The organism is Corynebacterium sp. LaCa117 (assembly GCF_046717765.1).
Lineage (GTDB): Bacteria > Actinomycetota > Actinomycetes > Mycobacteriales > Mycobacteriaceae > Corynebacterium > Corynebacterium kefirresidentii.
The window spans coordinates 966,160-1,081,087 of record NZ_CP177102.1; the positions used below are offsets into that span (position 1 = coordinate 966,160).

A 114,928-nucleotide genomic window follows, 5' to 3' on the forward strand; every position below is an offset into this window, starting at 1 on the left:
CCACCAACGCGGTAGAGCATCCGCGCCTCGTGGCAGATCGCATCATCCAATTCGCCGAGGTAGTCGGCCCGGAAAACGTCATCGCGTCGACCGACTGCGGCCTCGGCGGCCGCCTGCACCCCCAGATTGCTTGGGCGAAGCTGCAGTCCTTGGTCGAGGGCGCAGAGATTGCTACCCGAGAACTCTTCTAAAACGCATAAAGCCGCTCCGGAGTTCCGGGGCGGCTAAATTATTCAGTGCTTAGAAGCGCACGCCCAGCTGCTTGAGGGCATTCTTCATCGGCTCCAGCACAGCCGGGTTCACCGTGGCAACCATGTTGAAGGCCTGCAGCAGCGCGGCAACGAGGCTGGCAGCCACGGTAACCCAGCTCATGACCTCGAGGAACTTCTCCGGGGTGGAAGAGCCCCAGATGGGAAGCTTCTTGAGCGCCTCGATCTGTTGCGCCTCTGCCTCCTCGGCCACGCAGTCCGGCTCCTTCGGCATTCCGGAAGAGCCGTAGCCGTTAGCCAGGCCCTGCATGAGCTCCTGCGGGGTGCGGGCGGAAGAACCGAGCTCGCCGCTCTCGATCTTCTTGAGGTGCTCTTCCTTGGCCTTGTCGACCTCGGCCTGGCACTCAGCCGAGATTTGCTTTGGCTGCTCTTCTGCGGCAGAAGCAGTAGCTGGTGCGACGAGGCCTGCTGCCACGGCGGTGGCGGCGACGAGGGAAATGCTAAGACGGTTGCGCATGGTTCTCCTTTAGAGTGAGAGGTATTAGCCCCAAATAATTTAGCAGCTAAACCACGGAAGGTCTATGGCAAAAGCTTGCGCACCTGTGCCGGTAGCAGTGCGTAGAACCCGTCGACGGTCTTCGGCAAGAAGCCTAACGCCCCGCCAATCAGCCCGCCGAGGCCCACCAAACCGGCGATGATTCCGACGCCGGCAGCGATGCTGCTGCCGTGACTGGAGCCATTGGGCTTAGCGGACGTGGAGGGGGAGTTGGCGGCGTCGGCAAGCAGGTCCTTGACGGAGAATACCGTGGTGGTGCCGGATACCTCGTTGCCGGCGATAAGCAGGGCAACATCGATAGGGGAGTCGGCGGCGGGGACGAAAGCTAGCCCCTCAGGGCCGAGGTCACCGGCTAGGGTCGTGGCGGCGACATCGTCTTCGTCATAGCCAACGGAAAAATCCCGATTATTGACGTAGGTGACAAATTTTGCTTCGGCGGGGGTCGTCACATCGTAGACGAAGATGCCGCCCACACGCTCCGCGCCGATAAAGGCGTAGGTGCGATCGCCAACCTTGCCGATGGTCAGGGCTTCTGGCTCCGGTCCCTTATTATCAGAGCGGTCATCAAAATCGGGGTCCTCATTATCGGCGTTAAAGTTCAGACCAGGAATGTCTTTGGTGATTTCCTCAAAATTCGAGCCGGAGTCGAAGACGACGTTGCCCTCGCCGTCGTAGATGCTAAAGGAACGCGAGCCATAGGAATACAAGCCATCGAAGCAGCCCTTTTCCTCGTTCCAACCAGAAGCGTTGGATAGCTTGAGATTGCCGGCAAACTTCTTGTCCTCGATACCTTCAGGGAGCTCGAGGTCAGTGCAGACCTTTCCGTCTTCTACTAGGTCCTTCAGCTCCACTTCGTCGGTATAGCCACCCCAGTCGCGGGCATCGCCCTCGTTGGCGGTGGCGAAATAGGTCTGGCCCTCTGCCTCGAAAGCGCCGATGGAATCCGGCATGGACAGACCCTTGACCGGGATTGTACGCAGCTCGGCAGCGTCATCTTTATTGGAGGGATCTAAAGGCACCTGGGAGTGGTCTGCGATGTGTGCAGGCAGGACCTTTTCTACCGTGGCAGACTCGATATCGATGACCGCGATGGCGTTGTTTTCTTGCAGCGTGGCGTAGGCTTTGCCGCCCACAGAGGAAATATATTCCGGCTCGAAGTCCCGCGAGGGCAGGTTATGGTGCTCGGAAGGGCCGAAGACACGGATGGAGGGGTCAAGGTCGGCGGTGTCAAAGGCGGTGAAGTCGGCCGTGTGGACGTCGCTAAGCGTGGGTGCTGCCACGCCAGCGGGCAGGCTAATGACAGAAACGGAGCCCTCCGGATCCTTGAGATAGGCGGTGCCTTCGGCATTGAGGGCATCGGAAGGCTCACCCTCATTGGCTACGAGCGCGTGGCGGCCGTCGGCAGTCAGGTGCACGTTATCTGGCAGCGCGCCCACGCCCACGCGCCCGAGCTCCTCACCGGTTGCGGCGTTGAAAAATAGCGCCTCGCCGTTGTCGGTCTTATCCGCCTGCTGCACCGCGGCGACGGCCAAGCCATCGGGGCGCACGGCCACGGAGTTGACTTCCTTGTCACCACCGGCGGAGATGGCGCCGATCTTGTGCGGGTGGGAGGGATCGGACCCATCAAGGATGTCGACCTCGCCGGAGCGCGCATTGACGGTGAGGATGCGCTGGGACGCGGCGTGATAAGCGACGATTTCGGCGGCCGATTTGCCCAGCACACCCGATTCATGAGAACCGATGGGGCTAAGCCGCAGCGCAGCGTTGGGCGCGGAATGCTCCAGCACGTTATCCACGATGTGGGCATGCGCGGCAGGGGAGCAGGCGAGGACGAGCGAGGAGGTAACGCAGAGAGAGATGCGTTTGAGCATAGATATTCCTTTCTTGTGGTTATGTCCACTATTGCCTACGTAGGTAACGCTGCAACTAAAGGCCAGTGAATTTCCAGTGAATGGGTAGACTGTCAAGACATGACTGATTCGACCATCCATGCATCCGATATCCAGCAGGCGCAGGCACGGATTAGCTCGGAAATCGCCCCGACTCCGCTGCAGTATTGCGCCCGGCTGTCGGCCGAGACGGGCTGCGAGGTCTACCTCAAGCGCGAGGATCTACAGGACGTGCGCTCCTATAAGATTCGTGGCGCGTTAAACGGGATGTCGAATCTGCCGCAAGAGCAGCGGCACCGGGGAATTGTTACGGCCTCGGCCGGCAATCATGCGCAGGGCGTGGCTTATGCCTGCCGCACAATGGGAATCTCCGGCAAGATTTTTGTGCCAGAGCCCACGCCGATGCAAAAGCGCGACCGCATCCTGGTTCACGGCGGCGACCAAGTAGAACTGGTGGTAGTTGGTTCCAACTTCGATGAGGCAGCCGCAGCCGCGCATGCCGACGCCGCCGAGCGCGACGCCGCCTTCATCGAGCCCTTCGACGCCCGCGATACCATCACCGGGCAGGGCACCGTAGCCGCAGAGGTTCTCGCGCAGCTTTCGGCCAAGGGCAAGTCGCCCGATGCCGTTGTCGTTCCCGTAGGAGGCGGCGGCCTGATTTCTGGCATCACCTCCTACCTGGCGGATATGGCACCGGATACTCGGGTGGTGGGCATGGAGCCGGAAGGGGCGGCGTCGCTAAGAGCGGCGTTTGACCACGGGGGCCCGGTCACGCTGGATGCGGTCGACCCCTTTGTTGATGGCGCGGCCGTAAAGCGCTTGGGCGCGCTGCCCTATGAGATTTTGGACGCCAATCGCGAGCGCCTGAGCTTTGACACCGTGTCCGAAGGCGCGGTGTGCACGGACTTGCTCAACCTGTATCAAAATGAGGGCATCATTGCCGAGCCGGCCGGTGCACTGTCGGTGGCGGGCTTGCACCAGCTGGACCTGAAACCGGGCTCGACGGTGGTATGCGTGATTTCCGGCGGCAATAATGACGTGCTGCGCTATGCAGAAATCATGGAGCGCTCCCTAGTCCACCGGGGGCTCAAGCATTACTTCCTGGTGAACTTCCCGCAGGAGCCCGGGCAGCTGCGCCACTTTTTGCACGAGATTTTGGGTCCGACCGATGACATCACACTCTTTGAGTATCTCAAGCGCAATAACCGGGAAACCGGTGCGGCGCTAGTGGGCCTGCAGCTTAGCCGCGCCGAGGATCTCGACGGCCTGCTGCAACGCATGGGTGAATCCAAAATTTCGGTGCAGTACCTCAAGCCCGGCACCCCCGAGTATGAATTCCTCGTAGCCTAATGCAAAATTCTTATCGTCGCCCAGTAGGCCAGGTCGAACACGAAATTGAAATCAAGCGTTCCCGATTTATTACTTTGATCGGCCGCGTCACCAATGAGGAAGAGGCCCGCGCGTTTATCGACGCCGCCCGCACCCGCTTTCCCGACGCCCGCCACCACTGCTCCGCTTACATCTATCACGTCGACGGTGCAAACCCAGTGGAACGCTCCTCCGATGATGGCGAGCCCTCCGGCACTGCCGGAAAACCCATGCTGGATGTGGTCAAAGGCTCCGGCATGCTCGATGTCTGCGCAGTGGTAGTGCGCTACTTCGGTGGCATCAAGTTAGGCGCCGGCGGCCTCGTGCATGCCTATGGTGGCGCGGTGAGTGAGGCCATGGAAAAGGTGCGTGCGGTAACCCGGGCGCGCCGGGAGCTCTATGCCGTGGAGTGCCCACATGCAACGGCCGGGCGAGTGGAGGCGGATCTGCGCGGGCGCGACTATGAGATAACCGATACCGCCTACGCGGCCGCTGTAACCTTTACTGTGGCCGTGCGCCCAGGTGGGCTAGAAGAGCTGGAAGCAACGCTCGCAGCGATCTCGCAGGGCCAGCTCGCGGCGGCAGAAGCTGGCAGCGCGTGGGTTGAGGTAGGATCCTGAACATGAGTATGCAGCAGCGACCGAATAACCCCATTGCGCAGCGCAAGCAGCAGGTGCGCAAACACTCCCGCAACGCCGTTGTGTGCGTGGCTGGCGGCCTCGGCGTGGGCGCAGTGCTGGGTGCGCTATCGGCTAGTTTCTGGGCCTGGATGTTGGTGGGCGCCATCGTCGCCGTAGTTGGTGGCGGCTATAACTGGCTGAAGATCCAGAAAATCGTCAACGAGAACCACAACCAATACTAGATGCCGGCACCGCAACCTAGCGGCCGCCCCGTCCGGATTGATGCCTGGGTGTGGGCCGTGCGCATGTTTAAAACCCGATCCGCGGCCGCGACGGCCGTGCGCGCCGGGCACGTGAAGATAAATGGTGAAGCAGTCAAGCCCTCCCAGCAGGTGGTGCCGGGCGACCGTGTGCGCGTGTGGCGCAATCACCACGAGCATGACCTTGAGGTCTTAGCGACTGTGGCCAAGCGCGTGGGCGCACCCGTGGCGCGCACGTGCTACACGGACCATGCGCCGCCGCCTCCACCCAAGGAGTTTATGCCGTCGGTACCCGTGCGCCCACGCGGGGCGGGACGACCGACGAAGAAGGAACGCCGCGATATGGAGAAATTCCGCGGCGGTTTCCGATAATCAGCCGAAACTAGTGGGCAGCGCGCAAAGCTTTCAGGCGCGCACTAAGCCGACGCTTGCGGCCCGGTCGGTCACCGGATTCGGCGGTGGCCTCGATATGCTGCTTGCCAAATTTGTTGAGCAGCAAGTCGTCGATAAGCCGCACCTGGCCGGGACGGAAGCGGTAGCGCATGGCGTCGTGGACGTGGGCAATGGCAGTATCGTCAAGCAGCTGCTCGAGCTGGCTCAAGTGGCGCACGCCGTTTTGCTCCAATAACTCCGCCAAGAATCGGTAGTGCTCCGAGCGCGAGAGCGGGAAGCGGTTGCCCAGGATAATGGCCAGCACGCCCGGTAGGGTCTCGGCGGTAAGCTCGACGTCCCTATCGGTTTCCGTACTGGGGGCCTTGAGCGCAGCAATCTCGTCAAATTGTTGGTCCGCAAGCTCGATAAGCCCCGCGGCCAAGGTAAAGAGGCGGTCTACTTCAGGTGAGGGCGGGTTGGGCCCCTGCTTGTAGCGGATATCGTGCTCAAACTCCGCCCATGCGTGCTGCAGAACGGTGCGAATCTGCACCTCAAAGGTCCAACCTACGTAGTTCGCGAGCTCTTCCATTGCGGCAGCGCTATCTTCGGTCACGGTGAGCACGAGGTGGTGGGAGCCGTAGCCAAAGCCGCCGGAAATGCGGGTCTCGGCTGCTTTATCAACGGAACGCTCGACTTTAAACGATTCACCAAAAACGCTCAGCGCTTCTGGAATGGCGGTGGAGTGAAACAGCGTGACCCGCACCCCCATCACATCGTGGATCTCCTGCCACGGCTGGGGGTAGACAAAATCGCCGTTCTCGCGGCGCTTTTTGGCCTTTGCCTTAAGCGAGGGCCAAGTTTTGACGCGGGTAGAAACGCGGTCGAAGATGATACCGGCGTCATTGAGGAGATCCTCGATGGCGGTGCGGAAGTCCCCCGCAGCGGTGGGGTGGTTGCGCGCCCAGTCGTGGTACTGGTTGCTTAGCCGCGACATCCTACTTTCCGGCATGGTGCTCCTTTCATAACTCCCGCGGGAATCCGTTAGACCATACTAGCGGGCGCGGGTGGAGCACGGTGCGATGGTAGGGCACGCGCGCGACGGCATCGGCAGCCAGCTGGCAGGCATAGGTGTCCGGCAGGCGGGCAAAAACGAAGAGGGTGGCGGAGTCTGGGACAAGGTAGGTCAGCGAGTGCGAACGCAGGAGGCGGCGCATGTGCTTGTCCAGCACAGTAAATGTTTCTGGGTGAGCGATCCAGGAGGAAATCGGTGCGCCGTGGGAGCGAACCTGTAGGCCCCCGAGGTGGGAGGCGGAAGGGAGCTCGCAGGCAGCCGGACGAGTCCAGAAACGCAGTCCCTGCGAATCGAGGGCGGCGCGTTGCAGGTTATGTGAGGCGTGGTTCCACGCCCGGCGCGTGGAAATGTCCATGTCTGCCAAGCCGCGGTGGCTTAGTCGGCGGAAGCTACGCTTGCCTGGAAAGACAAGCGCCATGGACAGGCTGGGGGAGAGCTGGATGGTGGCAAGGGAGTCGCAAAAGCCGTCGTCGGAAAGCCGCTGTTCTTTTAGCCAGGAACGGGCAAAGAGGGCAGGCAGCAGGTTTGCGGTGGTAGGACGCGGCGAACGCAGGGCGACGGTCACGACGGGGCTCTCCAGTGGGCTAGGGTGCAGTCGCCTTTATTGGACTGGAGAAACCGCCGTTTGGTTCCCGGGAAAATTAAAAGGGCGGCTCGGCGTCGAGTTGGAGTTCGGCAAAGAGCTTATCGGCCGGCCAGATGTCGATTTTTTGGCCCTTGGCCTGCAGTTCCTCCGCACGCTTTTCCTTGGAGGTTTTCTTGGCCCATTCGCCCACGATAAGCAGCGTGGTCTTTTTGGTGACGTTTTTGGCTACCTGGCCGCCGCGCTCGGCGATGCCCTGCCACAGCATCCCCTTGTCATAGGGCTCGAAATCACCGGTGAGGGTGACATACTTCCCGTAGAGTGCGCCTTCCGGATCAGCGTCTGGATTGGGCTCGGGGATAGTATCTGGCGTGGCGACAGACTGCCAGGGGGCGGGACCACCGGATTTCTTTTTTGCCGAGCCGGCCGCGCGGGTCTGGTCGCGGAAGTCGGTGCCTGCGCCGAGGTCGGCGCCGGAGGTCGGGGCCGTGTGGGCGCGCAGGACGGGAAGGACGGCCGTGGACTCGAGGCGGCCAAGGGTGAACTTGCGGGCGGTGAATAGATCGCGGATGCTGCCGGTGTGTCCGAAGCGCTCTGCCAAGCGGGCGATGATTTCGCCGGCTGCGCGGGCATCTTCGGTGGCGTCGTGGTGGCTAAAATCCGGCGCGGAAAGGTGGGCTGCGACGGTGGGCAGCTTGTGATTGCGCACCGAAATTACCTTGGCTTTAGAGGCGTCGCGGGCTAGCGCGAGGGAGCATGCCAGCGGCACCGTGGGTACCTCGGCGCCGGCGGTAAGCAGGCCGGAGCGCAGTGCGGTGGAATCGAATTGGGCGTTGTGCGCGACAAGTACGTCGCCGCCGAGGAAGTCGAAGAGCTTTTTGGCGACGTCGGCAAAAGCTGGCGCCCCTTCCACATCGCTCGCGGTAATGCCGTGGATGGAGACGTTTATATCCGCAAAGTGCTCTAGGCCCGGTGGAGGGGTGCACAGCCAGGAACGGGAGTCGGTCTCTTGGCCATCGCGGAAGCGAACCGCGCCGATTTGGCAGATGGAGCCCCAGTTATCATTGGCCGTTTCTACATCCACGGCGGTGAAATCGAGCCCCGGGATGGTGGCGGTGGCGGAGGGGGCCTCGCCGCGCTGGGCGGCGGCGATGGCGCGGGCGACGGCCTGCGGGTCTTGGTGCGGGGCAAAAGCGATGGAACCGGCGGCGCCAAGGTCGAGGGCGCCAAAGCCGGTGGCGGTCGGTTCATTCACGCGCACAGTGTCGATGGAATCGAGCGGGATACCCTGCGTGGCGGGGGCGCCAAGGCTGGTGGCCAGCAGCGTGCGGTGGAGCACGAGTTTATCCGCTGTGACATCGATGAGTACGCCGTGCGCGGGAAATGACACGAGGGGCCTTTCTCTAGGAGTCAAAAACGGGCGGCTCAACCTGACGCAAGATCAGCGTTGAACGCGGTTGCACCGTGATCGTACCCTCTGCCTCAATGAGGGTTTCCTCCGCGGGGTAGCCGCCGGAATCGGCGGTATCGACCATCAGCCGCCAGGTGGCGCCGAGATCCTTGGTAGGCAGGGTGAACTCGATTTCGCCGTCGTGGGAGTTGAATATCATGATGAAGGAATCATCGGTGATACGTTCGCCGCGGGAGGTGGTCTCCGTGATGGCATTGCCATTGAGGTAGACCATAAGAGCGCGGCCGAAATCGTGGTCCCAGTCGTCTTGGGTCATCAGGCGGCCAGAGGGGACCAGCCAGGCGATATCGCGTTCTTTTACATCCGCGCCTAGCGGGCCACCGGCCAAGAAGCGTTTGCGGCGGAATACGGGGTGGTGATTGCGAATGGTCAGCACGCGCTTGGTAAATCCCAGCATTGCGGCGGACTTTTCTTCTTTCAGCATGGACCAGTCCATCCATGCCAGCTCGTTGTCTTGGCAGTAGACGTTATTATTTCCGTCTTGGGTGCGGCCGAACTCATCGCCGTGCGAGAGCATCGGAGTGCCCTGGGAGAGCAAGAGCGTGGTTAGGAAATTGCGCACCTGGCGGCGCCGCAGCTTGCGGATTTCTTCGTTATCGGTGGGGCCTTCTTCACCGCAGTTCCAGGAGCGGTTGAAGGACTCGCCGTCGCGATTGTCCTCGCCATTGGCCTCGTTGTGCTTGTCGTTATAGGACACGAGGTCGCGCAGGGTAAAGCCATCGTGGGCGGTGATGAAGTTGATAGAAGCGGTGGGGCGGCGGTCATTATCGGCATAAAGATCCGACGACCCGGTCAGACGGGAGGCGAATTCACCCAGAGTAGCGGGCTCACCGCGCCAGAAATCGCGCACGGTATCGCGGTACTTGCCGTTCCATTCGCTCCAGATAGGCGGGAAGTTGCCTACCTGGTAGCCATCGTGGCCAATGTCCCAGGGCTCGGCGATGAGCTTGACCTGGCTGACAATGGGGTCTTGTTGGACAAGGTCGAAGAAGGTAGCGAGCTTATCGACGTCGTCAAGCTCTCGCGCCAAAGTCGCCGCCAGGTCGAAGCGGAAGCCATCGACTCGCATCTCCGTGACCCAGTAGCGCAGGGAATCCATAATCAGCTGCAGCGAGTGCGGGTTGCGGACATTGAGGGAATTGCCGGTGCCGGTGTAGTCCATGTAGTGGGCTTCATCGCCTTCGACGAGGCGATAGTAAGCGCCATTGTCAATGCCGCGGAAGGCAATGGTGGGCCCCATGTGGTTGCCTTCGGCGGTGTGGTTATAAACCACGTCAAGGATTACCTCGATGCCTGCCTCGTGGAAGGCGCGGACCATGGTCTTGAATTCGGAGACCACCTCGCCTGGCTTTTTGGCATAGGCGTAGTCGTGGTGCGGGGCGAAAAAGCCGAAGGTGTTATAGCCCCAGTAGTTGCGCAGGCCCAAGTTGCGCAGGCGATCGTCTTGCAAAAATTGGTGGACGGGCATGAGCTCGACGGTGGTGACGCCGAGATCCTTGAAGTAGTCAATGATGGCGGGGTGCGCCATGCCGGCGTAAGTACCGCGCAGTTCTTCCGGCACGTCTGGGTGGGTCATAGTCATGCCCTTGACGTGAGTTTCGTAAATGACCTTCTCGTTGTCTGGAATGTGCGGGCGATGGTCGCTGCGCCAGTCAAAGAAAGGGTTGATGACCACGGAGAGCATGGTGTGGCCCAGCGAGTCCTCTTCGTTGCGTCCGGTGCCGGGCTCTTCGGCATGGATGTCATAAGAATATAGGGAGGCATCGCCGTCGAATTCGCCGTCGAAGGCGCGGGCATATGGATCAACGAGGAGCTTGGAAGGATCGCAGCGCAGGCCGTTTTCAGGTTCATAGGGGCCATAAACGCGGTAGCCATAGCGCTGGCCAGGGGTGACATTGGGGAGGTAGACGTGCCACACATGGGCAGTGACCTCTGACATTTCTATGCGCTCTTCATTGCCTTCTTTGTCGATGAGGCAGAGCTCGACCTTGTCTGCTACCTCAGAAAATAGGGCAAAATTGGTGCCGGATCCGTCAAAGGTGGATCCCAGTGGGGTAGGTTTGCCAGGCCAGATTTGGCGGCCGTAGCGCTCGGTGGGCGTGGGGACTGCGTCCATGGCGGGAGTGTTCATGCCCACGAGCATAACCACTTTTTAGTCTCCAGTGCCGTGCGTAAGTCCAGCGTGAATTATGCGAATGCCGCGATGGAGGTCGTCGCGATAATTAGAGCTAGGAGCCTCGCCGGTGGTTTCTGCAAGCTGGCGTTGGGACTGTTCCATCAAGGTGGCACCGAGTACGAGGTGAATGGCCGATAGGGCGGCGGCGCGGTGGGCACTGTCGGCTTCATAGGCACCACGCGCTGCGGCAGAGCAAAAGACGGATAAGAGGTAGTCCCAGGCGGGGGCCTGAGGCAGGGAGAGGCCGGCAATGACTACCTCAGCGCCGTCGCGGTGGGCGAGTAGCGCATCGCGCAGGTTGAGGCTGAGCTCCTCGAGCGACTCCCCAGAAACGGGGGAGATAATGTCTTCAGCCAAAGCCGCAATGAGCGCCTGTTTATTGGCAATGTGCCAGTAAAGCGCGCCGGGGGCAACGCCGAGGGAGGATGCAACGCGGCGCATGGTGACGTCGCCCAGCCCATAGGTATCAAGCAAGGAAATAGCGGCGTCGATAATACTCTCGCGATTGATATGCACCTTGGTGATTGTACGGACTAGGACGAGCGGGGCGGTAGTTCACAGGTTCTTTTAATGGAGTATCAATGTCATTTCCATCGTGGTGTTGTTAGTATTGCGAAGACAAAAAGAAGCTGCCTTAGGGCGCTTCACATTCGCAAGATTGATTCAGGAGTTTTCCCTTGTCCTTTTTGACCCCTGCTAGGAAGTCCCTTATCGCCGTAGCGCTGGTTGCCCCCTTGGCGCTGGCTGCATGTGGTTCGGATGACAACAACGACGATTCTAAGAAGGCTGCCGCCACCACTGCCTCAAAGTCTTCTGAGGATAAGTCTGCAGACAAGTCCCAGGATAAAGACGCCGATAAGGACAAGGACAAAAACAAGGATAAGGATAAAAACAAGGACGGCGAAAACAAGGACGGCGCTGCTGGTGCAGAGGGCCAAGACGGCGAGGGCGCCCCTGGCGAGGGCCCAGATCAGATGGCCAACCCGCTAAATAATGGCGAGGATCCTTTCGCTGGGGCGAAGGACATCAAGCCGATTGAGGGTGGCCAGGACGCAAATGATGCTGACAAGCAGGCCATCGAGCAGCTGGTCCGCGGCCAGCACGAGATCGATAATGTGAAGGAATACTTCAACTACATGCCGCAGCACGCCTGCCAAGCCGTGCGTGAAGGCCAGTCCAAGGAGTTTGGCCAGTACCAGCAGTACGTCGATAGCCTGCCGAACCAGTCCTTCGCTGAGTACGCCAACACCATGCGCCAGCAGGGCGGCGGCAACGGTGAGGTGGAGAAGTTTGCTAGCCAGCTGGAGTCCATCCCGCAGTCGACCAAGCTGCAGTCTGTTAACGACATTGTGGTCAACGGTGACGATGCTTCTGCAACCGTGAGCGTGTCCAACTCTGAGGGCAATGAGACCTCTACGGTTCGCTTCCGTCGCGAGAATGGCAACTGGACCTTCTGCAACTAAGTTGTCTCTGTCCCAGCGCCGCTTACCCCGCACCCTAGGTTTTGGTGCGGGGTTACTCGCGTGTGCGCTCTTGGTCTTTGGCGTGGCAGGTGCGCTGTGGGGGCTTTCCCGTCCGACGCTTGCCGGCCATGAGGTAGACGATGGCGGTTATGCCATCGAAGCGATGGGCAGCGCCCAGTTCATCGCCTTCATTACCTTTGCCCTCATTACCGGCCTACTCGGACTGCTCTTGGGCTTGGGTGCGTATCTGCGTCGGCAAGGGCGGGGCTTGTCGATGCTCTTGTGGGTCGGCGTGTGCGCCTTGGCAGGAGCGGCCTCGTTTTACGTATTTGGCGGGGTCACCGCCACACATCCGCCCGAAAACCCCGGGGAGTTCGTGGAATTTGCACCGAAATTCTCCCCGGCTATCTCTTGGGCGGTGGCGCCTTTTATGGCGATGTTTTCCTACTGGTCCACGGCTTTTGTGAGTTCCGATGATGATTGGTAAGCCGCGCGTCTAGGGCCATTCCACGGGGGAGGCGCCGGTAACTTCCTGTGCGATGTCATCGATTCCGTGCAGGATGTGTTTTAGGCCGCGGCCGATGGCGCTAAAGAGTTGGGGCCGCGTTAGGCCGGCGGCGGCAATGGTGGTGGCATCCATCCGCACCTGCAGGCCTTCGGCGGTGTGGTGGCAATATGCAACAGCACCGTGATGGGCGCGATTCCAGTCATTGCAAATGAGGAACAGGCGGGTAAATTCCGCTTCCTCCAAGCTAGGGTCCCAATGTCCCTTGATGATAAGGCTGGGGCCGTTGTCTAAAGCGAAGGAAAAGAGAACATCATTGACCCACGCGTAGATAGCCGTGGCGCCGTCGCTTTGGAAGCGTTGGATTCCGATAAGCGGCAGGATTTCGGCCAGGCTATCGAGGGTGAAAGGCTCTAAGGGGGCGTCGGCAAGCGGGGCTAGCTGCGGTGAGGCTTCGCGCACGAGGCCGGGATGGGATTGGGCAAGCAAGTCCATGAGGACCTCGGCATTGCGCAGCGCCGGTAAGACAAACGCCGCGAGCTGTTCCCGGCTCGGGGAGTTATCCGCCGGTAGATAACTATGACCGGATACGCTTACGCACTCAGGCTGGTCAAAATCAACCACTATCGCCGGTGAGAGGCAATCGTGGTTCCACTCGTTGGCCACATGCGCTAGTTCGGATATCTCACTGAGGTCCACGCCGCCGCGGGGGCTGGTGTGTAGGTGGAGTACCGGTTCTTCTAGTTGGTCTATAAAGATGAAGGTAGATCCGCCGGCTGAGTGGGGTACTAAAAGTTCGCCTGAGGGTAGCGCCCAGCAGGACAAGCCATGTTCGCGGGCGATGGCGCGGACATGCGCGAGCAGAAGGGAAGGATCACTCTCGCTCATCACTGCCACCACCTTAAAGCTGTGTTGAGTCCGAGTCTATCGTCCAAACCCGCCCCCTCGCTGGCATTTGGACATTAGGATATTGGTTTAATAATAGAAATCCGATAAGAATAATGGGAGCCGGAAATGCTTCGGACCATCGATTTGCGCGGCACAAAGCTGCGCCCTGCCCAGCTGCGGCGAGTCCTGCCACGCGGCGGCACCGACGTCGCCGCTGTAGTGGACAAAGTGGCACCAATGGTTCATCGCGTCCGTCAAGAAGGCGCCGCGGCGGCACTGGACTACAGCGAACTTTTTGATGGCGTGCGCCCGCGCCACCTGCGGGTACCGCAAGCGGAATTGGACAAGGCCGTCGCTGGCTTAGATCCGCAGGTGCGCCGAGCAATTGAGGCCTCGATTGAGCGCGTCCGCAAGGTCCACCTCGAACAAAAGCCGACCGCACATACCACCGAACTGGCTCGGGGCGCCACGGTGACCGAGGTCTTTCGCTCCATCGAACGCGTCGGTTTGTACGTGCCGGGAGGCAAGGCTGTCTATCCCTCGTCTGTGATCATGAACGCGGTGCCGGCGCAGGCGGCCGGCGCAGAAAGCTTAGTGGTGGCCTCGCCCCCGCAAAAGGAGTTCGGCGGTCTACCGCACCCCACGGTGCTAGCTGTGTGCCAGATGCTTGGCGTAGATGAGGTGTGGGCTATAGGCGGTGGCCAGGCCATTGCGCTGATGGCCTACGGCGATGATGATGCCGAGCTTGCACCAGTAGACATGATTACGGGGCCGGGAAATATTTTCGTTACCGCAGCCAAGCGCTTGGTGCGCGGGGTAGTGGGGACAGATGCAGAAGCAGGTCCGACCGAAATTGCCATCATCGCCGATGACACCGCAAACCCCGTGTATGTGGCTTATGACCTTATCTCCCAGGCCGAGCATGATCCGATGGCAGCGAGTGTGCTTATAACGGAATCAGAAAGCCTCGCTCAGCGGGTGAACGCGGAGGTGGAGGCGCGCTACGGCGCTACCGCTAATGCGGAGCGGGCGGCCGCGGCCTTAGGCGGCGAGCAATCCGGCATTGTGGTGGTCGATTCCCTGGACGCAGCGATTGCGGTGGCTAATGCCTATGCTGCCGAGCACCTGGAGATCCACACCGCAGAACCCGGCACGGTAGCTGAGCGGATTAAGCACGCTGGTGCCATCTTTGTGGGGGACTTCGCCCCTGTGCCACTCGGGGACTACGCTGCCGGTTCCAATCACGTGCTGCCCACCTCCGGCACGGCGCGCTTTTCAGCTGGCCTGTCTACCCACACCTTTATGCGGCCGGTCAACCTCATTAACTATGACCGAGCTGCGCTGGAAGAAATTGCCCCGCAGGTCATCGCCTTTGCGGAGGCTGAGGGGCTGCCTGCCCACGGCGAAGCAATCCGCGCCCGATTCGAGGAGAACTAAATGACGCAATTGACAGATCTTCCCCTGCGCGAGGAATTGCGCGGCAAGTCCGCCTATGGTGCGCCGCAACTCACTGTGGCCTACCAACTCAATACCAATGAAAATCCCTATCCACCCTCTCCAGCGCTCGTTGCTGATTTGGTGGCGGAGACTCAGCGCCTTGCCTCCACGCTCAATCGCTATCCGGAACGTGATGCCGAAGAGCTGCGTAAAGCCTTGGCCCATTACGTTTCCACACAGACCGGCGTGGGTATTAGCTATGAGCAGGTGTGGGCGGCGAACGGCTCCAATGAGATTTTGCAGCAGCTTCTACAGGCCTTTGGCGGACCAGGCCGCAGCGTGCTCGGCTTTACGCCGTCCTATTCCATGCACCCCATCCTTGCGGACGGAACCTATACGCAGTTTGTGGAGTGCCCGCGGGGCGAGGATTTCCGTATCGACATGGACCGGGCTCTGGCGGCCGTGGCGCGGCACCAGCCGGATATCATCTTTGTGACAACGCCGAATAACCCCACCGGCGGGGTGACTAGTCTGGACGATATTGCCGCGCTTGCCGACGCCGCGCCGGGAATCCTCATCGTCGATGAAGCCTACGGCGAATTCTCCTCTTCGCCCTCCGCGGTAACGCTGCTGGATAAATACCCCACAAAGTTGGTGGTCTCGCGCACCATGTCCAAGGCCTTCGACTTCGCCGGTGGCCGCCTTGGTTATTTTGTGGCGGATCCGGCCTTTGTAGACGCCGTCATGTTAGTGCGACTTCCGTATCACCTGTCTGTGCTCTCCCAAGCTGCGGCGACAGTGGCGTTGCGCCATAGCGCGGATACGCTCGCCACCGTGGAAAAGATCGCCAGCGAGCGCGAGCGCGTGGCAGCTCGCTTGCGGGAACTGGGCTATACGGTTCTGCCTAGTGAATCCAATTTCCTCTTCTTCGGCCGCTTTGCTGACCAGCAGCGCGTATGGCAGCAGTTCTTGGATAAAGAAGTACTCATCCGGGATGTCGGGATTGCCGGCCACCTGCGCATGACCGTGGGCCTGCCGGAAGAAAACTCGGCCTTTTTGGCAGTAGCTGAGGACCTTGCGGATACAGTAGTAGCGGATAATCCGGCCGGAGGAGAAAGGAGCGAACCATGAGCAACCGTGTAGGGAGCGCCCAGCGGTCTACCTCTGAATCGCAGATTTCCGTGGTCATCGATCTAGACGGCACGGGACGCAGCGATATTTCCACCGGCCTGCCCTTTTTCGATCATATGCTGACCTCGTTTGCCACCCACGGCAGCTTTGATCTCACCGTGCAGGCAGCGGGTGATACCGAGATCGATGCCCACCACACCGTAGAAGATACCGCCATCGTGCTCGGTACCGCACTGCGGGAAGCAGTGGGGGATAAGGCCGGCATTCGTCGTTTCGGATCCCAGCTACTGCCCATGGATGAAACGTTGGTGGAAGCGGTGGTGGATTTTTCTGGCCGCGCTTATTTCGTGATGAACGGCGAGCCAGAGCACCTGCAGTGGCACATAATTGGTGGCCACTACGCCACGGTGATTAACCGCCACTTTTTTGAAACGCTTGCTGCCCACGCTGCGATAACGCTGCACCTCAACGTGCGCTATGGGCGCGATCCGCACCACCTTACGGAGGCGGAGTTTAAAGCCGTGGCGCGTGCGCTGCGCGCTGCTGTGGAACCCGACCCCCGTCGGACTGGAATTCCTTCGACGAAGGGAGCACTCTAAAAAGCATGCATGTTATGATCTTGGTTCTTTTCCTCGTGGCAGGCATGTTAGTAGGCGGTGCATGGTCTGCCTACCAACAGGGGTCGAAGGCAATGACAGTAGTAGCCTCCCTTTTGGCCGCAATTACCGTGGTAGCAGCAATTTCGTGGATGGTAGGAGCGTTTGGTAAGTGAGCAAAACCCAAGAGACTAATATTTGGAAGATCCCGGGCTATACCGCCACTATGATGGCCATTGCCGCCGCTTTCGGCGCTTGGTCCATCCTCCTTCCGGTGGTGCCGCTCGCTGTCATTGACTCCGGCGGCTCAGCTACCTTGGCAGGCTCATCCACCGGCATCTTCATGGCCTTCACCGTGCTTACACAGATCATTTCCCCGTGGCTGCTGCGCCGTTGGGGTTATCGCCGCGTGATGGCACTTTCCGCCTTTACCTTGGGCGTCCCCGCCTTCGGACATCTTCTGGGAACAGATGCTTGGGTTGTCCTACTCTTTTCCGCTTTGCGCGGGGTGGGCTTTGGCGCGCTGACCGTTTCCGAGTCTGCGCTTATTGCCGAGTTGGCACCTGTTCGCCTTTTGGGCAAGGCCACCGGCATGATCGGTGTGTTTACGGGACTGGGACAAATGGTCTTTTTGCCCTTGGGCTTGGTCATGGCGGAAAAGCTGGGCTATGCCTCGACGTATATCACTGCCGGCATCATTGGCTTCCTAGGTTTTGGCCTGTGCCTGCGCATTCCCAAGATCAAGGTCACACTCGCCTCCGATACCGAGGATGAGCCGAACCTTATCCGCGTTCCTACGTGGAAGCTAGTGCTCGTTCCTGCGCTGGCGCTAACGACGTTTTCTATGAGTTATGGCGCCGTATCATCCTTCCTGCCGCCGGCGGTGCAGGAACTAGATGCAGAGCGCGGCGCCAGCCTTGCCGGCATCATGCTGTCCATCGTGGGTGGCGCGGCCATGATTTTCCGCTACTTCGCCGGCATGGTGGCAGACCGCGTGGGCACTCCCGGCCGGCTCTACATCCCCAGCCAGATCATGGCCATTGTGGGTGTGCTCGCCATCGCTGTCCCTCTCTACCTCGACGGCTCCGTGTGGTGGCTTGTGCTGGGTGCCTTCCTATTCGGCGGGGCCTTTGGCATTGCCCAAAATGAAGCCCTGTTGTCGATGTTTGACCGTCTACCGCGCGAGCGCGTCTCGGAAGCTTCGGCCATTTGGAATATCTTCTATGATGGCGGCACCGGCTTGGGCTCGACCCTTTTGGGTGCGCTGGTTGCCGGCTACGGCTACGCGGGGGCGTTTGGCGCCGGTGTGGCTATCCTCGGCGTTGGCGTACTAATGACGCTGGCAGACTTTATCCTTGGGCGCACCCGCGTGAGTGAAACCAACGATATCCGGACGCGTCTGCGTCGCATGCGTAAGCTATAGCCCATGGCAAAGACGGTCGCATTATTGGATTATGGCGCGGGCAATGTGCGCTCGGCACAGCGCGCGCTGGAGCGAGTAGGCGCGGAAGTTACCGTGACTGCGGATCCCAAAGCAGCGGTGGACGCGGACGGTCTGCTCGTCCCCGGCGTTGGCGCTTTTGACGCATGTATGCGCGGGCTAAACGCGGTTCAGGGGCCAAGGGTCATCGGCCAGCGCCTGGCAGGGGAGCGGCCAGTGCTGGGTATTTGCGTAGGTATGCAGGTGCTTTTCGACGTCGGAGTGGAGCACAACATCAACTCCACCGGCTGCGGCGAGTGGCCCGGCACCGTTGAAAAGCTACACTCTACGGTCCTGCCCCATATGGGGTGGAATACCGTTGAGGTACCCGTCGGTAGCGATATGTTTGCAGGCTTGTCTGCAGACGAGCGGTTTTATTTTGTGCATTCCTATGGCGTTCGCCGCTGGGAGTTGGAAACGGAAATCACCCGTCCACCCTTGGTGAGCTGGACCGAGCACGCAGGAGATAGGTTTGTCGCGGCGGTGGAAAATGGCGCTTTGTGGGCGACCCAATTCCACCCGGAAAAATCCGGGGACGCTGGCGCACAGCTTTTGGAAAACTGGATGCGCACGCTCTAGGTAGGATGATGACTATGACTTTTACGCTCTTGCCCGCAGTTGATGTCTCTCAGGGTCAAGCGGTGCGCTTGGACAAAGGCGAAGCAGGCACCGAAACCTCCTACGGCGCACCGCGCGATGCCGCGTTGAAGTGGCAGTCCCACGGCGCGCAATGGCTGCATTTTGTGGATTTGGATGCGGCATTCGGCCGCGGTTCCAACCACGAGCAGATGGCGAATATTACCGCAGAGCTGGGCATAAACGTGGAACTTAGTGGCGGCATCCGAGACGATGCCGCAGTAGAACAAGCACTGGCTACCGGCGCGCAGCGCATTAATATTGGCACCGCTGCTCTTGAACAGCCGGAATGGATAGAAGATATCCTTGCGCGCTATGGCGATAAAGTTGCCGTGGATCTCGCCGTGCGCGAGGAAGGCGGCGAGTGGCGCACTGCGGGCAATGGTTGGGTTTCCGATGGCGGCGACCTGTGGGAGGTGCTCGAGCGCCTCGATGCTGCCGGATGCCAGCGCTTTGTGGTGACAGACGTATCTAAAGACGGCACGCTAAGCGGACCGAATATCGAGCTGCTGCGCGAGGTCGCCATGGCTACGGAAGCTAAAATCACCGCCTCCGGTGGTATCTCTAGCGTGGAAGACCTGCGCGAGCTTGCTCTCTATGAAAATGAGGGCATTGATTCCGCCATTATTGGAAAAGCCCTCTACGAGGGGAAATTCAGCCTCGAAGAAGCTCTCGCAGCAGTGGCCGAGGTAGAGCCGCTGCCGGCGGAAGAAACCATTGACCCGTTCGACCCTGAGGACAACTAAGCCATGATGGAACCCCGCGAGTTGGTGGCCTTCGCGGAGGCGGCCGTAGACCAAGTAGAAACCATTTTTCGTTCCGGCCTTGGTGCGCAACCCGCCCGCTTTAAAGGGCAGGGAGATTTTGCCACCGAGGTAGATCTCGTCATCGAGCAACAGCTGCGCGATATTTTGACTCAGATGACCGGCATCCCGGTGTACGGAGAAGAATCCGGCGGCAGCGTGCTAGATACCGTGTGGGTGGTAGATCCGATTGATGGCACCGCAAATTACTCCGCCGGAAACCCCCTAGCCGGCATCTTGGTGGCGCTCATTCATAAGGGCGCACCTGTTGTAGCGGTGTCTGATTTCCCATTATTGGGGCGACGTTTGGTTACTTGCGATGGCTCTCCACTGCGCTCAGTAGGCGGGCCTGCTACTGGCTTCGGCGGTGGGGAGGACGCGATGGGCTTCGATGAAGCGCGCGGACACGTGGGCTGCTCTTCTCATCTGCCCACTGAGATCTTCCACGAACTGCGCGAAACCGGCCTGCGCCCGCGGATGACCGGTTCAGTGGGGCTGGATAATGCCTTTGTTGCACAGGGCGTATTTGATGGCGCGATTAACTTCTCCCCACACCCGTGGGATAACGCCGCTGGTGCACTGCAAATCCAAGCCGCCGGCGGAGTAGTGACTGATCCGGAAGGAAATCCGTGGACTGCGCAGTCGCGTGGCTTGGTCGCAGGTACCCCGCAGGTCCATGCCACTATCGTGGACATCTTGTCCCGTCATAGCGGTTCCTTTCACCGCTAAGACTTCATTCTCACAAAGGAGGCGGCCGATATGGCTGTAGCCGTACGTATTATCCCCTGCCTAGACGTGGATCAAGGCAGAGTGGTCAAGGGCGTTAACTTTGAAAACCTGCGCGATGCCGGTGACCCGGTGGAGTTGGCCGCGCGTTATGACTCCTTAGGCGCTGACGAGCTTATATTTTTGGATGTATCTGCCTCAAAGCAAGGGCGTTCAACCATGCTAGAGGTTGTACGCCGCACTGCGGACCAGGTATTTATCCCACTAACAGTTGGCGGCGGGGTACGCAGCGTCGACGACGTCCGGGAGCTACTGCGCGCCGGTGCAGATAAGGTTTCCGTAAATACTGCAGCGATTAAGAATCCGGAAGTGCTGCGCGAAATGGCCGCGGTTTTCGGGGCCCAATGCATCGTGCTGTCCGTTGATGCCTGCCGGTGCCGGGGGGAGTTTGCGCCCTCTGGTTACGAGGTCACCACGCATGGTGGTACGAAGTCGGCCGGAATTGACGCCATTGAGTGGGCTCGCCGTGGCGAGGAACTCGGAGTAGGGGAGATTCTCCTCAACTCGATGGATGGCGATGGCACCAAGCAAGGATTTGATGTGGACCTGCTGCACGCCGTGCGCGAGGCAGTAACTATTCCCATCATCGCTTCTGGCGGCGCGGGCAGCGCCGCGGATTTCCCACCGGCCGTTGCCGCTGGCGCCGATGCCGTTTTGGCCGCAAGCATTTTCCACTTTGGTGAGGTAGAGATCAGCGACGTAAAGAACACCCTAGACGCCGCGGGTTACGAGGTGCGCCGATGAGTAACCCGGCCGACTATGAACTAGATGGGGGCATCGCCAAGCAGCTCAAGCGCAATGACCAAGGCTTGGTGTCGGCCATTGCCCAGGCTGAGTCCGGTGAGGTGCTGATGATGGCATGGATGGATGACCATGCTTTGGCGCATACCCTTGCCACGCGCAAGGCAACGTATTTTTCGCGCTCGCGCAATGAGTACTGGGTCAAGGGTGAGACTTCTGGCCACACCCAAGAGGTGCTGGGCGTTCGCCTTGACTGTGATGGAGATACTATCCTGCTGACCGTGCGGCAGCGTGGCGGCGCCTGCCATACCGGTGACCGCACGTGCTTTGACGCCACAGATCTCCTAGGAGGACAATCGTGAAGGCTAAACGCCTTGGACCGTTACTTATCGCTGTAGGAGCCATCGTATTGTGGCTGTCTTCCCGTGCCACGTGGGTGGTTGCTGCCAGCGAAGATGATAAGGCCGGCTCCGCCGCCAATGACATCATAGGTTCGGCATGGTCGCTAGAGATTATGGCCTTGACCCTTGTGTTGGTTGCCGGCGCCGTCGCGGGAATGGCTCTGCGCCGCATCGGTAGGCGCGTAGTGGGCATTATTTGTGCCCTCGCAGCAGCGGCCAGTGCATGGACCCCGGTTAGCTTGCTGACGGCGGGCGCGGATGCTGAGCGCGCGCAGAAGATCCTGCAAGGTGCCTCGGCTAATAAGAATGCAGTAGATTCCGCGCAAATTTCTAAATGGGCCACAGTCGTTTCCACCGAGGTGCATGCCTGGGGGCCGATTCTGGCCCTGGTAGGAGCGGCAATAGCCCTTTTTGGTGCGGTTATGCTAGCTCGCAACCCAGGCGAGGATAAAGTGAAGGCATCTAGCAAATACGAGACGCCGGCAGCGCGCCAAGCGAAATTGGAGGAGGATTTGGAAACCTCCTCTGATTCTGGCCGCGTGATGTGGGACGCGCTTGATAGTGATATCGATCCCACTGATATGGATAAAAAATAGCCCCGTAGCCTGTGCAATTTCCGCAACTGCACGGGAGCGGGTTAACCTAAGTGTGATTTCAATCGCCCGTGGAGGGAGGTGCTGATGCCTACGCCCATTGCCGTTGACCACCTAGTAGCAGGAGTCTTAGAGGACGTCGCTGCGCGGGAGTCCCGTGTGTCGTTCCAGGAAGTAAAGGCACGCTCGCGTGACATGGAATCTCCCCGGGATGTGCGCGCAGCTCTCTTGCGCCCCGGCTGCTCCGTTATCACGGAGCTCAAGCGTGCCGTTCCCTACGGCGGTGAGATTGCACATGTTGGCTCTGCGGAGCACATGGCGCAATGGGCTCGCACCTTTGAGGACTGCGGCGTACACCTTATGGCGTGCCAGACTGATTTCCGCCGTTTCCACGGTTCTTTGGAGGATATGGCGGCCGCCCGCGCTGCGATTGATGTACCCATGATGTCACGAGATCTCATCGTGGATCCCTACCAAATTCATGAGGCCCGCTGTTATGGGGCCGATGCTATCCCACTGCAAGTAGAGCTGCTGGAGCAGGCTCGCTTGGAGGCACTATTAGACCGCGTGGAATCTCTCGGTATGACCGCCATCGTCGAGGTACGCAACTGCGCCGAGGTCGACCGCGCAATTAAGGCTGGAAGTAGCGTTATCTCCATCAATGCATGGTCTTTAGCCTCGGACGCGATTAACCGTGAGGCGTTCAACGATATTGCCCCGGGCCTGCCCGAATCCATCCTGCGCATTGCAGTAGGTGGGGTAAACAACGCGCGCAACCTTTTTCACTATGCTTCTCGGGGCGCCGATGCGGTGCTCGTCGGCGAATCAGTCATGGCGGCCCAAGACCCTACAGCGTTGGCTCGGTCGCTGGTTGCCGCCGGCCAGCACCCAGCGTGCCCTGCGCGCAAATTAGAGTAATACCCCGACTAGCTGGCGGGGTGGGGGATAAGGCACACTGGCTACGTGCACACAGAAATTCTTGCAAATATTCCGTCTCCGCCGCAGGGCGTGTGGCAGGTGGGGCCACTTCCCATCCGTGCCTACGCGCTGTGCATCATCGTGGGCATTATCGTCGGCCTGCGCATGACCTTGCGCCGTTATACCGCTCGCGGCGGCAACCCAGACACAGTGTGGGATGCTGCCATCGTGGTTATCCCAGCCGGCATCATTGGCGGGCGGCTCTACCACGTCATCACCGATAATCAGAAGTACTTCTGCGATGGTTGCAATCCCGCGGATGCGCTGAAGATTACCAATGGCGGCCTTGGCATTTGGGGTGCCGTTGCTCTCGGCGCGCTGGCCTTGTGGGTACTTTTCAAAGTGAAGAAGGTTCCACTCGGCCCCTTTGCTGATGCGGTGGCCCCGGGCCTGGTCCTCGCGCAGGCGATTGGGCGGCTAGGCAACTGGTTTAACCAAGAACTCTACGGGCGCCCGACCGACGTTCCATGGGCTTTAGATATTTACTACCGAGTCAATGACAACGGCGGTTATGCGCCGGTTTCCGGGCATTCCACGGGTGAGGTTATGACTTCGGTGCATCCAACCTTTCTCTACGAGCTGGTGTGGAACGTCCTTGTATGCCTATTCCTCTTGTGGGCGCACAAGGCATGGAAGTTGGGGCACGGACGAGTCTTTGCCCTCTATGTCATGGGCTATACGTTGGGCCGGTTCTTTATCGAAGGAATGCGTTCCGATGAAGCTACCCATATCTTCGGGCTGCGCGTGAATATCATCGTCTCCCTGGTGATTTTCATCATCTCTGCGGTCGTCTTTTTCTTGCTTGACAGGCGCCGCCAAGGCCCAGAATCTCCCGCAGAGGTAGATCCTAAGTATTGGGCCGAGCGCCGCGATAGTGACGGGCGTGGCGATGGTAGCGCGGTACCTGAGGGGCAGCATCCGGACTCTGCATCACCGTAGGTTCTACCCCAGTATTTCCGAATAGGTTTGATTGTGTGGGGGTTGGGGCATTTTTGAGTGTCCGTTCGGAAAATGGGGGTCCAAAATTGTGGCCCCAATCCATACGAAGGAGTAGGTTGGGGAGTGTTCAGTTTCCCCGACGGAATAGGCCAATAATGCTGGATAGAAGAACAAAGATTGTCTGTACTCTCGGCCCTGCCGTTGCTAGCGAGGATGGCATTTTGCGCCTCGTTCAAGACGGCATGGACGTTGCCCGCTTGAATATGTCTCATGGCGAGCACGCGGACCACGAGGCGAATTACAACTGGGTGCGCCAGGCTACTGATAAGACCGGCCGCGCCGTCGGTATTTTGGCGGACCTGCAGGGCCCCAAGATTCGCCTTGGCCGCTTTATTAACGGCGAGGAGCAGTGGGATAACGGTGAAATCGTCCGCATTACCGTGGACGATATCGAAGGCACCCACGACCGAGTATCTACCACTTATAAGGGCTTGGCCAAGGACGCCAAGCCGGGTGACCGCCTGCTTATCGACGACGGAAAGGTCGCCGTTGTCTGTAAGGAAGTCGACGGCAATGACGTCGTGTGTGAGGTTACCGAGGGTGGCCCGGTTTCTAATAACAAGGGCGTTTCCCTTCCTGGCATGGATATCTCCGTGCCGGCCCTGTCGGAGAAGGATATCGCTGACCTGCGCTTCGCTCTGAAGCTTGGCGTAGACCTTGTCGCGCTTTCCTTCGTTCGCTCCCCAGCTGACGTGGATAAGGTCCACGAGATTATGGATGAAGAAGGTCGCCGCGTTCCGGTTATTGCGAAGCTGGAAAAGCCAGAGGCAGTCGATGCCCTCGAGTCTATCGTGCTGGCCTTCGACGCCATCATGATTGCCCGTGGTGACCTCGGCGTTGAGGTGCCACTTGAGCGCGTGCCGCTGTTCCAGAAGCGCGCTATCCAGATTGCGCGTGAAAACGCTAAGCCGGTCATCGTGGCTACCCAGATGCTGGATTCGATGATTTCCAACCTGCGCCCGACCCGTGCAGAGGCATCCGACGTTGCCAACGCCGTGCTCGATGGCGCCGATGCTGTCATGCTCTCTGGTGAGACTTCCGTGGGCATTGACCCGCAGAACGTTGTGCGCACCATGTCCAAGATTGTGGCTAATGCTGAAGATGGTGGCAAGGTGCCACCGCTGACTCACGTTCCGCGCACCAAGCGTGGTGTGGTGTCCTATTCCGCCCGCGACATTGCCGAGCGCCTCAATGCAAAGGCCATCGTAGCCTTTACTACCTCCGGCGATACCGCTAAGCGAGTGGCTCGCCTGCGCTCCCAGCTTCCGCTGTTGGCGTTTACGCCGGACCCAGCGGTTCGCTCCCAGCTGGCTTTGACGTGGGGTGCTGAGACCTTCTTGAGCCCGCACGTTAAGTCCACCGATGACATGATGGAAGCCATCGATGATGCATTGCTGGAAATGGACAGGTACGAGGAAGGCGACATGATTGTCGTCATTGCTGGTACCCCTCCAGGAATCGCTGGTAACACCAACATGATTCAGTGCCATCTGTTGGGTGAGACCAAAAAGTAATTTCTTTTGGTACAAGCGCCGCGACCCTCCTTTTAACACGTTCTACGGGTCGCGGCGCTTTTCTATATCAATTTATACAAAAGTAGTTTTATATTTACCTCGCGTCCACCCGGCGGCCGCTTCTTTGACATGCAGTTGCATTAGTTTATGTGTGTTCTTGTTTCAGCTTCTCTACATATTCAAAGGACAACTGCACAATGACCTAAATCAGGCCGACTTGGCCTCAGTGACTGCGCTTACCGCCATCCATTTTCATTTAATTGTCAATAAGCGTCGACGGGGATAGGCTGAGTGCATGGCACACGAGCACCACGACCACGATCACTCCAGCACGCCGCTGCGCGCACTCTTGATTGCGCTAGGCATTACCGGCACCGTCTTCTTCGCGGAGCTGATCGGCGGCTGGTTGGCGGGTTCGATGGCGCTGATGGCGGATGCGATGCACATGCTTTCCGACGCTGCGGGGTTGATCATCGCGGTGTTAGCGGTGTTGGTTGGGCGCCGACAAGCATCGGCTCAGGCCACGTACGGTTACCGACGAGTGGAGGTGCTTGCTGCACTGGCGAACGCAGTGATGGTGCTGGCGATCTCGGTGTGGATTGTCGTCGAGGCGGTGCGCCGCCTGCAGAGCCCGGCCGAAGTGCAGGGAAAAACGATGCTGATCATCGCGGTGATCGGCCTGGTGGCGAATGCGCTATCGGCGTGGGTTCTGCACCGGCACCGCAAATCCTCGATCAACGTGGAGGGCGCGTTCTTGCACGTGTTAGTGGATATGCTCGGCTCGGTCGCAGTAATCGTGGCCGGCATTGTGGTACTGACCACGGGGTTTGTGGCGGCGGACGTGATCGCCTCCCTAGCGATCGCGGCGATGGTGCTGCCGCGCGCCTGGCAGCTCATGCGGCTTTCGGCGAGCGTGCTGCTCGAGCAAGTCCCGGCGGACTTCGACGCCAGTGCGATCGAGCCCGCGCTGCGGCAGGTCGAGGGCGTTGCTGACATCCACGACCTGCACCTGTGGAGCCTGGACGGCGTGAACGTGCTCACGACCGTGCATATCGTGCGCGACGGCACCGTCGGCACCGGCCCGCTGTTGGATGCCGCCCAGCAGGCCCTGCGCGAACACGGTATCGAGCACTCCACCATCCAGATTGAGCACCCAGAGCACGAATCCCACGAGACGGTGTGCTGATTCCCTTCTAACCTGACTTAGGCCAATTTTGTGCGGAAGTTCGCGGCCGGTGATTACTTGGATGGTGGCAGTGAGGTCGGGCGGGAATGGTACGGCGGCGTGAATGGTTTCGCCGCCAACGACGAGTTGAAAGCTGCGGTATTTCTTGAGTGTTCTCACGAGGCGTTTGATGAAGTGACCACTGCGGGTCTCCATCAGGTGGGTCACGGCTAGTGCTGCCATCACAATATTGAGATGTGCTGTGATCGAGTTTTGTTTCCTCGCATAGATTGGGCGTGCTTTCAGGTCTGATTTCGACATCCGATACGACATTTTCAATGTGGAATAGCCTGCGGTAATGCCCGATAACCTCCTGGGCGGGAAGAGCGGTCAGGTCGGTTTCATAGCCTTTAATTCCGGCTAGGGCTCGGTGTTTGGCAGCAAGAGCGTAGTTGACCTTCTTGTTCGGGGTGGAAAGATCGAAATAGCGGTTGCGCTTAATGGCGATTTCGCCGTCAACAGCGCGTTTGGCTTTTGCGACTTGCTCTTTGATTCCGCGCAGGCCGCGTCTGGCCCGATCATAGGAGTACTGGAAGTGGGTCACCGTATTCGGGGTTGTGTGTTTGCGCGCATCGCTTGCCGAGGCTTGTGTCCAGATCTGGCCGTGGGCGTAGGCTTCACCAGGGATTTCCCGCCGCCAGGTTTCACTCACCTCAGGCACGGTGGGGTTTCACCGACAAAATGTAGTGCAGACCTGCATCTATCAATGCTTGCTTGTTCGGAGGGTGTCAAGTTGTTTGTGTGTGGGGCTAGGTTTATAGGTATTTGTCGAAGCTGTCGGGGTAGGCCACGGCCATTTGGTTAATGGCTTGTTTCCAGCCGGAAACTCGGGTCCCTTCCATGAGTCTGCCGGTTGTCGCTGAGACTCGTTTGCCCTGCTTCGCTCTCTTGGCAGCTCGTCTGTCTTCGATATTGCAGATCATCAACCATAGCGTCTTGAGCGCTGATTCATTGTTAGTGAACTGCACCCTGTTGCGGGTAGCTTTCCGCAGTTCATTGTTGAATGATTCAATCGAATTCTTCGTGTAAATGACCTTGCTGGCTGCTGGTGGGAACTGGAGAAATGGTACGAAACGCGCCCATGCATCTCGCCAGACTTTGACTGAGCGTGGATACTTTTCTGCCAATTCAGAGGCTTCAAATTCGTCTAAAGCAGCCTTAGCTGTGGACTCGTCCGTGGCGGTGTAAATCTTTTTCAACGCGGCCGATACGCCCCGGTGATCCCTGTAGGCTACCCATCGGTTAGCGGCACGAATCAGGTGCACGATACAGGTTTGCACCATAGAGTTCGGCCACGTTGCTTCAACTGCTTCTGGCAGGCCTTTAAGCCCGTCACAGCAGACGATAAAGACGTCCTTGACCCCACGATTGGAAAGATTGGCGCAAACCTGCGCCCAAAATGAAGCGCCTTCTTCTTTGGCGATCCACAATCCCAAAATGTGTTTGATACCGTCGAGATCTACGCCGATTGCCATGTACGCGGACTTATTGACCACTAGGCCGCCATCGCGGATTTTAATGCGCAGCGCGTCCAGGAAAATGACCGGGTAGAACTCGTCTAGCTGGCGGTTTTGCCAGACCATGACCTCATCGAGGACGGCATCGGTGACTGCGGAAATCGTCTCATGGGAAATATCGACACGCATCGCCGTTGCCATATGGTGCTGGATGTCCCTAATTGTCATCCCACCGGCGTACAAGCTAACGGTCATGTCATCGACATCGGTCAATCTCCTCGAGCCTTTAGGGACCATAGTCGGCAAGAATGTTCCAGCCCGATCCCTCGGGACATCAACGGTGACTGGCCCGTAGTTAGAATCCACGGTCTTTGGATACGACCCGTTGCGGTGATTGTCTGTTCTAGCTGCAGATTTAGCGCTCCTGTCGCCAGACTCGTAGCCCAGGTGGGCATCCATTTCAGCGTTGAGTCCCCTGGTAATCGAGGCTTACAACATGCCGCGAACCAGGTCGTTGGCATCCGTTGTAGACGTGCCTAGGTCATCAATCAGCTTCGCGATTTCAGGGTTAGCAAGAAGCTTCTTTTCAATCGCATCAATCTTGGCCTTATCAGCCGGATCTCGTCTCGCCACAGTAGTCATTCTGGTCCATCTCCTCATGCAGGTTAGGTACCCACACACAAACCATCAGACACTCTCTATTCCGAAGCCACTCCGGCGGCGTGGGCCGCGCACAACAAGGACCGCGATAAGCTGCAGGACATTAGCCGTGAGACGCTCGGCAGCGCCCTCGACTTGGTCATGGCCGCTGGCCACCCGTTCTACGATAATGACCACCAGAAGGTCGATACTCCCGACTATAGCTTCATGTACGAGGACGACTACGCCAAGCTTTCCGGAGGCGAGACCGACTGGAATTACTTCGAGTCCAACGATGACTTCAAGAAGATGGCGCAAGGTGACGTCAAGCCGTAGCAGAAGTATTGGGGTATCGCGCAGGTAGGTTCCACGTTGCAGAACTCCCGCTCGGGCGAGGCAAAGGCTCCATACTCGGACGAGCTTAACGACGTCGTCGATCTCCCCACCATGACGACTGGCGCCCTCAATGCGCTGGGACAGGACGAGGATGGCTTTTCCATCATGATTGAAGGCGGTGCCATTGACTGGGCCGGCCACGGCAATAACCCGGTGCGCGATATCGAGGAGACCCAGGATTTCAATAAGTCGGTTGACGCCGCCATTAAGTGGGTGGAGGAGAACTCCTCGTGGGAAGATACTCTGCTCGTTGTTACCGCGGACCACGAGACTGGCTATCTCTCCGGCGCTAATGAAGTGCCGACTGAAGACAACCCTGAAGCGGACAACCGCTTCAATGCTATGGAAGGTGAGAAGGGCAAGGTTGCCCGCCACGGTTGGTACTCCGGGCAGCACACCAACCAGCTAGTGCCGTTCTTCTTCAAGGGGGCCGGCTCGGAGGACATTATGGCTCGTACCTCTGGTACCGATTCGGTGCGCGGTGAATACATCGACAACACTTTGGTGGCCAATTTGGTCTTTGACGAGTGGTGGAACGATGGCACCGATTCCGCTGGTGACCCAGAACAGCCGGGAGATACTGCTAATCCCTCGGATGGCGAAGGCAAGGACGGTAGTAGCAAGGGCTTTGCCGCAGGCCTCGCTACCGGCCTAGGAATCCTGGGGGCCGTCGTCGGTGGACTCGGCTTCCTGGCTACGCAAATGGGTGTGCTCAATATTGACTTGAAGCCCATCTATGAGCAGCTAAAGCGTGTGGGCCTGCGCTAAACAGAATTGAGCACAACGCCTTACCAAAAGGTCCTGTCCTCCGCCACGAAATCGAAGGGCAGGACCTTTTCTTAGCGCTGGGAAATCGGGGTGGGCTGGATCTTCCACACCTCGTTCGCGTAGTCCGCGATGGTCCGGTCAGAGGAGAAGCGGCCGGAATAGCAGATATTGAGCCACGCCTTCTTAGCCCAAGCAAGGTTGTCTTCCTCATAGTCCGCAGCCATGCGGTCACGGGCTTCGCGATAGTCGGCGAAGTCACCGAGGACGTAGTACTGGTCCTGGGCGTGCTCCCCGTAACCATCGAGAAGCGAGGAGCGCAGGTCGCCGAAGATGCCGGTGTTTTCGGCGCCTAGGGTGCCGTCGACAAGCGCATCAAGCACGCGGGCCAAGCCTGGCACGCTCTGGTAAAGCTCGCCCGGGTTGTACTCGGCGCGCAGCTGCGGCAACTCCTCATTGCGGGCGCCGAAGATATAGGCGTTGTCCTCGCCAACCGCCTCGACGATTTCTACGTTTGCTCCATCCATGGTGCCCAAGGTCAGTGCACCATTCATCATGAACTTCATATTGGACGTGCCGGAGGCTTCCTTGCCAGCCACAGAAATCTGCTCGGAGATATCAGCGGCCGGGATGATGTGCTCGGCGGGGGAGACGTTGTAGTTCTCCACAAAGACTACGCGGATGATGTCCTTGGTATCTGGGTCGTTATTGACTAGCTCCGCGATGGTGTTGATGAGCTTAATAATCGCCTTGGCGCGCTCGTAGCCCGGTGCGGCCTTCGCGCCAAAGATGAAGGTGCGCTTCGGCACAGTCTCGCCCTGGTCTTTGATGCGGAAGTAGAGGTCGAGGACGTAGAGGGCATTCATCAGCTGGCGCTTGTACTCGTGCAGGCGCTTAATCTGTACATCAAAGATGGAACCGGGATCAACGTCGGCGCCCTGGTGGTCTTTTACCCAGTTAGCAAAGTCGCGCTTGTTGGCCTGCTTGATGGCGATGAGCTCGCGCAGCAGAACTGTATCGTCTGCCTTCTCGGCGAGCTGGGCAAGCTGGGTGAGATCTGTAACCCACGCATCGGAACCTGCTTGCTGGGTAAGCAGTTCCGCCAAGCGGGGATTACACATCTTGAGCCAGCGGCGAGGGGTGACGCCATTGGTCTTGTTATTGAACTTGTCCGGCCAGAGTTCGTGCCATTCGGCCAGCGTATCGGCCTTGATGATTTCCGTGTGCAGGGCGGCGACACCATTGATGGAGTAGGCGGCATAGCAGGCGATCCAGGCCATATGCACGTGGCCGTTGGATACCGGCGCCATGTAGTCAATGCGACCCTGATCTAGGCCGCGATGGGCCATATCTTCGCGGAAGCGGCGGTCGATTTCCTCCACCAACTGCCAAATGCGCCAAAACAGCTTCTGGAAGATGGACACCTCCCAGCTCTCCAGCGCCTCCGCCAGCACGGTGTGGTTGGTATAGGCGAAGGTTTCGGTGACGATCTTCCAGGCTGCATCCCAGCTCAGACCGTGCTCATCGAGCAGGATGCGCAGCAGCTCCGGGATGGCAAGTACGGGGTGGGTGTCATTGAGCTGGATGGAGTTATACTTCGCAAACCCGGTGAGGTCTTCGCCGTGCTGGTCAATGTAGTTATCCACCATGGTCTGCAGGGAGGCAGAGACAAAGAAGTACTGCTGGCGCACGCGCAATACCTTGCCCTCGTACGTGGTGTCATTGGGGTAGAGCACGCGGCAGATGTCCATAACACGCTCGCGCTCGACGATGGCCTCGGTAAAGCGCTGGGAGTTAAAGGCATCGTAATCGAAGTCATCGATGGGCTCGGACTTCCATAGGCGCAGGGTGCCTACGTTATCGGTCCCGTAGCCGGTGATAGGCATGTCATAGGGAATTGCGCGCACGTCCATGTCATCGAAGTGGACGCGGCGCTGTTCAGAGGCACGGCGAATGACAAAGTCATAGCCGTTTTCCATCCACGCATCTGGCTGTTCCTTCTGGAAGCCATTCTCAAAGGACTGTCGGAAAAGGCCGTAGCGGTAGAGAAGGCCATAGCCGGTTACGGGGTAGTCCTGAGTGACAGCGGAATCGAGGAAGCAGGCGGCAAGGCGTCCGAGGCCGCCGTTGCCGAGCGCGGCATCATGCTCGGCTTCGAGGACATCGCTCAGCTCGTGATCGGTTGCCTTGGCCGCAGCCTTGGCATCGTCAACAAGACCCAAGTTGGTGAGGTTATTGAGCAGCGCGCGTCCCTGCAGGAATTCCGCAGAGAAGTAGTGCTGTTGGCGCGTTTCCGCGTAGGCAGCACGGGTGCGCTCCCAATTATCGGCAATCTGCTCCATGACGGCACCGGAGAGGCCCGACCAGAACTTACGGTTGGAAGCGCTGTGCGGGCTCACGCCAGAGGCCGCGCGGACATGGGAGGGAACAGTGGATTCGAAAGCAGAATGCCGTGGCTGGCTCATTTTCAACCTTAAGTTTGTGGGGAGTCACGAAACGTCTGCCAGCTTAATAGCATTGTCCCTGCGCCGCAGGCGGGGGAATGAGGAGACGCGTCTCGGGCACCTAGGGCGTGGCCAAGTAGGTCAATGCCGCACCATATGCCGCCCGGGTGGAGGCATAAACAGTGGGGGCATAGTCAGGCAGGAAGGTTGCTTGGTGGTTGACCGGAGGATCCTGCAATTCATCTTCCGGAGTGCAGCCGATGTGCCAGAAGACATAGGGCACACCCCACGCCTGCGGCAGGTAGCAAAAGTCTTCGGAAGCGGTGGAGGGGGCCGCGATGACTGAATCGGAGCCAAAAGCGGCGTCGAAAACCTCGCCTACTGGGGCATGGGCAGCGGCGTCATTATCGGTGACCTCGCCGTGCGCGTAGTACTCAAAAGTAGGGTCCTGATCGCTTCCAGAGGCGACACACTCGGCCTTAACCATTCGTTCGAGGGAGTGGTAGACCTTTTCTGCCAGCGCGGGATCGTAGTAGCGAGTATTGAGTACCAGCTCGGCGGAGTCGGGGATGATGTTGTTTTTATCGCCGGAGTGAAGCTCGCCTACGGAAATGACAAAGAACTCGTGCGGGGCGACCTCGCGGCCCACAATGGCTTGGAGGCGGGTGACGATCATAGCCGCGATGTAGGTCGGGTCGATGGAGTTATGGGGCATGGAGGCGTGGGCGGATTTGCCAAAGACGCGGATACGCAGGGAGTCGCATCCGGCCATGATCGGGCCGGCGGTGTGGCGAACTGTGCCGGCGCGGCCGGGCATGATGTGCTGGCCAAGGCAAATATCGGGGCGCGGCACGCGTTCGATGAGGTTATCGGCCAGCATGAATTTAGCCCCCATGGAGGATTCTTCGGCCGGTTGGAAAAGGGAGAGGAAGGTGCCGGACCAGGTGTTTCGGGAGGCGTCGAGAAGCGCGCAGGCACCTAGCAGCGCGGTGGTGTGCATATCGTGTCCGCAGGCGTGCATCTTTCCATTGGTAGCGGAATAGGACACGCCAGTGGCCTCCTCTACCGGCAGGCCATCGAAATCCGCGCGCAGCAAAGCGGTGGGGCCTTCGCCATTGCGGAAGATGGCGACCATTCCGAAGCCACCAATGTTTTCTACTACCTCGCAGTTAAAATCAGCGAGCTTGGCGCGGATGCGACCGGCGGTTCGCTCTTCTTCGTGGGAAAGCTCGGGGTGGCGGTGCAGGTCCTCATAAAAGTCCTGCTGCCACTCCAGATCGGCCTGCTGGGAAGTGACGAGCTGGGCGATGCGGGCAGAATCAGACATGGTTTCACACCTTAGGAATTGGGTAGGGTTAGCGCTATGCCGGTTATTCAATTTGATGTTTTGGTTCCCAACACACAAGCAGAGCGCGTCGCGGATATCTTTACCACTGCCACCGACAAGTTGGTAGAAAGCGGTTCATTAGCCTCCGCTGAGGTTACTCGCCCTGATGCGCCGCAGTTTCCAGAGGGGTTGGAAGAACAGCTGCGGCAAAATTATCGCGATGAGCATGAAGACCGCGACCTTGAGGACGCGAGCGTGTACCGCTACGACATTGCGGTAACAGGGGTGAGCGGCTCGGTTAACCAACTAGGCATGGTGCTCTCGCGTCTTCTTACCCCGCATGCCGTGCTGCCGAAAGACCACGTCTTGCTGGAAGATGAGCTAGCGCATGAACGGCCAGCTATCTTCCCATGGTCGCTGTCTATTCGGCCTTAGAGCTGCTTGACGATGTCCCTGGCGGCTGCCGCCAGCTGTTGCGCCAGTGGGCCTTCTTGGCTAAGCGATGCGCAGTAGGCGTCCGTGCCATGCTCGAAAGAACCGGCGATGATGCCCATGGGCGTGCCTGCGTCCCGGGCGAGAGCCGCAATGGTTCCGACGGCCTTTCCGGTCAAAGATTGCTCGTCAAACCGGCCCTCGCCGGTGATGACGAGATCGGCGGAGGATATTTTTTCTGGAAGTCCGAGCGCAGTGGCGACATGTGCGCCGCCGGATAAGACGCGAATATGCTCATCTGAGCCCCAGAGCGTGCGAGAAAGCCAGTGCAGGCCGATGGGAAGGCCACCCGCGGCACCGAAATATTCGGAGTCCGCATCGGCGCCGGTGACTTCGCATGCTTGCAACATGGCGCCGGCCAGCAGTGCTACCTGCTCGCCTTGCGCTCCTTTTTGGGGGCCGTACATGGTTGCCGCCTGTACTGGAGTGGCGCGGGTATCTGCCAGCAATGTGAAATCAAGCATGCCCGCCTTGATATTGAGCTGCGCGGTGTCGATGTGATCGAGCTGAACTAGGGGAGCGCCGCCCTTAGGCAGGGCGTAGCCGCGGGCGTCGTGCGCGGCAGCGCCGAGCGCGGTAAGGATGCCCATGCCAGCATCGATGCTGGCGGTGCCTCCCAGCCCGAGCACAATCGAGGTGGCGCCGCGCGTTTCTGCATCCGCAATCAGTACGCCGGTGCCATAAGAATCGGCGTGCAGCGGATCAAGGCTGTCCTGTACTGCGGGCAGGCCGGTGGCAGAGGCGACGTCGATAAACGCAGTGGTTCCGGCCAGAGCATAGCTTGCCTGAGTCAAGCGGCCTATGGCGTCGGTGGTAGGCAGGGTGATGGTTTCGACGGATTGTCCGCCGGCCGCGGCCGCTTGTGCGAGGACGGCGGCGGTTCCCTCGCCACCATCGGCCATGGGCAAGGTGGTAACCGTGGCCTCGGGAAGAGCCTGGCGCACCCCCATAGCAATGGCTGCTGCGGCCTCGGGCGCGGAGGCGGTGCCTTTAAACGAGTCTGGCGCGACGACAATATGCATGCCCGTGATTATAAAGCCCGCCTGCGAAGGGAGTCTGCGAGGCTTAAGATTCGAACGTTCTACAGAAAATATTTTACTTTATTGTCGCTGGTAAAGACGGTGCGGATCTATGCAAGGTCTAGAAACTGCTTGCTTTATCGGTAGTTTGATAGGAAACTGGTATCTGTTCTTATACGTCCACAGAATGGAATGCACGCCATGTCAGTAGATAGCCAAATTTCTGAGTACTACGACAAATTGCTCAAGCGCAATGCGGGAGAACCAGAATTCCACCAAGCGGTTTCTGAGGTTCTGGACTCGTTGAAGATTGTCCTAGAAAAAGACCCGCAGTACGCGGACTACGGCTTGGTGGAGCGCCTCTGCGAGCCTGAGCGCCAGCTCATCTTCCGCGTGCCGTGGATCGATGACAATGGTGATATCCAAGTCAATCGCGGTTTCCGCGTCCAGTTCAATTCCGCGCTCGGCCCCTACAAGGGTGGACTGCGTTTTCACCCTTCGGTCAACCTGGGCATCATTAAGTTCCTCGGGTTTGAGCAGATCTTCAAAAACTCCCTGACCGGCCTGCCCATCGGCGGTGGCAAGGGCGGTTCTGACTTTGATCCCAAGGGCAGGTCCGAGGTAGAGGTCATGCGCTTCTGCCAGTCATTTATGACGGAGTTGCACCGCCACATCGGGGAATACCGCGATGTTCCGGCCGGTGATATTGGCGTCGGCGGCCGCGAGATCGGCTTCCTCTTTGGTCAGTACCGCCGCCTGACTACCCAGCATGAATCCGGTGTCCTTACTGGCAAAGGCCTGACCTGGGGCGGTTCCCTGGTTCGTACCGAGGCCACAGGCTTTGGCACGGTCTATTTCACCAATGAAATGATGAAGACCCATGGCGAGTCCTTTGATGGTGCCAAGGTCATTGTCTCTGGCTCTGGCAATGTTGCCATCTACGCCGCAGCGAAGGCCCAAGAACTGGGCGCCACCGTGGTGGCCATGTCCGATTCCTCCGGCTATATCACCACCACACAAGGCGTGGACATCGAGCTTCTCAAGAACGTCAAAGAAACTCGTCGTGAGCGTATTTCCACTTATGCACAAGAGGCTGGCAGCGGCGTGGAATTCCATGAGGGCGGAAATATCTGGGAAGTAGGGGCGGACGTGGCACTGCCGTGTGCTACCCAAAATGAGCTGGACGGCGACTCGGCCAAAAAGCTTGTGGAAGGCGGCGTGCGCTACGTGGCCGAAGGTGCCAATATGCCGTCCACCCCGGAGGCCGTCCACATATTCCAAGAATCCAAGATCAACTTCGCGCCGGGCAAGGCCGCTAATGCTGGTGGTGTTGCTACCTCCGCGCTGGAAATGCAGCAAAATGCGTCCCGTGATTCTTGGTCCTTTGACTACACCGATGACCGCCTCCACGCGATCATGTCTAATATCTTTAAAAACATCGACAACACGGCGAAGGAATACGACCGCGAAGGCGATTACGTAGCCGGCGCAAATATCGCCGGCTTCAAGAAGGTAGCGGATGCCATGCTGGCACAGGGCGTCATCTAAAAATCGGCCTTTATTCAAGCTCCCCTTTTGCGCCACAGAGCGTGGCGGTAAAAGGGGAGCTTGTTTTTGTATATGCGTGCCATAAATTCTGTATGTGTGGGCGCGGACTGGCAAGACCGGTTGTGGAAGTAAAATCTGCAGTACACACTCGGTGCGTGGCCTCCACGCATGGCGGGTGAGGGTATGTAAAATTCGCGGTATGTACCGTGTCTTTGAGTCTCTAGATGAATTAGTTCAGCACTTGGAGGGGGCCCATGGCTTCCCCATGACCTCTAATTGCGTAGTTCCGCGCCATGAAATGCTCGCGCTTCTCGACGACCTCCGTAACGCGCTGCCCGTTGAGATTGATGACGCGCAGGATGTCTTGGATAAGCAGGATGAAATCCTGCACGGCGCTGAAGAGCGCGCGGACCAAACCATCAATGATGCTAATGCCCAGGCAGATGACATTGTGGGCCACGCCCGCGAGGAAGCAGATGCCACGGTGTCCCATGCAGAACAGCATGCCGCCAAGCTGGTGGCTGATGCTGAAGCTCGCGCTCAGTCCATGGTGGAGCAGGCCCGCGCGGAAGCAGACCGTACTATCGCTCAGGCGAATGATGAATATGAGCGTTCCGTCGCTGAAGGCCGCGCAGAGCAAGAGCGTCTGGTTTCGGAATCAGAAGTTGTTCGCCGCGCCGATGAAGAAGCACATCGCATTGTGGAATCCGCCCACACCGAATCTAACCGTCTGCGCAGTGAATGCGATGAATTTGTGGATGGCAAGCTAAGCGAATTTGAAACCACCCTTAATGGCCTGCTGCGTACAGTAAACTCCGACCGCTCTGCCCTGCGTGGCGGTGCCGGAGTGCGCTCCCGTGGCGGTGACTATTCGGCTCCGGGCCGCGCCAGTGGCGCTGCAAGCAGCACACGTTACGCGGAAGGCGAGACCTATGAGCGCCGCTATAACGAGCGCTAAAACTTTAGTTTTTAATCGGCCTTAAGCTCTATGGTTCGGTGCACACCGGGCCGTAGAGTAAGGGACTGGGGAGGAAAAAGACCTATACACTAGGCACGGCCAAAGGCCCTATTTGGTGAGCAGGCGGTTCGTCGTACACCGTCTACTCACCAAATAGGGCCTTTATTCATTGCCGCTGGTCTGAGTAAATCAGGTGGTGGCACGAGTGCGAGGTTGCTTAGCAGCAATCGCCTTTCCTCTTTCATGGGGAGTAGGCGTTATGTGGGTGTGTAGGGGAACGGAGATGTCTTCCTGCCGCGGGAGAAGGTGTGCAGGCGCGGCGGATTGGACGGCCATGCATGCTGCGATAATCGCGGTTACCAAGCCTGGGAAAAGGAATGCAACGAGTGCAGTGAAGAAATAGGAAGACAGTGATGTCAAGGGATTATCACTGAAATTTTGTGGAAAGCACACGGCACACACGCTAAGGAGCGCACCGGTAGCTAGCACCATAGTGCCCACAGAAATGAGCGCGGTAGGAATGGTCGCGCGGGAGAACCAAGTAATAGCACCTGCGCTTAGGGAAAAGATGAGCGCGCCGGTAAGAACCGAAAGGTCCATGCCGGTGGGCAATACCAAAATGGCACCGGCTACCAAACCGGCAACGACGCTACAGATGAGTGCGGTAAAAAGGCGAATGCCACGAGCGCCGTACATTCCTGAGCGGTCCGGCCGTGGAGTGGCGTGAACGAGCATACCGGCAGTAGCTAACACCGCAGCGGGAAGACAGCTAAACACGGCGAAACCGAGCGCTATGCTGCGTAGATCCGTGGAGGCTAGCGCCAAGTGGTAGGTCATGCTTGTTATGTCCATGGACTTTTTGGACACGGAGTCCAGTAACTTTTTGGGCTAGGAGTCCAATGACTTTTTGGACGTGGAGTCTCCCTGCTTTTTGGGCAGGGAGTCTTTGGTGTTTTTGGACAGTCTCTAGCTCGTCTTACCGGTTATGGTTTCTTTCGTCTCGACGGGCGCGGACGCGACAGGATTGGTTTGATCTCTGGTGGTCGGCGGTGCCACATTCCTTCGACATGCCCGATGTTGATCTGTCCGCCGGCTGGACGCTCAAGTAGCTTGATGGGCAGTGGGAATGAAAACAGTGCTTCACCATCATGATCAGTGAAGAACTCAGCGGTGTCATCGGTAACGTGGCTGTATATGAGCCGGTTTTTAAACCGGAGTCCTACATAGAATCCATAGCCCAGGATGCGCACCACTCCGCTTTTGTTGATCCACAGTGTGTCGGGGATACCCCAGGCGTTGCTTGACTGGGCGGATAGACCGTCTACGGTGGGACTGACGGTAGGAGATGATTCTTGCTGGATTGGTTCGTTATCGTCATCGATGGTTGTGGGAGAAGCTGCAACTTCTCCCACAACCGGCGCCATCGCCTCTTTAACCCCATTCTCGATACGATGCTCGTGGTGTATCGCGCTTTCTGAGTGTGTATCCCGGTATGACTTCACAATCTTGGCCCACAGCATATCCGGGTCAATGGGTTGTGTTGGGGATTGAGCGTGGGCGAAGTGCTCACGGGCTTGGGCTGGAGTGATGTGCATTTTGCCGACTAACAGGCCTTGATGGCGGCGCCTGGTGTTGTAAAACTCGCGGTAGTCGTCCAACAGCTGTTGGACGTGCTGAAGTGTCGTAGGTTGGCGTGCATCGAGAAACTTGGTCATGGTTTGATGCGAGCGTTCATCTTTGCCTTGGGTTTGCGGGCCAAAACCTGCAATGGACCAGATACCTTGGGCGGCGAGCCAGCGCTCGGTATCGGACAATCGGCCCCGGTGATAGGTGGCAAAAGCTTCACCGTTATCGGTCAAAAGTTCCTGCGGGCGACCATACGTTTCTATTGCTGCGGCCAAGGTAGTGCGAGCATCGAATCCGTTTTCTTTGGCGGCGAAGGCTTGTGAGCCCAGATCAAACCGGCTGGCATCATCAACCAGCTGGTAGATAGTGATCTGGGTATGTGGAGTGTCAAAGAGTCGGTAGACAAACCCGTCGAGTTGCCACAGCTCATCGACCTTATCGCGTGCCCAGAGTTTATAGCTTTTACGAGGACGTTTACGGGCATTGGCCTCAGCAACACCAGCTTCGTGGAGCCAAAGCGCAATCGTAGACCGTGCCGGTGGGTGCTCTAAACCAAGGTCATCAATGAGGTAGTAATAGATTGACCACGGGCCATAGTCACGTCCCTGGGCCTTGAGCACTGATCGAGCTGTGATGACTTTCTGACGAAGGTGATCATCGTAGATTCTGGCTGGGGAATGCGGGGCGGTGGAGTCAGGCAGGATGCCTGCACGGCCGCGTTGTTCAACGCGGCGTTTGATGTTGGCATAGGTTTGGCGAGATACGCCAATATCCTTGCAGAATTGGGTGACGGTTCGTCCGTCTCTTACTGGGTCGAAGTCCGCTATTTTCTTGCGGAGATGGGTTGAAATAGCCATCTTGGTATTCCAACCCACCGACTGTCCAAAAAGTCTTGAGACATCACGACAAGGAAGTCTTTGGACTCCGTGACCAAAAACTATCTGGACTCCCCGTCCAAAAATCCATTAGACTCCGTGTCCAAAAACTCCATAGACATCACAGTGGTAGGTCATGCTTCCAGACTAAGGACGGCCTTCGCTCGGGAAAAGGCTAATCCGCAAAGGCATATGTCCTTTTACATTAAACGCCAGACTCTTGACAGAAACTTTCCTCGCGCGGGCCGCTAGGCGGAGTTTGCGGGGCAAGGTAGACTACCTAGTGTTATGACATCACCATTGAAGTTCGATGTGGGCGAATTGTTGAACGCCCAAGGCGCTGACGCACTGCCGGAACAACGCACCCAAACCGGCCCCTCACCTGAGAGGATCGGCGTGGAGATGATCGCCATTCCGCAGGGCGAAGAGCTCACCGTAGACGCTACCTTGACCCCTCTTGGCGCAGGTGTCTTAGTGGATGCCAACGTATCCGGACAGCTGACCGGGGAATGCGCTCGCTGCTTGAAGGAATTGCACCCACAGTTGGACTTGCACGTCACACAGGTCTTTGCAGCCGACGAATCCTTTGTCTCGGGAGATACCCCTTCAGACGGCGACGAAGGATCCGGAGATGAGATTCCAGAGATTGAAGATGATGAGCTGGATCTCTTGCAGGCCGTGATCGATGAGGCAGGCCTTAATCTTCCCTTTGCCCCGGTATGCGAAGATGGCTGCGAGATTGACACGCCTGAGGGCGTAACCACGGGTATCTCTGGCGAAGAGGACGAAGAAAAGGTCGATCCCCGCTGGGCTGGTTTGGAGAAGTTCCTATGAGCCGCAAGAAGAAGCTAACTGGGGAAGAGGCACTGGCTGCCGAGTTCGCTGCAGTAGACCATTCCCCGTTGTTGGAATCGCTCGGTGTGGAATTGCAACCAGAGCACCTGTGCCTAGCGTTGACCCACCGTTCATTTGCTAATGAAAATGGGCACTTGCCAAATAACGAGCGCTTGGAGTTCTTGGGCGATGCGGTGCTGGGCCTTTCGGTAGCCTCTCAGCTCTACATCACCTACCCGTCCCGTCCGGAATCGGATATTTCCAAGATGCGCGCATCGATAGTCTCGCGCTACGGCCTGTCTGATATCGCCCGAGAAATAAACCTAGGCCCGCACATTTTGTTGGGTAAGGGCGAGCAGTCCACCGGTGGCCGCGATAAAGATTCCATTCTTGCGGATACCACTGAGGCAATCTTTGGCGCCATTTACCGCGAGCATGGTTTTGAAACGGCGCGTGACGTCATCTTGCGCTTATTTGCGGAAAAGATCGAAAATGCGACTGTGAGCGGGCGCCACTTGGATTGGAAGACCACTTTGCAGGAGCTGTGCGCGGAGCTAAAGGCGCCGATGCCGGTTTATTCGGCTACTTCCACCGGACCAGAGCATGACCAGACCTTTAACGCAGTAGCTACTGTGGCTGGTCTGACCGTAGGAAATGGTGTGGGCCACAATAAAAAGTTGGCCGAGCAGCAGGCAGCTCAGGAGGCCTGCCAGACCCTGCGCGAAACTCCGCTTTTGGTGCAAGGCACTGCACATAAAGAGGGCTGAGCATGCCGGAATTGCCGGAAGTCGAGTCCGTCCGCCGTGGCCTTGCACCCCACGTGGTGGGGCGGACTTTTCAGTCTGTAGAGGTATTACACCCGCGTTCCAATCGTGGCCAGGATGAGCCACTTTCTGGACTTCTTGAGGGCAAAGAGATCTCTGCGGTGGCCAGACGCGGGAAGTTTATGTGGCTGGAATTTGTGGGCGAAGATGCCATGGACCCCCACCGTGACGTCCTCTTTATCCACCTAGGTATGTCGGGTCAGATCCGAATAGGTGCCACCGAATCTTCGCACCTTCGCATTACCGCCCAGCTGAGCGGTGGGGTAGAGGTGTGCTTTGTTGACCAGCGCACCTTTGGGTACTGGTTGTATGCGCCGTGGGACAAGATTGCGCACATTGGCATTGACCCGCTGGAACCAGATTTCGATAGTGCGGCTACAGCACGGCGCCTGCGTGCGAAGAGGACCGCAGTGAAGACCGCGCTTTTGGATCAAACGCTGACCTCTGGAATCGGCAATATTTACGCTGATGAATCCCTGTGGGCCGCCCAAATCTCACCCCGCAAGAAAGCCTCGACCTTGCGGCAAAAAGATGCTGTTGCTCTGCTTGCGGCAGCTCAGGAGGTCATGACAGCGGCCCTAAAAGTGGGTGGCACGAGTTTTGATTCCCTGTACGTAAATGTGAACGGCGAATCGGGGTATTTTTCGCGTTCCTTGGCCGCGTATGGGCGTGCTGGCCAGCCCTGTCTGCGGTGTGGAACGCCCTTGGAGCGGTGCGTAATTTCAGGGCGGTCCACCCATTTTTGCCCCCATTGTCAATAATTTATGGCGCATGGGGTTCACGTTGTGAACCTTAAGGCAGTAAATTATTCTGCATGGATTTTCTTGAAAATGTCGTAACGACATTTAATGACGGCGTGTGGTCGTGGATTTTGCCGTGGCTGCTGATTGCTGCGGGTCTATTCTTCGGCATCCGTACTGCTTTGGTGCAAGTGCGCATGGTGCCGGATATGTTCCGCGCCGTCGTCGAGCGCCCCAAGGGGGAGGGCCGCAATGAGGACGAAGACTATGGCGGAATCTCTGCGTTTAAGGCCTTCACCATTTCAGCTGCCTCCCGCGTTGGCACCGGTAACGTTGCCGGTGTGGCCGTGGCCATTTCCGTTGGCGGCCCAGGTGCCGTCTTCTGGATGTGGCTGATTGCCATCCTGGGTGGCGCTACTGCATTCATCGAGTCAACCCTGGCTCAGCTGTGGAAGGTGCGCGATGGCAATGGGTACCGCGGTGGTCCGGCGTATTATATGAAGCGCGGTTTGGGGTGGGGACCGCTCGGCGTGCTTTTCTCCATCGCCATCGCCTTTACCTTTGGCTTGGTATATAACGCCTTCCAGACCAACGCCATTGCGGATGCGGTGTCCTTTTCCTTTGACCGCGATGACACGATGTTCCGCTCCATTATCGGCATTGTTATCGCCGTGGTCGCGGGGCTCATCATCTTTGGCGGTGTGAACCGCATTGCCAATATCACCCAGGTCATCGTGCCATTTATGGCGGTGGCTTACCTGCTCATCGGCGGTTTTGTTGTCATTACCAATTTTGACAAGGTACCGGGAATGATTGGCGATATCGTCGGTCACGCCCTAGGAATCAAGGAAATTGCGGGAGCCGGTCTTGGCGCGGCCATGATGAAGGGTATTCAGCGCGGTCTGTTTTCAAATGAGGCCGGCGAAGGCTCTGCCCCTAACGCGGCGGCAACTGCGGCCGTATCTCACCCAGTCAAGCAAGGCTTGGTGCAGACCCTCGGCGTGTACTTTGACACCTTGGTGGTATGTACCATCACCGCTTTCATTATCTTGCTGGGACCAGAGATTGCCTATGGTGCAGAAGCAGAAGGCGTGTCCTTGACCCAGGCAGCCCTATCTTCTGAGGTGGGCGAGTGGGGAATCCACTTCGTCAGCTTTATCCTCTTCTTCCTAGCCTTCTCTTCCATCCTGGGCAATTACTACTTGGCGGAGTCTAACCTGGAGTACCTCACCCAGAGCAAGCCTGCGCTGGTGATTTTCCGCCTCGTCGTACTTTTCTTTGTCTGGTTCGGTGCGGTGGGCTCCTTGCCGCTGGTCTTTGCCTTGGCCGATACCGGCGCGGCAACCATGGTTATCCTCAATATCCTCGCCATCGTGCCGCTATCCGGGGTGGCCATTAAACTGCTCAAGAACTACAACGAGCAGCGCAGCCATGGCATTGACCCGGTATTCCACCGCGATATGCTGCCCGAGCTTAAAGGCGTGGAGTGCTGGGACGGCTCCGACCCCGTCACTCGTCGCAGCGAAGAGGACCGCCGCGTCCTGCGCGATAAGGGTCAACAAGATCACTACTAGGAGCTAGGGAGGCCGCTTGACCATGGAAAGAATGACCGCTTTTGTCCACGGGCACGTCCAAGGCGTGGGCTTTCGATGGTGGACGCGCTCCCGTGCCCTCGAGCTCGGCTTGAAGGGGCATGCTACTAATTTGGCCGACGGTCGGGTTCAGGTTGTAGCCGAGGGACCGCGGGAGAAATGTGAAGAGTTGCTAGGACTCCTCAAAGAACAGCCCAGTATGACTCGCCGGCCAGGAACAGTGGACCTAGTAGTCGAGCAGTGGGCTGCCCCCAAGGGGGAGTCTGGCTTCATTGAACGCTAACGCACAGGACATGCCCGCACTTGCGAGCCTTGAGGCTCGGCTGGGCAGGCGTGCTCTAAGCTTGCTAAACTAACCCAAATGCACCTGAAATCGCTGACGCTCAAAGGCTTTAAATCATTTGCGTCGGCGACGTCTCTGAAATTTGAGCCGGGCATTTGCGCTGTTGTCGGACCAAATGGTTCCGGCAAGTCCAATGTGGTCGACGCGCTAGCTTGGGTCATGGGCGAGGGAAGCGCCAAGACGCTGCGTGGCGGAAAGATGCAAGACGTCATTTTCGCCGGCGCCGGCGACCGCAAAGCCTTGGGCCGCGCCGAGGTAACCCTCACCATCGATAATGCGGACGGCGCGCTGCCGATCGAGTATTCGGAAGTTTCGGTCACCCGCCGAATGTTCCGTGACGGTGCCAGCGAATACGAAATCAATGGTGCCAAAGCGCGCCTTATGGATATTCAGGAGCTGCTCTCTGATTCGGGTATTGGCCGCGAGATGCACATTATCGTCGGCCAAGGCAAGCTTTCTGAAATCCTCGAATCGCGGCCCGAAGATCGGCGCTCCTATATCGAAGAGGCAGCGGGTGTGCTCAAGCACCGCCGCCGCAAGGAAAAAGCGCAGCGAAAGCTCACTGGCATGCAGGCCAATTTGGATCGTCTGCAGGACCTTACGGATGAGCTAGGAAAGCAGCTTAAGCCTTTGGCCCGCCAGGCCGAGGCCGCGCAGCGTGCGGCCACGGTGCAAGCTGATCTGCGCGATGCCCGCCTGCGCCTTGCCGGCGATAGGGTAGTGCGACTGCGCAGCAAGTTTCAGGAGGCCGAGCGCACGGCCGAAGTTCTCGCCGAGCAGGTTGAAGAAGTTACGGCACAGCTGGAAGAAGCGACAGGCTCCCAGCTAGAGGTAGAAGCCCAACTAGAAGAAATAAGCCCCAAGGCAGATGCGGCCCAAAAACTGTGGTTTGATCTGTCTACGCTTTCTGAGCGCATTTCTGCCACGCAGCGCATCGCGGAAGAGCGAGCGGCCAATGCTGGTGCGCAGGTGGCTTATTCTGGCCAAGATCCGGAGGATCTAGAGGCACGGGCCGCTCGTGCAGATGAGGAGCATGCGGAGCTTCTCGCCGCGGCGGAAGAAGCTGCGGAACGCCTGGAAGCGATCCGTGAAGAGGTAGCAGAGCGTCGCGAAGCCTTCGAGGCGGCCGAGCGCGAACACATGGCCCAGCTGCGCGCCATTGCTGATAGGCGCGAGGGCGTAGTCCGCCTTATCGCGGCGGAGGAAAAGGCGGCAGGCCAGGTTACTTCGGCGGAAGAGGAGCTAGCGCGGCAAGAAGAAACCCTTGCTTCTACCAGCCAGCGCACCCAGTCTGCACAGGCAGAGGCCGATGAGGTGGCGGATAAACTGCAATCTTTGGCTGGCGAGCGCGAGCCGCTCGAGGAGGCACATGTGCGCGCGGCCAGTGAATCGGGTGCGGCCGACAAACGCTTGGAACAGCTGCGCGACGAGCAGCGCGAACGCGAGCGAGCCGTGTACACGTTGCGCTCCCGTATCGATACCTTGGCCCAGACCGCACCAGAAAAAATCGATGTAGGTGAGCAGTTCCAGCCGCTGGCCACATTCATCAGCACCTCATATGAGACGGCGGTTGCTGCCGCATTGGGCGCCTTCGCTGAGGCTCAGGCCGGCGAGATTTCCAGTCAGCTCATTGCGGACCTGGAAAAGGGTACGCGCTCCGCGCTTGTCGATGTCTCTGTGGCCGCCCCCGCCACTTCCTGGCGCGTGGATGCAACTTTGCCTAGCGGAACCTCGTGGTTGCTCGACCACATTGCTGTGGTTCCGGAGGTATCCGCCGCGCTGCACCGCCTGCTGGCGGATGTCGTGCTCGTTCCCGATTTCGCGGCGGCGAAAAAATTGGTGGCAGAGGATCCTCGCCTGCGCGCCGTTACCGAATCGGGCGTGGTGCTGGGCGAAGGTTGGGTAGAAGTAGGCACCGGTGCCTCGTCTACCGTAGAGGTCACCGCTCGCATCGCAGAGGCAGAGGAACAGCTGGAATCTGCGACGCAGGAGCTAGAAGAACTATCCGGCACACTTGAGGGCGCAAAGATTGCGGCAGAAGATGCCCGCGTGACCGCCGCTTCGGCGAAGGCTGCCTTGCGCGAACACGATACCGAGGTTGACGCGTGGAAGCGCGATCACCAGCGACTGCTCAAGCAATACGAGGCCAATAAATCGGAGCACGAAAAGGCTGCGGCGCGGGCGACCGAGATTGAGTTAAAGATCGCAGAGGCCCGCAAGCAGCTTGCCGACGCCCGCGATAGGCTCGCCCGCGTCGATGCAGACGAGCAGCCAGACGAGCCTTCTTCGGCGGAACGTGATGAGGCTTCGGCCGCATTAGAGCAGGTTAAGTCGATGGAGATGGAGGCGCAGGTTGCAGCCCGCTCTGCTCAAGACCAGGTGGGTCAGGTAGCGGGGAAGGGCGAGGCATTGCGTCGCCAAGCGCAGCATGAGCGCCAAGCCAAGGCTCGCCATGAGCAGGCCATGGCCCGGCGCAAAGCCCAAGGGGAATTGGCCGGTGCAGTGGCAAGGCATTCGCGTGATTTGGCCGCGCGCGCCACGCAATTGCTAGAGCGCGCCACCGCTGAGCGCGATGACTACTTTGCGCAGCGCACCTCCTTGAACGCGCAGCTGCAGCAAGTAAAACAACAAGTCTCGGCCGCGCGACAGCAGCTGGACCGGCTAACCAACCGCGCTCATGACTCAGAAATTGCTCGCTCACAAGCACAGGTGCGCGTCGATGAAGCAGAATCCAAGATCGTAGAGCAGCTCGGCATTGCGATTTCGGACCTTTTGCAGGACTACACCCCAGGCGAGGATTTCGATCGCGGGGCGGAAAATGCGCGCCTGAAGCAAGCAGAAAAGGACTTGAATTCTTTGGGCAAGGTTAATCCGCTTGCGTTGGAAGAATATAAGGCTTTGGAGGAACGTTATTCCTTCCTGTCCACCCAGTTGGAAGATGTCATCCAAGCCCGCAAGGATCTTGCCGGGGTTATCGAGGACGTGGATGCGCAGATTTTACAGCTTTTCACCGATGCCTGGCATGACGTGGAAGCGGAATTCCCCAAGGTCTTCCAGACCCTTTTCCCTGGTGGCGAGGGCCGTCTCATCCTCACTGAGCCGGAGGACATGCTTACCACCGGCATCGAGGTGGAAGCGCGCCCACCGGGCAAGAAGGTCAAGCGCCTGTCCTTGCTTTCTGGTGGTGAGAAATCGCTCACCGCGCTGGCAATGCTGGTAGCAATCTTCCGCGCCCGCCCCAGCCCGTTCTACGTCATGGATGAGGTTGAGGCAGCGCTTGATGATGTCAACCTGCGCCGCCTTATCGCCCTTTTTGAAGAGTTGCGCAAGGATTCGCAGCTTATCGTCATTACGCACCAAAAGCCGACGATGGATGTAGCTAACGTGCTTTATGGCGTGACCATGCGCGGCGACGGTGTAACCCGTGTTATTTCGCAGCGCATGAATCCCGCAGGTAGTGCCCCTGGAACAGAGCAAGCCAGCGAGGACGCTACCCGCTTGGGCGTCGACGCTCCACGGGGCGACTAGCCAGGGTGGTAGCCGCGGGCGTCGCCTGCCGGTAGGCCCCTCTATCCGGGATAGGAGGGGGTTTGGCGTGCCGCGAGCCCGCAAGACTGGCACTATAGAGACATGAATTCTTTATGGTTATGGATCGGCATTGCGATCGTCGTCATTGTGCTGATTATTCTTCTCGTAGTAATCGGCAAAAAGCGCGGCGACGCCAAGAAGGTGTCCTTTGACAAGCCCACTGAGGAAGAACCGAAGCAGTTAACTCAGGAGCAAAAGTCCGGCAACTATCAAGCTAAGTCCGGCTTTAACTTCGCTCCTGCCGGTAGTGCCAAGGAAAAGCAGAAGAGCCCGGTGCAAGCGGAAAAGCCCGTGAAGAACCAGCCAGCTGCGGATAAGTCAGCTCCGGCACATCAGGAAACAAAGGCAGAGCCTAATGCTACCGACATCGCCAACGAGCAGCTTAGCGGCAAGACCCCACAACCACAGGCCAAGCCGCAAGCACCTGCGGACAAGCCACAGCCTACTCAGGCTAAGACCGATGCTGCGGCCGACAAGCCCGCGGTAGAGCAACCAAAGGAAAATAAGCCGGCACCACAGCAGGCAAAGCCGGCAGAAACCAATAAAACTACTGAGACCAAGAAGCCGGCAGATGTCAAAGAGCAGCCGACTGACTCTCTCCCAGATAAGTCCGAAAAGAACCCGTCCACGGGCGCTGGAGCTGCGGAGGCAACTGCTGCCGGTGCGGCAACGGCTGCCGGTGCAGCAGGGGTAGCGGGTACGGCAGCTGCGGCTGCAGAACGCAAGGAAACGCCTGCGGATAATGTCGCAGAGTCGGTCGAGCAGCCAGCAGCAGCATCCGAGCCGAAGGAGCCAACGACGCCGCAGGCAGATAAGCCAGCGGAGGAGGCTTCGCCAGCTGCTGAAAAGGCAGAAGCTCCTGAAGATACCGTAGCTGTGGAAGACGCCGCAGTAGCAGAGGAATCCCCAGTCTTTGACGAGGTCGTTGAAGACAAGAACGCGGAAGACATTGAAGAGCGTGTCGATGACCGCGAGGAGGCCGAAGAGGCTGCGGCTGCAGCCGAGGCACAAACCGGCGCGGCCGAAGCTGCCAAGGAGCAGACCGAGGTTCCAGAGGGAGAGCCGGCCCCAGCGCCAGCACCACAGGAAGACATCGCTCCTGCCGGTGGGCGCCTCGGCCGTTTGCGTGGACGCCTGTCCAGGTCGCAAAATGCCATCGGCCAGGGACTTATGGGGATTCTTTCCGCAGGCGACCTGGACGAAGACGCCTGGGAGGAAGTAGAAGATACTCTCATCATGGCGGACCTAGGCACCAAGTCCACTATGAAAGTGACTGACTCCCTGCGCGAGAAGATTGCTGAGCGCGGCGTCTCCAGCGAGGACGAAGCCCGTGCCATGCTGCGTGAATGCCTCATCGAGGCCGGCCACCCAGAGATGGACCGTTCCATTAAGGCCATGCCGAATGAGGGTAAGCCAGCCATCGTTATGGTTGTCGGCGTTAACGGCACCGGCAAAACCACCACGACGGGCAAGCTTGCCCGTGTGCTTGTAGCCATGGGCCATAAGGTACTTCTGGGTGCGGCGGATACTTTCCGTGCTGCGGCCGCTGATCAGCTCGAGACATGGGGTCGCCGCGTTGGCGCCGATACCGTGCGCGGCAAGGAGGGCGCTGACCCAGCATCGGTCGCCTTCGACGCGGTAGCTCGCGGTGTAGAACAGCAAGTAGATGTGGTCTTGGTAGATACCGCAGGCCGCCTGCATACCTCCACAGACTTGATGGACCAGTTGGGCAAGGTCAAGCGCGTGGTGGAAAAGAAGACCGATGTGGACGAGGTTCTGCTGGTACTGGACGCCACCGTGGGACAAAATGGCCTGACCCAGGCCCGGATTTTCCGCGAGGTAGTAGATATCACCGGCGTCGTCCTAACCAAGCTGGATGGTACTGCCAAGGGCGGAATTGTCTTCCAGGTGCAAGAGGAATTGGGCGTTCCGGTCAAGCTCGTGGGCTTGGGCGAAGGCGCCGATGATCTCGCGCCGTTTGAGGTCGAAGGCTTTGTCGACGCTCTCTTGGGCGAGAAATAACGGCTAACTTCAAAGCTCCCCCTGCATATCGGGAAGCACGAGCGTGCGCCACGGTGTGCTGGGGGAGTTCTTCGTTTTCCAGGGTGAGTTCCAGCGTATACCTTGCTCGCGAATTCTTTTCGCCGATTTGGGATCACCACTTCGCAAACTATGCGGAATGGGCAATTCAATTGCTATGGAAGAATGTCCTGCTAAGCGCCTGTGGTTTTTCTGACTATAAGCGTAATTGGGGCGGTTGTGCTCGCCTTTTATCAGCCGCCAGGGAATGCTGCAATGTGGTTTGGCCTTGGTGGGAATGGTAGCCTGAAGGGGCTGTATTTAATGCGAAATTCGCATTAAACCTAGACCAAGGTTCGTGAGGCAAGTATTTCGTGACGCTACTTTATGCAGTCCTCCTCGCGGCGCTGGCAGTGATCTTGGCACCGGTAACCGTAAAGGTTATTGACCGAAAGGCAGGCTATCCATTAGCTGGCCTTTTTGTTATTGCAGCGGTCCTTATTGCCAAGGAATTTCCTGCCATTGCAGCCGGGGAGGAATTGAGTTTCCACGCCACTTGGGTGCGCGATTTTATCGCACCGGGCGTCGACGTAAGTTTTGCTCTCCGCGGGGACGCGTTGAGTATTTTCTTTGCTATGTTGGCGCTGGTCATTGGTGCCGTCGTCTTTACGTATTCGGCGGCTTATCTGCCTAAGAATGAGGGTAATACCAGCTTCTACACCTTGATGACAGCGTTTACGCTGTCCATTTTATTGCTGGTTTTGGCCAATGACGTTGTGGTTCTGTTCCTTGCCTGGGAGCTAGTCTCCTTGGCTTCCTTTATGCTGATTGCGCGCTCCGGTTCGGGCGGTGAAGCTGGTTCGCAGCGCACCTTGATCCTGACCTTCATTGGTGGATTGACCCTGCTGACCGGCTTAGGTATCGCGGCGACAGTGACCGGCTCGACTGCGGTATCTGACATTATGGCGTCGCCGGTATGGACGCAACGCCCAGGCGTAACGGCAGCCGTAGCCGTCTTGATCGCGGCATCTGCATTTACCAAATCGGCGCAATTCCCATTCCACTTCTGGCTGCCTGAGGCTATGGCCGCCGCCACTCCGGTTTCGGCCTTCCTTCACGCAGCCGCAGTGGTCAAGGCCGGCGTGTACCTGCTGATTCGCTTTTCCACGATCTTCCACGATGTGGCGGTATGGAATTGGCTGCTCATCGTGGTCGGAATGGGTACCGCGGTAATGTCCGCGGTCTTTGCGGTGCAAAAGACGGATTTGAAGAAGCTCACGGCTTATTCCACCGTCTCCCATTTGGGCTGGATTGTCGCCACCATTGGTGTGGGAACCCCATTCGCTATCGCCGCAGCGTTGGTACATACGTTGGCGCACGCACTATTTAAGTCCTCGCTGTTTATGCTTATTGGAGTCATCGACCACGAGGCCGGTTCGCGCGATATTCGCCGCCTCGGACCACTGTGGAATAAGATGCCGTGGACATTTGGCTCGGTAGTCATCGGCGCGGCCTCTATGGCCGCGGTACCACCGCTTTTGGGCTTTGTATCCAAGGAAGGCATGCTCACTGCGTTTGAAGACGCCCCGATTGGTGGCACTGGCCAGGTCATCTTGCTCATCGTTGCCGCCATCGGCGCCTTCTTTACCTTTACCTACTCCGCCAAGATCGTCTTCGGCGCCTTCTTTGATGGACCTCGCGATATGGGACATGTCCATGAGGCTCCGGTTTCCCTGTGGCTGCCTGCCGCACTACCGGGCTTTATGTCCCTGCCGCTGGTATTTGTACTCGGAATCTTTAATAACCCGATTGACCATGCAGTGGCTGCTGTTGGTCTGGAACATCATTCGCACCTTGCCCTCTGGCACGGGCTTAATGTTCCTTTCCTTATCTCGCTCGTGGTCCTTATCGCCGGTATTGCCGGTATCTTTGCCCGCAAGACGATGTGGGCAAGCTTTGAGGACAAGAAGTTTATGCCGCGCAGCGGCAATGAGTTGCTGCACTCTCTGCAGTTGGGCTGTTCGCGGCTGGGACGAGTCTTGGGCAAGATGTCCGATTCGCATAATCCGTCCCGCCACATGCTGCCCATTGTCATTTTGATTATCGTGTTGGCCGCGACCACGCTCATCCGCGATGGCGTCGATGGGGTAGCGCTGCAGCCGCGGGTAGATGGTCTGGATAACCCATGGGATCTGCTTCCATTGGGAATCATCGCGCTGGCCATGTTTGGTTTGGTGCGCACTCAGAATCGCTTGACCGGTGCCATCATGATCGGCATCGCCGGCACTGGTGTAACCCTGCAGATGTTCCTGCTCGGGGCGCCGGACGTAGCTTTGACTCAGTTTATGGTAGAAGCCCTATCCGTCATCGTCATGATGATGGTGCTGCGCTACCTGCCGGAAACCTTCCAACCGGTGAAGGATAAGTCCCGCAAGACCGGCTCTATTATCATCGCAGTTTTAGCCGGTGTGGCTGCATTCTTGGGCGTGTGGGGACTCATGGGCCGACACGAGCGTTCGGATCTAGCCATGTGGTATCTCGATAATGCGCCGGATATTACCGGCGGCGATAACGTTGTGGCTACCATCATCGTGGAATTCCGTGCGCTCGATACATTGGGCGAGCTTTCCGTGCTGGGCATGGCAGCAGTGGTTATCGCAGCCATTACCACGACGTTGCCGCGGTTCCCGTTCAAGTCGGGCACACGGCCTGCGCCATTTGGCCAGTCGCAGCTGAACTCTGTGCCATTGCGCAAGGGCGTTCACGTGGTAATCCCGCTGCTGGTAATCATGTCTGTCATCGTTTTCTTCCGCGGGCATAATGCCTCTGGCGGTGGCTTCCCGGCAGCGTTGATTATGGGCGCCGCAATCGGGCTTATCTACCTGTCCCGAGGCTCTGATGAAATCGTCTTTGGCCGCATGACCCCGATTCACCTGACCGGCATCGGCATTATTACTGCCTTGATTGCAGGCTTCGTGGGCTACTTGCACCACGGCCTTGGAAATGGTGGCTTCCTCGCGGCCATTCACGCCGAAGCTTTTGGTCAGCACTGGACTACCTCGCTCATCTTTGATCTGGGCATCTACCTAGCGGTGTTGGGCATGTTGACCATGGCGATTAATGCCCTGGGCGGTTACCTGCGCCCTGGCACGGAGCGTGACTTCCTGCCGTGGATTCATGATGATAATTCCGCGCTGCCAACCACGCCGCGCATTTCGCTTGAGGATGTCGACGATCCATATCCGGACCCGATTAACCCCTCGACCGATCCTTTGGCTTTGCTGACGCCATCGGAAGCAAGGACGAAGAGGAAAAATAAACGGTCCATGCCTAAGCGGGGAGGAGAGAAGTAATGATCCTTGCATTGACTATTGCTTTGCTCATAGGCAGTGCCGTCTACCTCATCCAGCAGCGCGGTTTGGTGCGCATCGTGTTGGGCATGATGGCCTTCGGACACGGAGCCAACCTAATGCTGCTGGCTACGGGTGTGTACTCCTACCGCGGCGAGTCCTTCCCCTCCCAGGTTCCACACGACCAGATGGCAGATCCGCTGCCGCAGGCCTTCGTGTTGACCGCGGTGGTTATTTCCATGGCAACCTCGACCATTCTGTTGACGATGGCGGCAATGGGCAAGAACGACGACACCGATGTGGTGGAGCCGGTAGATGACAACACCATCGACCATGCCTTTTCAACCTTGGGCCGCGACGCCCAAAATCGCCAGATTCTGGAAGATTCCACCAACCATCTTGACCGTATCGGTCAGGTGGACCACGACACTCCCGTAGCAGAGCGCGGGGCAGCTGAACAGAAGGAGGATGACAAATAATGACTGATGCTGTAGCTCAACTCCTTCCGCTATTCCCAGCGGTCCCGCTGATTGCAGCAGCCTTTGCACTGCTGGCACCGTGGCGTGCGGTGCGCGATTCCATCATGTTGATCATCCCGGGCATGGGAATCTTCGCTGGCCTGGGTCTGCTGATGTACACCATGAACAACGGGGTAGTTGCCCACACAGTGGGCCTATACCAAGGCAATGTGGGTATCCCGTTTGCTGCGGATGCTTTCTCCGCGTTGATGATCATCACCACGATGATTGTCGCTTTTGGCGCCAACTGGTTTGCCATTGCGGGCGGGGAGACCAAATCTCGCTTCTATCCATCGCTCACCTTGATTTTGATTACCGGTGTCTGCGGTGCGTTGCTTACTGCTGACCTCTTTAACTTCTTCGTCTTCATTGAGGTTATGCTTCTGCCGTCTTATGGCCTTATCACCATGTCTGGTACTTGGTCGCGTCTGGCGGCCGGACGTGCCTTCGTCTTGGTGAACCTATTCGCCTCCACCTTGCTGGTCGTTGGCGTGGGTTATATCTATTCGGTTACCGGCGCGGTAAATCTTGGCGCATTGAAGGGTGCGGCAGCAGGTAACGGGCCCGTCACCGTCGCTGCGGGTTTGATTCTCATCGCAATCACCGCCAAGGCCGGCGTATTCCCTGTGCAGTCGTGGCTGCCTCGCACTTACCCGGGGACCTCAGCTGCGGTGATGGGCCTGTTTTCCGGCCTGCACACCAAGGTGGCCGTGTACATGCTCTATCGCCTCTACGTGCAGCTTTTCGATCTGGATCAGCGCTGGAATGTGTTGATCATCGTGATCATGATCATCTCCATGATGATCGGTGCCTTTGGCGGCCTAGCGGAGAACTCCATTCGCCGCGTGCTCGGCTATCAGATGCTCAACGGCATGCCTTTCATCTTGGTAATGCTTGCATTTACCTCTGATGACCCACGCCGCGCACTAGCAGCCGGCATTATGTACACGATTCACCACATGTTGACTGTTGGTTCGCTGATCCTGGCTTCTGGCGCCATTGAGGAAACCTACGGCACGGGCCTGCTAACCAAGCTGTCCGGTCTGGCTCGTCGGGACCCCATTATCGCGTGGATTTTCGCTGCCGGTGCGTTCTCCGTCGTAGGCTTCCCGCCGTTCTCCGGAATGTGGGGCAAGCTGATGATCGTCTTCGAGATTGCCCGGGTAGGAGGCGCGTGGGCGTGGATCGCTATCGCGGCTATCATCATTGCCTCCTTTGCCGCCTTTTTGGCCATGCTGCGCGTATGGCGCAAGGTTTTCTGGGGCAAGGGCTTGCCGGAAGATAAGGTTCCGGATGAACTGATCATCCGCAAAAAGCTCATGGCCCCCTCTGCCGCACTCATCCTTGGTTCGCTGTGCATGTTCATTTTCTCTGGAATCGTTCTGGACGTTGTGGATAGCGCCTCGGAGCAGCTGCTTGATACCACCGCTTATACTGAAACCGTCTTGGGAGACGAGCCGATTGCCGTTCCCAATATCGATGAAATTCAGGAGGGCCGTTAAATGAACGCAGTGGTGTATGCATTGTGGCTCATTAAGGAAATCTTTGTGGCCGGCATTAGCCTGGCAATGGCGGCCTTTAAGCCAGATAACGAATACCACCCGGTTATCATTCGTTATCCACTGCGTGTGACTGGCGCATGGGAGATCTTCTGGTTTACTTCTTCCATCACCGCAACGCCGGGAACGCTTTCGTTGGGTTTGCGCGAGCCACCCCGCAAGGGGCTGCCACGCATCGTGCTGGTGCAGGCCGTTCAGGGATCTGACCCGGCGGCAATCGTGGCTGACTTGGCCGATATGGAGCAGCGCCTTGCCCCACGGGTGAAAGACATCGACTACGGCGTCCCAGGCCAAGGAGAGACGACGGAATTGGATGAGGCTTTCTACGAGTATCCCCTCGAATCTGTCGGTCGCTTTATGCGCTCGCCTGACTTGGCGCGGGCGGAGGACACTCCGCTTTCAGAAAGCGAAGCGGACGTCGAAAAGCCAAAGCGTCATGCCCGGAACATAAAACGCAGGAAGGAGACCGAGCGATGATTGATTTTGCCACACTGTCCCCGTTCGGCTGGGTCGTATTTGTATGCGTATTCATCATTGGCATCGCCACATGGTGCGGCGTGCTGCTTGCACTGCGCACACGCGATGAGCTCACTCGCGCAATTACGTCTGACATCGTGTTCTACGGCATGATCTGCATGTACTTGGCATGGTCGATGACCAATAACGCCCCGATGGCCTACTACATTGCACTCCTCGGTGCCATTGCCGCGGGCGTGCTGCCCACGCTATCTATGGCCCGCATTATCTCGAAGGGCAGGCGATAAAAATGGCTATTTCTGAGATTATCGCCTCGGTGCTGCTTATTATCGCCACCATTTTGGTGGTCGCGACGGTTATATCCCTGTGGCGGGCGCCCGACGCATTGACGCGCGCTAACCTGCTGGGGCCCACCGTGGGTCTTGCGGTACCGCTGATTATCGTGGCCAAACTAGTTGTAGATTTTGGCCGCGATGGCTTTTCCCTGTGGCGGCTCATTCAAGCACTGATCGCCTGCTTCGGCGTGTGGATTATCAGTTCAGTAGGTTCCTTCTACCTGGGGCGTTCCATCTACGGCGTAACAGTTACTGACGTCAAACACGCCAAGCATAACCACAAAAAAGTCCAAACCGTGCAAGCCAAGGAAGACGATATTTAGTCACCCTCAGCGCCTTCTGGCGGCGAGTCTTATCTGCAATAGCGCTCAATGGCGGAAATGCAGACGAGCTCGCCGCCTTTTGGTTTTACTGCATTGTGGCATTCACCGGACCCCAGATTCATGACGCGAAAATAGTGCACAGCAACTGCCGTGCTCGGGCTAGAATGGATGCACACTATTCGGTGCTTCTAGCCCGCCCCGAAGAGAAAACAAGGAGTAACAATGAAACTCATCACGGCCATCGTTAAGCCCTTTACCCTGCCGGAAATCCGTCAGGCGCTAGAGCAGCAGGAAGTACGCGGTCTCACTGTTACTGAAAGCCAGGGCTTTGGGCAGCAGCGAGGGCATAGCGAGGTATATCGCGGAGCAGAATACGCCACCGATTTTGTGCCTAAGGTCAAGTTGGAAGTAGTAGCCGCGGATGACCACGCTGAAGACATCATCAATGCCATTGTGGATGCTGCCTACACTGGCAAAATCGGCGATGGCAAGCTGTGGGTAACCCCAGTAGAAGATGCCATTCGTGTACGCACCGGGGAGCGCGGCGAGGCAGCATTGTAAAACCAGTATGCTTAACGCCGCACAGATTCGCGCCGAGGCCCATGCCTCGGCGCTTCGTGTATTGCGCAGCCTCGAGCTCCCAGTGGGGACTGCGCTCGCTGCCACCGGATCCTTCGCCCGCAATGAGATGACCCCGCAATCGGATATTGACGTCATCCTTATCTATCCGGAAGGCCACGATCCAGACCCAGCGCTGGTGGAGAAGCTGTGGTTGCCCGTATGGGATGCCAAGTATCGCCTAGATTATGCCCTGCGCACCCCGCGGGAGTGTGCGGCAATAGCTGCAGAAGATGCTTCTGCTGGCTTTGCACAGTTGGACTTGGCCTATGTCACAGGGCGCAAGATTTTAGTGGATGAGGCGCGGGCACAGCTGCTCGCAGCGTGGCGGCGCCAGCTGCAGCGCGGCTTTGATGACTTTGTGGATACCGCGATTATTCGCTGGAAGCGCTCGGGCGCGGTAGCAGCAATGACGAATCCAGACTTGAAAAATGGCCGTGGGGGACTGCGCGATATTCAGCTTCTGCGCGCGATGGCTTTGGGTAACCTGTGCGACTTTCCTGATCTAGACGTCGAAAAGCAGCTGCTTCTCGACGTCCGCACACTCCTGCATGTCAAAGCCCGACGCCACCGCGATATCTTGGACCCCGAGTTCGCCGCGGACGTGGCTGCGGATTTGGGCTTTGAAAACCGTTATGCCTTAACCGCCGCTTTGGTAGGCGTTGCAGCCACTGTAAATAAGGCCGTAGAACGCGGCCTGGCCACTGCCCGAGGGGTGCTGGGGCGAAATGCTCTGGCGGCGGGCCGCGGGCAGCGCCGTCCACTCGATGTGGACGTGGTGGCAGAGGGCGGCGTTATCTACCTTTCGCGCAAACCGAATGTGGAGGATCCGTGGTTGCTTACACGCGTTGCGGCAGCCGCAGCACGCACGGGATATACCATCGCCGAGACCACCTGGCACCAGCTCCAAAAATTGCCGCAGCTGCCGCCACGCTGGCCGCGAGCTGCGGTGGATGATTTCTTCGCTATCTTGTCGTCCCCGCAATATACGCCGCGGGTCATTCAGGATTTGGACCGCTATGGCCTGTGGGAACGACTAGTGCCGGAATGGGGGCATGTGCGCGGTTTGTTGCCGCGCGAGCGCAGCCACGTTAGTGCGGTGGACCATCATCTCATCGCTACGGTTACTCGGTGCGCGGAGGTGCGCACCTCGGTGGCTCGCCCTGATCTATTATTGCTGGCCGCGCTTTACCATGACATCGGTAAGGGCTACGAGCGCCCCCACGCTCAGGTAGGCGCGGAAATGATAGCTCGCCAGGCAGCCCGCATGCGGTTGAGCGTGGCCGATAGGTCGCGTGCTCAAATTCTGGTGGCAGAGCATACCACCTTAGCGCGGCTAGCTGCGACAATGGACCCGTTCTCCGATGCCGCTCGTGACGCATTGTTGGCCGCAGCGCATTACGATCCGCTGATTATTTCGCTGCTGGCGGTATTGGCTAAGGCTGATGCACAATCGACAGGGCCTAGCGTCTGGACACCGCGGGTAGAGCAAGCACAGAAGCTTATCGTCTCGCGCGCTCTGGAAGCACTCAAACCAGGCGTCCTTCAGTGCCCTGCGGTGCACGTGCCGCTATCGGCTGAGGGCGTTGCGCTTACAGTGGATTGGGAAGACCAAGAAGTCACCGTGTCCTGGTGTGGGTCTTCCAAAGGGGAGCTCAAGCGCATTTTTGCCTTGCTGTCCGCTTTGGGGTGGACGATCGTACGCGCCAATATCGTTAGAGAGGATGACGGTACCTATAAGGCGGAGTTTTTCATCCGCACCGTACAACAGACCCTCAAGGAAGCGGCCCAGGAGATAAGGTTTATCCAGTCTTATAACTCCCGTACCTATACGGAGCTGCCAGATATCGAGGGAGAAGTAACCACCGCGGCTTTCGATGTGGGTGGCATCTTGGTCATTCGTACCATCGAGCGCATTGGCGCTTTGGGGCACTTGATAGAGGCATTGCCAGACTTTGTGTGGCTGCGCCATGAGATTATGGGCGCGACAATGATCGTTAATGTCTTCCTTGCCGGGCAGGCTTCCCGCGCTACGGTGGTGGGGAATGTGACCAGGGCCCTGGCAAGGGACTAAGATTAAATAGTTGAACTTTAGATCGATCTAAATTAAGGGAGCGCATCCGTAGTGTTTGACTCACTATCAGACCGCCTACAGTCAGCCCTGGCGGGCCTGCGCGGTAAGGGCAAACTGACCGAGGCTGACATTAACGCCACCGCCCGCGAGATCCGCCTCGCGCTGCTGGAAGCAGACGTGTCTTTGACCGTCGTCCGTGGCTTTATCAAGCGCATCAAGGAACGTGCCCGTGGCGCGGAAGTCTCTGAGGCGCTCAACCCAGCCCAACAGGTAGTCAAGATCGTCAATGAAGAGCTCATTGAGATCCTCGGCGGCGAAACTCGCCGCCTGAACCTAGCGAAGAACCCGCCGACAGTAATTATGCTCGCCGGTTTGCAGGGTGCCGGTAAGACCACGTTGGCCGGTAAACTGGCCAAGCACCTGGCCAAGCAAGGGCATACCCCGATGCTGGTGGCCTGTGACTTGCAGCGCCCAGGTGCGGTGCAGCAGCTACAGATCGTCGGCGAGCGCGCCGAGGTGCCGACCTTCGCTCCGGATCCAGGTACCTCCTTGGACTCCAATGAGCATGAAATGGGTACCTCCCACGGTGATCCGGTGGACGTCGCCAAGCGCGGTATTGCTGAGGCCAAACAGAAACAGCACGATGTGGTCATCATCGATACCGCCGGCCGCTTGGGCATTGATGAGACACTGATGACGCAGGCGCGCAATATCCGCGATGCCGTGAACCCGGACGAAGTCCTCTTTGTCATCGACTCCATGATCGGCCAAGATGCCGTGCAGACTGCCGAGGCTTTCCGCGATGGCGTGGACTTTACCGGTGTGGTTCTCACCAAGCTGGATGGCGACGCCCGCGGTGGCGCGGCCCTGTCTATTCGTGAGGTCACCGGCAAGCCCATTATGTATGCCTCTACCGGTGAGAAGCTCGATGATTTCGATGTCTTCCACCCCGAGCGCATGTCCAGCCGCATTTTGGGCATGGGTGACCTGCTTTCCCTCATCGAGCAGGCCGAGGCCACCTTGGATCATCAGAAGGCCGAGGAGGCCGCCTCTAAGCTTGGTTCTGGTGAGCTGACGCTGAATGACTTCCTTGAGCAGATGCTGATGATCCGCAAGATGGGGCCCATCGGCAACCTGCTGAAGATGATGCCCGGCGGCAAGCAGATGAATGAGATGGCTGCCATGGTGGATGAAAAGCAGCTGGACCGCATCCAGGCAATCATCCGTGGTATGACTCCGCAGGAGCGTGAGGATCCGAAGATCCTCAATGCTTCGCGCCGCAAGCGTATTGCTAATGGCTCTGGCGTGAGCGTTTCTGAGGTCAACCAGCTCATCGAGCGCTTCAACCAAGCTAAGAAGATGATGTCCAAGATGGCCGGCCAATTCGGCATGGGTGGTATGGGTGGCCGCTCTGCTACCAAGAAGAAGCCGAAGGGCCGCAAGGGCAAAAACGGCAAGCGCAAGAAGGGCAAGGGCGGCGGTGGAAACCGCGGCCCGAAGATGCCGGGCGGAATGCCGGGCATGGGCGGAATGCCAGGTATGCCCGGTGGTGGTGGCATGCCGTCCATGGAAGAGCTGCAAAAGCTCCAGCAGCAAATGGGTGGCGGCGGTGGCATGCCAGGAATGCCGGGTATGCCAAAGATGCCGAAGGGAATGGAAAATATTGACCTCAACAACTTGGACTTTGGCAAGGGCAAAAAGTAGCGTGCCTCAGTCTTAAGGCATAGCAAAGGAGGCTCCCACGTTATTGTGGGAGCCTCCTTCGTTCTATTCAGGCACCTGGGGTGCCTTATCCCCAGCGCCCGTGCTCGTAGGCGTTGGCGCGTGATCGCGCTATGGCCTAAACGGCGTCGTCGTGCCCAGCGTTGGGGTAGGGGACTGGGTTGGCATGTGGCTTGCCGGCGTCGGTAGGTGCGGCGGGTGCCGGATCCACAGCTGCTGCGGCCTGCTCCGGGGGGATATCAGGGGCTTGCTGTTGGACCTTTTCCCCGTTGAGGAATGGCTTCAGAGCCTCTCGAATCATGGGCATAGCCGATTCCGCGAAGGCATTGGTGATGTGGTGCATGTCGCGGTAGACCATCGTATTGCCGATGATGACTGGGCAGTCACCATTGGCATCGCAGAACCACGGGGCGGTATCTACCGAGAGCATATTCTGGTACTTCGAGAGCACTACTGCACCGGGGTCATAGGGCTGGTAGACCTGCTCAAAGCGCATGCCGCAATCATAGGCATCTTCGGTGGCTACATAGCACTCATCGAACTCGCGCGGACGGCCTTCCTCATCGAAGCCCCACGGGTTATCGCGGAAGCCCAAGAAGGGGATATCGCGCTCGGCTAATTCATCCCAAAATGCCTGGTATCCAGCGGGAACAGCATCGGGGCCCGTGCCGTACTCATTTTGCGGGCGCGTGGTATTTGAAATCACCAAGGCTGGGTTTGCTTCTTCGATGCGATCCATGACCAGTTTGCCCCATTCGGCGCACTCAGGGGTCACGGTGACATCGTCACCCAGCTCGATGGGGCAACCTTGGCGTAGCAACGGAACCAATTTAAAGCCCATTTCTTTGCCCAGGCGGTCAAGCGCGGAAGAATACTGTTCCGCGTGGGAGCCGCCAACCAAATAGACTTCCTTTTCTGCGTTTGTGTCACCGAAAATGCACGGAGTTTTGCCGTCTTTGCGGGTTTCGAAGAAGAAATCAGCGGGCTGGCTATCCGGAACAAAGCACCAATTAGCAGCCACTGGTGGCTGGATGCCGCCGGCCAGAATTGGGTCAGGCTTAATCTCTACATTATCCGGTGGGGTGAGGTGATTGATGAACGTCGTTGCACCGGGGTAGAGGGAAGGATTCAGAAGTTCTGCGTCGGCATCATCAAGCGTGCGCATCCACAGCGGCTGAATGGCCAGAAGGCCGACAACGGCCGCAGCAACCACGACACCACCGACGCCGCGAGCAGCGCCTGCCGGCTTCCGCAAAGTCGATAGGCCCTTGCGTACCGGCAGATCCTCGGCGGTGGGGCGCTTGCGATGCTGGCGCAGTGGACGCTCCAAAAAGCGGTGCGTGAGGTCCGCCAGCACCAGTGAAATGACGATAATGATAACGCCCAGCCACCACGATGGGGTTTCTTGACCCAAATAAGAGGTGGACAGGATAAGCAGAGGCCAGTGCCATAGGTAGAGCGGATAGGCTACATCGCCCAGCCAGCGGGCCTGTTTGGAGGCCATGGCCTTGGAAATCTTGCCACCGCCACCCAAGATGATGAGCACGGCGCCGCCCAGCGGCAAGAGCGAAAGCGGGCCAGGATACGCGGTGGTATCGGCGATGATGGCACCGGTAAAGATGAGCATCACAAGGCCCAAACCCGTAAAGAGGTCATAAAGGCGGGGCGGAATCTTCCATGCGGAACCGTAGATGGCTAGGACAGCACCCAAGGTCAACTCCCAAGCGCGTGACCAGGTGGAGTAGTAGTTCTCCGGGGTGCCGTAGAGGCCGTGGCGTGAAGCATAGGCGAAGGAGGCAATGGTGGCCACAATGAGGATCGGGCCCGCAATCTGGTTGACTGTGGGGAAGCTGCGCTTACCCAGTGGTTGGTGCTTCGGCCGGAACTTCATGATGGCTGCCAAGATGATCGCAAAGGCAATGCCCATGATGTAGAACTGGCCCTGTACGGCCATGGACCACATGTGCTGCAGTGGGGAGGTATCCGCTGCGGCCGCCGTATAGTCGGCGTTTTGTTCCGCTAACTCCCAGTTTTGGTAGTACAGCATGGTGGCGGTGATCTGCTGGGTGAGCTCGGTGCGCATGAGCTGTGGGGTGAAAATGCGCACCAGAATGTAGGTCACGCCAATGACCAAAACTAAGCTGGGTACCAAACGTCGCAGGGTGCGCCAGATGGGCCACCAAGGGTTTAAAGAAGCGTTGGGCTTGCTGGCGTAGCGCAGCTGGGAGCCCAAGAAGAAGTAGCCGGATAGCAGCAAGAATACGTCCACGCCGCCGGAGACGCGTCCAACGAAGACGTGGTAGATAACTACTAGGCCGATGGCAATACCGCGAAGACCATCAAGGTCATAGCGGTACCGGAAATTTCGCGGTGATTCTTTAGTCATAAACTGTCTTTTCGTGCGTCAACGCCTTTACAGTGAGGCAGAAGGCGCGCTATACATATGAAACCAAATGTCTATATTCGGCACTTAAGGCTACTCTGCTTTAGTATCGATGGCATAACGAACCTGCGTGAGTGGCGTCGTGATTTTTAAAATTGCAGATACTCGCGCTAAAATACTTCAGGTTATCTACTCGGATACTCCGGGCTAGGTAATTTTTAGATCGTAATATTCTGCGTAGCACCGTTCCCGTCTACGGTCGGCCGGTATGTCACGCGCAGATTAAATCCAAGGGTTGAACCGGTGCACTACCTGGTGCGCGTCTGTACTGCCCAGTGACTAGAAAAGGAGCCGTCATGGCTGTCAAGATTAAGTTGCAGCGTTTGGGTAAGGTCCGCGCTGCTGAGTACCGCGTTGTTATCGCTGATGCGCGCACCCGTCGTAACGGTAAGGTCATCGAGAACATCGGTATCTACCACCCGAAGGAAGAGCCTTCCCTCATCCAGATCGATTCTGAGCGTGCGCAGCACTGGCTGTCCGTCGGTGCTCAGCCGACCGAGCCGGTTCTCGCCCTGTTGAAGGTCACCGGTGACTGGCAGAAGCACAAGGGTCTGCCTGGTGCAGAAGGCACCCTGAAGGTTGCTGAGGAGAAGAAGTCCAAGCTGGAAATCTTCAACGAGGCATTGGCTGAGGCTAACAACGGCCCGACCATTGAGGCCATCACCGAAAAGAAGAAGAAGGCCAAGGAAGAGGCTGAGAAGAAGGCCGCTGAGGAAGCTGCTGCTGCAGAGGCTGCCGCTGCTGCTGCCGGCGAAGCTGATGCCGAGGCCGAGGAGAAGGCTGAGGAAGCTTCCGAGGAGTCTGCAGAGTAATCTGCCTTCCTTTGCTAAGCGCACAGCGCTTCTAGCTTCGGGCCCTGCCTATACCACTGTGCAAGTTGTGTAGGCGGGGCCTTTGTGCTGTGTGGATGAAATCAACCGGCCCAAAGAGATGACCGCGCACGCATGTCCTTGGTGGAGGTGCGTGCGCGGTCAGTTTTAGAAAAGGTACGGTGAAATCCTGCAAGCTACAACGGGTGGGGGAGGGTGAATGTTTCCCTTAGCTCTGTGGCTTGTAGTTGGCGTAGCGGCTGTAGACATTAGACGGATCTTTAAAGTCCATGCCACGCAGGCTGCCGGCAACAACCGGAGCAAAAAGTTCTAGGATTTGCTCGCGTGGTAGCTGTGACATGGGGCCGTTGATGGCAAGAACGGTAAAGCCATGGATGGTAGACCATGCCAAAAGGGCGTTCTGCATGAAATATGTGGGGTCAGTAGTGTTGTCCAAAGCTTGCGCGTGGCGGGCGAGAAGGGCGAAGAAATCGCGAATCTGCTGAAGGTGGTCCATCTTCGGATCATCTTCGGTGTGGGGATCCACACCGAGCATGAAGCGCAGCGCCTTCCATTCCAACATGCAACGGAAGAAATTGGTCTCATCCAAGGCAAACTCGAGGTAAGCGTAACCGATTTGCACCAAGTGCTCTGGAAAGTCCAAGTTCCCGGCAGCCTCAGTGGTCTCGTGCAGGCGCCGGACCAGTTCGTCGGTGGCAAGCTCTGCTACCTTATCGTGTAGTTCTTCTTGATCCTTGAAGTGGCGGTAGGCGGAGGTAGGGGATACTCCGGCTTCGCGGGTTACGGCACGGACCGTGATGGCGTTGGGGCCGCTTCGCTTGCCTAGCTGGACTGCGATGCGGAGCAGCTCATCGTGGAGGTTTCCATGATGGTAAGGCTTATTATGCGATTCCATGAAAGTCATTTTATCACCGAAACTTATGTTCCTATAAACTATTTTGTCAGCATAGTGAGCAACAAAATTGCGGGGGTAGAGGTACCGGAATCCGCAGCTGCAGCCTCGACTTTATGCACCTCATATGCAGGAAGATGCACGATCGTGCCCGGCGTAAGGGTGACGGTTTCTTCACCATAGGTGAAGTTGAGCTGCCCGCGGAGCGTCTGCACGGTAATGGGATGAGCGGCCTTGTGGTCCGGTAGAGACTGTCCTGGTGCAAAGCTAAAGAGAATGAGATTAGCGCCATCGGTGCTCAAGACGCGCTGTACGCTTGGGCGGGGCCGCTGCGGATCCGTATCCGGTGCGATATCGAGCAAATTAAGTGTAGTCATAGCGGAAGCAGTGCCCAGATGGGAAGCCGTGCCAAAAGTATCCGGGGAATTGGTAGGTAAATCGCTCATGTGCCTACTTTAACGACAATGAGACCCAGAAACTGGAACTTTTTCGAAGTGGTTGAAAACCCATCACTGACAAGGGGAAAGAGCCAGTGCTGTAGACTTTCCGCTATGGAATTGATGATTGGTCGCGTGATTAAATCGCACGGCGTGAAGGGTGAAGTAGTAGTCGAGGCCACTACTGACGAACCGGAGGTGCGCTTTGCAGTGGGGGAAGCGCTCCATGGCACGCAGGGCAAAAAAGAGCACACGCTAACTATCAAGGCAGTCCGCACTCACAAGGGAAGGCTGCTCGTTACCTTCGAAGAAATTAAAGACCGCAATGTGGCAGATAGCCTGCGCGGCACGAAGTTTTTCGCCGCGCCGCTCGATAGCGATGATGGCGGTTTTTATGACCATGAGCTGGAAGGTCTACGCGTACTTCTGGCGGGCAAGGGCATTGGTGAGGTTATATCCGTCATCCACGGGGGAAGCCAAGATTTGCTAGAGGTAAATCTCGACACTGGCAAGGAAGCACTCATTCCTTTCGTGCATGCCATTGTTCCTGACGTGGACCTTGCAGCAGGGACGTGCACCATTGACCCGCCGGAAGGGTTGCTGGACCTATGAGGCTTGATGTTGTCACCATCTTTCCGGAGTACTTGGAGCCGTTGCGGCATGCACTTTTAGGAAAGGCCATTGAACAAGGTCGCCTTGAAGTAGGCGTACATGATCTGCGGCAGTGGGCAACTGATGCGCATAAGTCTGTCGATGATTCGCCGGTCGGCGGCGGCCCTGGCATGGTTATGAAGCCGGAAGTATGGGGGCCGGCACTCGATAGTGTTGCTGCTCAGGAAAGTGCACCGAACCTAGAATCGGCCCTTCCGCACTTGAACCGTCCCCGCCACGATGAGCTTGAAGGAGTAGAGGCGCAGGCCTATGCGGTCGACACCCAGCCCGAGGAGGATAGTGACCTCCCACTGCTCATTGTGCCTACCCCAACGGGAAAACCGTTTAGTCAAGCAGATGCGCGTGCGTGGTCGAATGAGGAGCACATCGTCTTTGCTTGCGGGCGTTATGAGGGAATCGATCAGCGCGTGGTGGATGATGCCGCGCGTCGCTACCGCGTCCGCGAGGTATCCATCGGTGATTATGTGCTGATCGGCGGGGAAGTAGCGACGTTGGTAATTGCAGAGGCCGTCGTGCGACTCATTCCAGGCGTGCTGGGTAATAAGCGCTCCCATGAAGAGGATTCTTTTTCTGATGGTCTCTTGGAGGGCCCGAGCTATACCAAGCCGCGAGAGTGGCGGGGTTTGGCCGTACCGGACGTTTTGACCTCGGGAAACCACGCCTTGGTGGATAAGTGGCGGCGCGAACAAGCATTATTGCGCACTTGGCAGCGCCGTCCCGAGCTGCTGGAAGTAGCCGAGCTAGACAAGGATGATAGGGCTTTCATTGCGCAGTTGGAGCAGGAAGCTAAGGCTAAGGGTGAAGGCTAATGGAGGTTAGTGCTGATCTTTCCGTCCTTCTAGGAACTCAGGAGTGTGAGGATTGCCTCGCAGGACTGCCTGAGAGGCTACGTGCTCAGGGCTTTCATCCAGCTAGCATTTTCGTCATTCAGGTAGCGGAGTCATGCCCGGAAAGCAGCCCGTTAGCGCAGGAATACCGTTTCAGGTTTGGTCAGCGACCGCAGGGAATTCCGGTGTGGCGGCTCATAGTTAACGGTGAGACCGCACACCCCTTAGCCACCGTGGCCCCCACTGTGGCGGAATGTTTGCCCCCGGAAGCGCTGTGGTTGGGGAGCGCGGAAATCGGTTTTACAGAGATGGGGCTTGGTACCCCAGCGGTATGGCGAGCGGAAGCTGCGCAATAGGCGCCGACGAGAAAATTAATTGCCGCATTTTCACGCTAAAACTGCAGCGCTTAGGCCGTCTGGGGTTATAGTAAGGGGGACATTCCCTCCAATTTTCTATTCCCAAGGTGGTCCCTAAACCATGACGGCTCCCAACGGCAATAATTACGGTGGATTTAACCAGCAGCCGCCCCAGTACAACCAACAGTATTATCCCCAGCAGAACAATGGCGGCGTTAGCGGTGCCACAATCGCTGCGATTATCGCAGCCATTGTGGCGGTAATCGCGGTGGCTGCCATGGTCATTATGTTCGTGACCAATAACAAGAGTGACTCTACGGATAGCGCTGCAGGGGATAGCCAATTCCAGCAGGCGGATGCGAATAGCGGATCCGGAACTGGGTCGGGGTCCGGCAAGAAGTCCGGTTCCTCCAAGGATTCTGCAGAGGATGAGGACTCCAGCCCGGTCACGGTGACCGAGACCAAGGAAGCCCCGGCACCAGCACCGGCACAGGCTGGTTCCGCTGGCTCCAGCAATGGACATTCCTGGGGTGATTACCCTAACTATTATGCGACTGGCCCGACTTCCAGTCCTTTTGCTCGCAACGTCTACACCGCTTTTATGAATAACTGGGTTGCGGGTGGCGGCACCAACGTCACCTTGAGCGTCCATTCGCCGACCACCGGTGGTACCTACACCATGTACTGCTACGGTAGCTCCGCCCGGGTTACTTGCACCGGCGGCGATAACGCCCGCGTGGTTATCCACTAAGCACGCGCCGCACCTTCCTCCTTTCCTTGCTGGAAAGGAGGTTTTGCGTTGAGAGGGGCGTCGGCAAGCGAAGGCGGCGTACGGGCCGTGCGGTAAATTGGGTGGGTCTAATCCCAAACCTCGAGAAAGAGTGAGGAGACCACGTGAATATTGCGGCAACCATCGCCGCCGAGCTCAACGTAAAGGAAACGCAGATTTCCACCACGTTGCAGCTGCTTGCGGAGGGCAATACTGTGCCTTTTATTGCCCGCTACCGCAAGGAGGCCACCGGCGGGCTGGATGACTCCCAGCTGCGCACTATTGAAGAGCGCGCGAACTACCTGAAGGAATTGCAGGAGCGTAAGGAGACCATCCTTGCGGCGATTGAGGAGCAGGGCAAGCTTAGCGACGCCCTGAAGGAACAAATCCTTGCCTGCGAAACCAAGGCGCGCCTGGAAGATCTGTACCTGCCGTATAAGAAGCGCCGCAAAACCAAGGCGGATATTGCCCGCGAGGCCGGCCTAGAAGAGCTGACCGATAAACTCATCGCGGATCCTCACGCCACCCCAGAAGACCTAGCGCAGGCCTTCCTTTGCGAGGGCTTTGAAGATACAAAGAAAGCCCTCGACGGCGCCCGCGCCATCCTGGTGGATCGCTTCGCACTGGACGCTGACCTGGTGGGTGAGGTGCGAGAGCGCATGTTTACTGAAGGCGTTATGGGCGCGCACGTCATTGAGGGCAAGGAAGCAGAAGGAGCGAAGTTTAAGGATTACTTCTCCTTCAACGAGCCTTTCCACACATTGCCCTCGCACCGCATTTTGGCGCTCCTGCGGGGCGAGAATGAAGGCGTATTGCAATTGCAGCTTGATGCAGGCGATGACGCGGACTATGAGGACGTTATTGCCTCCCGCTTTGAACTGGATCGCTCCTCCAAGTGGCTTGCTGACGCCGTCCATTGGGGCTGGCGCACAAAGCTTTATATTTCCTCCAGCCTGGATGTACGTATGCGTCTGAAAGAAGTGGCAGAGGAAGGTGCGCTCAAGATTTTTGCCACCAATTTGCGGGACGTGCTACTTGCTGCGCCGGCAGGTCAGCGTGCCACCATCGGCCTGGATCCGGGCTACCGCAATGGCGTCAAGTGTGCGGTTGTAGACAAAACCGGCAAAGTGCTCGATACCACTATTGTCTACCCGCACCAGCCGCAGAATCAGTGGAGTCAGGCGCTACAGTCCTTGTCTACCTTGTGCGCCAAGCATTCGGTGGACCTTTTGGCCATCGGAAATGGTACTGCCTCCCGTGAGACCGAGAAGCTCGCCCAGGAGATTGCGGACCTCATCAAGCAGGCCGGAGGCCAGCGTCCCACGCCCGTCGTAGTCTCAGAGTCCGGCGCTTCGGTGTATTCTGCCTCGCAGCTGGCGGCGGAGGAATTCCCCGATATGGATGTTTCGCTGCGTGGTGCAGTTTCCATCGCTCGTCGTTTGCAGGATCCTCTGGCGGAGCTGGTAAAAATCGATCCGAAGGCCATTGGTGTGGGTCAGTACCAGCACGACGTTAACCAGACCGCACTCGCTCGCACCCTTGATGGTGTGGTGGAAAGTGCCGTGAACGGCGTGGGCGTAGATCTCAACACTGCTTCCGTCCCGCTGCTGGAGCGGGTGGCTGGAGTTAATTCCACCATCGCTGCCAATATCGTGGCTTACCGCAATGAAAACGGCTCCTTTGCTTCCCGCAAGGAATTGAAGAAGGTGCCGCGTCTGGGGCCAAAGGCGTTTGAGCAGTCAGCCGGCTTCCTTCGCATCAATGGCGGCACCGATCCGTTGGATGCCTCCGCCGTGCACCCTGAGGCTTATCCAGTTGTCTCCCGCATTGCGGAAAAGACCGGTCTGGGCATTTCCGAGCTTATTGGCAATACCCGCGTACTTTCCAAGCTTGCGCCAGCAGATTTTGCAGATGAGACCTTTGGTATCCCTACGGTGACCGATATCATCGCTGAGCTGGATAAACCCGGCCGCGACCCGCGTCCAGAATTTAAGACCGCAACCTTCAAAGAGGGGGTACATAAGGTCTCCGATCTCACCCCGGGAATGATCCTTGAGGGCACAGTTACCAACGTGGCGGCCTTTGGCGCCTTTGTGGACGTTGGAGTACATCAGGACGGGCTCGTCCATGTTTCTGCCATGAGCCACAAGTTCGTCTCTGATCCGCACGAGGTCGTGCGCTCTGGCCAAGTGGTCAAGGTAAAAGTCATGGAGGTCGACGTTGAGCGGCAGCGCATCGGCTTGTCTTTGCGCCTCGATGATGAACCGGGGCAGCAGGCTCCCAAGCGCCGTGGCGATGCGCAACATGCCGCAAACTCTGCTGCCAGGGGCGAAGGGAAGCGCTCCGGGCACAAATCCGGGCGCGGTTCCCGGGGCGGATCACGCGGCCGGACGGGCGGTCGAGGTGGCTCCGGCGGTGGTGGCGCCATGGCCGATGCCCTGAAGAAAGCAGGCTTTTAGCCGCCGTGGGCTAGCCTTTTTGCCTGCTGCTTTTGCTCCCATCGTTGCCTACGGTGGGAGCTTTTGCATGCCTGGGGGAGAATTCCTCCACGCCGTGGAGTCCAATGCGTGCCCATATTGCCTCACAATGGTAAGTTAGGCAAAACTAAGTAAAGGGTGCGTGATGCCATGTCAATTGCAAGGAGAAGGAAATGAGCAAAGCGGCTACATCCAGCCATGGCAGGGGAGTATTGGGTTGGCACCGCGTATTGGATTGGCGTCCGCGCAGTGCATTGGCACGAGCACTCATCGTGTTCTTCCTGGTTGCGCCCATTATTGTTGCCGGAACCATGATGTGGGCTATGTGGGACCCGTCCAAATACATGCGCAAAATTGACCTAGCGGTGGTGAATGAAGACGCGGGCGTCAACAAGCAGGGCGCATATACCAATTACGGAGATCAGGTGGTAGAAGGTCTGCTGGATACCGATTACCTAAATTTCGCAGAGGTGAATAAGGAGGAGGGGGACCAAGGGCTGATAAAGGGCAAATATCTGCTGGTGGTGACCATCCCTCAGGACTTTTCCAAACAGGCGGTGACCATCATCAGCGATAAGCCCGTCAAGCCTGAAATTCATTTCGCGAGCAATGACTATTACGGCACGAACGGCTCCGTGATTTCTTCCAGCCTAATCCCGCAGGTGCAAACCAGCGTGGAAAATGCAATCTCGAAAAAATATGCTGACCAGGTAATCGAAGGGCTCAATAAGCTAAGCGATGGATTGGGAACTGCCGCCGATGGCGCTGGGCGTCTTGATGAAGGTGCCGGAAAGCTGCAAGAAGGTGGTGGTCGTGCGGTCGCCGGCATAGGTGAGCTGGGGGCCGGCGCAGGAAAGCTGCATGACGGAACTGGTGCGCTCCTTGATGGCACAACCCGCCTCAATGAGGGAGTCGGGCGACTTGATGATGGTGCCGCTCGCCTGGATGATGGTGCCACACAACTTGCCGAAGGCTCCGATAAGCTGCTCGCTGGCACTGGCCGTCTCGCCGATGGTGCAGGCCAGATCGATGGTGGGGTTAATCAGCTCACGGGAATGCTCATCCCAGTGCTCAAACAGGCCCAAGTCGTGGTTCCCGCGCTTTTACAACTGGTAGAGGTACTGCGTAACTTGGGTATGGGGCAACAGGCTGAACAGCTCCACTCGCTCGTATCCAAGCTTGATCCGGCGACGAGTGGAAACATGGTGGAGAAACTAGAACAGCTTTCTCATGGTACCGGCCAGCTGTACTACAACCTTTCAGATCCCAACTCGGAATATCTGGGCGGCATGAACAAGCTCAATGGCGGGGCGCACCGTCTCGCTCATGGCACCAAAGAGCTGCACAGCGGCGTTGGAGAACTCAGCAACGGCGCTGCTCAGCTGCACGATGGCACGAGCCGCCTCCATGATGGAACCGGCACCTTGAAGGCGGGGACAGACCGCTTGGCGGCCGGCGGTGCCGAGCTCAAGGGAGGCATGGATAAGCTAAAGGCTGGTTCTGGTGAGCTCTCGCAGAAGCTGGCAGATGGTGCAAACAAAGCGCCATCTATCTCCAAACCGGAAGACTCGGCTCAAAACATGGCCGTTCCCATTAACTTCACCGCTTCCAATGTGCACCCAGTCCAAACTGTAATAAGCCCCGCGGACCCTACCCGCAAAGACGTCACCGGCGGCGCCTCTTTGCTCTTAGTGCTTGTCTTCGGCTTCCTCGTCATGCTGCTGGTGGCTATGGTGTTCCCCTACTACCTCGGACGTAAAGGAATTCCAGTCACGCATCCTGCGCGCAGGATACTTCTTGCGTTCTTCACGCTGACTGCGCTCAACTTCATTGTCCTTGCCTTTATGGCGCTGATGTCAGCGACTTTGGGGTGGTCACCGGCAAGCTGGCCAATGATTCTCGGGGTAGTAGCGGCCATCGCGGCGGTGGGTGCGGCGACGTACCAGTTTTTCCACGTGACTTTTGGCCGAAAGATTGGTGGCATCTTCGCCGCGGGACTTTTTGCCCTCGGCGTGATGGTCTTTGGCGGCGTGTGGCCGGTGGCCGCGATTCCCTGCCCGTTGAGCATTATGCACTCTTTTCATCCGATGACCTACGCAAAAGATGCTTTCACGCGTGCCACTGATGGGATTCATGATGCGACCTTCTGGACTGGAATGGCGGCGTTGCTCGGATTTACCCTGATCGCGCTTTTCGCCTCATATGTGGTCTTCCGCGCGCGTCACTTGGGCACGGCGAAAATCCTCGATGAGCACCTTGTCCGCTCCCAAGCTGCTGTGGCGGCGTAATTTGGGCAGGGAAGGAAAGTAGTGCCGGGGAGGAAATTTGGTTCCTGCCAGTGCATGTGGAAAAATAGTGCACCGTTCTATGTAACGGGCACGAACCGGTTAGGCTTCACGCCGCTAGGGTCCTCTGTCCCAAACTGAAAAGGAATATTGGCATGTCCAACATTATTGACAAGGTCGATGCAGCACAGCTGCGCGACGATATCCCGTCCTTCCGCCCAGGCGATACCCTCGACGTTAACGTAAAGGTTATCGAGGGCAACAACGAGCGTGCACAGCTGTTCAAGGGCATCTGCATCCGTCGTCAGGGTTCCGGCATCCGTGAGACCTTCACCGTCCGTAAGGTCTCCTTCGGTATCGGCGTTGAGCGTACCTTCCCGGTTCACTCCCCGAACCTGGAGTCCATCAAGGTCTCCCGCCGCGGCCGCGTTCGCCGTGCGAAGCTGTACTACCTGCGCGATCTGCGCGGTAAGAAGGCTCGCATCAAGGAGCGTCGCTAGTATTAGTGCGCTGCGCGCCACCATCCCCCTTGCATCCTTGTGAGTGCAAGGGGGATTTTCTGTACCTATTGCCAGGGCAGATTCTAGTGGTCGTGGAAACACTTCCTATGTTTCGGTTGAGTTTATCAGTGCGGCCATTTTCTCGGCTGGTGTTTGAAAGCCCAGGGTTTTGCGGGGTCGGCGGTTGAGTTGCATGGCGACGAATTCTAGGTCCGCTGCACTATGGACGTTGAGGTCTGTCCCTTTAGGGAAGTACTGTCTTAGTAGTCCATTGGTGTTTTCATTGGTGCCTCGCTGCCACGGCGAACCAGGATCGCAGAAAAACACGGGACAGTTTGTAGCTACAGAAAAGGCCTTATGGCAGGCCATTTCACTTCCCTGATCCCAGGTAAGTGATCCTTTGAGATGATCTGGCAAGGTAGCAATCGCTTTTGTAAGTGCTTCATTTACTTCGGTAGCACTATGCCCATTCGGTAAATGCAGCAAGATGACATAGCGCGTGGTTCGCTCTACTAGCGTTCCAATTGCGGACTTATTACCCGCGCCTAGAATGAGGTCGCCTTCCCAATGACCTGGTACTGCCCGGTCGTCTACTTCTGCTGGGCGGTCGGAAATCATCACCATAGGGTCAACAAACCGCTTGCGGGCACTGCGCGTGCCACGAGGTCGACGTTGGGCGTGACCGCGACGCAGTGCAGCAGCGACTTCCTTTTTCAACTCGCCTTTAGCCTGGAAATACAAAGACTGATAAATCGTTTCAGGACACACGTACATAGTCTCATCACCGGGATAGCAGCTGCGCAACCTCCCAGAAATCTGCTCTGGCGAGTACCTATCTTTCACCATCGCCCAGACCACCGTGCGCAAACGTGGATTGGCATCAATCTTGCGCTTTTTCGGTCTAAACCTACGCAACACCGATTTACGGTGCGCATACGTGGGAAGATACACCCCAAATTCATCCCGGTTGCGTTTAAGCTCCTTGCTGATAGTGCCAGCAGAGCGGGCAAGACGCCGAGCTATCTCACGTACACCTTTGCCTTGCCGGTCAAGATCAAAGATGAGCTCGCGCTCTTCTACCGACAAGTAGCGCGAAGAAATACGCCTATCGATACGCTGTTGCGGAATAACCTGGACTGGAACTGCTTGGCGACCATCAACGTACTCAATTACCTGCATAAGCCTGTTATACAGCGCCACATCCGGGCCATCCGGGACAAAAGGCACACGCCCGGTAGAAAGCTTAATGACACCTTTGTCTATATCAGCAGCATTACGCGGATGAATGCCACAGGCTAAAGCTGCATCTTTGCGCCCTAAAGCATTCGCACGCAGTTGCAGATAGCTACATCGGCCAGTTGTTGCCGCAGCTTTGCGGCCATATGGATTGCGCTTCCACAAACCAAGCTCAATACCGATGCGGTACACCGGAGAAGAGCCTATAGAAAGCTGGCGCGCAATATCCATCGGTGCCACACCTTCCAGCCACAGGCGAGCTATTTCCTGACTGTCATCCGAGCTAGTAGTCCTGCGGCGCTTGCGCGGCAAGTCCAACTCACCAGCAAGCCGATACGCCACCGAACGCGCTAAACCAACCACCCCAGCAGCCGCCCGTATTGAACTACCAGCCCGAACCAACGACGCAAACCGCGCCACAACAACAGAATCCGGAACCCATTTCGACTCCACACAATCACCTAACCCATGTCAGGTGTTTCCACGACCACTAGAAATCAAGCAGCTATTTCCTGGTGTCAGCCGGCAGGCTTTAACCGGATAGTTGCCTGTGAATTCTCTAGCCGCGAGGGGGATAAGGCGGGAACCGGGACGTGGGGTTGCTAGGATTTAGCGCGTGAATAAAGACAGCATCTCGCAGGAACAGTCGCCGGAAGGTGAGGGGGCCAACCCCGCAGAGGGGCTCGCCTCCCCGCAAGGCGAAGGGGCAACTAAGAAAAAAGACATGCCGTGGCTGCTGGAAACCCTTCTGGTCGTGGCAACGGTCCTTGTTATCGTGGGCCTTTTCCAGAACTTTATCGGACGGCAGTATGTGATCCCTTCCGGCTCGATGGAGCCGACACTGCATGGCTGCGAGGGCTGTACGAATGACCGTATCTTTACGGAAAAGATCTCGTATTACGGCGATGGCGAGCCAGAACCAGGCGATGTTGTCGTATTCAAAGGCACCGAGGACTGGAATTCTAGTTATGTCTCGCCGCGCTCGTCCAACCCGTTAATCCACGGTGTGCAGGACGCGTTGAGCTTTGTATCCTTGGCACCGCCCGATGAAAATACCCTAGTCAAGCGTGTGGTTGCTACCGGTGGGCAGACAGTGTCTTGCCAAGAGGGCGATCCTGCAGTCATGGTTGATGGCAAGCCCATCGAGCAAGACTACGTGCAAGACCCGCCCACGTACCCGGTAGATAAGTCGACAGGCTCGGAAGCGTGTGGTGGCCCGTACTTTGGTCCCGTGGAAGTACCGGAGGGCAATATCTGGGTCATGGGTGATAATCGCACGGCCTCGGCAGATTCTCGCTATCACATGACCGATAAATTCCACGGCACAGTTCCGGTGGAAAATGTCCGCGGCAAGGTGAAGTTCGTCTTCTGGCCGTTTACCCGCATCGGTGGCATCGATGACCCGGACATCCAGGAATAAACCTTCTTCCCAACGCCTGCGCACCCGGGATTTTTTCTTCCCCGTGGTGGCAGGTTTTGTCCTGCTGGTGCTCTTACAAGCATTGGTGGGACGGATGTATGTCATTCCTTCTGCGTCGATGGAACCTACCCTGCATGGTTGTGCCGGCTGCGAAAATGATCGCATCGCAGTGCAGAAGGTCAGCTATTACTTCACAGACCCACAACCTGGGGAGGTGGTTGTCTTCGAAGGGCCGGAGTCGTGGAATAACGAGTTTCAGGTCACACGCTCGCGCAACATTATTGTGCGAGGTGCGCAGAATGCCTTGGCAGCAGTAGGGCTTTTGCCCAACGGGGAAAATATCCTCGTCAAGCGGGTAATTGCTACCGGCGGACAAACGGTGAGCTGTGAAGCTGGTGATCCTTCGGTGATGGTGGATGGTCAGCCGATTGATCAATCATTCGTGCTTGATCCACCGGAGATTCCCGTAGACCCCGGCGTTGGCTCCCAGGAGTGTGGCGGCGAGTACTTCGGCCCCGTCACCGTCCCGGAGGGGCATCTCTGGGTAATGGGAGATAATCGCACCAACTCCCTCGATTCGCGTGCGCACTTGGGCGATAACCTACAAGGCACCGTGCCAGTGGACAATATTCGCGGCCGAGTTGAGGCTGTCATCTTGCCTCTATCGCGGTGGGGTGGGGTGGAACACCCAGAGATTTCGCATGCGGCGGCTTAAGCAACGACGCACCTATGAGCTGGCGTTGAGCAAGGCTGGGCTCGGGCCGGTGGCTGGAGTGGATGAGGCCGGGCGCGGCGCGTGTTGCGGGCCGATCACCATCGCGGCCTGCATTATGCCTGATCGCCCGATCAAGGAGCTGGCGGAGCTTAGCGATTCCAAAAAGCTGACTCCCCGGCAGCGCGAGCGGCTCTTTCCACTCATTAAGGACAAGGCTGTGGACTGGTCTGTGGTGCACATTAGCGCTGGGGACATCGATAAGCGCGGCATCCAGCACGCTAATGTTTCCGGTATGCGCAGGGCGGTAGCACGCCTGGATGTCCGCCCGGGCTATGTGCTTAGCGACGCCCTCTTTATCCCCGGCCTTACCCAACCCCAGCTGCCCATCATCGGCGGCGATGCAGCCGCGCGGTGTATCGCCGCGGCAAGTGTCTTGGCAAAAGTGAGTCGCGACCATCTGATGCGCGACCTTGATGCGCGCTACCCCGGCTATGAATTAGCCAAGCACAAAGGCTATGGGACTAAGGCACACGAGGCCGCAATTTCGGCGCTTGGAGCGTGCCCGGAACACCGGATGAGCTATGACAATGTCCGCCGCGCTCATGCGGAGTTCGCCGCGCGTGCCTAGCTAGAATCTAGCCTCCTGCGCGCTAAGCTTAAGCGAGCTAACCCACAACCTGGAGGTCCATCGTGAGTGCAGAGGAACTCGATAACTACGAGGCTGAGGTAGAGCTGTCCCTCTACCGCGAGTACCGAGACGTTGTCAGTCAGTTTTCCTATGTCGTTGAAACTGAGCGGCGCTTTTACCTGGCTAATGCGGTAGAGCTTATTCCGCATACCTCTGGGCCTGATGTGTACTATGAGGTGCGCATGTCCGATGCTTGGGTATGGGATATGTACCGCTCGGCCCGCTTTGTGCGCTATGTTCGCGTCATTACCTACAAGGACGTCAATATCGAAGAGCTGGATAAGCCTGAATTCATGATGCCGGAGTAATTTTGTCAACTCGGCACTACAAGCGTTGTGCCCTGGCTGTGGATAACAGTGCCTCGAAGCCTAGTTATCCACAGCCAGGGCACTTTCCGTTTTGTATACCTTGTGCAAGCCATGCTAGCTGCGGTGTTCTGTGCAGGCCGATGAATTTCACGACGCACAAGGATAAACTGCAATGCAATTTAGTTCAGAACACCACCTAGCCACGAAGAAGCCTCGCCATAAGCAAGTCTTAGGGAAAAGGGGAGAGGCCTTCGCCGCGCGCTACCTCCGTGAACGCGGGGCCGAAATTATTGCCGCTAATGTCTCTTATAGGGTAGGAGAAATTGACCTCATCGCGCGCGAGGCGGACGGAACCATCGTCTTTGTTGAGGTTAAAACGCGTGCCACTTCCAGCTTCGGGGTAGCAGAAGCCGTAACCCCGCAGAAGCTAGCGCGCCTTCGCAAGGCTGCAGCGCAGTGGCTCGATGGAAAGCCACTGTCTTCGGTGCGATTTGACGTTATAACGTTGTTGGAGCGCGGGCAGGGATTTGCGCTAGAACACTTCAAGGGGGTTGAAGATGGCTCTAGGTAATTGCTTAACGATGTCCCTCAACGGAGTTCTAGCACAGTTAGTCGATGTAGAAGCGAACGTTGGCCACGGCCTGCCAGGGATACATGTTGTGGGTCAGACGGATACCGCGATCTCTGAATCGCGGGATAGGATCAAGACTGCAGCCTTTAACTCCCACCTTCCTTGGCCCAAGACCAAAGTGGTCGTCTCGATGTCTCCAGCGTCGCTTCCCAAATCCGGTTCCCACTTTGACTTACCCATAGCGCTCGCGATCTTGGCTGCACAGGCAGAAGGTGACTTTCCGCGCTTTGGCAACTCGCCTTCGCCCGCGAGGCGGCTGCAGCGCACCTTGGTTTTGGGAGAACTCGGCCTCGACGGATCCGTTCGGCCCGTCGCAGGTATTATTCCGGCCCTCCTAGCCGCAAGAGAGCAGGGAATATCAACTCTTGTCGTGCCGCCGGGTAACGCAGCCGAGGCAACCTTGGTGCCGGATTTGGACGTACTCGTTGCGGCTTCTTTGAAGGAAGCGTTCAGCTGGGCGTGTGGAAACCGTGGGTTACCTCAGGCGGCGAGTTTTCCTGGATCGCCCGACCCCGCGCCCGCAGCTGCAGCACGCCCGGATTTTTGCGATATCGCGGGCCAAGCGAATGCAAAATGGGCCGCCGAGGTTGCTGCGGCCGGCGGGCACCACCTTATGATGATCGGTCCTCCAGGGGCGGGAAAGTCCATGATTGCTTCCCGCCTGCCCACCATCCTGCCTACACTTACCCCGGATCAGCAGGTAGAGACCACCGCGATTCATTCACTTACCGGAACGCCAGGTGAGGTCATTGAGCATGCTCCGTTTATCGCCCCGCATGCCTCGGTTACTCGGGCCGCGCTGCTGGGTGGCGGATCCGGGCATCCGCGCCCAGGAGCGGTAAGCCTGGCTCACAATGGTGTGCTCTTCCTCGACGAGGTCAGCGAGGTTGTCGCACCGGTACTCGATGGCCTGCGTGCCCCGTTGGAAGAAGGACAAGTACGGCTTGCGCGCTCGCGCCGAGAAGTTATCTATCCCGCTCGCTTCCAACTGGTCATGGCAGCAAACCCGTGTAGGTGCTCGGCAGAAGATCCTTCGCAGTGCAGGTGTAACCCGCACGAGCGCATGAATTATCTGTCCAACCTCTCCGGTCCGCTCCGGGACCGTCTAGATATGGTGGTCACCTTAAGTGGGCAGGCGGCGACGATCAACGCGGAGGGCGAAGAAGACTCCGCAGTCATTGCCGAGCGAGTTGCCGCTGCCCGCGAGCGTGCCGCTGCGCGGTGGTGGGCGGATGGCATTTCCGCGCGGACCAATGGCGAGGTCCCTTCGTCCTACTTGCGCCGAAAGCGGCCGGCTGCGGATGCTGCAATGGTCATGTTGTCCGCTTACCTGGCGGAAGGCGAAATTTCCCAGCGCGGGGTGGACCGTGTGCTCAGGCTTTCGTGGACCCTAGCTGATTTAGCAGGGAAGATGCAGCCTGACTTGGATGAAGTGGGACGCGCACTCGACCTGCGTGGCTCCATCAACGTGGGAAGGCTCGCGGCATGAGCGAATTAGATCTCTCCACCCCTTATGCCACCTGGGTATACCTCAACCGCGTGGTAGAAGGCCCTTCCGCTGCTTTGCAGGCCCTGCTTACGCAGTATCCGGCCGAGGAAATCGCCTATGGAATCTACCATCGAGCTGAATGGATAGGACCGCTGCTTGCGCGCACGGCCTCCCGTTATGATTGGCTGCGTCAAGCGGAGGATATGGCAGCAGCCGAACGCGTTGGGGCTCGGCTCATCACGGCAGAAAGCCCAGAGTGGCCAACGGAGGAGTTTGATTCCGCATTCGGCTTCTATCAAAACAGCGGGGAAGCCCCAGCTACCTTTGATGACCAAGCACTGCCGCCGCACAGCCTCTGGGTGCGTGGCGCCCCTGTGAAACAGGAGGTTGCTCAGGCTGTAGCGATTGTTGGCACTCGCGCCATTTCTCGCTATGGCTGGCAGGCAACCCAAAACGTAGTGTCCGGATTGGTCCAACACGAATGGACTCCTATATCCGGCGGCGCCTTAGGCGTCGATACCGTTGCGCATGAAACTGCTTTGCACAACAACGGGCACACGGTAGCTATAGCAGCGTGCGGCATCGATAGGGACTATCCGGCTCGCAATGCCAACCTATTTGCCAAGATAGCGGATAACGGGTGCGTTATTTCTGAATTCGCACCGGAAACCGCACCGAAGCGACACCGGTTCCTAACGCGTAATCGTTTAGTTGCAGCACTCAGTCAAGGCACCGTAGTTATGGAGGCGGCTTTTCGATCCGGCGCACTTAATACTCTTAACTGGGCAGAAGCGCTAGGGCGCGTGGCCATGGCTGTACCGGGGCCGATAACCACTAGCGGCTCGCTGGGCTGTCACCAGCGCATTCAGGAAGGCCGTGCACAGTTGGTTACCAGCGCCGATGAAATTCGCGCCTTAGTCAGCCGCGCCGGGGAAGTAGATCCAGGTGCACAATATGAAATCAATTTTGCGGCAACAATGACACAACGTCTCTCCCGCAATGAGTTGCGAGTCTTTGATGCAACACCGCCGCCAGGCCAAGAAAAAGCTACGGCAGAGGACATTGCCCGCGACGCGGGATTTCGTCTGCCGTTGACCGTTCACCTTTTATTGGCGTTAGAGAAGATGTGTATCGTTGTCCGCCACGGCAATACCTGGGCGCGCCGGGAAACGGAATAGATCGCCCCAGCGAAAGGCGAGTACACTGCTGTGACATGAGTGAAGATGGAGTTTCCGCGAAGGCGCCGGATATTCAGGGGCAGATGGCTGAGGCTATCGAGGACTTCGCGGATTTCCAACTGCACGTGAAAGGCCGTGCGGAGGCGACGGTACGTGGGTATCGCTCAGATCTGCGCGACCTTGCTCGCAGCGTTCCTACCTTTGCGGAATTTAACCTCAACAAACTGCGCCAATGGCTGGCAGAGGCCGTAGCGGAAGGAAAGTCGCGCTCCACCTTGGCGCGTCGCACCGCAGCGGTCAAAGGATTTTCCACTTGGGCAGTGCGCGAAAGGCACCTCGAGCGAGATGTAGCCGCACGGCTAGTCACGCCCAAGGTAGGCCGCCACCTACCGACGGTTCTATCCCCCGAGCAGGCCGGTGAGCTCATGGGCAATGCGGTTTCTGCAGACGAAGCTCACTTCCTTCGCGATAGTGCCATCTTGGAGTTGCTGTATGCCTCCGGGATGCGCGTGGCGGAGCTGGTGCGCCTAGACCTGAGCGATATTGATTTTCATCGCGGCACCTTGCACGTAACCGGTAAGGGAGATAAGCAGCGCGTGGTGCCTTTTGGTCATGCGGCGGACGACGCCTTGCGGCAGTGGATAGAAAAGGGCCGTGGACAACTCGCGGAGGAAGGAACTAAAGCCGTATTCGTAGGCAGCAGGGGAGGGCGCATTGACCAGCGCCAGGTGCGGCGCATTGTGGATAGGGCTGCCAAAGTTAGCGGTGCACAGGGGCTTACCCCGCACGGAGTGCGGCACTCGGCTGCCACCCACCTCCTAGAAGGTGGGGCAGATTTGCGCGTTGTGCAAGAATTATTGGGGCATTCCTCGCTTAATACCACGCAGATCTATACCCACGTATCTGCGCAAAGATTGCAACGCGTATATAACCAGGCGCATCCTCGAGCTTAAAGCGGCTTGAGGCGTATCACTGGCATATCCAGCAAGGTTAAAGGATCGATATAGGTATCTTTTGCAATGAGCGCGCCCCAGTGCAGGCCGGGATAGCCATCGACGGGATTGCCCAAGCGGCCAATGACTTGTCCTTCGCGAACTTCTTGGCCTTGTTTTACGGCGCCGTGTACGGGCTGATAAGTCGTCCTTACTCCGTCCGCATGGGTGATGGAAACGACCGGTTTTCCTGCCACCGTGCCCACAAACGCGACAACGCCATCTTCAGCGGCTACTACCGGAGACCCCACGGCAAGGGCCATGTCTACACCGCGGTGGCCGGGACTCCACTTTTGTTCGGGAGCTTCAAACCCGCGCAAAACCCGCGCCGGGTTTGGCTTACCCGAGGCAGGATCAACGTAGGCCGTGGCCGGCGGGCAGCACAGTAGTAGGAGGGAAGAAACGACGAGGAAGGCAGTGGTGGTGAAGGTGGGGCGTCGGAAAGCGGGCTTTGAAAAAGACACAGAAAAATGGCTCATGGGACAAGCATTAACCAGAGGTCAGCTGCCAGAAAGTCCTTGCCTGTGGGGCTGTGGATTACGAGTAGCGGATGGTCCAATTGGGGTGAATGTGGCGCATGATGCTTAGCAGCTTCGACGCTAGTGTGAATAAGTTGTATTCGGTTTGGAAAAACCAGCGTAGAGGGATTATTCTTTGAGGCAGCAGTGTGTCCACCGTGTGGAGGCATTGACTACGCGCGGCGAAGTTGTCGCTTCCTGCTGGAAGGAAGAGACAGCCTGGCGGCTGACGTGGTCCTTGGAAACAAGGTGTCAGCGGGGCCTTCGTTGCTAGGGTGCGGAATAAAACACCGCACAATTGGAAAACCGAAAGACAAGATAAAAGAAAGCGAGCGAATCATGGCAGTTGTAACCATGCGCGAGCTCCTCGACGCTGGTGTGCACTTTGGCCACCAGACCCGTCGCTGGAATCCGAAGATGCGTCGTTTCATCTTCACTGACCGTAACGGCATCTACATCATCGACCTGCAGCAGACGCTGACCTACATTGACGAGGCTTATGAGTTCGTCAAGGAAACCGTTGCACACGGCGGCACCATCCTGTTCGTTGGTACCAAGAAGCAGGCTCAGGAAGCAGTTGCTGAGGAGGCAACCCGCGTCGGTATGCCTTACGTAAACCACCGCTGGTTGGGCGGCATGCTCACCAACTTCCAGACCGTGTCCAAGCGTCTGAAGCGCATGAAGGAGCTTCAGGCAATGGACGAGCGTGAGGACGGCTACAAGGGCCGCACCAAGAAGGAAGTTCTCATGCTCAACCGTGAGCGCGCCAAGCTCGAGCGCGTTCTGGGCGGCATCTCCGATATGGCTAAGACCCCGTCCGCTCTGTGGATTGTTGATACCAACAAGGAGCACATCGCGGTCAAGGAAGCTCACAAGCTGAACATCCCAGTTGTTGCCATCTTGGACACCAACTGCGACCCGGACGACGTTGACTTCCCGATTCCGGGCAACGACGACGCCATCCGTTCCACCAAGCTGCTCTCCGGCATCGTTGCCTCCGCTGTAGAGGAAGGCAAGAAGGCTCGTGAGGAGCGTCAGCTGGCTGCAGCAAAGGAAGCTGCCGGCGACTCTGCTGAAAAGGAAAAGCGTGACGCTGAGGCGGCTGCCGCAGCTTCCGATCCGGCTTCCGCAGAAAAGTCTGAGGAAGCATCCGCAGACAAGGCCGAGAAGTAATCGTACTTTCTTGGTAAGAACCTTCCTTACCTGCGTTTAACTGAATACCCCACGCACTTTTGGTGTGGGGCAGCAAGGGAGTAATACCTGCCCAAGGCTGTTTACCAACCCCCGCCACCGTGCTCAAACGGCGGCGGGGGTTGGTTTTATCTATGCTGGGTGCTGCTGAAGCCAGCTCCACCTTCATGCATAGGTGAGAAAAGGGGTGGTTTCTGCCACCCTAAAGCGGCGCGATTTCACCGCGTCGACTACGCTGTTTGAACGAACACTGTTTGATTTTCAAGGAGGATCGCCCCAACTATGGCGAACTACACTGCTGCAGACGTCAAGGCACTGCGCGAAGCTACCGGCTCCGGCATGCTCGATTGTAAGAAGGCTCTGGAAGAGTCCAACGGCGACTACGATAAGGCCGTTGAGTACCTGCGCATCAAGGGCGCTAAGAATGTCTCCAAGCGCGCTGACCGCGAGGCAACCGAAGGCCTGATTGCTGTTTCTGGCAACACTATGGTCGAGATCAACTGTGAGACCGACTTCGTTGCTAAGAACGAGGCTTTCAAGACCTTCGCAGCCAAGATTGCTGACGCTGCCGCTGAGGCCAAGGCAAACTCCGCAGACGAACTCAACAACATTGAGATCGACGGCAAGAAGGTTTCCGAGGTAGTGGACGAGGAGTCCGCTAAGACCGGTGAGAAGCTGCAGGCACGCCGTGCAGTTACCGTAGAGGGCGACAATGTTGCCGTTTACCTGCACCAGCGTTCCGCTGATCTGCCGCCGGCAGTGGGCGTTCTGGTTTCCTACGAGGGTAACGAGGAAGGCGCTCACGCTGCTGCCCTGCAGATTGCTGCAATGAACGCTGAGTACCTCACCCGCGAAGACGTTCCTGCAGAGATCGTCGAAAAGGAGCGCGAGATCGCTGAGGCCACCACCCGTGAGGAGGGCAAGCCAGAGGCAGCCCTGCCGAAGATCGTGGAAGGCCGCCTGAACGGCTTCTTCAAGTCCATCGTTCTGCTGGAGCAGGCTTCCTTGTCTGATAACAAGAAGACCGTAAAGCAGGTTGCGGAAGAGGCTGGCACCACCATCACTGGCTTCGTTCGCTACGAGGTTGGCGCTTAAGCACGCTCTCGCTTTTAAAACCTAGCCCACAAAGGACCGTCCTTTGTGGGCTTTGTTGTGCGCTAATGGGGTGACCGGCGCGAGGTTCTCTCTTCTCTAGGTGCCTTTTTGGTGCCTAGCTTAAACCCACCGGGCTGCATCGGCAGGTGGTGTGAGGATGCGAAAGATATATGGGTAAGATGGGGCGGAGATTGAAACTGCCCCGCGTTAAGGAGACGAAGTAGGCGTGACTGCTGCAGATATTAAGCGAACCGGATATAAGCGAGTAATGCTGAAGCTGGGTGGTGAGATGTTCGGCGGTGGCAAGGTCGGTATCGATCCGGATGTGGTCGAAAACGTTGCCCGCCAAATCGCCGAGGTCTCCCGCCAAGGAATCGAGATTGCAGTGGTGATTGGCGGCGGAAACTTCTTCCGCGGCGCGGAGCTATCCCAGCGCGGTATGGACCGGGCACGCTCGGATTACATGGGCATGCTCGGCACGGTAATGAATTCCCTCGCTCTGCAGGATTTCCTCAAGCAACAAGGTGTTGATTGCCGCGTACAGACCTCCATCAACATGGCGCAGATTGCTGAGCCGTACCTGCCGCTGCGTGCGGACCGCCATTTAGAAAAGGGCCGCGTAGTTATCTTCGGCGCTGGCATGGGTATGCCGTACTTCTCCACGGATACCACCGCTGCGCAGCGCGCCTTGGAAATTGGCGCCGAGGTTCTGTTCCTGGCTAAGGCAGTCGACGGCGTCTACTCGGATGACCCGCGCACCAATCCGGATGCAGAGCTGTACTCCGAAATTACCCCGCGTGAGGTCATTGAAAAGGGCCTAAAGGTGGCAGATGCAACGGCCTTTAGCCTGTGCATGGACAATGATATGCCGATTTTGGTCTTTAACCTGCTGGAGGAGGGCAATATTGCCCGCGCAGCTGGCGGTGAAGTTATCGGCACGCTGGTGCAGTCCTAATACTGTAGCGGCTGCGAACCTGCTACCTTTTTATACAGCCACCCCTATTCGTTTAAGGATGATTTAGCCTCATGATCGATGAGATTCAGCTCGAAGCAGAAGAGCACATGACCGCTTCCGTCGAGCACACCCGCGAGCAGCTGGTGACCATTCGTACCGGCCGCGCGAACCCCGCCATGTTCAACGGCTTGGTAGCCGAATACTACGGTGTTCCCACCCCGATTACCCAAATGGCTACCATCTCCGTACCAGAGCCGCGCATGCTGCTCATCAAGCCTTATGAGCAGTCCATGATCCATGAGATTGAAAATTCCATCCGCAACTCGGATTTGGGCGTCAATCCCACCAATGATGGTCAGGTTCTGCGCGTGACTGTTCCGCAGTTGACCGAGGAACGCCGTAAAGAAATGGTGAAGCTGGCTAAGAGCAAGGGTGAGGATGGCAAGATCGCTATCCGTAATATCCGCCGTAAAGCCATGGAGCAGTTGAAGAAGCTGCAAAAGGACGGCGACGCCGGCGAGGACGAAGTCATCGCAGCAGAAAAGGAAATGGAAAAGATTACCTCCGGCTACATCGAGCAGGTAGACAGCTTGGTAGAGAATAAGGAAAACGAGCTGATGGAGGTCTAGGACCTCCGCTTTGTTGCCGCCGTGCCTGTCTCCCCGGCCGGCGGCGCTTTTTCTGTTCCAAGGCCCGCCGCTCCCACAAACGGGGCAGAGCTGGCGGAACTGAGCAAGTTAGCCGGGGAATCACACAAGACAGCGAAAGGAGCCGGTCACGGTGAGTGACGCCATAAACCGCCGATTGCCACAGCCAAAGAATGGTGCAGGCCGCGACTTGCCGGCCGCTATCGGTGTTGGCGTGGGGCTCGGCGCTCTTGTGGTGCTTGCCGTGTGGGCCGGTCCGCTGGCTTGGTATGCGGTCGTAGCGCTTGCAGTAGGCGTTGCCATGTGGGAGGTTCTCAGCCGCCTGCGGGAGCATTCCTACTATGTTCCGCGTACGCTGCTTATCATTCTGGGCCAAGCCATGGTGTGGATCTCATGGCCCCTGGGTGCGCCGGGCCTGGTAGCGGTCTATGTCACTGCGGTGCTGGCACTTATGTTTGGCCGCCTTTTCCATAACGGTCGTCATCGTCCGCCTATCAACTACCTGCGTGATATGTCCGTCGGTATTTTTGTGCTGACGTGGATTCCGCTTTTTGCCACCTTCGCAGCTATGTTGTCGCTAGTGTCGACTCCATTTTCCAGTGGGGCTGCCTCCATCGTCGTCTTTATGCTGTGCGTTGTGGCTTCCGATACCGGCGGATATGTCGCGGGCGTGATGTTTGGCTCCCACCCAATGGCCCCCGCAGTAAGCCCGAAAAAGTCCTGGGAGGGGTTTTGCGGGTCCATCATCTTCGGCGTGGTGACCGGTGCACTTACGGTGAAATTCCTGCTCCATCATGATGCCTGGGTGGGTGGCCTGATGGGGCTCGGTCTAGTTATCTGTGCCACCTTGGGCGATTTGGTGGAATCCCAATTTAAGCGTGAGCTAGGTATTAAGGATATGTCGGCCTTGCTTCCTGGCCACGGCGGCCTCATGGACCGTTTGGATGGCATGCTACCTTCTGCCATGGTCACCTGGGTAGCGATTAGCTTCCTGTCTACGTTTACACCATAGGAACATCAGACAAACAAAAGCCGCCTCTCCGGTATAAGCTGCCCGAAAATGACGGCAGAACAGGGGAGAGGCGGATTTTATATAGATTTATACCTGCTGCGCTTGCTTGCGCAGCTGGCGACGCAACTCAAACATGCGCCAGCCACCGACTAGCGCCATGATGAGTGCGCCGCCGATAGCAAAAATGAGGAAAGCAATTCCGGCGGGGAACTCGCCGGACCAGCCCAGGAAGTTCATGGGAACCTCGTGCTGGTTTTGCATGATGAACACAATGAGGACAATCAGTAGCAGGAATCCTACGATAAGCGCCATCCATGTGCTGGCCGCGAAAGATCCCTTCGCCTTGCCGGAGGGCTGGGTGGAGTGAGAAGTAGAGTCAGAAACGGCTGGTTCTAGGTCAGAACTAGTCTCCGGTGCAGAAGCGTTCAGCTCCGCCGAGGAGAGGTCTGCGTCGGAAGAAGAAAAATCATCTGCAGGATAATTTGGATTTGTCATGCATCCATTATTTCTTTAATCCTGTCGATTATGCCACTTGGCGCGGCCTTCAATTGGAAAATCCCACGCAGACCGTGGAAAGATGGGCAATATTATGGCTCAACCAGTGAAACTTAACTTTTCCGCCCCGCGCCGCGGGCTTCCCCCGAAGCATTTCGCGGACCTGACCGAAGACGAGCGTATTGACAAGCTCGCAGAAATTGGCCTGCCTAAATTCCGTGCGAAGCAGCTGGCTAAGCACTATTACGAGCACTACACCGACAACGTCGAGGATATGACCGATATCCCCGCCGGCAAGCGCGAAGCAGTCAAGGAAGCCTTCTTCCCTGAGCTGATGAAACCCATCCGGACCACCTCCACGGACGACGGCGAGACCACTAAGTCCCTGTGGCGATTGCACGATGGCACGCTACTGGAATCAGTGCTGATGCGCTACCCAGGTCGCGCTACTTTGTGTATTTCTTCCCAGGCAGGGTGCGGCATGGCCTGCCCGTTCTGCGCTACTGGCCAGGGCGGCCTTGATCGTAACTTGTCTACGGGTGAGATTGTCGAGCAATTCCGCCACGCTGCGGCCGCCATGGCTGCAGAAGGTGGACGTTTGTCCAACGTGGTATTCATGGGCATGGGTGAGCCGCTGGCCAACTATAAGCGCGTGGTCCAGGCCGTACGTCAGATTACTGGCCAGGATGGGACGGGTTTTGGCCTTTCTCAACGCAACGTGACCGTCTCCACCGTGGGCTTGGCTCCGGCAATTCGCAAGCTTGCGGACGAAGAATTGGCCTGCACTCTGGCCGTTTCCTTGCACACTCCGGACGATGAGCTGCGTGACGGTTTAGTGCCGGTCAATAACCGGTGGTCTGTTGATGAGGTGTTGGATGCTGCGCGCTACTATGCGGATAAGTCAGCCCGCCGTGTGTCCATTGAGTACGCCCTGATTCGCGATAAGAATGACCAGGATTTCCGCGCCGATATGCTGGGGCGCAAGTTGCACCAGAAGTTGGGCTCCAAGGTCCACGTTAATGTCATTCCGCTGAACCCCACGCCGGGCTCGGAGTGGGATGCGGCCCCGCAGGACCGCCAGGACGAGTTCGTGCGTCGCGTGCAAGCCCAAGGCGTTCCCTGCACGGTGCGTGATACAAAGGGCGATGAAATTGCGGCGGCTTGTGGTCAGCTCGCAGCGGATGAGCGGGAAGATAAGTCTGCCTAACTGATAAGATTGGCGGACATGATTGTTCCGAATTATCCGCCACTTGCAGATGATCCGACCACGCAGGCCTTTGCCGTGCGCGGTCTGCACAAAATTTTCGCTGGACGCCCCGCGGTGTCGAATTTGAGCCTCGACATCCCGCGGGGCTCTATTTATGGCATAGTTGGCCCCAATGGCGCGGGCAAAACCACCATGTTGACCATGGCGTGTGGCCTGCTGCGCCCAGATAGCGGCGAGGCCTTTATCGCCGGGCACAATACCTGGCAGGATCCGCTGCCAGCCAAGGCGGCCATGGGCCTGCTTGTTGATGGCGCTCCGGTCTTCGACCGTTTATCGGGCCCAGAGTACTTGTTCTATCTCGGCGCACTGCGCCGCATGAATCAAGCCGAAGTCGAGCACCGCAGCGCACAGCTTTTGGATGCCTTGCAGCTTGCCGACGCCGCCGATAAACCCATCGCGGACTACTCCGCCGGCATGACTAAAAAGATACTTCTGGCGGGCGCGCTCCTGCATAACCCAGAGGTCGTGATACTAGATGAGCCCCTAGAGGCAGTGGATCCCGTTTCGGGGCAGCTTATTCAAGAGATTCTGCGCGCCTATGTCGCCCGCGGAGGCACAGTAATCCTGTCTTCACACGTTATGCAATTAGTGGAAGGCTTATGCGATCACGTAGCCATCATCGCCGGTGGCCAGGTGCTCTCCGCCGGCCACGTGGAAGAAGTGCGCCAAGGCGGCAGCCTGACGGATGCCTTCATCCACTTCGCCGGCGGAAGTGAATTTGATGCAGACTCTTTCGAGTGGTTGCGCAGCGAAGGCGGCACAACGCAGCGCGAAGAAGGGGAGTTGTAGACGCAATGACTTCGACGCTTCTCAAGCTGCACCGCACGCTGTGGGTGCGAAGCCTAAAAGCGAATGCTGCAGCGGTTATGATCCCGATCTGCCTTTTGCTCTATGGACTCATCGGGCTAGCATCGCTCGCCGCTCTTGCTGCGGCAGATATCTCCATTGGAACTGGGAACCTGCTAGCCCTCACCGTGGCCCCTGGTCTTGGCACGCTGGCTTTCATCGTTATCACCCTCATCATGCCCAGCGGCGAGAACCAGCTATCTGCCCGCGAGCTTTCCGCGTTTTCGCTGCGGCTAAAAGACATCACACCGGCACTCGCTATCGCCTCGGTGCTTAATCTGCGTGCCCCGGTCTCAGTCTTGCTGTCCATTGCTTATGCGGTGGCCGGAAGCGTGATCCTGGCGGCAAACGGGAAAGCATTGTTCATCTTGCCTTTCTGTCTAGGAATGCTTTTCGCCCTTGTGCTGACGCTGGTGCTGGTGGATCTCGCGGTTCATGTCGGGTCAACTGTCGCGGAGCTTAGTTCCACGAAGCTTAAGGCCTTGGGTTCGGTGGCGGTGTTCGTCCTTATCTTTGGCTCTACTAAACTTTCTTCTCTCGCGGGCTCTGACTTTCCGTTGGGAACTGTAGGTGAAGGATTAGCGTGGACGCCTGTTGGAGCACCGGTGGGGTGGGCGCTTGCGCTTGCTCAAGGCGAGCTAGTGAAAGCCTGCGCACAATTTCTCATCGCCGTAGTGACGCTGGGCGTAGCTGTGTGGGCGTGGCATTGGTTGTTGCGGCGGCAATTCGAGCACCGTACGGTTTCCCCGTCGGCACGCAATCACCGTGAGAAGTCCAAGGGGATAAGCCGCTTTTCCCTTGGTTCCTTTTCCTATAGCAGCCCTGCTGCCATGGAATTTACGCGCTCGCTGCGCTATATTTTTCGTGACTCCCGCCTTATTGGCAGCATTATCATGCAGCCAATTCTGGCAGTCGTCTTGATTATCCAGGGCTTTGCTACTGACTCCGATTTATCGTCAGTAGGTTTGTTATTCCTCGGGCTGATAGGCGGAATCGTCGCCACCAATGATTTTGGTTATGACGGTCCAAGCCTGTGGGTAAAGATGGCCGCCCCAGTTCGCCCGCGCACGCTGCTCTACGCGCGGCACTGGGCGCACGTGACGCTATCCGCCATAATTTTTGTGCTCACGGCGATGCTGCTTTTTGCATTCAGTGCGGATAAAACTCGCACTGCCTGTTTGGCGGTTACTGCCCTCGGAATCTTCATTTCTTCCGCCGGATTGTCCTTGCTGCTCACCACCTTTAATCCCTTTGCCACCGCGCGGCCTGGCGGAAATATGTGGGCGGATAAATCCGGCTACTCGGCTAGCGCCTTCTTAAGCGCTATTTTGAGTTTGTTTATTGGCTGGACGCCCATCATCCCAGGCGTCATCCCAATGGCTATCGGCTACGGCTCGAACATGGTGCTGGTCGCGCTGGGGTTTGTACTCGTCATAGCCGTGCCTGTTGCGTGTTATGTCCTCGCCCTGCGGGTCAGTGGCAAGCGTGTGGATAGCACTATGCCCGAGATCTACGCCAAGGTGGGCCACTGGGTGTCTTAAAACTAGGGCGCTTCTTAGCAAGTATCGCCCACACCGCGCTCCTGCTAAGGGTGGGTGTGGGCAGGGCGGCACCCAGCAGAGTGAGCGCTGGGTGAGGGGGAGTGCCAGAGACGTCGTCAAGCGGAGGCAAAAAGAAACCGCCGACCTTCGCGGGGAAGGGCGGCGGTAGCTAAAGTGTGCTGAAAGCTTAGAGCGTGTGCTTGCCGGAGGAAACCGGGGTGGCGTTGTTGGTGCCTGGCTCAACGCGCAGGTGAGAAACGCGGGAAGGCTCAATATTCAGCGCGCGCAGCTGGGAATCGCTCAGCTCGGCGTACGCACCGGTGTTGGTCTTTTGATCATATGCCCATTCCGGCTCCTGGTGGCCCACCGGCTGGTTGCGGGCGGTCACGGTGCGCACCTGGTGCAGCTTAGGCTGGAAAGCGTGAATGAGCAGGCCGATTACCAGCAGGACAGTCAGTACGACGAGCCAGACAGACTCAACGTGGCCCTTGTGATTACCAAAGTGGTAGGCGATCAAGAAGAGAACGGAAATCCAACCGGCGATCTGCACGCCCGAGCGGCTGATGCGGGACCAGCCGAATCCGGCGGATGGGACGTCCTCAGTGGAAACACCGTCATATACCTGTGGTACCGGCTTGTGGGAAGACACTTGCTCTCCTTCGCTTCTGCGTATGCCCGTCTGCGCGATGGGCGTGCGGGCACACCAATGCCATTTGTCTGCTACACATTCTAAATCATCGCACCTAAGATGGCGATTAAACACCCCCGTCGCAATGCCGGTCACCTGCCGTGCCCGCCCAGTGATGATGGGGCGCTAGGGTAGAAGCGTGACTACACAGCGAATACTCATTCTTGGTTCCACCGGTTCAATCGGCACGCAGGCTTTGGAAGTCATTGCGGATAATCCCGATAAATTCGACGTAGTGGGAATTGCGGCGGGCGGCTCCAACCCGCAGCTCATCATCGATCAGGCCCGTCGCCTCAACCTTTCGTTTGACCACGTTGCAGTGGCTAAAGAGGAAGCCGCTGCCGAGGTTTCCGCTGCCTTAGGCGGTTCGGTATTAAGTGGCGCCGATGCTGCAGAGAACCTAGTGCGTTCGACTCCGGCCGATACTGTGCTCAATGCTCTAGTGGGATCCCTCGGCCTTAAAGCCACCCTGGCGACACTCGAAATGGGAGAGTACTTGGCCTTGGCCAATAAGGAATCTCTCGTCGCCGGTGGCGCGCTCGTCACCCAGGCGGCGCGCCCTGGTCAAATCATTCCCGTCGATTCGGAACATTCCGCCATGGCGCAGTGTCTGCGCGCCGGCGAGGAAGGGGAGCTGGACAAGCTTGTTCTTACCGCCTCAGGCGGTCCCTTCCGTGGTTGGTCGCGCGAAGAGATGTGGGACGTGACCCCAGAGCAGGCGGCGCAGCATCCCACGTGGTCGATGGGCCAGATGAATACCCTCAATTCAGCAACGCTCATCAATAAAGGTCTGGAGCTCATTGAGGCGACGCTGCTCTTTGACATCGACCCTGAGCGTATCGATGTCACCGTGCATCCACAGTCCATTATTCACTCTATGGCTACTTTCAAAGATGGCTGCACCATCGCCCAAGTTTCGCCGCCTTCGATGAAGCTGCCGATTTCGCTGGCGCTGAATTGGCCGCACCGCGTGCCGGGTGCGCAGCCTTCCTTGGATTTTGCGCAGGCGCATGAGTGGCGCTTTGAGCCGCTTGACGATGCCGCCTTTCCTGCAGTAGACCTCGCCCGCCGCGCCGCGGCCGAGGGAACGGGGGTCATTTATAACGCCGCCAATGAGGAAGCGGCGGCCGCATTTTTATCCGGGCGTATCCATTTTCCAGAAATCGTGGACGTAGTGGGCAAGGTCCTTGATTCCGCTTCTGAGTTTGCTGGTGTAGTCTCTAGCCTCGATGAAATCCTCGCAGTAGAAGGCGAGGCGCGCAGGCGCGCGAATGCGCTGATTGATTCGCTGGCTGACTAGAAAGCTTTCACACCATGGCAAATTTGCTGGGCATTGTGTTTTTCGCCCTCGGCATTGGGCTCACCGTAGCGCTGCATGAAGCAGGCCATATGCTTAGCGCGCGTGCCTTTGGTATGCGCGTGCGCCGCTACTTTATCGGCTTTGGTCCGCGCATATTTTCCTTCCGGAAGGGGCACACTGAATACGGGCTGGCGGCCTTCCCTGTGGGCGGCTTTTGCGATATCGCCGGAATGACTGCCCAGGATGAATTCCTCACCGAGGAAGAAGAACCCCACGCCATGTATAAAAAGCCATGGTGGCAGCGCATTATTGTGATGGCCGGCGGTATTGTCGTCAACCTGATTTTGGGCTTCATTATTTTGTATTTTGTGGCTATGACGGCTGGCCTGCCCAACCCGGATGCTGATGTGCGCCCCCGCGTAGGCGAGGTGACCTGCTCGGCCAATCAGAAGCCGAACCAAGAGCTGGAAAAGTGTACGGGTCCAGGCCCCGCCGGAAAGGCCGGTGTGCGGGAGGGCGATATCATCGTCGCCTTCGAGGGCCAGAAGATAGATTCTTTTACTCAGCTGCGCGATGAAGTAATGCAGCGTCCTGGTGACACCATCACGCTGACAGTTGAGCGCGATGGAAAAGATAAAGACATCCCAGTCCACCTGGATACCGTTAAGCGGCTTAACAAAGACGGAGAACTTATAGATGCCGGCTCTATCGGGTTGAGCAATCAGCTTATCGACGTCGTCGAAAAGCACGGCCCTGTTGACGCGCTACCAGCAACGTGGCGGTTTAGTACCTACTCGCTGGAGGCAACGGTAGATGGCCTCAAGCAGTTCCCCGGCAAAATTCCGGGTGTGGTGGCCTCTATCTTTGGCCAGGAACGCGAGGCTGATGGCCCCATGTCCGTTGTCGGTGCTTCCCGCGTGGGTGGCGAATTGGCGGAGCGTTCCCTGTGGTCGATGTTCTTTATGATGCTGGCAACGCTGAACTTCTTCCTCGCTCTATTTAACCTAGTTCCGCTGCCGCCTTTCGACGGCGGGCATATCGCCGTCATCATCTATGAAAAGCTGCGCGATGGCATCCGTAAGCTTGCGGGCAAGCCGGCCTTGGGCCCGGCCGATTACACCAAGTTGATGCCGGTGACCTATGTGATGGCCGCACTGCTGATGGGCGTCGGCGTCATCGTTATCGTCGCCGATGTGGTCAACCCTATCCGGTTATTTGGTTAGCAGCCGTGTCCCCGCTGCGTGCACTTCAGGCATAAAGCAAGCAGTGCTAGAGTGGGGGCGTTAATCACCCACCTTATATATTTCTGTGCTTCAACAAGGAGAATTCATGTCGACCCCCATCGGTCTAGGAATCCCAGACGGCCCGCCACCAGTACTGCACCCGCGCCGTAAGACTCGGCAGTTGCAGGTGGGCCCGGTCGGTGTCGGCTCTGACTCACCAATTTCGGTGCAGTCGATGACCAATACGAAGACGCACGACATCAATGGCACACTGCAGCAGATTGCGCAGCTGACCGCTTCCGGCTGCGATATCGTGCGTGTGGCTTGTCCTAAGCCCATCGATGCGGAAGCACTTCCGGCCATTGCTAAGAAGTCTCCCATCCCGGTGATTGCGGATATCCACTTCCAGCCTAAGTACATCTTCCAAGCCATCGATGCCGGCTGTGCCGCCATCCGCGTTAACCCGGGCAATATCCGCGAGTTCGACGGCCGCGTGAAGGAAGTTGCTAAGGCTGCAGGCGATGCCGGCATTCCTATCCGCATCGGCGTTAATGGTGGTTCTTTGGACAAGCGCCTGCTGGAAAAGTACGGCAAGGCCACCCCAGAGGCACTCGTGGAGTCCGCCATTTGGGAGGCTAGCCTGTTTGAGGAGCATGGTTACGGCGATATCGCTATTTCCGTCAAGCACTCCGACCCTGTCCTGATGGTGGAGGCGTACCGCCAGCTGGCGGAAAAGACTGACTATCCGCTGCACCTCGGCGTGACCGAGGCAGGCCCGAAGTTCATGGGAACCATCAAGTCCTCGGTCGCCTTCGGTGCGCTGCTGGCAGAGGGCATCGGCGATACCATTCGCGTGTCCTTGTCCGCGCCGCCTGTAGAGGAAATTAAGGTGGGCGACCAGATCCTGCAGTCGCTCAACCTGCGCCCGCGCAAGCTGGAGATCGTGTCCTGCCCTTCCTGCGGCCGCGCTCAAGTGGACGTCTACAAGCTGGCTGAGGAAGTCACCGCCGGCTTGGACGGCATGGAGTTCCCGCTGCGCGTTGCCGTTATGGGTTGCGTTGTCAACGGTCCGGGCGAGGCACGCGATGCCGACCTAGGCGTTGCCTCCGGCAATGGTAAGGGCCAGATCTTTGTCAAGGGCGAGGTTGTTCGCACCGTGCCGGAAGACAAGATTGTGGAAACCCTCATTGAAGAGGCCATGCGCATTGCCGATGAGCAGGGCATGGAGGCCGTGGAAGGCGCTAAGGCTGAGGTTCGTGTAACCCAGTAATCCACCCACATTAAGTAGACTGCCCCGCACTTCGGTGTGGGGCAGTCTTTTTTGGTTCGTGCGCTGCTAGAGTGCCAAGGCATGAAGAAGTTGGTCGCGCTGGTTGCAACTATCACGCTCGCTTCCACCAGCGTGGTTGCTTGTACCCCGAAGCCGGTATCTGCAGAACCGGTGGCGGAGGAATTCCTCGAAGGGATGGAATCCCGCAATAACGACGGCTTGGCCGCGCTTACCGATGCCCCCTCTGACGCCACCGCAGCCCTGGACGCCACCTACTCCGGCCTGCAGGCCGAGGGGCTCGATATTGAGCTAGAAGGTGTCGATCAAGACGAGAACCTCGCTACGGCGAACTACAAGGTCACCTGGGATCTGCCCAAGGAACGTACCTTGAGCTATGACACGCAGATGACGCTTACCAAGACTGAGGATGAGTGGACGGTGCGCTGGAAGCCGAGCCTAATCCACCCAGACTTGGGCGCAAACCAGCACTTGGAACTGCGCGCATTGGAGGCAAAGCGTGCCAGCGTGGTCTCTTCCAATGGAGTGGAATTGATGCGCCCAGGGCTGAACTATCGTCTGGTGGTAGATACCAGCTCCTTAGAGGATGTGCGCCCTACCGCGGCAAAGATTAGCGGCGCGTTGGCAGCCGCCCATCGCCAGGATGATTCAATTGCAGAGATTGATGCCAAGGATTTGGCCAAGAAATTGGAGGATGCAGACGGTTCTTTCTCCGTAACTATGTTCACAGAAGATCAAGCCAAGGCTGTGCGTCCCAAAGTGGAGGGCATGGACGGCGTGCGCCTCAACGAGGAGCCAGCCTTGGTTACCCGCGACCGTGGTCTCGCGCCCGATCTCATGTCGCGCGTGCGCTCTGCGGTCCAAGACGAGGTCGATGGTCAAACTGGCTGGTCCATCTCCGTGGTCAATGAGAATGGTGCGGCGCTATCGGACGTCGAAAAGCATGATCCCAATGCTGCGCCATCGATCAAGGTTGGTCTGGATTACGACGTGCAGCGCGCCGCGCAAGAAGCTGTAAACGAGCGTGCCGATTCGCAGGCAATGCTCGTAGCCATCCGACCTTCCAATGGCGATATTTTGGCCGTAGCGCAAACCGAGAAGGCTGATGAGGACGGCGACGTCGCCCTACAGGGGCAGTACCCGCCTGGTTCTGTTTTTAAAATTCTCACTGCCGCAGCTGGCGTGGACAAACAGGGCCTAAATACCGATACCATCGTTCCCTGCCCGGGCACTATGGATATCTATGGCCGCGTAGTGACCAACTACAATTCTTTTTCTTTGGGCAGTGTTCCGCTCAGCCAAGCCTTCGCGCAGTCCTGTAACACCACCTTTGCGGATATCTCCACCAAGCTCAAGCCTGGTGAGTTGAAAGATATGGGCAAGAAGTTTGGCTTCGGCGTTGAGTATGACATCCCCGGGTTGACGACCATCACTGGCTCTATTCCAGACGGAAAGGAGCCATTGGAACGCACTGAATCCGGATATGGTCAGGGCTACGACTTGGCAAGTCCTTTTGGCATGGCCCTTGTTTCTGCCACGGTTGCCAACGGCAAGACGCCTACACCGACGCTTATCGAGGGGCACAAGACCAAAGCATCCGATAAACCGCAGCAGATTCCCAAGCCCGTGCTGGACAATGTCCGTGCCATGATGCGCCAAGTGGTCACCAGCGGTACCGCGCGCAGCATGGCTGCTGGCGGCACCATTTATGGCAAGACCGGTGAGGCGGAAATCAATGAAGGCTCGCACGCCTGGTTTACCGGCTACCGGGAAGAAGATGATATTGCCTTTGCCACCCTCGTGGTTTTGGGCGGCGGCTCTGATGTCTCGGTCAATATCACTAGCAACTTCTTGCAGAAGGTCGATGACTACCGGTCCGGACCGCACGAGGGTGCGGCTCCGCCGGCCGAAGGGTAGACCTAGACTCGGAGCTGAAGCTACGGCCCTAGCTTATGACCCCGGCTGCTGCATTATGGGTGCAGAGGACTACCATGGGAAACCATGAGTAATCGAGGAAAGCTAAAGCCAGGCAAGCCCACTCCGATCCTCACCGTGCCGGAGAGCATCGAGCGCCCCGAGTATGTGTGGAAGGACGAGGTGCAGGAGGCCGTAGGCGAGCCCTACGTCCAGTCCCCAGAGGTCATTGAGAAGATGCGTGAGGCCTGCAAGATTGCAGCCAACGCCCTCAAAGAGGCTGGAAAGGCCGTGCAGCCGGGCGTAACCACTGATTACGTGGACCGCGTAGCGCACGAGTACATGTGCGACCACGGCGCTTACCCGTCTACGCTAGGCTACCGCGGCTTCCCCAAGTCCAGCTGCGTCTCCCTCAATGAGATTGTTTGCCACGGCATCCCGGATACCACCGTGATTGAGGACGGCGACATCGTCAATATCGATATCACCGCTTATAAGAATGGCGTCCACGGCGATAATAACGCCACCTTCCTCGCCGGTAACGTCTCCGAGGAACATCGCTTGCTGGTAGAGCGCACCAAGGAGGCCACCATGCGCGGCATCAAGGCCGCAAAGCCTGGCCGCGAGATCAATGTCATTGGTCGCGTGATTGAGTCTTATGCCAAGCGCTTCGGCTACAACGTCGTGCGCGATTTCACCGGCCACGGCGTCGGCCCAACCTTCCACAATGGCCTGGTTGTCCTGCACCATGACTCGACCGTCTACCGCGACATCCTTGAGCCTGGCATGACCCTGACTGTTGAGCCGATGATTAATCTTGGTTCTCTGGATTACGAGATCTGGGACGATGACTGGACTGTCCAAAACACGGACGGCAAGTTCACCGCCCAGTTTGAGCACACCCTTGTCATTACCGAGGATGGCAACGAAATCCTCACCATCCCAGATGAAGACTAGAGACTAAAAGCCAAGGCCGCCTCCACAGCCCAAGCGGGGAAGTGGAGGCGGCCTTTTGCACACTTTGCGTGGCGACGTCCCGCGCAAAGCATCAGGACTTAGCACGTAGCTGCGCATAGCAAAGGGGCCCCGTTCTAAAACGGGGCCCCTGCAAGCCCTAGCTATCTAGAGCCAATCTGCGGCTAATAATTAGCGGCGGAAGATTGGGTCCAGGATGTGCTGCGGGACGATGCCGTTGTAAACAGCGTAGTTGTAAGCGCCAATGATCGCGCCGACAATGGAGGTGATGCCCAGTGCGGTAGCACCCTTCTTCCAGTTGGAAGCCCACTCCGGGATGTTTTCGGAGGTTTCCTTGCCGAACATGTCCTCGCCGGTGACCTGGTTGTCAGGAGTTACGACAGGCTTGCCGTCCTTGCCTGGGGTCCATGCGCCCCACTCCTTGCCCAGCTGGGTGAGGGAGCTGGAGGAAGAGGAGGAGGTGGTGTTCTCGTTGGTGGAGGAGGTCTCTGCAGAAGCAACGGCGGTGCCGCCGAAAGCTACGGTGACAGCGGTTGCAGCAGCAACGGCTGCGGTGCGGAAGTTACGCATTGTGAAAATTACCTTTCGGAAGTTTTGATTGAGCCGTGTGGCTGTTGCTTAGAAGGAAGGGCCGTGTACGAAGAAGTTGTATACAGGGCCGATGATGCCGCCCAGCAGGGCGCCAACGCCTGCTAGAACGGTAGCACCGTAGAAGACCTTTGCCCATGCTGGCTGGCCGGAGAAGTCCTTGGAAGAACCGAAGATGCCAACGGCGTTAGCTGCCTGGTCGCCCTCGAGCTTGTTGCCGATCTTGGAGGACAGGGAAGGGGTGTAGTCCTCAGGGGTCTGGTCTTCCTTCTGGCCTGCGCCAGTCTTGGAAGGACCTGCCTGCTCTACTGGGACAGTGTTGCCGTTCTGGTTAACGTCGGCGGAAGCAACGGTGGTGCCGCCGAAGGCAACGGCGAGAGCGGTTGCGCCAGCGATAGCTGCATTGCGGATACGCATATCAAAATTCCTTAAAAGTCGTACTTGCAAGGCTTCCACACTGGGAAACCAAAGTGTTATTGAATGTAAAGGGAACATCCAGAAACACGCGGTAGCCGTGTTCGTATCGGCTCGAGCCGGTGTCCCCAGTGAATCTAGTAAAACTCTTGTCCTTTTGCACGTCAAAGACCGGAATTTCATCCATTAAATTAACGTGTGCCCCTAAATGGTGGTGAATTTCCTGCAGTCACGAATGTGACTTCCTTGGCGTGAAATGGGAATATACCCTGAAAGCTGGGAGGAAACTGGGTATATGTGAGAAAGGTCACGTAACAATTTACTTTTGCCACTCCAGTCCCAAAAGGGCGTTTTCCACTACTTCTGGTAGCGCGGGGTGAATCCAATATTGGTTGCGGGTGAACTCCCGCATGTCCAACGAGTAGGCCATCGCGGTAATCAATTGCTGGATGAGGGTAGAAGCCTGCGGTCCCATCAAGTGAGCGCCGAGAAGCTGCCCGGTAGCGCGGTCTGCTACTAGCTTGCATATACCGGTGTTATCTTCCATGGCCCAGCCGTAGGCAACATCGCCAAAGTTCTGCACCTTGACGGTGATATCGAAGCCTTCCTCGCGCGCCTGCTTTTCGGTTAGGCCCACCGTTGCGATCTGCGGGTGGGTAAAGACGGCGGCAGGGACATTGTCGTGGGGGAGCGGGCGGAGGTCTTCTGGGTGCAGCAGGTTGTGCTGTACGGAGCGCATCTCGGCATTGGCTACGTGCTTGAGCATGTACGGCGAAGAGACGTCGCCAAGCGCCCATACGCCGTCGGCAGTGGTGCGGCCGAACTCATCGGTTTTTACGCGGCCGTCGGCAAGTAGCTCAATGCCTGCCTTATCCACATCCATCTGATCGCCATTGGGGGTGCGCCCAGTGGCAACCAGAATGGCCTCAGCCTCAATAGAGGTTCCATCATCTAGCTTCAACCGCACTCCCTTGTCGGTCTCCTCGAGCTTGGTGCCGTTGGCAATGCGGACGTCGAAGCGCTCGCGAGCAATCTGATTGAAGCGATTGGATAGATCATCATCAAGGTGGCGGAGCAGAGTCTCGGAGCGATTGACTACCGTCACCTTGGTGCCGAGCCCGTCAAAGACGTGGGCAAACTCCATGGCGATATAGCCACCGCCCACGACAATGAGGCTTTGTGGCTGATGGTCCATGCGCATGATGTCTTCGTTCGTATAGTACTTCACGCCAGACTTGGCATAGACCTCTGGAATGACCGGGCGGGAGCCGGCAGCGATGACGATTTGCTCGCCAGTGACGACATGTCCGCCGGTCTGAATAGTCTTCGGGCCAATAAAGCGGGCGTGCTCGTCAAATACGGTGATATTTGGGGTTTCCTCACCGCGGCGGTACTTCTCGCCGCCCTTGGCAATCTGGTCGATGCGGTTGGTGAAGACGCGGTCCACGATGGAATCCCAGTCCACGCTATTGACCTGAGCATCTAGGCCGAGCCTGCCGGCCTCGCGCGCGGCTAGGGCGATATCGGCGGCATAGACATACATTTTAGTGGGAATGCAGCCCACGTTGAGGCAGGTACCGCCAAAAGTACCCTTTTCAATGATGGCGATCTTTTGGTCATCAAACTCCGGGCTAGGGATGGAGTTTCCGGAGCCGGTGCCGATGATGATGAGGTCAAAATGTTCCTCGGCCGCGGGCGTGTGGGTCTGGTGTGAAGAAGTCACGTTTATTCCTTATATATGGGGGTTAAATTACTGGACGGGTTTAGCGGAATCTAAGACGGTGGGCAACCACTCATCGCAGGCGTTGAAGGCCTCTTGCAGCGGATCCGGAAGGGATAGAAAAACATCGTGCCTAGCGCCCTTGATGGGGTGCAACGTGTAGTGGGCGCTTAGTTCCTTTGCCCAGCGGCGCGTTTGGGCAACGTCGATGATGACATCCGCGTGGTTCGCGCTATCGGAATAGGGCTGGCCCAGTTGAGTGCGAGTGGACTGCAGCGTCAAAATTGGCACGCCCGCATCGATACGACCGCTATGGATGGCATCAAAGCCATGGAATACTGCGGCTAGCCAGCCAACATACTTCTTATGGCCAGCCAGTGGCTTAAAGCGGAGGTCAAAATCCCACTCGCCGTAGAAATCTTGGTGAACAGACTCGCCGTAGGCGGTGAAGTTGCCACCGGGCAGGGGAGTTCTGGGGGTGATGCGGCCAAGTGCGTACAACAGCGGTTTGAGCGGGGTAAGAACCTGGCCGGGCACGCCCATCATGTCGAGCCACGGGCTATTGAGGATGAGCCCCTTCAAGCGCTGGTGGCGTTCGTGATCGGTTCGGCGCAGATGATCCATCCATAGCGGGGCGATGAGGCCACCGGTGGAGTGAGCGATGAAGATAACCTCATCATTAGGGATGGCATCGAGTGCGGCGGTGAGGTCAACAAAGTAGAGCGCCAAGTCCGATACATAGTGCCATGACTGGCCGGAGCGGCGCGAGCGACCACACTTGCGCAGATCGACAGCGTAAAAGTCATAACCTTGGGCGGCAAAGTGCTCGGCTACGTGGGTGTGGAAGAAGTAGTCGGTCATACCGTGTAGCCACACCAAAGCCGGGCGCGATGAGGCGGCGGATGGTTCGCATGCCGCATCGTCCGCCTGCTGCGGCGCGTAGTGCACCAGCGTGGTGGCCACGTTGCCCTCGCCGTCGGGGTCTACGCCTAAGTCAATGGTGGCAGCTTCATAGTCGGGGCCGAGTTTGTCCGGGCCCCATACCGGGGAGTGTGTAACCATGCCTCGATTCTAGGTGTAATAAAGGATTTATGGTGCTGGTGTTGGGGTGTAGATAGTGGGGGCGGAAATTCCCACATTTTTGCCACTGGTCTGGGGGAGAAATCCCAAATTGGATAAGAAAAGCGTAGAGTAAGGCCTTAATGCGTGACGCACTGCCAGGTTGTCTTAGTGCAACGATGGTGGCGCGGGGCGCTAAGCGCTATAAGTCAAGGCGTAGACCGCGCCGATGGATATCTATTTTCAATTTGAAGAGGTAATAACAGAGTGTCCTCCGCTAAGAAGACAGCACAGGTTGTAGACGAGGTCGACGTAGCACTTATTGGTGCCGGCATCATGAGCGCCACCTTGGGCGCAATGCTCCGCGAGCTGGAGCCTAGCTGGACCCAGATGGTCTTTGAGCGTCTCGACGGCCCCGCATTGGAGTCCTCCTCCCCGTGGAATAACGCCGGTACCGGCCACTCCGCACTGTGCGAGCTGAACTACACCCCGGAGAAGAATGGTCGCATTGATATTTCCAAGGCTCTGGGGATTAATGAGAAGTTCCAGAAGTCTCGCCAGTTCTGGTCTCACCAGCTCAACAACGGTATTCTGACCGACCCGAGCGAATTTATTAACCCAGTTCCGCACGTGTCCTTCGCACAGGGCGAAATCCAGGTTGACTACCTCAAGCGTCGCTATGACGTTTTGAGCGAGAAGCACATGTTCCCAGGCATGCAGTTCTCCGCTGATGATTCTGTCTTTGCGGAGAAGCTGCCGCTGATGGCGCAGGGCCGTGATTTCTCCAATAAGGTAGCCATCTCTTGGACCGATGCCGGCACTGACGTTAACTTCGGCGCGCTGACCAAGCAGTTCCTGACCGCGGCTAAGGCCTCCGGCACCGAGATCCGCTACGGCCATGAGGTCATCGACATCAAGCGCGATGGCTCTTCCTGGAAGGTCTATTCCAAGAACAAGCACACCGGGGACATCACGGTAGTCAAGGCTAAGTTCGTCTTCGTGGGTGCTGGCGGTTATGCCTTGGACCTGCTGCGCAAGGCCAAGGTGAAGGAAGTTGCCGGTTACGCTGGCTTCCCAGTATCCGGTCTGTGGCTGCGTTCCAAGAACCCGGAGCTTATCGAGCAGCACCAGGCGAAGGTCTACGGTAAGGCTGCTGTGGGTGCCCCGCCAATGTCCGTTCCGCACCTGGATACCCGCGTTATCGACGGCGAGAAGGGCCTGCTATTCGGCCCCTACGGCGGCTGGAGCCCGAAGTTCCTGAAGAAGGGCAGCTACCTGGACCTATTTAAGTCCATTCGCCCGGATAACATCACTTCTTACCTTGGCGTTGCCGTCCAGGAGTTCGGCCTGACCAAGTACTTGGTAGACGAGGTACGCAAGAACTTCTCCGACCGCGTTGAGACCCTGCGCGAGTACGTCCCGGAGGCAAAGGAAAGCGACTGGGAGACCGTCATCGCCGGCCAGCGCGTCCAGGTGATCAAGCCTGCAGGTGCCCCGCAGTTCGGCTCCCTCGAGTTCGGTACCACCCTGGTTAATAACCAGGAGGGCAATATTGCCGGCCTGCTCGGTGCATCCCCGGGCGCATCCATTACCCCGGCCGTGATGCTGGAGCTGCTAGAGCGTTGCTTCGGCGAGCACATGATTGATTGGGCAGATAAGATCCGTGAGATGGTTCCGTCTTATGGCATTAAGCTGCGCAATGATCAGAAGCTCTATGACGAGATGTGGGAGTACACCCAGAAGACCCTGAAGCTAGACCGCTAGAATCAGCTTCTTCCTAGACAACCCCCTGTACCGCAATGAGACGGTACAGGGGGTTATTCGGTCTGGGCCTGGTGGACAGGAGCTAGGTGCCGCAGTAGGTGAGGTATCCCTCCAGACCATTAGGGTCCGGCGATTCGAATGAGGGGTTGGGCTCCCACGGGTGGGTTACCGCGTGGAGGAGTTCTTGATAGGGGCTCATGTCCCCGCGTTCTGCAGCGTTAAGGGCAGCTTCCACCGCGAGGTTGCGCGGGATAACCCGCGGCATCGCGCTATTAACGCGGGATGGATCGGGCGAGGACGCTAGGTACTCATCCAAAAAGTCTCCCTCGGGCAAAAGCTCACGGGCGGGGGTGGGGTGGCCCGCGGCGGCGTCGGCCAGAGCGCGGTGGGCCAGCGTAATATCTGGGCCGTTGAGTTGCATGGCGGCGGAATAAGCAGAGACGATGTCTGGAGAGGCATCCAATGCTGCTACCATGTCTGCCTTGCGCTGGGCCTCGAAGCGATCTGCAAAGCCATTTATTGTCTCTTGAGCAAAATCCATGGCCTTATTCAAATCCAAGTCAAAGAGCGGCAGGAGGGACTCCGCCAAGCGCGCTAGATTCCATCCCAGGATGGAGGGTTGATTGCCAAAGGCATAGCGGCCTTGGGTATCGATGCTGGAAAATACCGTGCTCGGGGAATAGGACTCCATGAAGGCACACGGTCCATAGTCAATCGTCTCGCCGGAGATGGTGGTGTTATCCGTATTCATCACGCCATGGATGAAGCCTAAGCGCATCCACTGGGATACAGTGCGAATTTGTGCATCCATCAGCTGGAGGAAAAAGTCCCGGTAGTCGCAACCGGGATAATGGCGGGCGATGGCGTAGTCGGCCAGCTGACGTGTGTAATCCGTCTGCGCGGCTAGGTGGAAGGTGCCCACCCGGATATGGCTCGCAGCCACGCGCACCACAATTCCGGCGGGCTGTACGTGGCCGCGCTGGATGGGCCGGCCGGTGGAGATTACCGCTAGTGCTCGGGTGGTGGGCACGCCCAAGGCATGCATGGCTTCGGAAACTAGGTATTCGCGCAGCATGGAAGAAAGCGTTCCGCGGCCATCAGAGCCTGGGCGGGAAAAGGGGGTCAGCCCAGTTCCCTTGGCATGGAGATCCCACAGCTGGCCGTCATTTTCCACCTCGCCTAAAAGCATGGCGCGGCCGTCTCCCATCTGCGGATTAAACGCACCGAATTGGAAGCCAGAATAGGCCATGGCGTGTCCGCCCGCGCGACCCGTGAGGAACTCGATTCCCTCGGAGGAGCGCAGCCAGTCCGGGTCAAAGCCCAACTGCCTGGCCAGTTCCTCGTTTAGGATGACCATCTCTGGGTTCGGCTGCTCTTCGCCCTCGGTAGGGCGAACCAAGTGGGGAAGGCGTTGGGCAAAATCGTGGTGTAGCTGCATTTAAACCTCCAGTGTTCCGCGCACGCGAATATGGGCGCGCCCGCCTACCCAGATATCCGTGCCGTCATCGTTGATAAATACTTCGCCCGCTCGGCCTATCTGGCTGCCTTGTGTTGCGGTATAACGCGTTGGCACCAGGTTTCGCGAGCGCATAAACTGCGCGGCGCCGCCATTGAAAGAACCGGTGACTGGGTCTTCGAATTGCGTGGTAAAGGCCCGAACCTCATAGGCCGACTCGCCCTTTGCGGCGTTGGGATTAAGGCCCACAACACCGACCTTGGGGCGCTCAACCTGGGGCTTCACCGCGCGCACCGCCGCGGCATCGCGCAATTGAAGCAGGCGCCAGCCCGGGCCATTGTCCACCCAGCCATGGTCCACAATATCCGCGCTATCTAGCCCCAACCCAGCGCAGGCCTCCTCTAGCTCCGCCGAGCTCAGCGGTTCTTCGCGGCGCAGCGGCGGGGTAGCAAAGGAAAAGACTTCGCCCTCTTGGCGGACGGTTACCAAGCCCACGCCGCATTCTTGGACGATAGTTCCCTCCGACTGCGGGCTATTGCCCAGCGCCCGCCACGCGGCAGCGCTACCCAGCGTGGGGTGGCCGGCAAAATCAAACTCTTCGTACGGGGTGAAAATGCGCACGCGGTAGTCCGCGCGGGCGTCGTGAGGCTCGAGCAAGAAGGTGGTTTCAGAAAAGTTAGTCCAGTTCGCGATTGCCTGCATCTGCTCGCTACTTAGTCCATCGGCGCCCGTAATCACCGCCAAGGCATTGCCGTTAAAGGCACCCGTGGCAAAAACATCAACCTCAAAGAACTCGTGTTGCATGCCCGCCAGTCTAGTCAGCCCCAGGGATGAGGACTATAGCCTAAAGCTGTTATGTCCATGGACTTTTTGGACACGGAGTCCAGTAACTTTTTGGGCTAGGAGTCCAATGACTTTTTGGACGTGGAGTCTCCCTGCTTTTTGGGCAGGGAGTCTTTGGTGTTTTTGGACAGTCTCTAGCTCGTCTTACCGGTTATGGTTTCTTTCGTCTCGACGGGCGCGGACGCGACAGGATTGGTTTGATCTCTGGTGGTCGGCGGTGCCACATTCCTTCGACATGCCCGATGTTGATCTGTCCGCCGGCTGGACGCTCAAGTAGCTTGATGGGCAGTGGGAATGAAAACAGTGCTTCACCATCATGATCAGTGAAGAACTCAGCGGTGTCATCGGTAACGTGGCTGTATATGAGCCGGTTTTTAAACCGGAGTCCTACATAGAATCCATAGCCCAGGATGCGCACCACTCCGCTTTTGTTGATCCACAGTGTGTCGGGGATACCCCAGGCGTTGCTTGACTGGGCGGATAGACCGTCTACGGTGGGACTGACGGTAGGAGATGATTCTTGCTGGATTGGTTCGTTATCGTCATCGATGGTTGTGGGAGAAGCTGCAACTTCTCCCACAACCGGCGCCATCGCCTCTTTAACCCCATTCTCGATACGATGCTCGTGGTGTATCGCGCTTTCTGAGTGTGTATCCCGGTATGACTTCACAATCTTGGCCCACAGCATATCCGGGTCAATGGGTTGTGTTGGGGATTGAGCGTGGGCGAAGTGCTCACGGGCTTGGGCTGGAGTGATGTGCATTTTGCCGACTAACAGGCCTTGATGGCGGCGCCTGGTGTTGTAAAACTCGCGGTAGTCGTCCAACAGCTGTTGGACGTGCTGAAGTGTCGTAGGTTGGCGTGCATCGAGAAACTTGGTCATGGTTTGATGCGAGCGTTCATCTTTGCCTTGGGTTTGCGGGCCAAAACCTGCAATGGACCAGATACCTTGGGCGGCGAGCCAGCGCTCGGTATCGGACAATCGGCCCCGGTGATAGGTGGCAAAAGCTTCACCGTTATCGGTCAAAAGTTCCTGCGGGCGACCATACGTTTCTATTGCTGCGGCCAAGGTAGTGCGAGCATCGAATCCGTTTTCTTTGGCGGCGAAGGCTTGTGAGCCCAGATCAAACCGGCTGGCATCATCAACCAGCTGGTAGATAGTGATCTGGGTATGTGGAGTGTCAAAGAGTCGGTAGACAAACCCGTCGAGTTGCCACAGCTCATCGACCTTATCGCGTGCCCAGAGTTTATAGCTTTTACGAGGACGTTTACGGGCATTGGCCTCAGCAACACCAGCTTCGTGGAGCCAAAGCGCAATCGTAGACCGTGCCGGTGGGTGCTCTAAACCAAGGTCATCAATGAGGTAGTAATAGATTGACCACGGGCCATAGTCACGTCCCTGGGCCTTGAGCACTGATCGAGCTGTGATGACTTTCTGACGAAGGTGATCATCGTAGATTCTGGCTGGGGAATGCGGGGCGGTGGAGTCAGGCAGGATGCCTGCACGGCCGCGTTGTTCAACGCGGCGTTTGATGTTGGCATAGGTTTGGCGAGATACGCCAATATCCTTGCAGAATTGGGTGACGGTTCGTCCGTCTCTTACTGGGTCGAAGTCCGCTATTTTCTTGCGGAGATGGGTTGAAATAGCCATCTTGGTATTCCAACCCACCGACTGTCCAAAAAGTCTTGAGACATCACGACAAGGAAGTCTTTGGACTCCGTGACCAAAAACTATCTGGACTCCCCGTCCAAAAATCCATTAGACTCCGTGTCCAAAAACTCCATAGACATCACAACTATAGCCTAAAGCCTGCGCTAGCCTATAAGGTCATGAAGAAGCTATGGCCCGATGCACTTCGCGCGTGGGTAGGCCCACCGTGGAGAATTCTCATTCCGCTGTTTTTCTGGACTTCTTCGGTGCGGGTGGCAGAAGGTGTTATTGATGGATCCTCGCCTTTCCAAATGTTGGTCCTCGTGCTTTATGCAGTCGGTATTCCACTAGCATTATGGCTGCACCCCAAGCTCAAGGAGTACGCCATTGGCTTCATCGCAGTAATACTAACGGTGTGTATCTTTACCCCGCTGGCTGCCATGGGTAACGCTCACTTCTTCCCAGTTGCATACTGCGTATTTCTTATAGGTGCACATTCACCCAAGCGCTTACAACGGTTCTGGATAGGGTGGATTGCCTTAGGCACCTTGGCGGCCACTGCAGCGGACCTTTATGGGCGGAGACTCATGGATGGCATCGACTTTGGTCTGGAAGATGCCAACAGCATCGGCCCTCTGCCTGCTTTCGGCTCCGTCGTTATCATCGCGTGGCCGGTCATGGGATTTTTCTTCTTGCTGGGCACCAATGACCGCAAAAAGCGCGACGACCAGCAGCTGCTGATTGAACGTGCGGAGATGGCCGGCGCGGTAGAGCGCAACCGCATTGCCCGCGAGATGCATGACATCGTGGCGCATAATTTAGCGGGCGTTATTGCCCTTGCCGACGGCGCCCGGTTCGCCGCCGCCAAAAATCCCGCAGCGGCCACAGAAGCCTTGGAGACCATCGCCTCTACCTCCCGCGATTCCCTCAAACAGATGCGCGGTTTGCTCTCCGTGCTGCGAGATGGTGATTCCCGCGCCGATACCAAGGCGCCCGGCGCGAGCGATATTGCCGGTCTCATCTCGGAAGCGCGCCGGACCGGTTTCGATATCACCGTGCACGGGCTGGAGGACCTGCCGACCGAAAGCGACGAACTCTACCAATTCACCGTCTACCGCGTGGTGCAAGAACTTTTGACCAATATGATCAAGCATTCGCGTGATAAAAGGGGAGTACTGCGTTTCCGCTCTACTGGAAACGGCCTAGTATTGAGTGCCGAAAATCCGGCCGCACGCATGCCGGATAATCACAAGCCCGGCTACGGACTTATTGGAATGAGCGAGCGTGTCAAGGCCTATGGCGGCAGCGTTGCTACCCGCACCGAGGATGGACACTTCTTTATTACCGTGGAGGTACCCAATGACTAACCCTGAGCAGCCAACAGGTGCGCCCGCTGGCCCCATCCGTATCGGCCTAGTCGATGATCAGCCCCTCGTGCGCGCCGGGTTCGCCATGCTCCTTGGCTCCCAAGAGGATTTGGACGTTGCCTGGCAGGCCTCCGATGGCGATGAAGTCCTCGACCTCGCCCGCGCGCAACCTGCCGATATTGTGCTTATGGATGTCCAGATGGCCCGCGTCAATGGCATCGCCGCCACAGAAAGGCTGCTGCCGGAATTCCCGGACACCCAGGTCATTATGTTAACCACCTTCGATGACCAGAATTTTGTCCACGGAGCAATTTCCGCTGGGGCCTCTGGATTCCTGCTCAAAGACGTCGAACCGGAGGAACTCCTCGCCGCTATTCGTACCGTACATTCCGGCGAGGCCGTCCTTTCACCGCGCATTACCGCCCAGGTGCTGCAGCAACTGCGCAGCGAACAGTCTGCAGCACAGCCCGATTTACATGCCACCCCTGTTGCGGCAGCAGCTACCGCCCCTCCGGCCGAAGATCTCACGCCACGCGAGCTGGACGTCCTCAAGCTGATGGCACTGGGGTATTCGAATACCGAAATCGCGGAGTGCGAGTTCGTGTCCATGGCCACGGTCAAGACCCACGTGCGCCATATTCTTACTAAGACCAGCTCGCGCGACCGTGTGCATGCCGTGCTGTATGCCCTAACTCATGGCGTGGTCTCGGTGGAGGAGCTGCTGTCTCATCCCTAGGTATGACCCGCTAAATCACTCCCGAGGATGGTTACTTCGTGCTGGTCAGGCGGCACGATGGAAACCATGCTCAAAGTTTCACACCTTTCCAAGAATTTCCGTTCCTTTAAAGCAGTAGATGACCTCTCCTTTGAGGTCCCAGACGGTCAAGTCACCGGCTTCCTCGGACCGAATGGTTCTGGCAAATCCACCACCATGCGCATGTGCGTGGGGTTGGAGAATCCGACTTCCGGCACCGCGACTTTTGATGGCACGCCCTTCCGCGGGCTGTCCAATCCCGCTACCACGGTGGGCACCTTGTTGGACGCCAACTGGTTCCACCCAGGCCGCAGCGCCCGTGCTCACCTGGGCTACATGGCCGCGTTGCAGGGCGTGTCCATGAACCACGTGGATGACACCCTGGACCGCGTCGGCCTGACCCAGGTAGCCACCAAGCGCGTGGGCGGCTATTCGCTAGGCATGAAGCAGCGCCTGGGCCTTGCTTGTGCGCTCATCGGCGAGCCGAAGCACTTGCTTCTTGACGAACCCGTCAACGGCCTCGACCCCGAAGGCGTGCACTGGATGCGTGCCCGCATCCGCGAATTCGCCGAGGCCGGCTGCTCCGTGTTGGTTTCCTCCCACCTTCTTTCGGAGATGCAGCTCACCGCAGACCGCCTCGTGGTCATCGGCAAGGGCAAGTTGCTGGGCGAGGGCACCGTGGAGGAGTTTGTCAATGGCACGGGAGGCGCAAGCCTCGAAGTGATTGTGGACCAGCCCGATGCACTCCTGCGGCTGTTGCACGGCACCGATGCGGAGACCTCCTTTGACGGTGAGGTCCTGCGCGTGCGCGGCCTCGAAGGCTCCGACATCGGCCGCATCTGTCTGGATAACCGCATTCTCATCTCCAGCTTGGAACGCAAGCAGCCCTCCCTGGAAGAGGCCTACCTCGGCGCGACAGCCGACCACGTGGCCTACCGCTCTGCATAGTTTTTCACCTGCACAACACGCTCCATCTGCAAAGGATAGATTCACATGAACGCTCTGATTTCTGAATCCCGGAAACTATTTTCGCTCCGCTCTACTTGGATATACCTCGCCGTAGTTTCAGCTGGCATGGCTGCCGGCGCTGTCTTGTTGGCTTGGGCGAATGACTTCAATGGTACGGTCGACGGCAAGTTCGAGGCTGTCGATGTGTCTATTTCCGGTTCACTCGCCATTGTCGTGATGGTGTTTGCTGCCGCCATGATGGTAGGCGGCGACCAAAGTAAAGGAACAGTTTCATGGTCATACCTCTCATCAAATCGCCGCGTAGGTATAGTGCTGAGCCAATTTTTCATCATCACCTTTTCGCTACTGCTCGCGGCCACACTGGGCATGGTGGTAGCCACGCTGTTGATTACTGCCTTCGGAGGTGATTTCAATTTTGACAGCTTTATGCATTGGCCGGATAACAATGGGTTCATCCTTGCCTACGTTGAGTGGACTGTCTTTATCCTGTTAGCTACCAGCTTGGCCTACCTTTTGCGCAGTGGTGCATTCGCAGCGATGATTCTCGTGGCAGAGTATTTCGTCATTGAAACCGCCCTCGATGCCGTTAGCGCTCCTTGGGCTAAGGCTATCCTCCGCGTGCTACCTGATGCCAACGCTTGGGGGCTAGTAATGGGCGCCAACCGCAGTGGTGATGAGCAATCTCGAGCTGTCGCCGCTGTCGTTCTAATCGTGATGATCGTGCTCACCGTTGGTGGGTCCTGTGCGGTGGCGCGTCGTCGCTCTGTTGCGAAATAGGTACTAGGCGTTACTACCCTAGTGGGCATGAGTGATGCACTTTTTGCCCGCATTGAACCCATCCAAACCATGCGGGACGGCACGGTCAAGCAGGTCAACCCGTTCTCGGGAACCGAGGTATGGACCGTGCCGGGCCGCGGCAACCGCCCGCTGTCTGTACCAGTAGCTAACCCGCAGCCACTGCAAGAAGAGGACTTGACCCACCGGTGCGCTTTTTGCTCCGGACGCATGACTGATACCCCGCCGGAAAAGGCACGCATTCTGCCTTCCGGCGGGATTGTGCGTGGATTACCCTTGAGCGAATACGATCACACAGTGCCGGCCTTTCGCCGCATCCCCAACCTGTTTGAAATCGTCTCCTATGACTACTGGCATGCCAATTACGGCTTTGAAATGGATGCCGAAACCCGCCAGCGCATGGACAACTACCTTAGCGATCCGGTCGGCCGGGAACATGTGCTCAAGATAGTGCGCACGAAGCGCAAAGCAGCGCACTTGCCTGAGGCAAGCGAAGAAGAACTGGTGGACCAGGCCGCTGGATTCTTCGCCGGCGGTCACGACGTCATTGTGGCTGGCCGCCATTTTGAGCGCGGCGCACAGGATGATTCGCAGTTGGCATCTTCGGGCACGCTAAGCGCTGAAGAACACCTGCTCTTTATGCAGCTGACTATCGACGCCATGCGGGATCTCTACGAGCGCAACCGCTACGCACCCTACGTGGTGGCGTTTCAAAACTGGCTGCAGCCAGCCGGTGCTTCCTTCGAGCACCTGCATAAACAGCTCGTTGCTATTGATGATCGCGGTATGGCCTCCCACCGGGAGGTTCAGATGCTGCGCAGCAATATGAACATGTACAACGAATGGGCGGTGGATTATGCCGCTAGCCGCAATCTCGTCATAGCGGAAAACGACCATGCTGTCCTCTTCGCCGGCTTTGGACACCGTTATCCCACATTGGAGGTGTACTCCAAGTCCGCAACCTGCGAACCGTGGCTGCAGTCGGAAGAAGAAATTCGTGCCATGAGCGATCTGGTCCACGCCGCCCACGCCGCAGTAGGCCGCGAGGTGCCCTGCAATGAGGAATGGCACCACAAGCCCGCCGACGTCGATGTTGCACAACCATGGCGCATTCTCATCAAGTTACGTATTTCTACGCTCGCTGGATTCGAAGGCGGCACCAAGATCTACCTCAACACCATTTCGCCCTGGGACTTGCGCGATAGGGTAGTAGGCCAGCTTTACCCCCTGCGCGAATCCGGACATGTTTCCGGCTCAATACGCGTGGCGACGGAGTGCTCGGTGCAACGCAATAGCCTGCTTTATAACCCGCAGCTGCGCTAAGCAGACCCCGCTGGGCAAACGGTGGTCGGCTCAGCGCCTGACCAGGAGCGTGAGCTCGCTCGAACCCGGCCGCGGTTCTTCAACGGTCATATCTGCGGCGCGCGCGATAGCAGCAACGTCGGCGGCGCTATAGGCATCGGCAGGAGAGAGCGCTAGCTCGCGGGCGAGGAGGCCCTTGTAGTGCTTATTAAAGTGGCTGACTACCTTGCGCGAGCCATCTTCTTGCACGCTTTCTACCCGCACCGTTACCGCGTCTTTCACCCGGCCCAATTGTTGGTACGTACCCGAGCGCAAATCAACAATAAGCTCGTCTACTCCCTCGAGAGCCTGTGTAATCTGCTTGCCCCAGTGCGATTTCATGGTGCGGCCGCTAAGTTTTGTCCCGCCCGAAAGCCGGTAATGAGGGATGGGATCGCTGGCGCGGAGGACGCCAAAAAGGGCGTCGCCAATGGCAAGGCGATCCCATGTGGGGAGGGTAGGAGCGTCCAAGGCATCAAAGAGCACGCCGGTATAGCGCAACACGGCTGGCATGGTGGGGGTGGTAAAGAGCCCCTGGTTGGACTCGGCTTCACCGCGCAGTTTCTCTGAAAGTTTCAGCACCTCCATTGCCTGATCAACCGGTAGAGACTGCAGCTCAGCTGCAATTTCGCGCCGGGTTTCGTTTAGTCCCGGAAAGGAAAGCTGCGCGAAATCAAGCGCGTGTCCTGTGCCGCCGTGGTCCTTAGTTTCTGAAGGAGGGAGGATAATGAGCATATATACACAGTAGCGGGGTATATTTTTGACCATGATTACCCGCCTTTCTGAACTATTTCTCCGTACCCTTCGTGAGGACCCGGCTGATGCCGAGGTCCCTAGCCACAAGCTGCTCGTACGCGCCGGCTATGTTCGTCGCGTTGCGCCCGGCGTTTATA

Annotated in this window: 108 protein-coding genes and 1 pseudogene (2 of these 109 running past the window's edge); 78 read left to right on the forward strand and 31 right to left on the reverse strand. The window is 57.8% G+C overall.

Features of this window, described 5'->3' with window-relative positions; translation table 11 throughout:
* A protein-coding gene (locus tag ACLI1L_RS04860) for a cobalamin-independent methionine synthase II family protein (protein ID WP_411708221.1) crosses the window boundary here: on the forward strand, positions 1–191 show its 3' end. 1,000 nt of this gene lie to the left of the window's left edge; only the last 191 of its 1,191 coding nucleotides appear in the window; its start codon lies off the left edge, out of view; the stop codon is at positions 189–191.
* 49 nt (positions 192–240) lie between these two features.
* Here ACLI1L_RS04860 and ACLI1L_RS04865 read toward each other — a convergent pair whose 3' ends face one another.
* Complete coding sequence (locus ACLI1L_RS04865; protein WP_411708222.1) at positions 241–726, reverse strand: hypothetical protein; 486 nt, start codon at positions 724–726, stop codon at positions 241–243.
* Between the two features lie 62 nt (positions 727–788).
* Entirely contained in the window at positions 789–2,636 is a 1,848-nt protein-coding gene (locus ACLI1L_RS04870; RefSeq protein ID WP_411708223.1) for a choice-of-anchor I family protein, read from the reverse strand.
* 99 nt (positions 2,637–2,735) lie between these two features.
* On the opposite strand from ACLI1L_RS04870, the gene ilvA reads away from it, so the two are divergent.
* The 4 genes from ilvA to ACLI1L_RS04890 are packed head-to-tail and all read left to right on the forward strand — an operon-like array spanning position 2,736 to position 5,274.
* Positions 2,736–4,004 (forward strand): threonine ammonia-lyase IlvA, encoded by a 1,269-nt coding sequence (gene ilvA / locus ACLI1L_RS04875; protein ID WP_411708224.1) that lies wholly within the window; start codon positions 2,736–2,738, stop codon positions 4,002–4,004.
* Positions 4,004–4,642 (forward strand): YigZ family protein, encoded by a 639-nt coding sequence (locus ACLI1L_RS04880; RefSeq protein ID WP_086587420.1) that lies wholly within the window; start codon positions 4,004–4,006, stop codon positions 4,640–4,642. The genes ilvA and ACLI1L_RS04880 overlap by 1 nt, the downstream gene beginning before the upstream one ends.
* Positions 4,643–4,644: 2 nt before the next feature.
* Complete coding sequence (locus tag ACLI1L_RS04885; protein ID WP_049361101.1) at positions 4,645–4,884, forward strand: hypothetical protein; 240 nt, start codon at positions 4,645–4,647, stop codon at positions 4,882–4,884.
* Positions 4,885–5,274, forward strand: coding sequence for an RNA-binding S4 domain-containing protein (locus tag ACLI1L_RS04890; RefSeq protein ID WP_023021235.1), 390 nt, complete (start codon positions 4,885–4,887; stop codon positions 5,272–5,274).
* Between the two features lie 10 nt (positions 5,275–5,284).
* Here the strand turns inward: ACLI1L_RS04890 and ACLI1L_RS04895 are convergent, their stop codons facing one another.
* The 5 genes from ACLI1L_RS04895 to ACLI1L_RS04915 all read right to left on the reverse strand — a co-directional run bounded on the left by ACLI1L_RS04895 (position 5,285) and on the right by ACLI1L_RS04915 (position 11,092).
* Positions 5,285–6,283, reverse strand: coding sequence for a GTP pyrophosphokinase family protein (locus tag ACLI1L_RS04895; RefSeq protein ID WP_411708225.1), 999 nt, complete (start codon positions 6,281–6,283; stop codon positions 5,285–5,287).
* 10 nt (positions 6,284–6,293) lie between these two features.
* Positions 6,294–6,911: a hypothetical protein gene (locus ACLI1L_RS04900; RefSeq protein ID WP_023021237.1), complete on the reverse strand. Its 618-nt coding sequence runs from the start codon at positions 6,909–6,911 to the stop codon at positions 6,294–6,296.
* 76 nt (positions 6,912–6,987) lie between these two features.
* On the reverse strand, positions 6,988–8,319 hold the full coding sequence (locus tag ACLI1L_RS04905) for an exonuclease domain-containing protein (RefSeq protein WP_411708226.1): 1,332 nt from the start codon (positions 8,317–8,319) through the stop codon (positions 6,988–6,990).
* A gap of 13 nt (positions 8,320–8,332) precedes the next feature.
* Positions 8,333–10,531: a glycogen debranching protein GlgX gene (gene glgX, locus ACLI1L_RS04910; protein ID WP_208612425.1), complete on the reverse strand. Its 2,199-nt coding sequence runs from the start codon at positions 10,529–10,531 to the stop codon at positions 8,333–8,335.
* A 21-nt stretch (positions 10,532–10,552) separates the two neighbouring features.
* Positions 10,553–11,092: a TetR family transcriptional regulator gene (locus ACLI1L_RS04915; protein ID WP_086587424.1), complete on the reverse strand. Its 540-nt coding sequence runs from the start codon at positions 11,090–11,092 to the stop codon at positions 10,553–10,555.
* Between the two features lie 161 nt (positions 11,093–11,253).
* On the opposite strand from ACLI1L_RS04915, the gene ACLI1L_RS04920 reads away from it, so the two are divergent.
* Both ACLI1L_RS04920 and ACLI1L_RS04925 read left to right on the forward strand, forming a co-directional pair.
* Positions 11,254–12,039 (forward strand): hypothetical protein, encoded by a 786-nt coding sequence (locus ACLI1L_RS04920; RefSeq protein ID WP_394285925.1) that lies wholly within the window; start codon positions 11,254–11,256, stop codon positions 12,037–12,039.
* The gene (locus tag ACLI1L_RS04925; RefSeq protein ID WP_244169494.1) at positions 12,014–12,526 is read left to right on the forward strand and encodes a hypothetical protein; all 513 of its coding nucleotides are present in this window, start codon (positions 12,014–12,016) and stop codon (positions 12,524–12,526) included. Before ACLI1L_RS04920 ends, ACLI1L_RS04925 begins: the two co-directional genes overlap by 26 nt.
* Before the next feature lie 9 nt (positions 12,527–12,535).
* Here the strand turns inward: ACLI1L_RS04925 and ACLI1L_RS04930 are convergent, their stop codons facing one another.
* A complete protein-coding gene (locus ACLI1L_RS04930) occupies positions 12,536–13,432 on the reverse strand; it encodes a hypothetical protein (protein WP_411708227.1) in 897 nt (298 codons plus the stop codon).
* Between the two features lie 126 nt (positions 13,433–13,558).
* Here ACLI1L_RS04930 and hisD point away from each other — a divergent pair, with 126 nt between their 5' ends.
* The 15 genes from hisD (at position 13,559) to ACLI1L_RS05005 (ending at position 26,713) form a co-directional block, all read left to right on the forward strand.
* Positions 13,559–14,869, forward strand: coding sequence for a histidinol dehydrogenase (gene hisD, locus ACLI1L_RS04935; RefSeq protein WP_411708228.1), 1,311 nt, complete (start codon positions 13,559–13,561; stop codon positions 14,867–14,869).
* A complete protein-coding gene (locus tag ACLI1L_RS04940; RefSeq protein WP_411708229.1) occupies positions 14,870–16,000 on the forward strand; it encodes a histidinol-phosphate transaminase in 1,131 nt (376 codons plus the stop codon).
* The gene (gene hisB / locus ACLI1L_RS04945) at positions 15,997–16,599 is read left to right on the forward strand and encodes an imidazoleglycerol-phosphate dehydratase HisB (RefSeq protein ID WP_086587428.1); all 603 of its coding nucleotides are present in this window, start codon (positions 15,997–15,999) and stop codon (positions 16,597–16,599) included. Before ACLI1L_RS04940 ends, hisB begins: the two co-directional genes overlap by 4 nt.
* Positions 16,600–16,613: 14 nt before the next feature.
* Positions 16,614–16,772 (forward strand): hypothetical protein, encoded by a 159-nt coding sequence (locus ACLI1L_RS04950; RefSeq protein ID WP_239207681.1) that lies wholly within the window; start codon positions 16,614–16,616, stop codon positions 16,770–16,772.
* Positions 16,769–18,019, forward strand: coding sequence for an MFS transporter (locus ACLI1L_RS04955; RefSeq protein ID WP_411708230.1), 1,251 nt, complete (start codon positions 16,769–16,771; stop codon positions 18,017–18,019). Before ACLI1L_RS04950 ends, ACLI1L_RS04955 begins: the two co-directional genes overlap by 4 nt.
* 3 nt (positions 18,020–18,022) lie before the next feature.
* On the forward strand, positions 18,023–18,655 hold the full coding sequence (gene hisH / locus ACLI1L_RS04960; protein WP_086587430.1) for an imidazole glycerol phosphate synthase subunit HisH: 633 nt from the start codon (positions 18,023–18,025) through the stop codon (positions 18,653–18,655).
* Between the two features lie 14 nt (positions 18,656–18,669).
* The gene (gene priA, locus ACLI1L_RS04965) at positions 18,670–19,458 is read left to right on the forward strand and encodes a bifunctional 1-(5-phosphoribosyl)-5-((5-phosphoribosylamino)methylideneamino)imidazole-4-carboxamide isomerase/phosphoribosylanthranilate isomerase PriA (protein WP_049361112.1); all 789 of its coding nucleotides are present in this window, start codon (positions 18,670–18,672) and stop codon (positions 19,456–19,458) included.
* 3 nt (positions 19,459–19,461) lie between these two features.
* Entirely contained in the window at positions 19,462–20,244 is a 783-nt protein-coding gene (locus ACLI1L_RS04970) for an inositol monophosphatase family protein (protein WP_086587431.1), read from the forward strand.
* 30 nt (positions 20,245–20,274) lie between these two features.
* A complete protein-coding gene (gene hisF / locus ACLI1L_RS04975; protein WP_086587432.1) occupies positions 20,275–21,045 on the forward strand; it encodes an imidazole glycerol phosphate synthase subunit HisF in 771 nt (256 codons plus the stop codon).
* Positions 21,042–21,404, forward strand: a complete 363-nt coding sequence (hisI, locus tag ACLI1L_RS04980) for a phosphoribosyl-AMP cyclohydrolase (protein WP_086587433.1) — start codon at positions 21,042–21,044, stop codon at positions 21,402–21,404. Before hisF ends, hisI begins: the two co-directional genes overlap by 4 nt.
* On the forward strand, positions 21,401–22,039 hold the full coding sequence (locus tag ACLI1L_RS04985) for a TIGR02234 family membrane protein (RefSeq protein ID WP_049361115.1): 639 nt from the start codon (positions 21,401–21,403) through the stop codon (positions 22,037–22,039). Before hisI ends, ACLI1L_RS04985 begins: the two co-directional genes overlap by 4 nt.
* Before the next feature lie 84 nt (positions 22,040–22,123).
* A complete protein-coding gene (locus tag ACLI1L_RS04990; RefSeq protein ID WP_023021255.1) occupies positions 22,124–22,954 on the forward strand; it encodes an indole-3-glycerol phosphate synthase TrpC in 831 nt (276 codons plus the stop codon).
* 45 nt (positions 22,955–22,999) lie between these two features.
* Positions 23,000–23,953 (forward strand): prolipoprotein diacylglyceryl transferase, encoded by a 954-nt coding sequence (gene lgt, locus ACLI1L_RS04995; RefSeq protein ID WP_086587434.1) that lies wholly within the window; start codon positions 23,000–23,002, stop codon positions 23,951–23,953.
* A gap of 158 nt (positions 23,954–24,111) precedes the next feature.
* On the forward strand, positions 24,112–25,527 hold the full coding sequence (gene pyk / locus ACLI1L_RS05000; RefSeq protein WP_248099936.1) for a pyruvate kinase: 1,416 nt from the start codon (positions 24,112–24,114) through the stop codon (positions 25,525–25,527).
* Between the two features lie 295 nt (positions 25,528–25,822).
* Positions 25,823–26,713 carry a cation diffusion facilitator family transporter gene (locus ACLI1L_RS05005; RefSeq protein ID WP_005328806.1) on the forward strand — a complete coding sequence of 297 codons (891 nt, stop codon included), beginning with the start codon at positions 25,823–25,825 and terminating at the stop codon, positions 26,711–26,713.
* Positions 26,714–26,720: 7 nt separating this feature from the next.
* Here the strand turns inward: ACLI1L_RS05005 and ACLI1L_RS05010 are convergent, their stop codons facing one another.
* The 3 genes and pseudogenes from ACLI1L_RS05010 to ACLI1L_RS05020 all read right to left on the reverse strand — a co-directional run bounded on the left by ACLI1L_RS05010 (position 26,721) and on the right by ACLI1L_RS05020 (position 28,851).
* Positions 26,721–27,404 (reverse strand): hypothetical protein, encoded by a 684-nt coding sequence (locus ACLI1L_RS05010; RefSeq protein ID WP_239234733.1) that lies wholly within the window; start codon positions 27,402–27,404, stop codon positions 26,721–26,723.
* Between the two features lie 103 nt (positions 27,405–27,507).
* Positions 27,508–28,698, reverse strand: a pseudogene (locus ACLI1L_RS05015) (IS256 family transposase); the annotation flags it as partial.
* Positions 28,699–28,851: a hypothetical protein gene (locus ACLI1L_RS05020; RefSeq protein WP_411708231.1), complete on the reverse strand. Its 153-nt coding sequence runs from the start codon at positions 28,849–28,851 to the stop codon at positions 28,699–28,701.
* 159 nt (positions 28,852–29,010) lie between these two features.
* Here ACLI1L_RS05020 and ACLI1L_RS05025 point away from each other — a divergent pair, with 159 nt between their 5' ends.
* Complete coding sequence (locus ACLI1L_RS05025; RefSeq protein WP_411708232.1) at positions 29,011–29,184, forward strand: hypothetical protein; 174 nt, start codon at positions 29,011–29,013, stop codon at positions 29,182–29,184.
* 36 nt (positions 29,185–29,220) lie between these two features.
* Positions 29,221–30,012: an alkaline phosphatase gene (locus tag ACLI1L_RS05030; RefSeq protein WP_411708233.1), complete on the forward strand. Its 792-nt coding sequence runs from the start codon at positions 29,221–29,223 to the stop codon at positions 30,010–30,012.
* 71 nt (positions 30,013–30,083) lie between these two features.
* Here the strand turns inward: ACLI1L_RS05030 and ACLI1L_RS05035 are convergent, their stop codons facing one another.
* A complete protein-coding gene (locus ACLI1L_RS05035) occupies positions 30,084–32,474 on the reverse strand; it encodes a glycogen/starch/alpha-glucan phosphorylase (protein ID WP_411708234.1) in 2,391 nt (796 codons plus the stop codon).
* A 100-nt stretch (positions 32,475–32,574) separates the two neighbouring features.
* Complete coding sequence (locus ACLI1L_RS05040) at positions 32,575–33,780, reverse strand: amidohydrolase (RefSeq protein ID WP_411708235.1); 1,206 nt, start codon at positions 33,778–33,780, stop codon at positions 32,575–32,577.
* A gap of 36 nt (positions 33,781–33,816) precedes the next feature.
* Between ACLI1L_RS05040 and ACLI1L_RS05045 the strand changes: the two genes are divergently transcribed.
* On the forward strand, positions 33,817–34,215 hold the full coding sequence (locus tag ACLI1L_RS05045) for a hypothetical protein (RefSeq protein ID WP_411708236.1): 399 nt from the start codon (positions 33,817–33,819) through the stop codon (positions 34,213–34,215).
* On the opposite strand, the gene ACLI1L_RS05050 is transcribed toward ACLI1L_RS05045, so the two are convergent.
* Positions 34,212–35,294: a glycerate kinase gene (locus ACLI1L_RS05050; protein WP_411708237.1), complete on the reverse strand. Its 1,083-nt coding sequence runs from the start codon at positions 35,292–35,294 to the stop codon at positions 34,212–34,214. The two genes, ACLI1L_RS05045 and ACLI1L_RS05050, sit on opposite strands and share 4 nt — an antisense overlap.
* 198 nt (positions 35,295–35,492) lie before the next feature.
* Between ACLI1L_RS05050 and gdhA the strand changes: the two genes are divergently transcribed.
* Together gdhA and ACLI1L_RS05060 are read left to right on the forward strand one after the other, a co-directional pair.
* Positions 35,493–36,839 carry an NADP-specific glutamate dehydrogenase gene (gene gdhA / locus ACLI1L_RS05055; RefSeq protein WP_411708238.1) on the forward strand — a complete coding sequence of 449 codons (1,347 nt, stop codon included), beginning with the start codon at positions 35,493–35,495 and terminating at the stop codon, positions 36,837–36,839.
* 199 nt (positions 36,840–37,038) lie between these two features.
* Entirely contained in the window at positions 37,039–37,797 is a 759-nt protein-coding gene (locus ACLI1L_RS05060; RefSeq protein WP_086587443.1) for a DivIVA domain-containing protein, read from the forward strand.
* 189 nt (positions 37,798–37,986) lie between these two features.
* Here ACLI1L_RS05060 and ACLI1L_RS05065 read toward each other — a convergent pair whose 3' ends face one another.
* On the reverse strand, positions 37,987–38,664 hold the full coding sequence (locus ACLI1L_RS05065; protein WP_411708239.1) for a hypothetical protein: 678 nt from the start codon (positions 38,662–38,664) through the stop codon (positions 37,987–37,989).
* Between the two features lie 116 nt (positions 38,665–38,780).
* Positions 38,781–40,280 (reverse strand): integrase core domain-containing protein, encoded by a 1,500-nt coding sequence (locus ACLI1L_RS05070; RefSeq protein ID WP_411707371.1) that lies wholly within the window; start codon positions 40,278–40,280, stop codon positions 38,781–38,783.
* Positions 40,281–40,586: 306 nt separating this feature from the next.
* Here ACLI1L_RS05070 and ACLI1L_RS05075 point away from each other — a divergent pair, with 306 nt between their 5' ends.
* From ACLI1L_RS05075 to ffh, 16 genes are all read left to right on the forward strand, one after another.
* The gene (locus tag ACLI1L_RS05075) at positions 40,587–41,132 is read left to right on the forward strand and encodes a YceD family protein (protein ID WP_023021267.1); all 546 of its coding nucleotides are present in this window, start codon (positions 40,587–40,589) and stop codon (positions 41,130–41,132) included.
* On the forward strand, positions 41,129–41,899 hold the full coding sequence (gene rnc / locus ACLI1L_RS05080; RefSeq protein WP_023021268.1) for a ribonuclease III: 771 nt from the start codon (positions 41,129–41,131) through the stop codon (positions 41,897–41,899). The genes ACLI1L_RS05075 and rnc overlap by 4 nt, the downstream gene beginning before the upstream one ends.
* A 2-nt stretch (positions 41,900–41,901) precedes the next feature.
* Positions 41,902–42,717, forward strand: a complete 816-nt coding sequence (gene mutM, locus ACLI1L_RS05085) for a bifunctional DNA-formamidopyrimidine glycosylase/DNA-(apurinic or apyrimidinic site) lyase (protein WP_394286548.1) — start codon at positions 41,902–41,904, stop codon at positions 42,715–42,717.
* A gap of 53 nt (positions 42,718–42,770) precedes the next feature.
* Entirely contained in the window at positions 42,771–44,270 is a 1,500-nt protein-coding gene (locus tag ACLI1L_RS05090) for an alanine/glycine:cation symporter family protein (protein WP_086587447.1), read from the forward strand.
* Positions 44,271–44,292: 22 nt separating this feature from the next.
* On the forward strand, positions 44,293–44,571 hold the full coding sequence (locus tag ACLI1L_RS05095) for an acylphosphatase (protein WP_023021271.1): 279 nt from the start codon (positions 44,293–44,295) through the stop codon (positions 44,569–44,571).
* 78 nt (positions 44,572–44,649) lie between these two features.
* Positions 44,650–48,159, forward strand: coding sequence for a chromosome segregation protein SMC (smc, locus tag ACLI1L_RS05100; protein WP_411708240.1), 3,510 nt, complete (start codon positions 44,650–44,652; stop codon positions 48,157–48,159).
* Between the two features lie 102 nt (positions 48,160–48,261).
* Entirely contained in the window at positions 48,262–50,241 is a 1,980-nt protein-coding gene (gene ftsY / locus ACLI1L_RS05105; protein WP_411708241.1) for a signal recognition particle-docking protein FtsY, read from the forward strand.
* A gap of 371 nt (positions 50,242–50,612) precedes the next feature.
* Complete coding sequence (locus ACLI1L_RS05110) at positions 50,613–53,591, forward strand: DUF4040 family protein (protein ID WP_411708242.1); 2,979 nt, start codon at positions 50,613–50,615, stop codon at positions 53,589–53,591.
* Complete coding sequence (locus ACLI1L_RS05115; protein ID WP_086587451.1) at positions 53,591–54,067, forward strand: sodium:proton antiporter; 477 nt, start codon at positions 53,591–53,593, stop codon at positions 54,065–54,067. The genes ACLI1L_RS05110 and ACLI1L_RS05115 overlap by 1 nt, the downstream gene beginning before the upstream one ends.
* Complete coding sequence (locus ACLI1L_RS05120; protein ID WP_049361134.1) at positions 54,067–55,608, forward strand: monovalent cation/H+ antiporter subunit D family protein; 1,542 nt, start codon at positions 54,067–54,069, stop codon at positions 55,606–55,608. The genes ACLI1L_RS05115 and ACLI1L_RS05120 overlap by 1 nt, the downstream gene beginning before the upstream one ends.
* Positions 55,609–56,142, forward strand: a complete 534-nt coding sequence (locus tag ACLI1L_RS05125; protein ID WP_023021277.1) for a monovalent cation/H+ antiporter subunit E — start codon at positions 55,609–55,611, stop codon at positions 56,140–56,142.
* Entirely contained in the window at positions 56,139–56,429 is a 291-nt protein-coding gene (locus ACLI1L_RS05130) for a hypothetical protein (protein ID WP_023021278.1), read from the forward strand. The genes ACLI1L_RS05125 and ACLI1L_RS05130 overlap by 4 nt, the downstream gene beginning before the upstream one ends.
* A 2-nt stretch (positions 56,430–56,431) precedes the next feature.
* The gene (locus ACLI1L_RS05135) at positions 56,432–56,800 is read left to right on the forward strand and encodes a Na+/H+ antiporter subunit G (protein WP_411708243.1); all 369 of its coding nucleotides are present in this window, start codon (positions 56,432–56,434) and stop codon (positions 56,798–56,800) included.
* A 222-nt stretch (positions 56,801–57,022) separates the two neighbouring features.
* The gene (locus ACLI1L_RS05140) at positions 57,023–57,361 is read left to right on the forward strand and encodes a P-II family nitrogen regulator (RefSeq protein ID WP_086587453.1); all 339 of its coding nucleotides are present in this window, start codon (positions 57,023–57,025) and stop codon (positions 57,359–57,361) included.
* Positions 57,362–57,368: 7 nt separating this feature from the next.
* Entirely contained in the window at positions 57,369–59,492 is a 2,124-nt protein-coding gene (locus ACLI1L_RS05145; protein WP_411708244.1) for a [protein-PII] uridylyltransferase, read from the forward strand.
* Positions 59,493–59,543: 51 nt separating this feature from the next.
* Positions 59,544–61,196, forward strand: a complete 1,653-nt coding sequence (gene ffh, locus ACLI1L_RS05150; protein WP_086587455.1) for a signal recognition particle protein — start codon at positions 59,544–59,546, stop codon at positions 61,194–61,196.
* 136 nt (positions 61,197–61,332) lie between these two features.
* Here the strand turns inward: ffh and ACLI1L_RS05155 are convergent, their stop codons facing one another.
* The gene (locus ACLI1L_RS05155) at positions 61,333–63,600 is read right to left on the reverse strand and encodes an acyltransferase family protein (protein ID WP_411708245.1); all 2,268 of its coding nucleotides are present in this window, start codon (positions 63,598–63,600) and stop codon (positions 61,333–61,335) included.
* A 353-nt stretch (positions 63,601–63,953) separates the two neighbouring features.
* On the opposite strand from ACLI1L_RS05155, the gene rpsP reads away from it, so the two are divergent.
* Positions 63,954–64,469: a 30S ribosomal protein S16 gene (gene rpsP / locus ACLI1L_RS05160; protein WP_005325261.1), complete on the forward strand. Its 516-nt coding sequence runs from the start codon at positions 63,954–63,956 to the stop codon at positions 64,467–64,469.
* Positions 64,470–64,695: 226 nt separating this feature from the next.
* Here the strand turns inward: rpsP and ACLI1L_RS05165 are convergent, their stop codons facing one another.
* Both ACLI1L_RS05165 and ACLI1L_RS05170 read right to left on the reverse strand, forming a co-directional pair.
* Positions 64,696–65,382 carry a TetR/AcrR family transcriptional regulator gene (locus ACLI1L_RS05165; protein ID WP_244169496.1) on the reverse strand — a complete coding sequence of 229 codons (687 nt, stop codon included), beginning with the start codon at positions 65,380–65,382 and terminating at the stop codon, positions 64,696–64,698.
* Positions 65,383–65,420: 38 nt separating this feature from the next.
* Complete coding sequence (locus ACLI1L_RS05170) at positions 65,421–65,825, reverse strand: cupin domain-containing protein (RefSeq protein ID WP_086587458.1); 405 nt, start codon at positions 65,823–65,825, stop codon at positions 65,421–65,423.
* 105 nt (positions 65,826–65,930) lie between these two features.
* On the opposite strand from ACLI1L_RS05170, the gene rimM reads away from it, so the two are divergent.
* The 6 genes from rimM (at position 65,931) to rplS (ending at position 73,702) form a co-directional block, all read left to right on the forward strand.
* Positions 65,931–66,428, forward strand: coding sequence for a ribosome maturation factor RimM (gene rimM, locus ACLI1L_RS05175; RefSeq protein WP_086587459.1), 498 nt, complete (start codon positions 65,931–65,933; stop codon positions 66,426–66,428).
* A complete protein-coding gene (trmD, locus tag ACLI1L_RS05180) occupies positions 66,425–67,297 on the forward strand; it encodes a tRNA (guanosine(37)-N1)-methyltransferase TrmD (RefSeq protein WP_086587460.1) in 873 nt (290 codons plus the stop codon). The genes rimM and trmD overlap by 4 nt, the downstream gene beginning before the upstream one ends.
* 495 nt (positions 67,298–67,792) lie before the next feature.
* The gene (locus tag ACLI1L_RS05185) at positions 67,793–68,422 is read left to right on the forward strand and encodes a hypothetical protein (protein ID WP_086587462.1); all 630 of its coding nucleotides are present in this window, start codon (positions 67,793–67,795) and stop codon (positions 68,420–68,422) included.
* A gap of 143 nt (positions 68,423–68,565) precedes the next feature.
* Complete coding sequence (locus ACLI1L_RS05190) at positions 68,566–70,899, forward strand: Tex family protein (RefSeq protein WP_086587463.1); 2,334 nt, start codon at positions 68,566–68,568, stop codon at positions 70,897–70,899.
* Positions 70,900–71,090: 191 nt separating this feature from the next.
* Positions 71,091–73,205 carry a YhgE/Pip domain-containing protein gene (locus ACLI1L_RS05195; protein WP_086587464.1) on the forward strand — a complete coding sequence of 705 codons (2,115 nt, stop codon included), beginning with the start codon at positions 71,091–71,093 and terminating at the stop codon, positions 73,203–73,205.
* A gap of 152 nt (positions 73,206–73,357) precedes the next feature.
* On the forward strand, positions 73,358–73,702 hold the full coding sequence (gene rplS / locus ACLI1L_RS05200; RefSeq protein WP_005325245.1) for a 50S ribosomal protein L19: 345 nt from the start codon (positions 73,358–73,360) through the stop codon (positions 73,700–73,702).
* Positions 73,703–73,807: 105 nt separating this feature from the next.
* On the opposite strand, the gene ACLI1L_RS05205 is transcribed toward rplS, so the two are convergent.
* Positions 73,808–74,881, reverse strand: coding sequence for an IS30 family transposase (locus ACLI1L_RS05205; RefSeq protein ID WP_239206889.1), 1,074 nt, complete (start codon positions 74,879–74,881; stop codon positions 73,808–73,810).
* Between the two features lie 673 nt (positions 74,882–75,554).
* Here ACLI1L_RS05205 and lepB (ACLI1L_RS05210) point away from each other — a divergent pair.
* From lepB (ACLI1L_RS05210) to ACLI1L_RS05245, 8 genes are all read left to right on the forward strand, one after another.
* The gene (gene lepB / locus ACLI1L_RS05210; RefSeq protein WP_086587465.1) at positions 75,555–76,358 is read left to right on the forward strand and encodes a signal peptidase I; all 804 of its coding nucleotides are present in this window, start codon (positions 75,555–75,557) and stop codon (positions 76,356–76,358) included.
* Positions 76,336–77,073, forward strand: coding sequence for a signal peptidase I (lepB, locus tag ACLI1L_RS05215; protein ID WP_086587466.1), 738 nt, complete (start codon positions 76,336–76,338; stop codon positions 77,071–77,073). The genes lepB (ACLI1L_RS05210) and lepB (ACLI1L_RS05215) overlap by 23 nt, the downstream gene beginning before the upstream one ends.
* On the forward strand, positions 77,060–77,701 hold the full coding sequence (locus ACLI1L_RS05220) for a ribonuclease HII (protein WP_086587467.1): 642 nt from the start codon (positions 77,060–77,062) through the stop codon (positions 77,699–77,701). The genes lepB (ACLI1L_RS05215) and ACLI1L_RS05220 overlap by 14 nt, the downstream gene beginning before the upstream one ends.
* Positions 77,702–77,763: 62 nt before the next feature.
* A complete protein-coding gene (locus ACLI1L_RS05225) occupies positions 77,764–78,069 on the forward strand; it encodes a DUF2469 domain-containing protein (protein WP_005325239.1) in 306 nt (101 codons plus the stop codon).
* A 172-nt stretch (positions 78,070–78,241) separates the two neighbouring features.
* Positions 78,242–78,640, forward strand: a complete 399-nt coding sequence (locus ACLI1L_RS05230) for a YraN family protein (protein WP_049361150.1) — start codon at positions 78,242–78,244, stop codon at positions 78,638–78,640.
* Positions 78,627–80,189, forward strand: coding sequence for a YifB family Mg chelatase-like AAA ATPase (locus tag ACLI1L_RS05235; RefSeq protein ID WP_411708246.1), 1,563 nt, complete (start codon positions 78,627–78,629; stop codon positions 80,187–80,189). The genes ACLI1L_RS05230 and ACLI1L_RS05235 overlap by 14 nt, the downstream gene beginning before the upstream one ends.
* The gene (gene dprA, locus ACLI1L_RS05240; protein WP_411708247.1) at positions 80,186–81,367 is read left to right on the forward strand and encodes a DNA-processing protein DprA; all 1,182 of its coding nucleotides are present in this window, start codon (positions 80,186–80,188) and stop codon (positions 81,365–81,367) included. Before ACLI1L_RS05235 ends, dprA begins: the two co-directional genes overlap by 4 nt.
* A 35-nt stretch (positions 81,368–81,402) precedes the next feature.
* The gene (locus ACLI1L_RS05245; RefSeq protein WP_411708248.1) at positions 81,403–82,320 is read left to right on the forward strand and encodes a tyrosine recombinase XerC; all 918 of its coding nucleotides are present in this window, start codon (positions 81,403–81,405) and stop codon (positions 82,318–82,320) included.
* Here ACLI1L_RS05245 and ACLI1L_RS05250 read toward each other — a convergent pair.
* The gene (locus tag ACLI1L_RS05250; RefSeq protein ID WP_411708249.1) at positions 82,317–82,823 is read right to left on the reverse strand and encodes a M23 family metallopeptidase; all 507 of its coding nucleotides are present in this window, start codon (positions 82,821–82,823) and stop codon (positions 82,317–82,319) included. The two genes, ACLI1L_RS05245 and ACLI1L_RS05250, sit on opposite strands and share 4 nt — an antisense overlap.
* A gap of 393 nt (positions 82,824–83,216) precedes the next feature.
* On the opposite strand from ACLI1L_RS05250, the gene rpsB reads away from it, so the two are divergent.
* From rpsB to ACLI1L_RS05275, 5 genes are all read left to right on the forward strand, one after another.
* Positions 83,217–84,050, forward strand: coding sequence for a 30S ribosomal protein S2 (gene rpsB / locus ACLI1L_RS05255; RefSeq protein WP_005325233.1), 834 nt, complete (start codon positions 83,217–83,219; stop codon positions 84,048–84,050).
* A gap of 300 nt (positions 84,051–84,350) precedes the next feature.
* A complete protein-coding gene (gene tsf, locus ACLI1L_RS05260) occupies positions 84,351–85,163 on the forward strand; it encodes a translation elongation factor Ts (RefSeq protein ID WP_049361155.1) in 813 nt (270 codons plus the stop codon).
* A gap of 268 nt (positions 85,164–85,431) precedes the next feature.
* Complete coding sequence (gene pyrH, locus ACLI1L_RS05265) at positions 85,432–86,118, forward strand: UMP kinase (RefSeq protein ID WP_023027755.1); 687 nt, start codon at positions 85,432–85,434, stop codon at positions 86,116–86,118.
* 71 nt (positions 86,119–86,189) lie between these two features.
* Entirely contained in the window at positions 86,190–86,747 is a 558-nt protein-coding gene (gene frr / locus ACLI1L_RS05270) for a ribosome recycling factor (protein ID WP_023021301.1), read from the forward strand.
* Positions 86,748–86,898: 151 nt separating this feature from the next.
* The gene (locus ACLI1L_RS05275; RefSeq protein ID WP_023021302.1) at positions 86,899–87,777 is read left to right on the forward strand and encodes a phosphatidate cytidylyltransferase; all 879 of its coding nucleotides are present in this window, start codon (positions 86,899–86,901) and stop codon (positions 87,775–87,777) included.
* Between the two features lie 87 nt (positions 87,778–87,864).
* Here the strand turns inward: ACLI1L_RS05275 and ACLI1L_RS05280 are convergent, their stop codons facing one another.
* Positions 87,865–88,272 carry a lipopolysaccharide assembly LapA domain-containing protein gene (locus ACLI1L_RS05280; RefSeq protein ID WP_023021303.1) on the reverse strand — a complete coding sequence of 136 codons (408 nt, stop codon included), beginning with the start codon at positions 88,270–88,272 and terminating at the stop codon, positions 87,865–87,867.
* Between the two features lie 82 nt (positions 88,273–88,354).
* Here ACLI1L_RS05280 and rlmN point away from each other — a divergent pair, with 82 nt between their 5' ends.
* Genes rlmN through ACLI1L_RS05295 form a run of 3 tightly spaced genes read left to right on the forward strand, consistent with a single transcriptional unit; the run spans position 88,355 to position 91,926 of the window.
* Positions 88,355–89,479 carry a 23S rRNA (adenine(2503)-C(2))-methyltransferase RlmN gene (gene rlmN / locus ACLI1L_RS05285; RefSeq protein WP_208612428.1) on the forward strand — a complete coding sequence of 375 codons (1,125 nt, stop codon included), beginning with the start codon at positions 88,355–88,357 and terminating at the stop codon, positions 89,477–89,479.
* Between the two features lie 18 nt (positions 89,480–89,497).
* Positions 89,498–90,328, forward strand: a complete 831-nt coding sequence (locus tag ACLI1L_RS05290) for an ABC transporter ATP-binding protein (RefSeq protein WP_086587474.1) — start codon at positions 89,498–89,500, stop codon at positions 90,326–90,328.
* A 5-nt stretch (positions 90,329–90,333) separates the two neighbouring features.
* Positions 90,334–91,926 (forward strand): hypothetical protein, encoded by a 1,593-nt coding sequence (locus ACLI1L_RS05295; RefSeq protein ID WP_411708250.1) that lies wholly within the window; start codon positions 90,334–90,336, stop codon positions 91,924–91,926.
* A gap of 187 nt (positions 91,927–92,113) precedes the next feature.
* Here the strand turns inward: ACLI1L_RS05295 and ACLI1L_RS05300 are convergent, their stop codons facing one another.
* A complete protein-coding gene (locus ACLI1L_RS05300) occupies positions 92,114–92,575 on the reverse strand; it encodes a DUF2631 domain-containing protein (RefSeq protein ID WP_086587476.1) in 462 nt (153 codons plus the stop codon).
* Positions 92,576–92,753: 178 nt separating this feature from the next.
* Here ACLI1L_RS05300 and dxr point away from each other — a divergent pair, with 178 nt between their 5' ends.
* The 5 genes from dxr to map all read left to right on the forward strand — a co-directional run bounded on the left by dxr (position 92,754) and on the right by map (position 99,296).
* Entirely contained in the window at positions 92,754–93,914 is a 1,161-nt protein-coding gene (gene dxr, locus ACLI1L_RS05305) for a 1-deoxy-D-xylulose-5-phosphate reductoisomerase (RefSeq protein ID WP_086587477.1), read from the forward strand.
* Positions 93,915–93,928: 14 nt separating this feature from the next.
* A complete protein-coding gene (locus tag ACLI1L_RS05310; protein WP_411708251.1) occupies positions 93,929–95,137 on the forward strand; it encodes a M50 family metallopeptidase in 1,209 nt (402 codons plus the stop codon).
* A gap of 106 nt (positions 95,138–95,243) precedes the next feature.
* Positions 95,244–96,407, forward strand: coding sequence for a flavodoxin-dependent (E)-4-hydroxy-3-methylbut-2-enyl-diphosphate synthase (gene ispG / locus ACLI1L_RS05315; protein ID WP_086587479.1), 1,164 nt, complete (start codon positions 95,244–95,246; stop codon positions 96,405–96,407).
* Positions 96,408–96,488: 81 nt separating this feature from the next.
* Complete coding sequence (locus tag ACLI1L_RS05320; protein WP_086587480.1) at positions 96,489–98,342, forward strand: penicillin-binding transpeptidase domain-containing protein; 1,854 nt, start codon at positions 96,489–96,491, stop codon at positions 98,340–98,342.
* Positions 98,343–98,426: 84 nt separating this feature from the next.
* Positions 98,427–99,296, forward strand: coding sequence for a type I methionyl aminopeptidase (gene map / locus ACLI1L_RS05325; protein WP_005325202.1), 870 nt, complete (start codon positions 98,427–98,429; stop codon positions 99,294–99,296).
* A 189-nt stretch (positions 99,297–99,485) separates the two neighbouring features.
* Here the strand turns inward: map and ACLI1L_RS05330 are convergent, their stop codons facing one another.
* From ACLI1L_RS05330 to ACLI1L_RS05345, 4 genes are all read right to left on the reverse strand, one after another.
* A complete protein-coding gene (locus tag ACLI1L_RS05330; protein WP_086587481.1) occupies positions 99,486–99,884 on the reverse strand; it encodes a hypothetical protein in 399 nt (132 codons plus the stop codon).
* A 48-nt stretch (positions 99,885–99,932) separates the two neighbouring features.
* A complete protein-coding gene (locus tag ACLI1L_RS05335; RefSeq protein ID WP_086587482.1) occupies positions 99,933–100,319 on the reverse strand; it encodes a hypothetical protein in 387 nt (128 codons plus the stop codon).
* A 316-nt stretch (positions 100,320–100,635) separates the two neighbouring features.
* On the reverse strand, positions 100,636–102,039 hold the full coding sequence (mtr, locus tag ACLI1L_RS05340; RefSeq protein ID WP_086587484.1) for a mycothione reductase: 1,404 nt from the start codon (positions 102,037–102,039) through the stop codon (positions 100,636–100,638).
* Positions 102,040–102,066: 27 nt separating this feature from the next.
* Positions 102,067–103,098 (reverse strand): alpha/beta hydrolase, encoded by a 1,032-nt coding sequence (locus ACLI1L_RS05345; RefSeq protein ID WP_086587485.1) that lies wholly within the window; start codon positions 103,096–103,098, stop codon positions 102,067–102,069.
* Positions 103,099–103,362: 264 nt separating this feature from the next.
* On the opposite strand from ACLI1L_RS05345, the gene mqo reads away from it, so the two are divergent.
* Entirely contained in the window at positions 103,363–104,859 is a 1,497-nt protein-coding gene (gene mqo, locus ACLI1L_RS05350) for a malate dehydrogenase (quinone) (RefSeq protein WP_086587486.1), read from the forward strand.
* A gap of 82 nt (positions 104,860–104,941) precedes the next feature.
* On the opposite strand, the gene ACLI1L_RS05355 is transcribed toward mqo, so the two are convergent.
* The 3 genes from ACLI1L_RS05355 to ACLI1L_RS05365 all read right to left on the reverse strand — a co-directional run bounded on the left by ACLI1L_RS05355 (position 104,942) and on the right by ACLI1L_RS05365 (position 108,809).
* A complete protein-coding gene (locus ACLI1L_RS05355) occupies positions 104,942–106,297 on the reverse strand; it encodes a protein adenylyltransferase SelO (protein ID WP_411708252.1) in 1,356 nt (451 codons plus the stop codon).
* Positions 106,298–107,119 carry a PhzF family phenazine biosynthesis protein gene (locus tag ACLI1L_RS05360; protein ID WP_411708253.1) on the reverse strand — a complete coding sequence of 274 codons (822 nt, stop codon included), beginning with the start codon at positions 107,117–107,119 and terminating at the stop codon, positions 106,298–106,300.
* A 190-nt stretch (positions 107,120–107,309) separates the two neighbouring features.
* A complete protein-coding gene (locus ACLI1L_RS05365; protein WP_411707371.1) occupies positions 107,310–108,809 on the reverse strand; it encodes an integrase core domain-containing protein in 1,500 nt (499 codons plus the stop codon).
* A 179-nt stretch (positions 108,810–108,988) separates the two neighbouring features.
* Between ACLI1L_RS05365 and ACLI1L_RS05370 the strand changes: the two genes are divergently transcribed.
* From ACLI1L_RS05370 to ACLI1L_RS05390, 5 genes are all read left to right on the forward strand, one after another.
* Complete coding sequence (locus ACLI1L_RS05370) at positions 108,989–110,176, forward strand: sensor histidine kinase (protein ID WP_316330668.1); 1,188 nt, start codon at positions 108,989–108,991, stop codon at positions 110,174–110,176.
* On the forward strand, positions 110,169–110,912 hold the full coding sequence (locus ACLI1L_RS05375) for a response regulator (RefSeq protein ID WP_023021322.1): 744 nt from the start codon (positions 110,169–110,171) through the stop codon (positions 110,910–110,912). The genes ACLI1L_RS05370 and ACLI1L_RS05375 overlap by 8 nt, the downstream gene beginning before the upstream one ends.
* Before the next feature lie 66 nt (positions 110,913–110,978).
* Positions 110,979–111,878 carry an ABC transporter ATP-binding protein gene (locus ACLI1L_RS05380; protein ID WP_208612429.1) on the forward strand — a complete coding sequence of 300 codons (900 nt, stop codon included), beginning with the start codon at positions 110,979–110,981 and terminating at the stop codon, positions 111,876–111,878.
* A gap of 45 nt (positions 111,879–111,923) precedes the next feature.
* A complete protein-coding gene (locus ACLI1L_RS05385) occupies positions 111,924–112,676 on the forward strand; it encodes an ABC transporter permease (RefSeq protein WP_023021324.1) in 753 nt (250 codons plus the stop codon).
* A gap of 27 nt (positions 112,677–112,703) precedes the next feature.
* Complete coding sequence (locus ACLI1L_RS05390) at positions 112,704–114,017, forward strand: DUF4921 family protein (RefSeq protein WP_167371276.1); 1,314 nt, start codon at positions 112,704–112,706, stop codon at positions 114,015–114,017.
* A 30-nt stretch (positions 114,018–114,047) separates the two neighbouring features.
* On the opposite strand, the gene yaaA is transcribed toward ACLI1L_RS05390, so the two are convergent.
* Positions 114,048–114,770 (reverse strand): peroxide stress protein YaaA, encoded by a 723-nt coding sequence (yaaA, locus tag ACLI1L_RS05395; RefSeq protein ID WP_167371277.1) that lies wholly within the window; start codon positions 114,768–114,770, stop codon positions 114,048–114,050.
* Between the two features lie 31 nt (positions 114,771–114,801).
* On the opposite strand from yaaA, the gene ACLI1L_RS05400 reads away from it, so the two are divergent.
* Positions 114,802–114,928: the start of a proline--tRNA ligase gene (locus tag ACLI1L_RS05400; protein ID WP_411708254.1), read on the forward strand. Its footprint extends 1,643 nt past the window's final position; only the first 127 of its 1,770 coding nucleotides appear in the window; it begins with the start codon at positions 114,802–114,804; its stop codon lies off the right edge, out of view.

Coding starts and splice junctions, on each gene's coding strand:
- ACLI1L_RS04865 (WP_411708222.1), bottom strand. CDS start 726: ATGCGCAACCGTCTTAGCATTTCCCTCGTCGCCGCCACCGCCGTGGCA.
- ACLI1L_RS04870 (WP_411708223.1), bottom strand. CDS start 2,636: ATGCTCAAACGCATCTCTCTCTGCGTTACCTCCTCGCTCGTCCTCGCC.
- ilvA (WP_411708224.1), top strand. CDS start 2,736: ATGACTGATTCGACCATCCATGCATCCGATATCCAGCAGGCGCAGGCA.
- ACLI1L_RS04880 (WP_086587420.1), top strand. CDS start 4,004: ATGCAAAATTCTTATCGTCGCCCAGTAGGCCAGGTCGAACACGAAATT.
- ACLI1L_RS04885 (WP_049361101.1), top strand. CDS start 4,645: ATGAGTATGCAGCAGCGACCGAATAACCCCATTGCGCAGCGCAAGCAG.
- ACLI1L_RS04890 (WP_023021235.1), top strand. CDS start 4,885: ATGCCGGCACCGCAACCTAGCGGCCGCCCCGTCCGGATTGATGCCTGG.
- ACLI1L_RS04895 (WP_411708225.1), bottom strand. CDS start 6,283: ATGCCGGAAAGTAGGATGTCGCGGCTAAGCAACCAGTACCACGACTGG.
- glgX (WP_208612425.1), bottom strand. CDS start 10,531: ATGAACACTCCCGCCATGGACGCAGTCCCCACGCCCACCGAGCGCTAC.
- ACLI1L_RS04925 (WP_244169494.1), top strand. CDS start 12,014: ATGGCAACTGGACCTTCTGCAACTAAGTTGTCTCTGTCCCAGCGCCGC.
- ACLI1L_RS04930 (WP_411708227.1), bottom strand. CDS start 13,432: ATGAGCGAGAGTGATCCTTCCCTTCTGCTCGCGCATGTCCGCGCCATC.
- hisD (WP_411708228.1), top strand. CDS start 13,559: ATGCTTCGGACCATCGATTTGCGCGGCACAAAGCTGCGCCCTGCCCAG.
- ACLI1L_RS04940 (WP_411708229.1), top strand. CDS start 14,870: ATGACGCAATTGACAGATCTTCCCCTGCGCGAGGAATTGCGCGGCAAG.
- hisB (WP_086587428.1), top strand. CDS start 15,997: ATGAGCAACCGTGTAGGGAGCGCCCAGCGGTCTACCTCTGAATCGCAG.
- ACLI1L_RS04950 (WP_239207681.1), top strand. CDS start 16,614: ATGATCTTGGTTCTTTTCCTCGTGGCAGGCATGTTAGTAGGCGGTGCA.
- hisH (WP_086587430.1), top strand. CDS start 18,023: ATGGCAAAGACGGTCGCATTATTGGATTATGGCGCGGGCAATGTGCGC.
- priA (WP_049361112.1), top strand. CDS start 18,670: ATGACTTTTACGCTCTTGCCCGCAGTTGATGTCTCTCAGGGTCAAGCG.
- ACLI1L_RS04970 (WP_086587431.1), top strand. CDS start 19,462: ATGATGGAACCCCGCGAGTTGGTGGCCTTCGCGGAGGCGGCCGTAGAC.
- hisF (WP_086587432.1), top strand. CDS start 20,275: ATGGCTGTAGCCGTACGTATTATCCCCTGCCTAGACGTGGATCAAGGC.
- hisI (WP_086587433.1), top strand. CDS start 21,042: ATGAGTAACCCGGCCGACTATGAACTAGATGGGGGCATCGCCAAGCAG.
- ACLI1L_RS04990 (WP_023021255.1), top strand. CDS start 22,124: ATGCCTACGCCCATTGCCGTTGACCACCTAGTAGCAGGAGTCTTAGAG.
- ACLI1L_RS05005 (WP_005328806.1), top strand. CDS start 25,823: ATGGCACACGAGCACCACGACCACGATCACTCCAGCACGCCGCTGCGC.
- ACLI1L_RS05020 (WP_411708231.1), bottom strand. CDS start 28,851: ATGACTACTGTGGCGAGACGAGATCCGGCTGATAAGGCCAAGATTGAT.
- ACLI1L_RS05025 (WP_411708232.1), top strand. CDS start 29,011: ATGGCCGCTGGCCACCCGTTCTACGATAATGACCACCAGAAGGTCGAT.
- ACLI1L_RS05035 (WP_411708234.1), bottom strand. CDS start 32,474: ATGAGCCAGCCACGGCATTCTGCTTTCGAATCCACTGTTCCCTCCCAT.
- ACLI1L_RS05040 (WP_411708235.1), bottom strand. CDS start 33,780: ATGTCTGATTCTGCCCGCATCGCCCAGCTCGTCACTTCCCAGCAGGCC.
- ACLI1L_RS05045 (WP_411708236.1), top strand. CDS start 33,817: ATGCCGGTTATTCAATTTGATGTTTTGGTTCCCAACACACAAGCAGAG.
- ACLI1L_RS05050 (WP_411708237.1), bottom strand. CDS start 35,294: ATGCATATTGTCGTCGCGCCAGACTCGTTTAAAGGCACCGCCTCCGCG.
- gdhA (WP_411708238.1), top strand. CDS start 35,493: ATGTCAGTAGATAGCCAAATTTCTGAGTACTACGACAAATTGCTCAAG.
- ACLI1L_RS05060 (WP_086587443.1), top strand. CDS start 37,039: ATGTACCGTGTCTTTGAGTCTCTAGATGAATTAGTTCAGCACTTGGAG.
- ACLI1L_RS05070 (WP_411707371.1), bottom strand. CDS start 40,280: ATGGCTATTTCAACCCATCTCCGCAAGAAAATAGCGGACTTCGACCCA.
- ACLI1L_RS05075 (WP_023021267.1), top strand. CDS start 40,587: ATGACATCACCATTGAAGTTCGATGTGGGCGAATTGTTGAACGCCCAA.
- rnc (WP_023021268.1), top strand. CDS start 41,129: ATGAGCCGCAAGAAGAAGCTAACTGGGGAAGAGGCACTGGCTGCCGAG.
- mutM (WP_394286548.1), top strand. CDS start 41,902: ATGCCGGAATTGCCGGAAGTCGAGTCCGTCCGCCGTGGCCTTGCACCC.
- ACLI1L_RS05090 (WP_086587447.1), top strand. CDS start 42,771: ATGGATTTTCTTGAAAATGTCGTAACGACATTTAATGACGGCGTGTGG.
- ACLI1L_RS05095 (WP_023021271.1), top strand. CDS start 44,293: ATGGAAAGAATGACCGCTTTTGTCCACGGGCACGTCCAAGGCGTGGGC.
- smc (WP_411708240.1), top strand. CDS start 44,650: ATGCACCTGAAATCGCTGACGCTCAAAGGCTTTAAATCATTTGCGTCG.
- ftsY (WP_411708241.1), top strand. CDS start 48,262: ATGAATTCTTTATGGTTATGGATCGGCATTGCGATCGTCGTCATTGTG.
- ACLI1L_RS05115 (WP_086587451.1), top strand. CDS start 53,591: ATGATCCTTGCATTGACTATTGCTTTGCTCATAGGCAGTGCCGTCTAC.
- ACLI1L_RS05120 (WP_049361134.1), top strand. CDS start 54,067: ATGACTGATGCTGTAGCTCAACTCCTTCCGCTATTCCCAGCGGTCCCG.
- ACLI1L_RS05125 (WP_023021277.1), top strand. CDS start 55,609: ATGAACGCAGTGGTGTATGCATTGTGGCTCATTAAGGAAATCTTTGTG.
- ACLI1L_RS05130 (WP_023021278.1), top strand. CDS start 56,139: ATGATTGATTTTGCCACACTGTCCCCGTTCGGCTGGGTCGTATTTGTA.
- ACLI1L_RS05135 (WP_411708243.1), top strand. CDS start 56,432: ATGGCTATTTCTGAGATTATCGCCTCGGTGCTGCTTATTATCGCCACC.
- ACLI1L_RS05140 (WP_086587453.1), top strand. CDS start 57,023: ATGAAACTCATCACGGCCATCGTTAAGCCCTTTACCCTGCCGGAAATC.
- ACLI1L_RS05145 (WP_411708244.1), top strand. CDS start 57,369: ATGCTTAACGCCGCACAGATTCGCGCCGAGGCCCATGCCTCGGCGCTT.
- ACLI1L_RS05155 (WP_411708245.1), bottom strand. CDS start 63,600: ATGACTAAAGAATCACCGCGAAATTTCCGGTACCGCTATGACCTTGAT.
- rpsP (WP_005325261.1), top strand. CDS start 63,954: ATGGCTGTCAAGATTAAGTTGCAGCGTTTGGGTAAGGTCCGCGCTGCT.
- ACLI1L_RS05165 (WP_244169496.1), bottom strand. CDS start 65,382: ATGGAATCGCATAATAAGCCTTACCATCATGGAAACCTCCACGATGAG.
- ACLI1L_RS05170 (WP_086587458.1), bottom strand. CDS start 65,825: ATGAGCGATTTACCTACCAATTCCCCGGATACTTTTGGCACGGCTTCC.
- rimM (WP_086587459.1), top strand. CDS start 65,931: ATGGAATTGATGATTGGTCGCGTGATTAAATCGCACGGCGTGAAGGGT.
- trmD (WP_086587460.1), top strand. CDS start 66,425: ATGAGGCTTGATGTTGTCACCATCTTTCCGGAGTACTTGGAGCCGTTG.
- ACLI1L_RS05185 (WP_086587462.1), top strand. CDS start 67,793: ATGACGGCTCCCAACGGCAATAATTACGGTGGATTTAACCAGCAGCCG.
- ACLI1L_RS05195 (WP_086587464.1), top strand. CDS start 71,091: ATGAGCAAAGCGGCTACATCCAGCCATGGCAGGGGAGTATTGGGTTGG.
- rplS (WP_005325245.1), top strand. CDS start 73,358: ATGTCCAACATTATTGACAAGGTCGATGCAGCACAGCTGCGCGACGAT.
- ACLI1L_RS05205 (WP_239206889.1), bottom strand. CDS start 74,881: ATGCAGGTAATTGAGTACGTTGATGGTCGCCAAGCAGTTCCAGTCCAG.
- lepB (WP_086587466.1), top strand. CDS start 76,336: ATGACCCGGACATCCAGGAATAAACCTTCTTCCCAACGCCTGCGCACC.
- ACLI1L_RS05220 (WP_086587467.1), top strand. CDS start 77,060: ATGCGGCGGCTTAAGCAACGACGCACCTATGAGCTGGCGTTGAGCAAG.
- ACLI1L_RS05230 (WP_049361150.1), top strand. CDS start 78,242: ATGCAATTTAGTTCAGAACACCACCTAGCCACGAAGAAGCCTCGCCAT.
- ACLI1L_RS05235 (WP_411708246.1), top strand. CDS start 78,627: ATGGCTCTAGGTAATTGCTTAACGATGTCCCTCAACGGAGTTCTAGCA.
- dprA (WP_411708247.1), top strand. CDS start 80,186: ATGAGCGAATTAGATCTCTCCACCCCTTATGCCACCTGGGTATACCTC.
- ACLI1L_RS05245 (WP_411708248.1), top strand. CDS start 81,403: ATGAGTGAAGATGGAGTTTCCGCGAAGGCGCCGGATATTCAGGGGCAG.
- rpsB (WP_005325233.1), top strand. CDS start 83,217: ATGGCAGTTGTAACCATGCGCGAGCTCCTCGACGCTGGTGTGCACTTT.
- tsf (WP_049361155.1), top strand. CDS start 84,351: ATGGCGAACTACACTGCTGCAGACGTCAAGGCACTGCGCGAAGCTACC.
- pyrH (WP_023027755.1), top strand. CDS start 85,432: ATGCTGAAGCTGGGTGGTGAGATGTTCGGCGGTGGCAAGGTCGGTATC.
- frr (WP_023021301.1), top strand. CDS start 86,190: ATGATCGATGAGATTCAGCTCGAAGCAGAAGAGCACATGACCGCTTCC.
- ACLI1L_RS05280 (WP_023021303.1), bottom strand. CDS start 88,272: ATGACAAATCCAAATTATCCTGCAGATGATTTTTCTTCTTCCGACGCA.
- rlmN (WP_208612428.1), top strand. CDS start 88,355: ATGGGCAATATTATGGCTCAACCAGTGAAACTTAACTTTTCCGCCCCG.
- ACLI1L_RS05290 (WP_086587474.1), top strand. CDS start 89,498: ATGATTGTTCCGAATTATCCGCCACTTGCAGATGATCCGACCACGCAG.
- ACLI1L_RS05295 (WP_411708250.1), top strand. CDS start 90,334: ATGACTTCGACGCTTCTCAAGCTGCACCGCACGCTGTGGGTGCGAAGC.
- ACLI1L_RS05310 (WP_411708251.1), top strand. CDS start 93,929: ATGGCAAATTTGCTGGGCATTGTGTTTTTCGCCCTCGGCATTGGGCTC.
- ispG (WP_086587479.1), top strand. CDS start 95,244: ATGTCGACCCCCATCGGTCTAGGAATCCCAGACGGCCCGCCACCAGTA.
- ACLI1L_RS05320 (WP_086587480.1), top strand. CDS start 96,489: ATGAAGAAGTTGGTCGCGCTGGTTGCAACTATCACGCTCGCTTCCACC.
- map (WP_005325202.1), top strand. CDS start 98,427: ATGAGTAATCGAGGAAAGCTAAAGCCAGGCAAGCCCACTCCGATCCTC.
- ACLI1L_RS05330 (WP_086587481.1), bottom strand. CDS start 99,884: ATGCGTAACTTCCGCACCGCAGCCGTTGCTGCTGCAACCGCTGTCACC.
- ACLI1L_RS05335 (WP_086587482.1), bottom strand. CDS start 100,319: ATGCGTATCCGCAATGCAGCTATCGCTGGCGCAACCGCTCTCGCCGTT.
- ACLI1L_RS05345 (WP_086587485.1), bottom strand. CDS start 103,098: ATGGTTACACACTCCCCGGTATGGGGCCCGGACAAACTCGGCCCCGAC.
- ACLI1L_RS05355 (WP_411708252.1), bottom strand. CDS start 106,297: ATGCAGCTACACCACGATTTTGCCCAACGCCTTCCCCACTTGGTTCGC.
- ACLI1L_RS05360 (WP_411708253.1), bottom strand. CDS start 107,119: ATGCAACACGAGTTCTTTGAGGTTGATGTTTTTGCCACGGGTGCCTTT.
- ACLI1L_RS05365 (WP_411707371.1), bottom strand. CDS start 108,809: ATGGCTATTTCAACCCATCTCCGCAAGAAAATAGCGGACTTCGACCCA.
- ACLI1L_RS05370 (WP_316330668.1), top strand. CDS start 108,989: ATGAAGAAGCTATGGCCCGATGCACTTCGCGCGTGGGTAGGCCCACCG.
- ACLI1L_RS05375 (WP_023021322.1), top strand. CDS start 110,169: ATGACTAACCCTGAGCAGCCAACAGGTGCGCCCGCTGGCCCCATCCGT.
- ACLI1L_RS05380 (WP_208612429.1), top strand. CDS start 110,979: ATGCTCAAAGTTTCACACCTTTCCAAGAATTTCCGTTCCTTTAAAGCA.
- ACLI1L_RS05385 (WP_023021324.1), top strand. CDS start 111,924: ATGAACGCTCTGATTTCTGAATCCCGGAAACTATTTTCGCTCCGCTCT.
- ACLI1L_RS05390 (WP_167371276.1), top strand. CDS start 112,704: ATGAGTGATGCACTTTTTGCCCGCATTGAACCCATCCAAACCATGCGG.
- yaaA (WP_167371277.1), bottom strand. CDS start 114,770: ATGCTCATTATCCTCCCTCCTTCAGAAACTAAGGACCACGGCGGCACA.